The organism is Streptomyces sp. NPDC031365 (genome assembly GCF_055569765.1).
The window spans coordinates 1-111,433 of sequence record NZ_JBVIIM010000001.1 but is presented as its reverse complement, the minus strand read 5'-3'; the positions used below and the strand labels follow the sequence as shown (position 1 = coordinate 111,433).

At 69.9% G+C, this 111,433-nt stretch carries 113 protein-coding genes and 3 pseudogenes (1 of these 116 cut by a window edge); 58 read left to right on the top strand and 58 right to left on the bottom strand.

Annotated features, from left to right (window positions below):
• Positions 1–1,246 carry the 5' portion of an FG-GAP-like repeat-containing protein gene (locus ACZ5C2_RS00580; protein WP_468785008.1) on the bottom strand. It extends 98 nt beyond the left edge of the window, so 1,246 of the gene's 1,344 nt are visible here — the first part of the coding sequence; it begins with the start codon at positions 1,244–1,246; its stop codon lies beyond the left edge, outside the window.
• A gap of 92 nt (positions 1,247–1,338) precedes the next feature.
• On the bottom strand, positions 1,339–2,790 hold the full coding sequence (locus ACZ5C2_RS00575) for an FG-GAP-like repeat-containing protein (RefSeq protein ID WP_468785006.1): 1,452 nt from the start codon (positions 2,788–2,790) through the stop codon (positions 1,339–1,341).
• 306 nt (positions 2,791–3,096) lie between these two features.
• Here ACZ5C2_RS00575 and ACZ5C2_RS00570 point away from each other — a divergent pair, with 306 nt between their 5' ends.
• The 3 genes from ACZ5C2_RS00570 (at position 3,097) to ACZ5C2_RS00560 (ending at position 5,370) form a co-directional block, all read left to right on the top strand.
• Positions 3,097–3,825: a methyltransferase domain-containing protein gene (locus tag ACZ5C2_RS00570; protein WP_468785004.1), complete on the top strand. Its 729-nt coding sequence runs from the start codon at positions 3,097–3,099 to the stop codon at positions 3,823–3,825.
• A 170-nt stretch (positions 3,826–3,995) separates the two neighbouring features.
• Complete coding sequence (locus ACZ5C2_RS00565) at positions 3,996–4,892, top strand: phosphorothioated DNA-binding restriction endonuclease (RefSeq protein ID WP_468785002.1); 897 nt, start codon at positions 3,996–3,998, stop codon at positions 4,890–4,892.
• A 13-nt stretch (positions 4,893–4,905) separates the two neighbouring features.
• Complete coding sequence (locus ACZ5C2_RS00560; RefSeq protein ID WP_468785000.1) at positions 4,906–5,370, top strand: hypothetical protein; 465 nt, start codon at positions 4,906–4,908, stop codon at positions 5,368–5,370.
• A gap of 30 nt (positions 5,371–5,400) precedes the next feature.
• On the opposite strand, the gene ACZ5C2_RS00555 is transcribed toward ACZ5C2_RS00560, so the two are convergent.
• Positions 5,401–5,823: a DUF2000 family protein gene (locus ACZ5C2_RS00555; RefSeq protein WP_468784998.1), complete on the bottom strand. Its 423-nt coding sequence runs from the start codon at positions 5,821–5,823 to the stop codon at positions 5,401–5,403.
• A gap of 49 nt (positions 5,824–5,872) precedes the next feature.
• Here ACZ5C2_RS00555 and ACZ5C2_RS00550 point away from each other — a divergent pair, with 49 nt between their 5' ends.
• Positions 5,873–6,730, top strand: a complete 858-nt coding sequence (locus ACZ5C2_RS00550) for an AraC family transcriptional regulator (protein ID WP_468784996.1) — start codon at positions 5,873–5,875, stop codon at positions 6,728–6,730.
• Here ACZ5C2_RS00550 and ACZ5C2_RS00545 read toward each other — a convergent pair.
• On the bottom strand, positions 6,684–7,220 hold the full coding sequence (locus tag ACZ5C2_RS00545; RefSeq protein ID WP_468784994.1) for a type III secretion system chaperone family protein: 537 nt from the start codon (positions 7,218–7,220) through the stop codon (positions 6,684–6,686). The two genes, ACZ5C2_RS00550 and ACZ5C2_RS00545, sit on opposite strands and share 47 nt — an antisense overlap.
• Positions 7,213–8,550, bottom strand: a complete 1,338-nt coding sequence (gene mshA, locus ACZ5C2_RS00540; RefSeq protein ID WP_468784992.1) for a D-inositol-3-phosphate glycosyltransferase — start codon at positions 8,548–8,550, stop codon at positions 7,213–7,215. Before mshA ends, ACZ5C2_RS00545 begins: the two co-directional genes overlap by 8 nt.
• 245 nt (positions 8,551–8,795) lie before the next feature.
• Between mshA and ACZ5C2_RS00535 the strand changes: the two genes are divergently transcribed.
• The 3 genes from ACZ5C2_RS00535 (at position 8,796) to ACZ5C2_RS00525 (ending at position 12,861) form a co-directional block, all read left to right on the top strand.
• Complete coding sequence (locus ACZ5C2_RS00535; protein WP_468784990.1) at positions 8,796–9,614, top strand: class I SAM-dependent methyltransferase; 819 nt, start codon at positions 8,796–8,798, stop codon at positions 9,612–9,614.
• Positions 9,615–10,068: 454 nt separating this feature from the next.
• Positions 10,069–11,157: a C40 family peptidase gene (locus ACZ5C2_RS00530; protein WP_468784988.1), complete on the top strand. Its 1,089-nt coding sequence runs from the start codon at positions 10,069–10,071 to the stop codon at positions 11,155–11,157.
• Between the two features lie 336 nt (positions 11,158–11,493).
• On the top strand, positions 11,494–12,861 hold the full coding sequence (locus ACZ5C2_RS00525; protein ID WP_468784986.1) for a PP2C family protein-serine/threonine phosphatase: 1,368 nt from the start codon (positions 11,494–11,496) through the stop codon (positions 12,859–12,861).
• Between the two features lie 200 nt (positions 12,862–13,061).
• On the opposite strand, the gene ACZ5C2_RS00520 is transcribed toward ACZ5C2_RS00525, so the two are convergent.
• From ACZ5C2_RS00520 to ACZ5C2_RS00505, 4 genes are all read right to left on the bottom strand, one after another.
• On the bottom strand, positions 13,062–13,397 hold the full coding sequence (locus ACZ5C2_RS00520) for a DUF2516 family protein (RefSeq protein ID WP_468785742.1): 336 nt from the start codon (positions 13,395–13,397) through the stop codon (positions 13,062–13,064).
• A gap of 134 nt (positions 13,398–13,531) precedes the next feature.
• Entirely contained in the window at positions 13,532–14,119 is a 588-nt protein-coding gene (locus tag ACZ5C2_RS00515; RefSeq protein WP_468784984.1) for a hypothetical protein, read from the bottom strand.
• A gap of 80 nt (positions 14,120–14,199) precedes the next feature.
• Positions 14,200–14,763: a helix-turn-helix domain-containing protein gene (locus ACZ5C2_RS00510; RefSeq protein WP_468784982.1), complete on the bottom strand. Its 564-nt coding sequence runs from the start codon at positions 14,761–14,763 to the stop codon at positions 14,200–14,202.
• Positions 14,764–15,168: 405 nt separating this feature from the next.
• Positions 15,169–17,427 (bottom strand): FAD/NAD(P)-binding protein, encoded by a 2,259-nt coding sequence (locus tag ACZ5C2_RS00505; RefSeq protein WP_468785740.1) that lies wholly within the window; start codon positions 17,425–17,427, stop codon positions 15,169–15,171.
• 316 nt (positions 17,428–17,743) lie between these two features.
• On the opposite strand from ACZ5C2_RS00505, the gene ACZ5C2_RS00500 reads away from it, so the two are divergent.
• The 12 genes from ACZ5C2_RS00500 to ACZ5C2_RS00445 all read left to right on the top strand — a co-directional run bounded on the left by ACZ5C2_RS00500 (position 17,744) and on the right by ACZ5C2_RS00445 (position 28,718).
• Positions 17,744–17,872, top strand: a complete 129-nt coding sequence (locus ACZ5C2_RS00500; protein WP_468784980.1) for a hypothetical protein — start codon at positions 17,744–17,746, stop codon at positions 17,870–17,872.
• Positions 17,873–17,928: 56 nt separating this feature from the next.
• A complete protein-coding gene (locus ACZ5C2_RS00495; protein WP_468784978.1) occupies positions 17,929–19,056 on the top strand; it encodes a SagB family peptide dehydrogenase in 1,128 nt (375 codons plus the stop codon).
• Between the two features lie 56 nt (positions 19,057–19,112).
• Complete coding sequence (locus ACZ5C2_RS00490) at positions 19,113–20,135, top strand: SagB/ThcOx family dehydrogenase (protein ID WP_468784976.1); 1,023 nt, start codon at positions 19,113–19,115, stop codon at positions 20,133–20,135.
• A gap of 10 nt (positions 20,136–20,145) precedes the next feature.
• Complete coding sequence (locus tag ACZ5C2_RS00485; RefSeq protein ID WP_468784974.1) at positions 20,146–20,883, top strand: SagB/ThcOx family dehydrogenase; 738 nt, start codon at positions 20,146–20,148, stop codon at positions 20,881–20,883.
• The gene (locus ACZ5C2_RS00480; protein WP_468784972.1) at positions 20,880–22,142 is read left to right on the top strand and encodes a YcaO-like family protein; all 1,263 of its coding nucleotides are present in this window, start codon (positions 20,880–20,882) and stop codon (positions 22,140–22,142) included. The genes ACZ5C2_RS00485 and ACZ5C2_RS00480 overlap by 4 nt, the downstream gene beginning before the upstream one ends.
• A 4-nt stretch (positions 22,143–22,146) precedes the next feature.
• Positions 22,147–23,142, top strand: a complete 996-nt coding sequence (locus tag ACZ5C2_RS00475; RefSeq protein WP_468784970.1) for a nitroreductase family protein — start codon at positions 22,147–22,149, stop codon at positions 23,140–23,142.
• A 110-nt stretch (positions 23,143–23,252) separates the two neighbouring features.
• Positions 23,253–24,128, top strand: a complete 876-nt coding sequence (locus ACZ5C2_RS00470; RefSeq protein WP_468784968.1) for a hypothetical protein — start codon at positions 23,253–23,255, stop codon at positions 24,126–24,128.
• A gap of 63 nt (positions 24,129–24,191) precedes the next feature.
• Positions 24,192–25,196 carry an ABC transporter ATP-binding protein gene (locus ACZ5C2_RS00465; protein WP_468784966.1) on the top strand — a complete coding sequence of 335 codons (1,005 nt, stop codon included), beginning with the start codon at positions 24,192–24,194 and terminating at the stop codon, positions 25,194–25,196.
• On the top strand, positions 25,193–25,981 hold the full coding sequence (locus ACZ5C2_RS00460) for an ABC transporter permease (RefSeq protein ID WP_468784964.1): 789 nt from the start codon (positions 25,193–25,195) through the stop codon (positions 25,979–25,981). Before ACZ5C2_RS00465 ends, ACZ5C2_RS00460 begins: the two co-directional genes overlap by 4 nt.
• The gene (locus ACZ5C2_RS00455; protein WP_468784962.1) at positions 25,975–26,781 is read left to right on the top strand and encodes an ABC transporter permease; all 807 of its coding nucleotides are present in this window, start codon (positions 25,975–25,977) and stop codon (positions 26,779–26,781) included. The genes ACZ5C2_RS00460 and ACZ5C2_RS00455 overlap by 7 nt, the downstream gene beginning before the upstream one ends.
• Positions 26,744–28,117: a hypothetical protein gene (locus ACZ5C2_RS00450; RefSeq protein ID WP_468784960.1), complete on the top strand. Its 1,374-nt coding sequence runs from the start codon at positions 26,744–26,746 to the stop codon at positions 28,115–28,117. Before ACZ5C2_RS00455 ends, ACZ5C2_RS00450 begins: the two co-directional genes overlap by 38 nt.
• A 67-nt stretch (positions 28,118–28,184) precedes the next feature.
• Entirely contained in the window at positions 28,185–28,718 is a 534-nt protein-coding gene (locus tag ACZ5C2_RS00445; RefSeq protein WP_468784958.1) for a GNAT family N-acetyltransferase, read from the top strand.
• A 2-nt stretch (positions 28,719–28,720) separates the two neighbouring features.
• Here ACZ5C2_RS00445 and ACZ5C2_RS00440 read toward each other — a convergent pair whose 3' ends face one another.
• The 11 genes and pseudogenes from ACZ5C2_RS00440 to ACZ5C2_RS00390 form a co-directional block, all read right to left on the bottom strand.
• Positions 28,721–29,923, bottom strand: coding sequence for a TniQ family protein (locus ACZ5C2_RS00440; RefSeq protein ID WP_468784956.1), 1,203 nt, complete (start codon positions 29,921–29,923; stop codon positions 28,721–28,723).
• Between the two features lie 2 nt (positions 29,924–29,925).
• Positions 29,926–30,462, bottom strand: a complete 537-nt coding sequence (locus ACZ5C2_RS00435) for a hypothetical protein (RefSeq protein WP_468785794.1) — start codon at positions 30,460–30,462, stop codon at positions 29,926–29,928.
• Between the two features lie 264 nt (positions 30,463–30,726).
• A pseudogene (locus ACZ5C2_RS00430) lies at positions 30,727–31,149 on the bottom strand (TniQ family protein); the annotation flags it as partial.
• Positions 31,146–32,447 carry a TniB family NTP-binding protein gene (locus tag ACZ5C2_RS00425; RefSeq protein ID WP_468784954.1) on the bottom strand — a complete coding sequence of 434 codons (1,302 nt, stop codon included), beginning with the start codon at positions 32,445–32,447 and terminating at the stop codon, positions 31,146–31,148. The pseudogene ACZ5C2_RS00430 and the gene ACZ5C2_RS00425, both read right to left, overlap by 4 nt.
• A 1-nt stretch (position 32,448) precedes the next feature.
• Complete coding sequence (locus ACZ5C2_RS00420) at positions 32,449–34,749, bottom strand: transposase (protein ID WP_468784952.1); 2,301 nt, start codon at positions 34,747–34,749, stop codon at positions 32,449–32,451.
• A complete protein-coding gene (locus ACZ5C2_RS00415; protein WP_468784950.1) occupies positions 34,746–35,510 on the bottom strand; it encodes a TnsA-like heteromeric transposase endonuclease subunit in 765 nt (254 codons plus the stop codon). Before ACZ5C2_RS00415 ends, ACZ5C2_RS00420 begins: the two co-directional genes overlap by 4 nt.
• A 282-nt stretch (positions 35,511–35,792) precedes the next feature.
• The gene (locus tag ACZ5C2_RS00410) at positions 35,793–35,951 is read right to left on the bottom strand and encodes a hypothetical protein (RefSeq protein ID WP_468784948.1); all 159 of its coding nucleotides are present in this window, start codon (positions 35,949–35,951) and stop codon (positions 35,793–35,795) included.
• Positions 35,952–36,345: 394 nt separating this feature from the next.
• Positions 36,346–36,690 carry a hypothetical protein gene (locus tag ACZ5C2_RS00405; protein ID WP_468784946.1) on the bottom strand — a complete coding sequence of 115 codons (345 nt, stop codon included), beginning with the start codon at positions 36,688–36,690 and terminating at the stop codon, positions 36,346–36,348.
• A 34-nt stretch (positions 36,691–36,724) separates the two neighbouring features.
• Positions 36,725–37,318, bottom strand: a complete 594-nt coding sequence (locus ACZ5C2_RS00400; RefSeq protein WP_468784944.1) for a hypothetical protein — start codon at positions 37,316–37,318, stop codon at positions 36,725–36,727.
• On the bottom strand, positions 37,315–37,650 hold the full coding sequence (locus ACZ5C2_RS00395) for a hypothetical protein (protein WP_468785738.1): 336 nt from the start codon (positions 37,648–37,650) through the stop codon (positions 37,315–37,317). The genes ACZ5C2_RS00400 and ACZ5C2_RS00395 overlap by 4 nt, the downstream gene beginning before the upstream one ends.
• Positions 37,651–37,888: 238 nt before the next feature.
• A complete protein-coding gene (locus ACZ5C2_RS00390; RefSeq protein ID WP_468784942.1) occupies positions 37,889–38,338 on the bottom strand; it encodes a DUF4240 domain-containing protein in 450 nt (149 codons plus the stop codon).
• A 57-nt stretch (positions 38,339–38,395) separates the two neighbouring features.
• Here ACZ5C2_RS00390 and ACZ5C2_RS00385 point away from each other — a divergent pair, with 57 nt between their 5' ends.
• Together ACZ5C2_RS00385 and ACZ5C2_RS00380 are read left to right on the top strand one after the other, a co-directional pair.
• The gene (locus ACZ5C2_RS00385) at positions 38,396–38,665 is read left to right on the top strand and encodes a hypothetical protein (RefSeq protein WP_468784940.1); all 270 of its coding nucleotides are present in this window, start codon (positions 38,396–38,398) and stop codon (positions 38,663–38,665) included.
• The gene (locus tag ACZ5C2_RS00380) at positions 38,662–39,030 is read left to right on the top strand and encodes a hypothetical protein (protein ID WP_468784938.1); all 369 of its coding nucleotides are present in this window, start codon (positions 38,662–38,664) and stop codon (positions 39,028–39,030) included. The genes ACZ5C2_RS00385 and ACZ5C2_RS00380 overlap by 4 nt, the downstream gene beginning before the upstream one ends.
• Before the next feature lie 446 nt (positions 39,031–39,476).
• Here ACZ5C2_RS00380 and ACZ5C2_RS00375 read toward each other — a convergent pair whose 3' ends face one another.
• Complete coding sequence (locus ACZ5C2_RS00375; RefSeq protein WP_468784936.1) at positions 39,477–40,100, bottom strand: TetR/AcrR family transcriptional regulator; 624 nt, start codon at positions 40,098–40,100, stop codon at positions 39,477–39,479.
• A 69-nt stretch (positions 40,101–40,169) separates the two neighbouring features.
• Between ACZ5C2_RS00375 and ACZ5C2_RS00370 the strand changes: the two genes are divergently transcribed.
• The 4 genes from ACZ5C2_RS00370 (at position 40,170) to ACZ5C2_RS00355 (ending at position 43,012) form a co-directional block, all read left to right on the top strand.
• Positions 40,170–40,592, top strand: coding sequence for a hypothetical protein (locus tag ACZ5C2_RS00370; RefSeq protein ID WP_468784934.1), 423 nt, complete (start codon positions 40,170–40,172; stop codon positions 40,590–40,592).
• 694 nt (positions 40,593–41,286) lie between these two features.
• Entirely contained in the window at positions 41,287–41,808 is a 522-nt protein-coding gene (locus ACZ5C2_RS00365; protein ID WP_468784932.1) for an AAA family ATPase, read from the top strand.
• A 122-nt stretch (positions 41,809–41,930) separates the two neighbouring features.
• Positions 41,931–42,407, top strand: a complete 477-nt coding sequence (locus ACZ5C2_RS00360; RefSeq protein WP_468784930.1) for a pyridoxamine 5'-phosphate oxidase family protein — start codon at positions 41,931–41,933, stop codon at positions 42,405–42,407.
• Between the two features lie 5 nt (positions 42,408–42,412).
• Positions 42,413–43,012 (top strand): DinB family protein, encoded by a 600-nt coding sequence (locus ACZ5C2_RS00355; RefSeq protein ID WP_468784928.1) that lies wholly within the window; start codon positions 42,413–42,415, stop codon positions 43,010–43,012.
• A gap of 82 nt (positions 43,013–43,094) precedes the next feature.
• On the opposite strand, the gene ACZ5C2_RS00350 is transcribed toward ACZ5C2_RS00355, so the two are convergent.
• From ACZ5C2_RS00350 to ACZ5C2_RS00335, 4 genes are all read right to left on the bottom strand, one after another.
• Complete coding sequence (locus ACZ5C2_RS00350; protein ID WP_468784926.1) at positions 43,095–43,931, bottom strand: carbohydrate ABC transporter permease; 837 nt, start codon at positions 43,929–43,931, stop codon at positions 43,095–43,097.
• Positions 43,928–44,956, bottom strand: coding sequence for a carbohydrate ABC transporter permease (locus tag ACZ5C2_RS00345; RefSeq protein WP_468784924.1), 1,029 nt, complete (start codon positions 44,954–44,956; stop codon positions 43,928–43,930). The genes ACZ5C2_RS00350 and ACZ5C2_RS00345 overlap by 4 nt, the downstream gene beginning before the upstream one ends.
• Before the next feature lie 2 nt (positions 44,957–44,958).
• The gene (locus ACZ5C2_RS00340; protein WP_468784922.1) at positions 44,959–46,254 is read right to left on the bottom strand and encodes an ABC transporter substrate-binding protein; all 1,296 of its coding nucleotides are present in this window, start codon (positions 46,252–46,254) and stop codon (positions 44,959–44,961) included.
• A 70-nt stretch (positions 46,255–46,324) separates the two neighbouring features.
• The gene (locus ACZ5C2_RS00335) at positions 46,325–47,569 is read right to left on the bottom strand and encodes an aminotransferase class V-fold PLP-dependent enzyme (protein WP_468784919.1); all 1,245 of its coding nucleotides are present in this window, start codon (positions 47,567–47,569) and stop codon (positions 46,325–46,327) included.
• A 213-nt stretch (positions 47,570–47,782) separates the two neighbouring features.
• Here ACZ5C2_RS00335 and ACZ5C2_RS00330 point away from each other — a divergent pair, with 213 nt between their 5' ends.
• Positions 47,783–48,493: a FadR/GntR family transcriptional regulator gene (locus ACZ5C2_RS00330; RefSeq protein WP_468784917.1), complete on the top strand. Its 711-nt coding sequence runs from the start codon at positions 47,783–47,785 to the stop codon at positions 48,491–48,493.
• A 160-nt stretch (positions 48,494–48,653) separates the two neighbouring features.
• On the opposite strand, the gene ACZ5C2_RS00325 is transcribed toward ACZ5C2_RS00330, so the two are convergent.
• The 4 genes from ACZ5C2_RS00325 to ACZ5C2_RS00310 form a co-directional block, all read right to left on the bottom strand.
• Positions 48,654–49,541 carry a hypothetical protein gene (locus ACZ5C2_RS00325; RefSeq protein WP_468784915.1) on the bottom strand — a complete coding sequence of 296 codons (888 nt, stop codon included), beginning with the start codon at positions 49,539–49,541 and terminating at the stop codon, positions 48,654–48,656.
• Between the two features lie 82 nt (positions 49,542–49,623).
• Positions 49,624–51,762: an aminoglycoside phosphotransferase family protein gene (locus ACZ5C2_RS00320; RefSeq protein WP_468785736.1), complete on the bottom strand. Its 2,139-nt coding sequence runs from the start codon at positions 51,760–51,762 to the stop codon at positions 49,624–49,626.
• Between the two features lie 392 nt (positions 51,763–52,154).
• A complete protein-coding gene (locus tag ACZ5C2_RS00315) occupies positions 52,155–52,916 on the bottom strand; it encodes an HAD family hydrolase (RefSeq protein WP_468784913.1) in 762 nt (253 codons plus the stop codon).
• Positions 52,916–53,803, bottom strand: a complete 888-nt coding sequence (locus ACZ5C2_RS00310) for a GntR family transcriptional regulator (protein WP_468784911.1) — start codon at positions 53,801–53,803, stop codon at positions 52,916–52,918. Before ACZ5C2_RS00310 ends, ACZ5C2_RS00315 begins: the two co-directional genes overlap by 1 nt.
• Positions 53,804–53,935: 132 nt before the next feature.
• Between ACZ5C2_RS00310 and ACZ5C2_RS00305 the strand changes: the two genes are divergently transcribed.
• A complete protein-coding gene (locus ACZ5C2_RS00305) occupies positions 53,936–54,124 on the top strand; it encodes a hypothetical protein (RefSeq protein WP_468784909.1) in 189 nt (62 codons plus the stop codon).
• A 34-nt stretch (positions 54,125–54,158) separates the two neighbouring features.
• On the opposite strand, the gene ACZ5C2_RS00300 is transcribed toward ACZ5C2_RS00305, so the two are convergent.
• Complete coding sequence (locus ACZ5C2_RS00300; protein ID WP_468784907.1) at positions 54,159–55,067, bottom strand: winged helix-turn-helix domain-containing protein; 909 nt, start codon at positions 55,065–55,067, stop codon at positions 54,159–54,161.
• A gap of 178 nt (positions 55,068–55,245) precedes the next feature.
• On the opposite strand from ACZ5C2_RS00300, the gene ACZ5C2_RS00295 reads away from it, so the two are divergent.
• Entirely contained in the window at positions 55,246–55,431 is a 186-nt protein-coding gene (locus ACZ5C2_RS00295; protein ID WP_125505585.1) for a hypothetical protein, read from the top strand.
• Positions 55,432–55,595: 164 nt separating this feature from the next.
• Here the strand turns inward: ACZ5C2_RS00295 and ACZ5C2_RS00290 are convergent, their stop codons facing one another.
• Complete coding sequence (locus tag ACZ5C2_RS00290) at positions 55,596–56,852, bottom strand: GNAT family N-acetyltransferase (protein ID WP_468784904.1); 1,257 nt, start codon at positions 56,850–56,852, stop codon at positions 55,596–55,598.
• 67 nt (positions 56,853–56,919) lie between these two features.
• Positions 56,920–57,552, bottom strand: a complete 633-nt coding sequence (locus ACZ5C2_RS00285) for an RsiG family protein (protein WP_468784902.1) — start codon at positions 57,550–57,552, stop codon at positions 56,920–56,922.
• Between the two features lie 177 nt (positions 57,553–57,729).
• Between ACZ5C2_RS00285 and dtd the strand changes: the two genes are divergently transcribed.
• Positions 57,730–58,155, top strand: coding sequence for a D-aminoacyl-tRNA deacylase (gene dtd, locus ACZ5C2_RS00280; protein ID WP_468784900.1), 426 nt, complete (start codon positions 57,730–57,732; stop codon positions 58,153–58,155).
• 46 nt (positions 58,156–58,201) lie between these two features.
• On the opposite strand, the gene ygfZ is transcribed toward dtd, so the two are convergent.
• The 3 genes from ygfZ to ACZ5C2_RS00265 are packed head-to-tail and all read right to left on the bottom strand — an operon-like array spanning position 58,202 to position 60,242.
• On the bottom strand, positions 58,202–59,167 hold the full coding sequence (gene ygfZ, locus ACZ5C2_RS00275) for a CAF17-like 4Fe-4S cluster assembly/insertion protein YgfZ (RefSeq protein ID WP_468784898.1): 966 nt from the start codon (positions 59,165–59,167) through the stop codon (positions 58,202–58,204).
• Positions 59,168–59,176: 9 nt separating this feature from the next.
• Positions 59,177–59,614 (bottom strand): Fur family transcriptional regulator, encoded by a 438-nt coding sequence (locus ACZ5C2_RS00270; protein ID WP_468784896.1) that lies wholly within the window; start codon positions 59,612–59,614, stop codon positions 59,177–59,179.
• Between the two features lie 52 nt (positions 59,615–59,666).
• Entirely contained in the window at positions 59,667–60,242 is a 576-nt protein-coding gene (locus ACZ5C2_RS00265; protein ID WP_468784894.1) for a heme-binding beta-barrel domain-containing protein, read from the bottom strand.
• Between the two features lie 629 nt (positions 60,243–60,871).
• Between ACZ5C2_RS00265 and ACZ5C2_RS00260 the strand changes: the two genes are divergently transcribed.
• Positions 60,872–61,234 (top strand): DsrE family protein, encoded by a 363-nt coding sequence (locus ACZ5C2_RS00260; RefSeq protein WP_468784892.1) that lies wholly within the window; start codon positions 60,872–60,874, stop codon positions 61,232–61,234.
• Between the two features lie 75 nt (positions 61,235–61,309).
• On the opposite strand, the gene ACZ5C2_RS00255 is transcribed toward ACZ5C2_RS00260, so the two are convergent.
• From ACZ5C2_RS00255 to ACZ5C2_RS00220, 8 genes are all read right to left on the bottom strand, one after another.
• Entirely contained in the window at positions 61,310–61,570 is a 261-nt protein-coding gene (locus ACZ5C2_RS00255) for a DUF3099 domain-containing protein (protein ID WP_468784890.1), read from the bottom strand.
• An 87-nt stretch (positions 61,571–61,657) separates the two neighbouring features.
• The gene (locus ACZ5C2_RS00250) at positions 61,658–61,945 is read right to left on the bottom strand and encodes a DUF1416 domain-containing protein (protein WP_006348354.1); all 288 of its coding nucleotides are present in this window, start codon (positions 61,943–61,945) and stop codon (positions 61,658–61,660) included.
• A 41-nt stretch (positions 61,946–61,986) separates the two neighbouring features.
• The gene (locus ACZ5C2_RS00245) at positions 61,987–62,832 is read right to left on the bottom strand and encodes a sulfurtransferase (RefSeq protein ID WP_468784888.1); all 846 of its coding nucleotides are present in this window, start codon (positions 62,830–62,832) and stop codon (positions 61,987–61,989) included.
• A 123-nt stretch (positions 62,833–62,955) separates the two neighbouring features.
• Complete coding sequence (locus tag ACZ5C2_RS00240) at positions 62,956–63,063, bottom strand: putative leader peptide (RefSeq protein WP_468784886.1); 108 nt, start codon at positions 63,061–63,063, stop codon at positions 62,956–62,958.
• 195 nt (positions 63,064–63,258) lie between these two features.
• The gene (locus ACZ5C2_RS00235; RefSeq protein ID WP_468784884.1) at positions 63,259–63,999 is read right to left on the bottom strand and encodes an LmeA family phospholipid-binding protein; all 741 of its coding nucleotides are present in this window, start codon (positions 63,997–63,999) and stop codon (positions 63,259–63,261) included.
• A 518-nt stretch (positions 64,000–64,517) separates the two neighbouring features.
• The gene (locus ACZ5C2_RS00230; protein ID WP_468784882.1) at positions 64,518–65,573 is read right to left on the bottom strand and encodes a hypothetical protein; all 1,056 of its coding nucleotides are present in this window, start codon (positions 65,571–65,573) and stop codon (positions 64,518–64,520) included.
• Entirely contained in the window at positions 65,570–65,830 is a 261-nt protein-coding gene (locus ACZ5C2_RS00225) for a MoaD/ThiS family protein (protein WP_468784880.1), read from the bottom strand. Before ACZ5C2_RS00225 ends, ACZ5C2_RS00230 begins: the two co-directional genes overlap by 4 nt.
• A 48-nt stretch (positions 65,831–65,878) precedes the next feature.
• Complete coding sequence (locus tag ACZ5C2_RS00220; protein WP_468784878.1) at positions 65,879–66,784, bottom strand: alpha/beta hydrolase; 906 nt, start codon at positions 66,782–66,784, stop codon at positions 65,879–65,881.
• Positions 66,785–67,107: 323 nt separating this feature from the next.
• On the opposite strand from ACZ5C2_RS00220, the gene ACZ5C2_RS00215 reads away from it, so the two are divergent.
• From ACZ5C2_RS00215 to ACZ5C2_RS00190, 6 genes are all read left to right on the top strand, one after another.
• The gene (locus ACZ5C2_RS00215) at positions 67,108–67,887 is read left to right on the top strand and encodes a response regulator transcription factor (protein WP_468784876.1); all 780 of its coding nucleotides are present in this window, start codon (positions 67,108–67,110) and stop codon (positions 67,885–67,887) included.
• Positions 67,888–67,994: 107 nt separating this feature from the next.
• Positions 67,995–69,017: a LacI family DNA-binding transcriptional regulator gene (locus tag ACZ5C2_RS00210; protein ID WP_468784874.1), complete on the top strand. Its 1,023-nt coding sequence runs from the start codon at positions 67,995–67,997 to the stop codon at positions 69,015–69,017.
• 129 nt (positions 69,018–69,146) lie between these two features.
• Positions 69,147–70,157: a S1C family serine protease gene (locus tag ACZ5C2_RS00205; protein ID WP_468784872.1), complete on the top strand. Its 1,011-nt coding sequence runs from the start codon at positions 69,147–69,149 to the stop codon at positions 70,155–70,157.
• A 110-nt stretch (positions 70,158–70,267) separates the two neighbouring features.
• Positions 70,268–71,008 carry a response regulator transcription factor gene (locus tag ACZ5C2_RS00200; protein ID WP_468784870.1) on the top strand — a complete coding sequence of 247 codons (741 nt, stop codon included), beginning with the start codon at positions 70,268–70,270 and terminating at the stop codon, positions 71,006–71,008.
• Complete coding sequence (locus ACZ5C2_RS00195) at positions 71,005–72,462, top strand: sensor histidine kinase (RefSeq protein ID WP_468784868.1); 1,458 nt, start codon at positions 71,005–71,007, stop codon at positions 72,460–72,462. The genes ACZ5C2_RS00200 and ACZ5C2_RS00195 overlap by 4 nt, the downstream gene beginning before the upstream one ends.
• 75 nt (positions 72,463–72,537) lie before the next feature.
• Positions 72,538–72,717: a DUF1737 domain-containing protein gene (locus ACZ5C2_RS00190; protein WP_468784866.1), complete on the top strand. Its 180-nt coding sequence runs from the start codon at positions 72,538–72,540 to the stop codon at positions 72,715–72,717.
• 69 nt (positions 72,718–72,786) lie between these two features.
• Here the strand turns inward: ACZ5C2_RS00190 and ACZ5C2_RS00185 are convergent, their stop codons facing one another.
• The gene (locus tag ACZ5C2_RS00185; RefSeq protein WP_468784864.1) at positions 72,787–74,613 is read right to left on the bottom strand and encodes a bifunctional metallophosphatase/5'-nucleotidase; all 1,827 of its coding nucleotides are present in this window, start codon (positions 74,611–74,613) and stop codon (positions 72,787–72,789) included.
• A gap of 158 nt (positions 74,614–74,771) precedes the next feature.
• Between ACZ5C2_RS00185 and mshD the strand changes: the two genes are divergently transcribed.
• On the top strand, positions 74,772–75,794 hold the full coding sequence (mshD, locus tag ACZ5C2_RS00180; RefSeq protein WP_468784862.1) for a mycothiol synthase: 1,023 nt from the start codon (positions 74,772–74,774) through the stop codon (positions 75,792–75,794).
• Here mshD and ACZ5C2_RS00175 read toward each other — a convergent pair.
• The 5 genes from ACZ5C2_RS00175 to ACZ5C2_RS00155 form a co-directional block, all read right to left on the bottom strand.
• Entirely contained in the window at positions 75,754–76,497 is a 744-nt protein-coding gene (locus tag ACZ5C2_RS00175; RefSeq protein ID WP_468784860.1) for an ABC transporter, read from the bottom strand. The two genes, mshD and ACZ5C2_RS00175, sit on opposite strands and share 41 nt — an antisense overlap.
• The gene (locus ACZ5C2_RS00170; protein WP_468784858.1) at positions 76,494–78,011 is read right to left on the bottom strand and encodes an ABC transporter permease; all 1,518 of its coding nucleotides are present in this window, start codon (positions 78,009–78,011) and stop codon (positions 76,494–76,496) included. Before ACZ5C2_RS00170 ends, ACZ5C2_RS00175 begins: the two co-directional genes overlap by 4 nt.
• Entirely contained in the window at positions 78,008–78,868 is an 861-nt protein-coding gene (locus ACZ5C2_RS00165) for an ABC transporter ATP-binding protein (RefSeq protein ID WP_468784856.1), read from the bottom strand. Before ACZ5C2_RS00165 ends, ACZ5C2_RS00170 begins: the two co-directional genes overlap by 4 nt.
• A 469-nt stretch (positions 78,869–79,337) precedes the next feature.
• Positions 79,338–80,189, bottom strand: a complete 852-nt coding sequence (locus tag ACZ5C2_RS00160; protein ID WP_468784854.1) for a zf-HC2 domain-containing protein — start codon at positions 80,187–80,189, stop codon at positions 79,338–79,340.
• A complete protein-coding gene (locus tag ACZ5C2_RS00155; protein ID WP_468784852.1) occupies positions 80,186–80,746 on the bottom strand; it encodes an RNA polymerase sigma factor in 561 nt (186 codons plus the stop codon). Before ACZ5C2_RS00155 ends, ACZ5C2_RS00160 begins: the two co-directional genes overlap by 4 nt.
• Before the next feature lie 110 nt (positions 80,747–80,856).
• On the opposite strand from ACZ5C2_RS00155, the gene ACZ5C2_RS00150 reads away from it, so the two are divergent.
• The 11 genes and pseudogenes from ACZ5C2_RS00150 (at position 80,857) to pstB (ending at position 93,099) form a co-directional block, all read left to right on the top strand.
• Positions 80,857–81,300: a GntR family transcriptional regulator gene (locus tag ACZ5C2_RS00150; protein WP_399975824.1), complete on the top strand. Its 444-nt coding sequence runs from the start codon at positions 80,857–80,859 to the stop codon at positions 81,298–81,300.
• A complete protein-coding gene (locus tag ACZ5C2_RS00145) occupies positions 81,297–82,187 on the top strand; it encodes an ABC transporter ATP-binding protein (protein WP_468784851.1) in 891 nt (296 codons plus the stop codon). The genes ACZ5C2_RS00150 and ACZ5C2_RS00145 overlap by 4 nt, the downstream gene beginning before the upstream one ends.
• On the top strand, positions 82,184–83,203 hold the full coding sequence (locus ACZ5C2_RS00140) for an ABC transporter permease (protein ID WP_468784849.1): 1,020 nt from the start codon (positions 82,184–82,186) through the stop codon (positions 83,201–83,203). The genes ACZ5C2_RS00145 and ACZ5C2_RS00140 overlap by 4 nt, the downstream gene beginning before the upstream one ends.
• A 796-nt stretch (positions 83,204–83,999) precedes the next feature.
• Entirely contained in the window at positions 84,000–86,366 is a 2,367-nt protein-coding gene (locus tag ACZ5C2_RS00135) for an RNA degradosome polyphosphate kinase (RefSeq protein ID WP_468784848.1), read from the top strand.
• Positions 86,347–86,877, top strand: a pseudogene (locus ACZ5C2_RS00130) (CHAD domain-containing protein); the annotation flags it as partial. The gene ACZ5C2_RS00135 and the pseudogene ACZ5C2_RS00130, both read left to right, overlap by 20 nt.
• 75 nt (positions 86,878–86,952) lie before the next feature.
• Positions 86,953–88,110, top strand: coding sequence for a CHAD domain-containing protein (locus ACZ5C2_RS00125; RefSeq protein ID WP_468785734.1), 1,158 nt, complete (start codon positions 86,953–86,955; stop codon positions 88,108–88,110).
• A gap of 114 nt (positions 88,111–88,224) precedes the next feature.
• Positions 88,225–88,686: an NUDIX hydrolase gene (locus ACZ5C2_RS00120; RefSeq protein ID WP_468784846.1), complete on the top strand. Its 462-nt coding sequence runs from the start codon at positions 88,225–88,227 to the stop codon at positions 88,684–88,686.
• Positions 88,687–88,950: 264 nt separating this feature from the next.
• On the top strand, positions 88,951–90,078 hold the full coding sequence (pstS, locus tag ACZ5C2_RS00115) for a phosphate ABC transporter substrate-binding protein PstS (protein WP_468784845.1): 1,128 nt from the start codon (positions 88,951–88,953) through the stop codon (positions 90,076–90,078).
• 133 nt (positions 90,079–90,211) lie between these two features.
• Positions 90,212–91,216, top strand: coding sequence for a phosphate ABC transporter permease subunit PstC (pstC, locus tag ACZ5C2_RS00110; RefSeq protein ID WP_468784844.1), 1,005 nt, complete (start codon positions 90,212–90,214; stop codon positions 91,214–91,216).
• Positions 91,213–92,274 (top strand): phosphate ABC transporter permease PstA, encoded by a 1,062-nt coding sequence (gene pstA, locus ACZ5C2_RS00105; RefSeq protein WP_468784842.1) that lies wholly within the window; start codon positions 91,213–91,215, stop codon positions 92,272–92,274. The genes pstC and pstA overlap by 4 nt, the downstream gene beginning before the upstream one ends.
• A gap of 48 nt (positions 92,275–92,322) precedes the next feature.
• On the top strand, positions 92,323–93,099 hold the full coding sequence (gene pstB / locus ACZ5C2_RS00100; RefSeq protein WP_468784840.1) for a phosphate ABC transporter ATP-binding protein PstB: 777 nt from the start codon (positions 92,323–92,325) through the stop codon (positions 93,097–93,099).
• A gap of 145 nt (positions 93,100–93,244) precedes the next feature.
• On the opposite strand, the gene ACZ5C2_RS00095 is transcribed toward pstB, so the two are convergent.
• A complete protein-coding gene (locus tag ACZ5C2_RS00095) occupies positions 93,245–94,243 on the bottom strand; it encodes an inorganic phosphate transporter (RefSeq protein WP_468784838.1) in 999 nt (332 codons plus the stop codon).
• A 7-nt stretch (positions 94,244–94,250) separates the two neighbouring features.
• Complete coding sequence (locus ACZ5C2_RS00090; RefSeq protein ID WP_468784836.1) at positions 94,251–94,871, bottom strand: DUF47 domain-containing protein; 621 nt, start codon at positions 94,869–94,871, stop codon at positions 94,251–94,253.
• A gap of 239 nt (positions 94,872–95,110) precedes the next feature.
• Here ACZ5C2_RS00090 and ACZ5C2_RS00085 point away from each other — a divergent pair, with 239 nt between their 5' ends.
• A complete protein-coding gene (locus ACZ5C2_RS00085) occupies positions 95,111–95,524 on the top strand; it encodes a metal-sensitive transcriptional regulator (RefSeq protein WP_468784835.1) in 414 nt (137 codons plus the stop codon).
• A 14-nt stretch (positions 95,525–95,538) separates the two neighbouring features.
• Here ACZ5C2_RS00085 and ACZ5C2_RS00080 read toward each other — a convergent pair whose 3' ends face one another.
• The 6 genes from ACZ5C2_RS00080 to ACZ5C2_RS00055 all read right to left on the bottom strand — a co-directional run bounded on the left by ACZ5C2_RS00080 (position 95,539) and on the right by ACZ5C2_RS00055 (position 101,468).
• Positions 95,539–95,718, bottom strand: coding sequence for a hypothetical protein (locus ACZ5C2_RS00080; protein WP_468784833.1), 180 nt, complete (start codon positions 95,716–95,718; stop codon positions 95,539–95,541).
• A 96-nt stretch (positions 95,719–95,814) separates the two neighbouring features.
• Positions 95,815–96,657 (bottom strand): SCO4651 family lipoprotein, encoded by an 843-nt coding sequence (locus tag ACZ5C2_RS00075; protein WP_468784832.1) that lies wholly within the window; start codon positions 96,655–96,657, stop codon positions 95,815–95,817.
• Between the two features lie 581 nt (positions 96,658–97,238).
• Positions 97,239–97,952, bottom strand: coding sequence for a phosphatase PAP2 family protein (locus ACZ5C2_RS00070; RefSeq protein WP_468784830.1), 714 nt, complete (start codon positions 97,950–97,952; stop codon positions 97,239–97,241).
• A gap of 212 nt (positions 97,953–98,164) precedes the next feature.
• A complete protein-coding gene (locus tag ACZ5C2_RS00065; RefSeq protein ID WP_468784828.1) occupies positions 98,165–99,166 on the bottom strand; it encodes a C40 family peptidase in 1,002 nt (333 codons plus the stop codon).
• Between the two features lie 68 nt (positions 99,167–99,234).
• A complete protein-coding gene (locus tag ACZ5C2_RS00060) occupies positions 99,235–100,980 on the bottom strand; it encodes a serine/threonine-protein kinase (RefSeq protein ID WP_468784826.1) in 1,746 nt (581 codons plus the stop codon).
• A 47-nt stretch (positions 100,981–101,027) separates the two neighbouring features.
• Entirely contained in the window at positions 101,028–101,468 is a 441-nt protein-coding gene (locus ACZ5C2_RS00055; RefSeq protein ID WP_468784824.1) for an ATP-binding protein, read from the bottom strand.
• A 181-nt stretch (positions 101,469–101,649) separates the two neighbouring features.
• Here ACZ5C2_RS00055 and ACZ5C2_RS00050 point away from each other — a divergent pair, with 181 nt between their 5' ends.
• From ACZ5C2_RS00050 to ACZ5C2_RS00015, 8 genes are all read left to right on the top strand, one after another.
• A complete protein-coding gene (locus tag ACZ5C2_RS00050) occupies positions 101,650–102,522 on the top strand; it encodes a helix-turn-helix domain-containing protein (protein ID WP_468784822.1) in 873 nt (290 codons plus the stop codon).
• Positions 102,523–102,533: 11 nt separating this feature from the next.
• Positions 102,534–102,878: a DUF397 domain-containing protein gene (locus ACZ5C2_RS00045; RefSeq protein WP_468784820.1), complete on the top strand. Its 345-nt coding sequence runs from the start codon at positions 102,534–102,536 to the stop codon at positions 102,876–102,878.
• 283 nt (positions 102,879–103,161) lie between these two features.
• On the top strand, positions 103,162–103,470 hold the full coding sequence (locus tag ACZ5C2_RS00040; RefSeq protein WP_004929725.1) for a hypothetical protein: 309 nt from the start codon (positions 103,162–103,164) through the stop codon (positions 103,468–103,470).
• Between the two features lie 199 nt (positions 103,471–103,669).
• Complete coding sequence (locus tag ACZ5C2_RS00035; protein ID WP_468784818.1) at positions 103,670–104,476, top strand: DUF8175 domain-containg protein; 807 nt, start codon at positions 103,670–103,672, stop codon at positions 104,474–104,476.
• On the top strand, positions 104,466–105,785 hold the full coding sequence (locus tag ACZ5C2_RS00030) for a hypothetical protein (RefSeq protein ID WP_468784816.1): 1,320 nt from the start codon (positions 104,466–104,468) through the stop codon (positions 105,783–105,785). The genes ACZ5C2_RS00035 and ACZ5C2_RS00030 overlap by 11 nt, the downstream gene beginning before the upstream one ends.
• Positions 105,782–107,341 (top strand): SCO6880 family protein, encoded by a 1,560-nt coding sequence (locus ACZ5C2_RS00025; protein WP_468784814.1) that lies wholly within the window; start codon positions 105,782–105,784, stop codon positions 107,339–107,341. The genes ACZ5C2_RS00030 and ACZ5C2_RS00025 overlap by 4 nt, the downstream gene beginning before the upstream one ends.
• A 13-nt stretch (positions 107,342–107,354) precedes the next feature.
• The gene (locus tag ACZ5C2_RS00020; protein ID WP_468784812.1) at positions 107,355–108,764 is read left to right on the top strand and encodes an ATP-binding protein; all 1,410 of its coding nucleotides are present in this window, start codon (positions 107,355–107,357) and stop codon (positions 108,762–108,764) included.
• An 11-nt stretch (positions 108,765–108,775) separates the two neighbouring features.
• On the top strand, positions 108,776–110,341 hold the full coding sequence (locus tag ACZ5C2_RS00015) for a TraM recognition domain-containing protein (RefSeq protein ID WP_468784810.1): 1,566 nt from the start codon (positions 108,776–108,778) through the stop codon (positions 110,339–110,341).
• Here ACZ5C2_RS00015 and ACZ5C2_RS00010 read toward each other — a convergent pair.
• A complete protein-coding gene (locus ACZ5C2_RS00010) occupies positions 110,330–110,911 on the bottom strand; it encodes a GNAT family N-acetyltransferase (protein WP_468784808.1) in 582 nt (193 codons plus the stop codon). The genes ACZ5C2_RS00015 and ACZ5C2_RS00010 overlap by 12 nt on opposite strands.
• Before the next feature lie 93 nt (positions 110,912–111,004).
• Here ACZ5C2_RS00010 and ACZ5C2_RS00005 point away from each other — a divergent pair.
• Positions 111,005–111,268 (top strand): annotated as a pseudogene (locus ACZ5C2_RS00005) (ATP-binding cassette domain-containing protein); the annotation flags it as partial.
• Positions 111,269–111,433: the final 165 nt, after the last annotated feature.

Genomic DNA, 111,433 nt, shown 5'->3' with positions numbered 1-111,433 from the left:
CGTGACCGTCGTGGTTCGAGTCGCGCAGCCGGAGACGGTCGCCGAAGGTCGCGCCCGCCTCCAGACCACCCGGCACACCCTTGCTGGTGCGGTCGAAGAACTGCGACGTGGATCCCGTGAGCCCGGAGGCGCTGCCGCGCAGGATGTGGACGGCGCCCGCGTCGGCGTATCCGCCGAGGTCCTCTCCGGGGGCGGCGACGGCGAGGTCCGGGTAGCCGTCGCGGTTGACGTCGCCCACGGAGATCCGGGCACCGAAGCGGTCGCCGACCTCCATGCCGCCGGCGACGCCCGGGGTGTTCTGGTTGATGCGGGTGACGCTGCCGGGACCGCTGGAACCGCCGCGCCAGACGAGGACGCCGCCCTTGCCGTTGGCGTTGGGGTGTCCGAGCGCGATGTCCCCGTAGCCGTCCTTGTTGAAGTCGGCGATCCGGGCGTCGACCTCCCAGCTGGTGTCCTCACCGGTGCCCAGCCTGTACGTCGTCCCCCGCGCGAGGGTGCTTCCGCCCCGGATGAACCAGGCGCCGCTGACGGTGTGCTCGCTTCCGTCCACGGCGCCGATGACCACGAGGTCCGAGGCCGCGTCCTTGGTGACCTTCCCGGCGGCCAGGTGCTCGGCGAACATCCCGTCGTTGGTGAGCTTGGTGACCTTGCCGCTGAAGCCGGACTTGGTGAACGAGCCGACGTAGACGTGCGCGGTGTGGCCGTTGATCGTGGCCAGGTCGGGCCTGCCGTCACCGTTGAAGTCCCCGACGGCGAGGTCGAGACCCATCTGGCCGTACCTCTGAGGTGCCTTGTTCGGGACGGAGGTGGCTCCGGAGAGACCTGACGCCGACCCCCAGACGATCATGACGGCACCCTGCTCCTTGCCGGTGCCGACGTCCTCGCCGTAGACGCCGACGGCCAGGTCGGCGTATCCGTCACGGTTGAAGTCGGCACCCGCCATCACGTTGCCGAAGCCGTCGTCCCACTCGTTGACGCCGGGGATGCCCGCGCTGTTCTGCGTGATGTTCTGCCTGCGCCCGTCCGGCCCGGTGGCGGTGCCGTAGATGACGCCGACCGTTCCGGAGCCGTCGCTGCCCGCGTCGGTGACGCTCCCGCCGTACGCGTAGTCGCGGTAGCCGTCACCGTTGAAGTCGTCCGCGTACTTGGCGGGGGCGGCGACGGCCGGGGCGGCGACGGTGACGGGCACGAGGCCGCAGCCGAGGACGGCCGCGGCGAGAGTGAACGTCGTGGTTCTGCTGCGCAAGGTGTGTCCTCAGTCCAGGGCGGGAGTTCAACGCGGGCGTTCAACGCGGGCGTTCGGTGCGGGAGTTCGGTGCGGGAATTCAGTGCGGGAATTCAGTGCGGGAAGGGGCCGAACAGCGTCTTGTACGACAGCTTGAGGGTGTTCACCGTGAAGGTCTTCGAGCCCGTGCCGGTGGTGCCCGTGTTCGACCCCTTCAGCAGGTGGATCATGCCGTGACGGCTGTTGTCCAGCCAGTCGTTGGTGTCCACGAGCAGGTCGGCGCGGCCGTCCCGGGTGTAGTCGGTGAGCTTGACGCTCCAGCCGAAGTAGTCGTCGTTCTCGATGCCGCCCGCGACACCGGAGGTGTTCTGGTCGTACGCCTTGGCCCCGGTGCCGGACAGGCCCCCCGCCCGCCCCAGCAGCACGGTGACCATGCCCGCGTCGCGCTTGCCCGCCAGGTCCTCGCCGGGGGCTCCGATGGCGAGGTCGGCATAGCCGTCGCCGTTGACGTCGCCCGCCGAGACGGAGGCGCCGAAGTGGTCCCCGTCCTCCGAGCCTCCGGGCACGCCCGCCGTGTTCTGCGTGAACTTCACGGTCGCGCGCGCCGTGTTCGGGCCGGAGGGACCGCCGTAGTGGACCGTGACGTAACCCCGCTCCTCGTCCGGCTGCTCGTAGCCGCGGCCGATGGCCAGGTCGCCGTAGCCGTCCTTGTCGAAGTCGCCGACGGTGGTGATCGAACCGCCGCCGATCTGGTGGCCGAGGTCGTCGGGTACCCGTATCTGGCCCGCGGAGCGGGCGAAGCCGCCGCCTCCGCGGTGGAAGAAGGCACCCATGTCCCCGTCCCCGACGCCGAGGTCCGAGCCGAGGATGTACAGGTCCGTGGCAGCGTCCGCGGTGACACGGCCCGTGGTGAGCTGGGAGGCGCTCAGGTAGCCGTAGTCCTCGCCGAGGCGCTGCCAGCCGGCCTTTCCGCCGCTGCGGGTGAAGGGGCCCTCGAACAGGATCGCGCCGGCCCGGCTGTGGCTGATCGCCGTGAGGTCCTGGTCGCCGTCGCCGTCGAAGTCACCGGCCACGACGTCCTCACCGAACGAGTCGCCCGAGCCCGCGTACTCCGGTGCGATGGGCGAGTGGAAGACGGTGCCCGAGCCGAGCCCCTTGGACCCGCCCCAGACGACCGTGAGTCCCCCGCGCATCTGGACATCGCCCACGGCCTCGCCGGGCGACGCCACGACGAGGTCGGCGTAACCGTCACGGTCGAGGTCGGCGCTGGTCGCGGCGAAGCCCCACTGGTCGCCCTCCTCCACCGCGCCCGGTATGCCGGCCGAGTCCTGGTGGATGGTCTGGACGCGCGTGCCGGGGCCGGTCGACGTGCCGTAGACGACGGTCACCCGGCCGTCCTTGCCGTGCGTCCCGCCCAGCATGACCAGGTCGCGGTAGCCGTCACCGTTGAAGTCGTCGGCGAGCCTGGCGGGTGCGGCGGACGCCGTGGGGGCGACGAGGAGTGGCGAGCAGAGGGCCGCCGCGAGGGCCGCCGCGGCGGCGGCGACAGTGCGAGAGGAGGGCATGGTTCTCCGTTGTCCGAGAAGCGTCCTGTGGACGGACGCTTGAACTGCGATCTTGGACACCTACGAACCCTCAATGGTTGTACACCGACAACCAGATCCTTACGGCACCACGACCTGCCTGGAGGGGACCCGGAACGCCGCCGCGTCCGCTGCCCTCGGGCCTGTCCGGGTGAGCGGCTGGTTGCGTGCGTCGGTTGCCCCGGAAGGCTGTGCGCTCGTCACGGTTGCCGTCGCGTGAAGCAGGGTGGTTGACTCGCGCGCGTGCCTTCGACTCTTGGTGTGCCGCGCCCCGATCAGGCTGCCTACATGCTGCGAGCCGCTGCCGGCGACGCCGGCCGCGCGTACAAGCAGCAGCTTCTTGAGTTGCTGGACGTGCGGGCGGGGGACACCGTTCTGGATGCCGGGTGCGGACCCGGTACCGATCTGCCCGCGCTGGCGGAACGCGTCGGTGATACCGGCACTGTGATCGGCGTGGACCGGGACCAGGCGATGCTGGAGCAGGCACGGGCACGCACGGCGGACCTGCGGCGGGTGGAGCTCCGCCAAGGGGACGTTCACGCGCTTCCCGTCGAGTCGGGGACGGTGGACCGCGCCAAGATCGACCGCGTGCTGATGCATGTCGCCGAACCCTCGGACGTTCTCGCGGAACTGCATCGCGCCACCCGGCCCGGCGCACGCGTCGGGCTTGCCGAGCCCGACTGGGACACCCTGATCGTGGACTCCGAGGATCTCGACACCAGCCGGGCCTTCACCCGCTACACCACTGCTGAAGTGGTCCGGCATGCGACCATCGGCCGCGGACTCGCCCGGCTCTCCGAGCGGGCCGGCTTCCGTGCCGAGGCAGTACTCGCCACGACACCCGTCTTCCGGGACTTCGACGAGGCGGACCACACCCTCGGGCTGGGCCGCAATCTGCGGAAGGCCATCGACGAGGGCCACATCGACCGGGTCCGCGGCCGTGACTGGTTCGCCGGGCTCTCCGAGGGACTCTTCTACGCGTCGTTCACGCTGATCAGTGTGGTCTGCACGCGCTGAGTCCGCCGACCGTGACGACGTCGCGTCCTGTGGTTGGCGGACGGTTCACCCCCGCCGGGCAGGCGCGGAGGCGGACGTACAGACGTGCGTCGCGGGCCGGTTGTCACGGGGGATGTCATGAAGGGACCGCGAAGGGTCGCACTCGCCGCGTCGGCCTACGATCGTCGGTCATGGACTGGGTCGAGCGCACAGCCGAGTTGCGGCAGTGGAGCCGAGGCGGTGTGCGGGCTCCGCACAAGCCGCTGTTGCTGCTCTACGCGCTCGGGCGGTTCCAGGGGGACGGCGACGGGGAGTTGCGCTACAGCACCGTGGAGGGGGATCTGCGGCGATTGCTGGCCGAGTACGGGCCGGGGAACCGGACGTCGCCCGCCTACCCGTTCCATCACCTGGTCAGTGACGGGGTGTGGGAGGTGCGCACCGACCGCGGGTCCGGCAGCCCGGGCACCGGTGTGCGGGAACTTCGAGCGAGCAACGCCGCCGGGCGGCTCACACCGGAGTTGCGGGCCGCGTTGCGGCGGGAGCCGTCGCTGCTCGGGCGTATGGTCCAGGCCCTGCTCGACGCGAACTTCCCGCCCTCGCTGCACGGCGAACTGTGCGAGGCCGTCGGCCTGGAACCGGAGTCCGTGGAGGTCACCCGCCGCACGGCCGCACGGCGGCGACGGGACGGCCGGATGCGGGAACGGGTCCTGACGGCGTACGAGTACCGATGCGCCTTCTGCGGCTACGACGGCCGGATCGACCACGTGACCGTCGGTCTGGAGGCGGCACATGTGCGCTGGTGGGCCTTCGACGGACCGGACGACGTCGACAACGGGCTGTGCCTGTGCTCCCTGCACCACAAGCTCTTCGACAAGGGCGTCCTCGGGGTCGGCGACGGCCACCGCATCCTGGTCTCGCAGAGCTTCGCAGGACACAGCCCGACGGCCCGCGCCCAGGTCACCGACCTCTCGGGCCGCCCGCTCATCGGCCCGCAACCGGGCACCGCCCCCATAGCGGCCGCCCACCGCACCTGGCACACCGCCCAGGTCTTCCGCGGTGAACCCCGGCCCGCCCACCCCGCCGTGTGATCAACTGGGCCGGGTGGAGAGCATCATCGCCAGTGCTATAGCCGTCCTGGGCACGCTTCTCGGTTCCGGGCTCACCCTGGCGTTCCAGCAGCGGACCACGGACCGGAGCCACCGGTTCACCCGGAGCGAGAAGCTCCGGCAGGAGCGGCTCGACGCCTGGTCCGCCTATGCCGGGACGCTGATCAACCTCCGCCGCTTCCTGGTACACCTCTGGTTCTGCGAGAACGAACAGCCACCGCCCGAGGATCCGGGCGAGGTGCGGATCCGGGCCTACGAGCAGCGCTCCCAGGCTCAGGAGGCCCTGTTCCGCGTGCAGATGCTGACCGACGACGCGGACCTGAGCCGGGCAGCGGAGGAACTGCTCACCGACATCGCCGGGTTGGCCCAGGCGGAGGACAGGGCCACCCTCGACGAGGGCAGGGTGCGCACCCGTGAAGGCATCAACCGGCTGGTCTCGGGTGCCAAGCGGCACTTGTGAGGGGTCGGAGGGGCGGACACGGGCGACGCCTCACGGATGCATGCGCGCCCCTTTCAGGGTCTTGTCGACCGCGTTCCGCGGGCCGTGCACGGCCAGGCCGACCAGGTCCAGGTCCGTCGTACCGACGGCTCGTACCGCCGCGCGGTTGGCCTCGTCGTGGCCGGTCGAGAAGAGGTCGGAGGTGAACACCGCGCGGGGCAGGGCCCGGGTCAGGGCGCGGGCGTGCGCCGTCTTCAGGAGTTCCTTCGTGCCCTGGAAGACCAGGACGGGCTGGCGGAACATCGGCAGGTACGGCACGGCGTCCGCATCCTCGTACGGGTCCCCGATCACCTCGGGGACCCGGGTACCCAGGCCGCTGACCAGGAACGCGGTGACGTTGAGGCGCTGCCAGGGCTCCAGGTCCTCGCGCAGCAGGATGGCGATCTTCGTGTCGAAGCGGGTGCTGGTGGTCATGGGGTGAGACTGCCGGTCCGGCCGCGTCGGCGTCTTGTACGTTGTTTGCATGCCCTCCCAGGCAACCTCCCAGGCAACCTCCCGGGCAGCGTCCCGGGCAGCGTCCCGGGCGACGGTTTCCGCCTGGCGGCCCCGCGTTCCGGGCGTCGTCGAGGTGTTCCACGCCCGCTTCACCGAGTACGCCTACCCGATGCACGTCCACGACGCCTGGACGCTGCTCATCGTCGACGACGGCGCCGTACGGTACGACCTCGACCGGCATGAGCACGGCACCCCGCACGACACGGTGTCCCTGCTGCCGCCGCACGTTCCCCACAACGGTGCCCCCGCCACCGCCGACGGGTTCCGCAAGCGGGTGCTGTACCTGGACACCAGCCGCCTCGGGGACGAGCTCATCGGGGCCGCCGTCGACCGGCCCGATCTGCGGGACCCCCTGCTACGGCGGCGTGTCGGGCAGGTGCACGCCGCGCTCGTACGGCCGGGGGACGAGTTGGAGGCCGAGAGCAGGCTGACGCTCGTCGGGGACCGGTTGCGGGAGCATCTGCGGTCGCGGGAGGTCCTCGGTCCGCCCCGGCGGGATCCCGTGCTCGCGCGGCGGCTGCGGGAGTTGCTCGACGAGCGGGTGGTCGACGGGCTCACCCTGGAGGATGCGGGCACGGCGCTGTCCGCCCATCCCGCCCACCTCGTACGGGCGTTCAGCGGGGCCTACGGCATCGCGCCGCACCAGTATCTGATGTCCCGGCGGGTGGGGCGGGCCCGGCGACTGCTGCTGGAAGGGGGGTCACCGAGCGGCGTGGCGGTCGCCACCGGGTTCTACGACCAGGCGCATCTCACCCGGCACTTCCGGAAGCTGGTGGGGGTCACTCCGGGGCGTTACCGGGCGACGGGCGTTGCAGCAGGTGCGTGAACGCGTCCAGATTGCGGGTGGATTCGCCGCGCGACACCCGCCAGTCGTACTCCTTGCGGATCGCGGAGGCGAAACCGAGTTCCAGGAGGGTGTTGAAGCTGCCGTCGGCGGCCTGAAGGACCTGGCCGAGGAGCCGGTCGATCTCCTCCTCGGTGACGGCGGAGAGGGGCAGACGGCCGGTGACGTAGATGTCACCGAGCGGATCGACGGCGTAACTCACGCCGAAGAGCTTGAGGTTGCGTTCCAGGAGCCAGCGGTGGACTCCGCCCTCGTTCTCGTCGGGATGGCGGATGACGAAGGCGTTGAGGGAGAGCGTGTGCCGGCCGGCGATCAATGAGACCGTCGTGGAGAGCTTGCGGGTGCCGGGGAGTTTCACCACGTAACTGCCGGGGGCGGGGTTCTCCCACTCCAACTCGGCGTCCTTCAGCACGCCCTCGATGACCCCCGCCGCCCGCTGCTGCCCTGCTTCCGCTGCCCTGTCATCAGCCATGGTGCGAGCGTACGTGACGGCGGTGGGCCTGGGTCGCGGCCGTGTAGACGTCGGCCGTGGCGGCGGCCGAGGTGTCCCAGCCGAAGGACTGGGCGTGCCGGGCGGCGGCCTCGCCCATACGGTCGGCGAGGTGCGGGTGGTCGGCGAAATCACGCAGCACGCGTGCGTAGGCGCCGGGATCGTGGCCCTGGACGAGGAAGCCGGTGTGCCCGTCCCGTACGGCGACCGGGAGGCCGCCGACCGCGGCGGCGAGCACCGGAGTGCCGGCGGCCTGCGCCTCTATGGCGACCAGGCCGAAGGACTCGCTGTAGGAGGGCATGACGAGCACGGACGCCGCGCGGAACCAGTCCGCGAGCTGTTCCTGCTCCACGGGCGGGTGGAAGCGGACCACGTCGGCGATACCGAGCCGCGCGGCGAGCTTCTGCAGGCCCTCCGGCTTGGCGAGACCGCTGCCGCTGGGACCGCCGACGACGGGGACGCAGAGACGGGTGCGCAACTCCGGGCGTTCGTCGAGCAGGGCGGCCACCGCGCGGAGGAGGACATCGGGGGCCTTGAGGGGCTGGATGCGGCCGGCGAAGAGCGGGATGAGGGCGTCCGCCGGCAGGCCGAGGCGGGCCCGCGCGGCGGCGCGGCCGTCGGCGGGGCGGAAACGGCCCAGGTTCACGCCGGGGTGGACGACGGCGACCTTGCCGGCGTCGGCGTGGTAGTGCCGCAGAAGTTCGTCGGCCTCTTCGGCGGTGTTGGCGATCAGCCGGTCCGCTGCGGCGACGATCTGGGTCTCGCCGATGACGCGGGCGGCGGGCTCGGGGGTGTCGCCGTCGGCCAGGTTGGCGTTCTTGACCTTGGCCATGGTGTGCATGGCGTGCACCAGGGGGACGCCCCAGCGCTGGGCGGCGAGCCAGCCGACGTGGCCGGAGAGCCAGTAGTGGGAGTGGACGAGGTCGTAGTGGCCGGGGCGGTGGCCGGCCCATGCCTGCATCACACCATGGGTGAAGGCGCACAGCTGGGCGGGCAGGTCCTCCTTGGCCAGACCCTCGTAAGGGCCCGCGTCGACGTGCCGGACCAGGACGCCCGGGGCCAGCTCGACGCTGGGCGGAAGGGCGGCGGTGGTCGCACGGGTGAAGATCTCGACCTCGATGTTGATCGCGGCGAGGCGCTGCGCGAGCTCCACGATGTAGACGTTCATACCGCCCGCGTCGCCGGTGCCCGGCTGGTGGAGCGGGGAGGTGTGCACGGACAGCATCGCCACGCGACGTGGCCTGCGGTGCAGGCGCAGCCGCGACGGTGCGGCGGGGGAGCGCCGCCCGAGCCTCGCGACGTACTGGCTCACGTGGCGTTCCTCCTCGCTGCGGGCATGGGACCCGGCACGGGTCTCGGGCACGAATCTCGGAGGGTCGTGCGGGCCCTCGGCGTCCACAACGCCGATTGGTTCCGTTCCCATTTCCGGTCGGCGTCCGGCGGTCCCGTTCTTTGCCGAATCATTACCAGCTGTCGCTCAACCGTTCGAGCTGTGGAGTGCGTGGCGCCCGTGCACCCGCATCGGGCCCCGCGTGGGTACGCCCTTACCCTCGGCGTATGACACTCCGCGCCGCTTCCCGCCCGGTGGGATCAGTGACGCGCGGGACCACCCAACCCAACCGGCTGCGCCGCATGGACCGCTGGATCGCGGCCACGCACGCCACGGAACTGCGCCGCGCCGAGGACCCCGTCGCCGTCGACCTGGGCTACGGCGCCGCGCCCTGGACCGCGGTCGAGCTGCTGCACCGGCTGCGCACCGTGGCGCCACGCGCGCGCGTGGTCGGCGTCGAGATCGAACCGGCCCGGGTCGCGGCGGCACGGCCGCACGAACGCGAGGGGCTGGTCTTCCTCCGCGGCGGCTTCGAGATCCCGGTGCCGGGTCGGCCGGTGCTGGTCCGCGCGGCGAACGTGCTGCGCCAGTACGACGAGGCCGAGGTCGCCGCCGCGTGGCGCCGGCTGTGCGCGCGGCTCGCGCCGGCGGACCCGGCGACCGGCTCACGCGGCGGGCTGCTGGTCGAGGGCACCTGTGACGAGATCGGACGCCGGCACGTGTGGGTCGCGCTCGGGCCGGAGGGACCGCGCACCGTGACGTTCGCGACCCGGCTGGGCTCGCTGGAACGCCCCTCGGACCTGGCGGAACGACTCCCGAAGGCGCTCATCCACCGCAATGTCCCCGGCGAGCCGGTGCACGCCTTCCTGCGCGACTTCGACCGCGCCTGGGCGGCCGCCGCACCCTACGCCTCGTACGGCGCCCGGCAGCGCTGGATCCGCGCCGTACGCGACCTCACGTCCGACTGGCCGGTAACCGACCGCCCGGCGCGGTGGAGGCAGGGCGAAGTGACGGTGCGGTGGGAGGCGTTGGCGCCGCGGGGGTGAGGAAGTACGGACCGCGGATCGGGGGCCGCGGACCGCGGATCGGGGACCGGGGATCGGAGCTCCGGACTCAATGCCCGTGGTCCCAGGCCGGGAACCCGACACTCGGGACCCGGCGCTCGAAGCCCTCAGCCCGGAGCCAGGAACCCGGAGCTCAGAACCCGGAGTTTGGAACCCGCAGCCTGGAACCCCCAGCACCTGGGCCCGGCGTTCGGCGTTCGGCGTTCGGCGTTCGGCGTTCGGCGTTCGGCGTTCGGCGTTCGGCGTTCGGCGTTCGGCGTTCGGGCGGGAACGATCTCCGTGAGTCGTTCGTCACATGGGCGGGGCGTTCGTCATGCCAGGGAATGACGGGTGGAGGGAGGCGGGAAGTACTCCCTCTGTTGTTTCGCACGCCGGCATGACAGCATCCCCCCGGCGACCAAGTGTTACTGACGGTTAATCAGGTGGGGGTGGCGTCATGGGGACAGGCAAGCGCGGGTTGCTCACGGCAGCCGTGACCGTGGTCTGCGCGGTCACCGTGCTGGCGGCACCGGGCACGGCGTTCGCGGCGCCCACTCCCCCGCCGTCCCCGGACACGGCCGCGAGCGTGACCGTGGTGGCCGACAGAGACCTCGAAGCCGTACGCAAGAAGCTCGAGAAGCTCTACCGCGCGGCGGCCGTGGCCACCGAGGAGTACAACGCCGCCGAGGAGAAGGCACGGAAGCAGAACGCCGAGATCGTCCGCCTGGCGAAGAAGATCGTCGATGGCCGGGAGAAGCTCGACGACCTGAAGGACCGCGCGGGCGCCGCGGCCGCCGCCCAGTACCGCGGTGGCGGGCTGACGCCCGAGGCCCGTCTCCTGCTGAGCGACGATCCGCAGGACTTCCTCGACGGCGCCGGCCGGGTGCGGCAGGGCGAGCACGCGACCAAGGGGTTGCTCGGGGAAATGACACGCACCCAGCAGGACTTGGAGCAGTACGCGCAGGACGCCGACGAGCAGTGGAAGAAGCTGGAGGCGGGCCGCAAGACCAAGGCCAAGGCGCAGAAGAAGATCGAGAAGCAGATCGAGGCGGCCGAGAAGCTCGAGTCCGAGCTGGAGCAGGAGGAGAAGGAGCGCCTGGCCCGGCTGGAGCAACAGGCCGCCGACCAGGCGCAGGCGAGCTGGCTGAGCTCCGGCATCCTCGACGAGATCGACGGGAAGGCGACGAAGCAGGGCAAGCAGGCCGTCGCGTACGCCACCGCCCAGATCGGAAAGCCGTACCAGTGGGGCGCCGAGGGGCCGAACACGTACGACTGCTCCGGACTGACCTCGGAGGCCTGGATCTCGGCCGGACTGGGCATGCCGCGCACCTCACAGGCGCAGTGGAAGCAGCTGAAGCGCGTCGGCGTCGAGGAGATGCGGCCCGGTGACCTCATCATCTACTTCGACGACGCCAGCCATGTCGGGATGTACGTCGGCGACGGCGTCATGGTGCACGCCCCGCGCCCCGGCCGGTCGGTGACGCTCGCGGGAGCCGGATCGATGCCGATCCTCGGGGTCGTGCGGCCGGACGCGGTCGCGAGCTGACCGGCGGATTTCACCGCCTCGATCCACTCAACGGCTCGACAGCACGGGCAAAGTGACCCAAAGCACATCAATCTCGCGACCAAACGCTCCACGCACGTGACGTTCGTCATTCGCTCAGCGTCTCCGGCCTGTCCAACTGCGGTAGCAAACGCGGCATATGACAGTGGCCGATGGCCGAGCGGCGTGGTTCACACCATTCCGCTGCGGCGCCGTCAACCGCTATGGTCCCCGTTCGAAGGGGCATCCCCTGCTCACACGCAGAGCTGAGAGCCGGGGACAGGGCCGAGATCCGTCGCCCCCGCCATGCCCTCGGGGGGAGGGAAGGAACCCGGAACAATGCCCGCACCCGTACCGCGGCAGAGAGCGACCCCGGCCGCGGAAGGTGGTCAGGCGCCGGCCGCCGCACAGAGCACAGGCTCCGCCCAGGACTCCTCGGAGGCCAGGACGGCGGTCCCGCACACGGCCACCCCGTCCCCGAACAGCACCGCGGACCGGGCCGGCACCGCGCCGGACAGGACCGAGACGGCCGCCCACACCAACCTCACGCTGCTGTTGATCGAGGACGACCCCGGCGGTTCGCCGATCGTGCCGGATCTGCTCGACCAGTCCGGCAAACCGATTCGCATCCGCACCGCCCGCAATCTCACCGAGGCCGAGCGACTGCTGACCGACGACGTCCACTGCATCCTGCTGGACCTCGCGCTGCCCGCACCGGGCCGCGCCGGCGACGGCGACGAGCTCGCCGTGCTCAAACACGTACTGCAGATCGCGCCCCGGCACGCCGTCCTCGCCCTGACCGGCGCCGACGACACCGAGCGCGGCGCGGAGGCGGTGCGGGTGGGCGCCCAGGACTATCTGGTCCGCGACGAGCTGGACGGCCGGCTGCTGAGCCGGGCGATCCGCTACGCGGTGGAGCGCAAGCGGTCCGACTCCGCCGAGCGGCGGCTCGCCGAGGGCCGTGTGCGCGCCCAGGAGAACCGCCGGCTGGAGCGCGGCCTGCTGCCCACACCGCTGCTGGACGGTTCCTCGCTGCGCTTCGCCGCCCGCTACCGCCCCGGCCGCTCGCGCGCCCTGCTCGGCGGCGACTTCTACGACGTCGTCCGCACCCCCGACGGCACCGTGCACGCCATGATCGGCGACGTCTGCGGACACGGCCCGGACGAGGCCGCCCTCGGGGTGGAGCTGCGCATCGCCTGGCGCGCGCTGACCCTGGCGGGACTGTGCGGGGACCAGCTGCTGGGCACCCTGCAGCAGGTGCTGGAGCACGAACGCTCGGACGACGAGATCTTCGCGACCCTGTGCACGGTGGACATCGCCCCGGACGGCCGCCGGGCCGGTCTCTGCCTGGCCGGTCACCCCTCCCCCCTGCTCGCCCGGCCGGGCATGCCCGCGCGCCTGCTGCCGTACGACAACAACGGCCCGGCGCTCGGCCTGCTGCCCGGCGCCCGCTGGCCGCGGATGCAGGTGGAGCTGGGTGCCGAGTGGAGCCTGATGCTCTACACCGACGGCCTGATCGAGGGCCGGGTCGGCGACACCGGCGAGCGGCTCGGCCAGGAGGGCATGGTGGAGATGATCCGCCGGCAGCTCTCCGAGGGACTGGGCGGGGAGGAACTCCTGCGGACCGCCGTGAACGAGGTCCGGGACCTCAACGGGGGCGAGCTGACGGACGACGTGGCGGTACTGCTCCTGGACCGGGGGGCGTGAAGCAGGCCACGATCGCGGAGCCGCCCCGAACCCGGGATGCAAGCCCGCCAGGATCGCGGTACGAGCCATCCGGACCACAGGGGGAGTCATCCCTGGCCGCAGGTGCTGGACCGCCCCGGACCCGGGGTGCGAAACCGGCCCTGTCCGGGGTGCGAACCGGACCAGCACTCCTTCCGGCGCGGGACCGGCGCGGCAGTGCCTCAGCGGCCGCCGTTGTACGGGCCGTAGGGACCGTCGCTGCTGGAGCCACCCTTTCGGGCGCGTCCGCCGCCGGGCAGGCCGCGGAGGGCGGGGCGGACGTCGACCATGTACACGATGGTCGCGATCAGCCCGATGATCGGCAGGAACGACAGGATGTTGAAAATCAGGTTCACCACGAAGGCGAGGGCGAGGATGATCAGCCAGAACGGCTTGGTCTTCTTGTCCGCCGCGCGGTAGGCGTCCTCACGGCGCGTCGCCGCGTCGATCAGCGCGAAGCCGCTGAAAACGATCAGGGCCACGCTCAACAGCCACATGAACCCCGCGAAGCCCTGCATCAGCACAACGTCCACCACCCGATTCGCTCGTCGTCCACGCCGTCACCGTACCCGCATCCCCCGGCCGCCTACCCCGAAGAACGGGCCGGGCACCACGAGAGTGCCCGGCCCGTCACACCACCGTGCGCCCACTCCTACTTCGCGGGCGGGGTCGTCTTCTTCGCGCTGGTCTTGCGCGCCGGGGCCTTCTTGGCGACGGCGGGCTTGTCGTTCTTGACCTGGACGGGCTCGGGCCGGGGCGCGGGCTTCGGCTCGACGGCGGGTTCGGCGGCCGGCTCGACGGCCACGGCGATGTCCTCGATGCCCTCGGCAGCCTCGCCGCGCCAGGTCCGCACGCTCTGCTCGCCGCGCTCCGCGACCTTCTCGTACGTCTCCCGGGCCTTGACCGCGTACTCGGCGGCGATGCCGACGCCGCGCAGGGCGAGGTCCTGGGCGTTCTCGCCGAACTTCTTCAGGTCGGTGTCGAGGGAGCCGATGAGCTCGCCGACCTTGACCTGGAGGTTCTCCTGGGTCTCCCGGACCCGGACGGTCGCCCGCTCCTGGACGGCCTTGGGGTCGGTGGTGCGCACGGCCTCGATGCGGGCCGGGGCCTCGGCGCGCAGCTGCTCCACCAGTGCCGGTACCTTCTTGACCTGCTGCAGCGCGAGGTCGGCGGTGCCGGCGGCGAAGTAGAGCGGGGTCGGGTCGCTGAGGGTCTTGCGCAGGTCGTCGGTGATGGCCATGGTGATGGTCCTCCCGGATATCGTTTCGGCTGAGGGTTTTTTGTGTGATCCGTGGCGGGCGGCCGGTGCCCTGGTCCGGCTCAGCCGGCCGTCTGCCGCGGATCGCTGTCGTTGCCGCCGGCCGCGCGGGGCCGACTCTTGTCTGAAGTACCGCTGCGGGCCGTACGGCTCCGGCGTATCACGGCACCGCCCTCCGCAGCGTCCACCGCGCGGTCGCTCGCGTCGACGGCCTCGGGCACCCCGGCCGTCTCTGCCGCTTCGGGGTCCTCCGTCACCTCACCGTCCTCGAAGCCGCCAAACCCGTTCTCCTTGCGGAAGGACTCGTAGATCTGGAGCAGCACCTGCTTCTGCCGCTCGGTCAGCGTGGGGTCGGCGAGGAGCGCGGCACGGGTCTCCACCTCGTCCCGGCCCCGTTCCGCGTCGAGGATGCCGGCCCGGACGTACAGCGTCTCGGCGGAGATCCGCAGCGCCTTGGCGACCTGCTGCAGCACCTCCGCGCTGGGTTTGCGCAGCCCGCGCTCGATCTGGCTGAGATACGGATTGGACACCCCGGCGGCGTCGGCGAGCTGCCGCAGCGACAGCTGCGCACTGCGCCGCTGCTCGCGCAGATACTCACCGAGATTGCCGACGTTGAGCGATGCCATGCCTCCACCGTGCCCCATCCCGCTAACTATTGCAAGCACCTGCTTGCAATAGTGCGCCACAGCTCGTTACGGAACCAGTGAGGCTGAGCACGATAGGTGTCGTATTTGCAGAGCATCTGTCGTAAGCCGTGCTGAGCTCCTGCAACAGGAGCACCCTCACGCATCTCCTCCACGAGTCGCTGGAGGAGGAGTGTCGGTGGGCTCTGCCAGTGTCTGCGTCATGGCTGAACTGGTGGAGCGTGTCGACGATCAAGATCGTGTGCTGGGGCTGGTCAGCCGTCAGCAGGCCGTCCGGGAGGTTGGCTGTATGGGGTCGCCTCAACGGGAGGCCGACACCTCATGCACGGAGCAGGCAGACGCCCCCGGGGAAGTTGATCCCTGTCGTGCTGCACGTAGCGTGAACCGCTAATTGGCCGTCGTGGCGACACCGTCTGTGTCGGCCAGCGCGGTCTGCGGCAATCCATGAGGGGCAATGCGCCGACGGATGTGCTCCCACAGCTCGTTGTTCCATGCCGCGAGACTGCGCATGGCAGGGTAATTGCTGTGAGGCTTGACGAGCCCGCCATGGAAGAATCTGGTCGCCTCGGCCATGGGGCCGATCAGAGTGATCCTGGGATCAGCGGCCCCATCGGCTCCTCTCGGGTGGAAGGCCTCGTCCAGGTCGAGACCACCAGGCGCGAAGTGGTCGTCAGCGCCCTCCTCCGGGTTGCACCACAGGCGGAACTTCCCGCGCCGCAGCAGGTTGGGGTACAGCGGAGCGCTCTCCACAGTGGGGGCGAACCCTGGCATGCGGGCATCGACCACCACGTCCACCCGCCGACGGGCCCCCGTTCGGGTTCCGTGCACCACGAAGTGGTCATCGTCCCTGTCGATCTTGCTGTCAGGACCGGTTCCGGCATCGAGGAGGCCGCAGCGGGCCAGCGCCAGCAGCTTCTCCATGACGTCCGGCACGGGCCCGTACGAGAGCCGGTTGTGGTGACGCAGCCAGCTCTGCAGGAAGGTCTGGTGCGAGACGGGGGTCAGTCCGCCGTTGTTCACCGCGTACACGATCACCGTGCGCAGACCGCGCCACACCACGTCGGCAGCAGTTTTGGCGGGATTGACGAAGACGCCTTGCCTGGCCCAGGCGATGTCTCGCGTCATGAAGTCGACGAGTGCGACGCGGTACTCGTCGGGGGTGTTGGTGGCGCGGGCGGGGATCGGACGCACTGTGCGTTCCCACGAGAACCGGTTGTCCCGCAGCAGCCGCTCGTGCCGCCACAGGGGCTTCAGGTCGGCGACGGCGACGGCGGTCTTCTCCGGACACTCCACAACCGCAGACAGCCTCTGCGCCGCGCTGGCCCCGAAGACGACGGCGACATAGCGTGCGAGCGCGGCGTCGAACTGCCATCGGCGGTCCTCGCCGATGAGTCGGCGGTAGGTCGTCAGTCCGTCCAGAAGCGCGTCGATCGCGGCTTCGACCTCATCGACCAGGGCCTCCACCGGGGCAAGCAGTCGGGTCAGCGGGTCTGCGGCGTCGGCCGAGGCCGCGCCTCCTCCCTCGAGGAAGGTCTCATAGGCGGGCATGACCTCTTGGACAAGTGCCGCCGCGAACTCCCTTCCCAGCAGCATGGCGTAGTGCCAGTAGGCCATCTCCAGAATGATCAGAGGGAGAACGTGGTGTTCGTACGCCAACTGCATCCGTTCCTCGCCACCCACGTGGCGTGCCACCCCGTAGGAGTCGCGGAGCCGGTCGATCGCCTCGTAGGTCAGGAAGACCCCGCGAGGCGTGACGCTCGGGGTGCCCTTGACTCTCATGGGCCGGGCGAAGGCGAAGAGCCCCGACTCGCTGGAGGCCACGATCGCCCGTGGCTCGCGGCCCGACGGAACGTAGGCCAGCGTGTCGTCGGCCTGCCGGACGAAACGTCCACCGCGGCCTTCAGTGAGGTGGAGGATGACGTCGACCGCCGTCAGCATCGTGCCCGAGCAGCCGACCACCTGCCCGGAAGGCACCGCTTTTTCTGACAACCGCTCCTCGAGCGGATAAGCGCAGGGTATGAAACGCGCTGTGGCGGGCCGGACGCCGACCAATTGTCGTTGCCGGCCGGGCGAGGGGCTTGTGTCCGGCAGGGTGTGTCCGGTGACCGTCAGCACGTGGTGGGCAGCGATCTGGTGGTCACCGTCCGCTGTGACGATCCGCAAGGTCTCTGCGCCGTCCTCCACCAGATCGGTGACCTCGGTTCGGTGGAGATGGACCGACACACCAGGATGGCTCTTGAGGATCTCCACGTACCGGGAGAAGAACTCCTTCAGCGCCAGGCCATGGACACGCCGTTGCGGCAGGCTGCCGGGGGCGATGTCGAAGCGGGAGTCGCCGCTTTCCCGAAAGCGCCGGACGCACCATTCGTACAGGGAGAGACGTAGCTGGGGCGGGAGAAGGGCATGGGCTCCGGCCACGCTCTCATCGGCGCCGAAGCAGATGTCGGTGGCCGCCCGGTTGAGGAGGCTGGTCCGCGGCTGGCCTGGATGGTGAATTCCCCCCGCACCAAAGTGTCCGGTTTTATCGAAGACGTGCACTTCGAGATGGAAAGGGAAAAGAATGGTAGGAACCGTTGCCGCGAGGCGTTCCATGGCATACGTGCAGTAGGGCCCGCCGCCAATGATGGCGAGGCGCGTTGGTTCCACATCCACCCCCGTGGCGGTTCATAGCTGCCTGGTTGCAGGCTACACCCGGCAGATCTGTGCTGGTCAGGCACACGAGAAACGTGCCTATCACGCGGGCTTGCCGTAGACAACAATGCTTCGAAACACGCGCCCTAACCGCATTCCGGCAAAGTTGGCCGATATTGAGCGGTAGGCAAGTAAGAGCGCCACGGGCGGGCGGCAATCAACTATCACGGCGGCGCGCTCATGACAAGAGTTGACATGAACCTCAGGCGAAGGCGATTCTTCCGGCGGGAAGATCCCTTCCCTGTCCAGGGAATCACCGAAAGGATTTCTGATGCAGACCGAGAACGTGGTTGTCGAAGAGCAGCAGGTGTCCGAGGTCGCCGAGACCGAGGCGCCCGTCTTCGAGCTCGACCTGACCGAAATCCAGCCCACCGCTGGCCTCAAGCAGGGCTGTATGTGATTTTCCTCCCTGGGGCCCGGCGTAATCTCTGTCGGGCCCCAGGGGCATTTCTCGATGTGATCGATGGCGGCGCGTTTCTCGAAGGGGAAGGCATGAAGGTCCGAAGCGCCCTGGATCTGCAGGTTCAGGTAACAGATGGTCACCTCTGCTTGCACAGCCCCCGAGAGGGTTCCACCTACCACGCAGGGGTGATCGCTCGCGGACCTCTGTCCACACTGCTGATGGCACTCGGGGAATGGCTGCCCTTCGACGCTGCTGCTCGAAAAACAGCCGAGGTGGCAAAGGTCTCCCTACCTGCCGCCCAAGCGGAGGTACGACGTCTGCTCGCGGCCGGCATTCTCGTGAGCGATGAGGATGGGAGTCAGCAGGACCTCATCGACGGGGCCGCCCACTGGGCAGGTTTCGGCTGGCGTGAAGCGTTCTCGTATCACGCACTGTCCGACGCAATCCAACGGGTCGATTACCGCGACCAGGACGGGCAGCGTCACGACGTCGCCCTGATGAAGCAGTATGCAGCGGAACGGCTGGCGCCTCCGGTTCATATGCCTGACGTTTCCACCACCCGCCACCCGCTGCCGCCGCCGGAGAAAATACTCGGCGCGGGCGTCGGCGATGTCATCGGGTACAGGGAGACGCACACCGGGACGGGGCTCCCGCTCACCGCACAGCAACTGTCGACCCTTCTGTGGTTTGGGTTCGGACAGATCGGCTCCAAAAAACTTCCGGTGACCGGAGAGCACGTCCTGAAAACGAGTCCCTCCGGGGGGAGTCGCCACCCCACAGAAGCCTATGTCCTGCTGCTCGAGTCAGACGACTACCCGCTTGGCGTCTATCACTACGCGGTGCGCGACCACAGCCTAGACTTCATCACCGACGAGATGAGCCGAGACTGGGTCGACAGATACGTCACCGGAAAACCTGAATGGCTTGACTTCGCGCCGTCAGCGGTTCTCGTTCTTACGAGCCGCGTTGAGCTCAGCATGCACCGGTACCGGGAAAATTATTCCTACCGGCCCGTCCATCACGACGTCGGACACCTTATAGAGACCACGGGGATAGTGGCAGAGGCAATGGGCTGCGAGACCTTCCGCGGCTATTCCATGGATGACGACGAAGTGAGTAGGAAAATCGGCAACGAGAGGCTGATGAATCCGACGCTCGCCTTCATGCTTCTCTCTCGATAGGACTTTTCATGCGATTCAGGCTCAACGAGTTCATGAGGGTTCGGATTGAGGACCCCTTGATCTGCGATCTCCTGCTGGAGCGCAGGTCGTACCGCCTGCCGCACCCTTCCTGTCTGCCGGTCCTGGCCTCGATCGACGGCCCGCTTGAAAGGAACCAGATCGTCAGTCGGTTCCTCGACGCCCTGGTCGTGGAGGACGACCGGGCAGCGGAATTCGTCGACAAGCTCATCGAGGCGCACGTGTTCTGGCCGGAGGGGTACGCCCATCCGCTGATGCCCCAGGTGCGCACCTGGCGGGAATACGGCTGGACCGACGCGCTGATCTTCCACTGCCTCACGGAAGGGCAGTCGTACACCGACGTTCTGCACGCCGAGACGCCCGAGACCCCGGCCGAGGCGCTCACCCGCCGTCTCCGCGACGGACAGCTGCCCCCGTTCTGGAAGGAACTTCCCGGCAGGTACGAGAAGTTGCCCGAGCCGGAGAGCTACCCCTCGCGAGACCTCGCCGACGTTTTGCTGTCACGGCGCACCCACGTCCCCTGGTCCGGCCAGAAACTGACCGCCGAGCAAGTCAGCAGGGTGCTGCACGATGCGAACATCCCCCTGGTGAGGCGGCGCTGTGCGGCCGAAGAGGGGTACCGTAACGACCCCTCCGCCCTGATGCGGAACATCTACGGCGATCTCGAGTCCTACCTCATCGCCTACGACGTGGCCGGGGTGGAACCGGGCATCTATCACTACCACCCCCGGGATCACGCTCTCGGCCTGATCGCCGCAGGTGACTTCCGCGAACGTGTGCGGGATGCCTTCGTGGGCCAGGAACGGGCCGGCTCGGGATCCTGCTCGGTGCTCATATCCGCCGTGTGGGAGCGGCACATGTTCCGGTACGCCGGCAATCCCCGCGGCTACCGCACGATGATGATGCTCATCGGCCAGTTGGCCCAGCGCTATCTCGTGTCCTGGACCGCCCTCGGCTACACGACATTCCCCACCCCGGCGCACTACGCCGAACTCACGGACGCCCTCATCGGCAGCCAGCGGTACGAAGAGTCGGGCATCTACCTGATCACAGCAGGCTGACGGAACCACGATGAGTACAAGGACCACGAGCGGCGACCACGAGGCAGCTACGCCCGACTCCTACTACGTCCAGGGCGCTCTGGAGTTCCACAGCCTGTCCAGTTACGGTGAGTTTCCCGAGCCGTACCGGCCGGTCCCCGAGTCCTCGCCCGACCTTGAGGAGGAGCGGCCCTCTGCCGGACCGGGGCCCGGCCTCGCCGCTGTGGCGGACATGCTCAAAGCGCGCCGGTCCGTGCGCCACCGACGCTCCCGCCTCGACCTTCCGACCGCGGAGCGAGTGCTGCGGACCGCCCTGGCCCCCGACGACGCCACCGGGCACTGGCCCTACCCCAGCGCGGGCGACCTGCGGGCCGTGACCGTCTACTGTGCCGCATTCGACGTGGTAGGCGCCGAGCAGCGCATCAGCCAGTTCGACCCCCGAACGAGCCGCCTCCGTCCGCCCGCTGTAGCCGCACACGCACTGCGTGGCGAGGCGCTGTTGCGGACAAGCACCGTCGACCCTGCCACGGTCCAAGCGGTATTCCTGTTCGTCGGGCACCTCGGCCGTGCGGGTGGCCGCTACGGCGAGCGTGCTTATCGGTACCTGTTGCTGGAGGCTGGCCACATGGCCCAGAACCTTTCGCTGGTTCTCGCCGCACAGAACCTGGCCGGATGCCCGATCGGCGGTATCCACGACGACGAGGCCCGGAGAGTACTGGGCCTGACGGATCCCACCGCGGTCTGTCTGTACGGACTGGCGATACCGTGAACCGGCTCGGCGACATACGCGCGGCCTTCACTGACTGCGGGGGCTGCGACACGCTCTGGGAGAGTGAACGTCACGCGGCCGACTGGGCGCCGCAGCCGCGCCCCGCCGTGTCGTTGCTGCACCCGCTGTGCCCGAAAGACCACTGGGACCTCAGCGCAGATCCCGAGCCCGCGCTCCACTCCCTGACGCCGGGGCTGGGCCCCCTACTCGCCACGGACTTGACTCATGACGAGGGACTGGGGCTGTGGATGTCCGACGTGGCCGTCACCCTGCCTGTGGGCGCCGCCCTTCAGCAGCGTGCGATCGTAGCCGGCGCGGTCGCTGACGAGCCACAGCGCGCGCTTCTCCTGGGATGGACCGAGGCACTGGAGCGTCGCTGTACCCTGGCCCGGCCGCGGGGCCACGTCCGCCTCGCGTCGTACCCGCGGGCCGGGACTGACCGCGCCGCTGCCGCCGATGAGCCCCAGTGGTCGCTCGAAGGACGCCGGTTCGCGTCGGCGGAACCTGTGTGGCTGCCCTACGAGCGGGGTGTTCACCACAGCCTGCTGCGGGGGCAGGGCAGGCGGACAGGGACGGATTCGACCGGGGTCGCCGCCTACCCGGAGCCGGGTGGGGCCCGGATGCGCGCCCTACGCGAGTGCGTCGAGCGGGCCGGTCTCGCGCGGTGGTGGAGCACGGTCGGCAGCGAGCGGTGCGCACGGCACACACAGACGGTGAACGCCAGGCTCAGGCGCTCAGCCCTGGCTCCGCGCGCCGCCACGGCCGATGTCTGGCACACCCATCACGCAGGACACCATGTCGCGGGCTGCCTGATCACCACGGCCACCAACCTCGGGCCGCACGCCGTCTTCGGTTCCGCCGCGCACCGGTCTGTCGACGCCGCGGTCGAATCGGCCTTCCGTGAAGCACTGCAACTGCACCTGACCCGTGTGCTCGTGGTGAGCGACGACCGTCGACCGGAATTCGGCCGCAGGTATATCGGCAAGGCCGTCCGAGAGACCTTCCCGGCCGCCTTCCGGGAAACCTTCCCGCTTCAGGACCGGTGCGTCCGTACGGACGGCGGCCACCAGGAGACACCAGAGGATCCGGCCAGGGCACAGGAGGACATCACGCAGGAGGCTGTCGAGGTGGACTGCGGGGACGCGCTGACCGACCGGCTCGGGCTCAGCGTGCTCCGTGTGATCCTTCCCTCCACCGTGCGCTTCTCGGCACAGACCACGGCGTCAGGTGGTCTGAATCCGGACTTCATGGGGGTGTGACGACATGAGCCCGGACGCAGCCTGGAAGCTGTCCCCGACCCTGTCCCTGATAACGGTCCAGGGACAGTGGATCATCGAGGATCCCCGCCGCGGCAGCCATCGCCTCCTGAACACCCTCCCGTCGTGGCTCCTGTCGCTGCTCGCCGCGCTTGCCCAGCGGGGCGATGCCTCGTGGTCGGAGCTGACCGCCTCAGCCGTCGGCCAGGGAGTGCCCCACGACCGTGCTGACGCCTGCATCCGTTCACTGGCGAAGGCCCGCCTCATCGTGCCGGCCGACTCGCACGCGCCCAGCCGGGACGCGTCGGCTCTGCGCGATCACCAGTGGGCCCTGGCCTCCGAGCGGATGGACTACACCGACGAGAGCGCCATCGCCGATGACATCGCGCTGATGTACCGCTACGCGGAAAGCTCTCCGCCTCCGGCGCCCTGCTGGGAGCCGGAGGTCGGCAGTGGCGGCATCACGCTCCCGCACCCCATGCTCGACCACGGCGACCGCCCACTGGCAGACCTCGGCCGCTTGTTGTTCTTCACCAACGCGATCCTGAACGACACCAGTATCGGCCCCCTGCCTCGCTCGCGCCGCGTGCCCCCTTCGCACGGCGCCTCGCACCCGTTCGACCTGACGCTCCTTACAGCCCGGCCATCCGCAGACGGGACGACCGCCCACTACGGCTACGACGCGGCAGCTCACGCCCTCGTCCGTCTGAAAGCCGAGACGGCGGCGCCCACGCCTGTGGCGCCGCGAACCGATGTCCTGTCCGTGCACGCGGCGCTCGAACGCGTGCAGTGGCGCTATCGGACGAGCACCGCCTACCCCACCCTCTTCCTCGACCTCGGCCACCTCGTCGAGACGCTGTTCCAGGTCGCCGAAACGCTGAAGTTGGATGTGCTGGAGATACCCCACGACGACGAACCGGTACTCGACTCGCGGCTACCCGGGCTGGGCCCCCTGTTCGCGCGCTTCGCGCTTTACCCGTGCGCCGAGGGAGGGAACCAGTGAACCTGGACGTCCAAGCAAAGCGAGAACTTCGGTCCGCCTGCCGTTCGTTGGACGAAGAGCTGAGCAGCGGCGGCCCCTGCCGCCGGGCAGCGCTGGACACTGTGGCGAGAATGGCCGGCCCTTGGATGGGCGACTGCACTCTGCGCACGGCGCGGCACGGCATCGCGACGGGCGACTGGCTGCCGTGTGCCGACGACGCATGGCGCACCCTGCGCAGCGCATCCGGCCCATGGATCGTGATCCTCCCTCTCCCCGGCCCCGTCGATCACCTGCCGCACGTGCTGTGGACCTCCCCCTGGCACACGGGCGAGCAGGCGCTGCACGACGCGCGCCAACGGCGCACCGCCATGACGTGGTCGCTGTTCGGTTACCGAACCCCCGCCGCTCCGCCGCTGATGAGGGCCCGCACCGTGCACCACGGCCCCGGCGTCCTCGCCGCGGCCGACGGCCTGGGCCGACTGCCGGTGTGCTCTCCCACGTTGGCGCTCACCCGGCCCACCTGGGCGCTGCTCAACTCGGCGGAAGGCCACGTCCTGCCCGACCCTCTGTCGGACGTAGCAGGTCACCAACTGCTCGAGTGGGCGGCAGCCGCGTCCGTCCTCGCGATGGAAGGGCCCCTGCACGCCAGGCGGCTCCCCGTTCGCCAAGCGCCGCCCGGTGCGCGGGTACGCGCCGCTGCCCTGATCGGCCTGTGCGGCGGCTGGCTGTTCCTGCACCGGAGCGATCCCTCCTTCAGGATCGGTCCCCACGAACTGCCCGAACCACCGTTGCCGAAAGGCGAGCCGGACAGCCACCGACGCGCGGTGCAGGACGTGCTCCGCCTATGGCGGCGGGCCGACTCGGCGCGGACCACCGCGACCGCCGTCGACACCGTTCTGGGGCTCCTAGGCGGCGCACTGCCCCTGCTCATGTCCTCCAGCCCCGCCGGGTTCCACGCATTCGACCACTGGTTCCAGGATCGCCTCTCCGTCGCCCCTGCGCCTTAGCACCGGCAACACCACACCGCCCTCCCACCGGACCCGCCCGTCGAACAGAGAACAGGAAACACCGTGCCAGCCGTCGTCGCTAACAACCTCTCCCGCATATACCGAAGTTCAAGCGGCGGATTCTTCCGCAAGAAGATCAAGGAATTCGAGGCACTGCGCGGTATCGACCTGGAGATCCCACAGGGCAGCCTCTTCGGGCTGCTGGGCCCCAACGGGGCCGGCAAGACCACCACGGTCCGGATCCTGACCACCCTCCTGGTTCCCACCGGCGGATCGGTCACCATTCAGGGAATCGACGCCGTTGCCGAACCGCACCGTGTCAGGGAGAGGATCGGCTACGCCCTCGGCGGCGACAAGGGCTTCTACGAACGGCTGAGCGCACGGGACAATCTGCGTTTCTTCGCCGACCTCTACCGGGTCGCCGCACGTGACCAGCACAAGCGCGTCGATCAGGTACTGGAACTGGTGGATCTCGGCGACCGCCAGGACGACCGCGTCGAAGGTTATTCGCGGGGCATGAAGCAGCGGCTCCACATTGCGCGGAGCCTGTTGAACGACCCGGACATCATCTTCCTCGACGAACCCACCAACGGCCTTGACCCGCTGGCGGCACGCGACATCCGCCAGGCTGTCAAGCAATTGCGCACCGCTGGCAAGACCATTCTACTGACCACGCACTACATGTTCGAGGCCGAGGAACTCTGCGACCGGCTCGCCGTCATCAACCACGGCAAGATCATCATCGAGGGCACCTCACGCGACCTGGCCGATGCGACGCAGACGGGTCTTGTCGCACGAGCCGAGTGCCGTGGCGCCACCGAGGCGGTGTGCGAGCACCTGCAGTCCACCGCAGGGGTGATCAGCGCTTCCCTGGAGAGTCTGGACGACCGTGAGCTTGTCACCGTACGTCTGTCGGTGAGCTCGACGGCAAAGGCAGAACAGCTCGTCAAGCAGGCACTGGACGAGATCACGGATGTGCGGGTGCTCCACCTGTCGCTGCGGGAGCCGACGCTGGAGGACAGCTACATCGCCCTGGTTAGCCGGGGAGACGGTGGAGGACGTTCATGACCGGGCCGCTCGCTTCAGACGCTCTGCGCGCTTACGGGTTCGCCACGTTGTTCCATCTCAAAGATCTGACCAGGGAACGCGCGGAACTCGTCCTTAACATCGCCACTCCACTGTTCTACGCAAGCATCGCCTACTTCATCTTCGTTGCCGGGGGGCGCAAGGAGAATGCGGCGAACCTGATGCTCGGGGCAGGGCTGATGGGGATGTGGAGCGTGATTCTCTTCGGCGCCGGCACCGCGATCAAGAACCAGCGGATGCTGGGCACTCTGGAAGTGCTGCTCGGTGCCCCCAAGCGGTTCTCCTCGGCCATCGCCCCGCTCACCACTGCGGTTTCGTGCTTCGGAGCCTCCGCCATCGTGTGCACCTGCGCCTGGGGGGTGCTCGTCTTCGACGTCCCGCTCGCCGCGCACACCATCCCGGACCTTCTGCTGGGCGCAGCCGTGGTCGCCGTGTCCATGGGAGCGTTCGGTCTCGTCGTGGCGGCGCTCTTCGTCCACGTGCGGCGCGCGGAGAGCCTCGCGTCGCCCCTGCTCGCACCCCTGTGGATGATCTCCGGCGTACTGGTTCCGGTAACCGCGCTCCCTCACGTCCTGGAGCCTGTGGCCTACCTGCTGCCCATCGCCTGGGGAGCCGACGCGCTGCGCGCCGCCGCGGCCGGGGACCCCTACCTCACCTCGCTTCTCGGATGCCTGGCGACAGGCATTGGGTACGCACTTCTCGGCACATGGACAGTGAACCGTGTCGCACGGTCCTCGCGAGTCAAGGGAGAGGCGAACCTGTGGTGACTGCATCCATCGACCGGACGCCGCTAGTGGGACCGTTCACCACCTGCCGCCGCACGGCAGTGCTGTCCTTCCGGGCCCTGTTCAACTGGCTCCAGCCCAGCCAATTCCTTCTTGCCATGGTGGCCACACCGATCATGGAGTTGGTCTTCTACACCTACCTCGGTGACCATCTGGGCATCGAGGACAGCAAGTTCTTCGTTCTCGGGGGCTCCATGCTCGCGGCGTGCCTGCCCTCCATCGCCGGCGGCGTCATGGCGCTGACCAGTGAACGCTACTTCGGCACTCTCGATCACCTACTGATGAGCCGCCGATCCCGCGCCTACCTCCTACTCGCACGCGCGCTCCCCTACAGCCTCGCCGGACTCACGGCCGCCCTACTCACCCTGTTCGCCGGCATGTGCCTGCTGTGGACGTGGCTGCCGCCCCGCCAGATCGGCGTCTTCCTCGTGGTCATGGCATGCGGATGCCTCTCGGCCGCCTTCTTCGGGATGGCACTCGGCGTTCTGGGACTGGTCATCCGGAACGTCTTCATGCTGCTGAACATGGCCATCATGGGGCTGTCGCTGGGAGCCGGACTGCTGGTGCCCACCGCGGTGCTGCCCGGCTGGCTGAACGCGGTGTTCACCGTCCTGCCGGTGCACCACGCGTCTGCGGCCGTTCGCGGCTACTCCGACCACGGCGACCACAAGGCGATCTGGACGGCTGCCGGCTGCGAGCTTCTGGTGGCCCTGGGATGGGCCCTGGTCGTCCTCGTGGCGTTCCATGCTCTCGAAAGGCGGATGCGGCGTGGCAATTCATGACCCGGACTCCCCGCACGAGGGGACACCGCCGGGCGCGGTACTCCTGGTCTCGCCCGAGGCGGGCAACGACCTGATCGCGGGTGCCTCGGGCGCCCCAACGCTGCTGCCGGTGCACCTGCCCGCACAATGGCGCGAGGCACCGACGGTCATCCGAGCCCTCGAGGAACAACTGGGCTGCCCCGTCTTCCTGCGCAGGGAACTGCCCCCCAGGACCGGCCGGGCCGGCCGGATATTCGTTGCCGAGGTGGCCGACCGTCGCACACCGGGGCTCAGCCACCTCACCTGGTTCCCCGCACACGACCGGCTAGAGGAGCTCGCCGAACTCTTCGCCCCACCGGCCGGCACCACGGCACCGCCCGATGCGGGCACCTTGCTGGCCGACGACACCTTCTGGACCCCCTACGCTCCATGGACGTCAACCGGCTGGTTCGACCGGCTGCATCGCGAAGTGACCGCGTACTTCGGCGAGCACGTGGAAATCCGCCCGCTCAAACTGCGCTATGACCGCTACCTCCTGCGCGTCGCGTGCAGGGACGAGTTCTACGAGATCCACGCCCGGCCCAGGACCGAACAGCCCGTGTGGCGCTGCCCGTCGCTCGCCGAACTGGACGACGTCCCCCTGCTCAACGCGCACATCCCCGAGGTGCTCGCCCACTGGCCGCACCTCGGCGCGAAACTTGGACGCGCTCCCCTGGGACAGCGGCTGGCGGACGACGGAAGCCTGACGGCATGGGACGCGACGGTGCGGGACTGGGCTACGAGCCAGATGGCGTGTGCCGACCGGTTCGGTCCCGATCAGCACATGAAGGACCTTCTCGACCGGCTGCATGAGGAGTTCCGCCTGACCCTCCGGGAATGGCGGGCCGTACAGGAATACATTCCGGGGTTCGGGGACCGGGCCTTCGACTGGATGACCCAGAGCGTCAATACCGCCTTTGACGCACTCGGCCGCAGTCGGCTTCCCGTCAGCATCATCAATGGCTCATTGAATTGCCACACAGCATACCTCGGCAAAGACGGGATGCAGATATCCGAATGGGAACCCCGATACCTGGGGCACCCGTTCATGAACCTTGCCACGCTGCTGCACGTACGCGGTGGGTCGTTCACATCGTTCTCACAGTCCCGCCTGGCACAGCCCTACCTGTCGGCCTGGTTGAAGAACTTCCCCATGGCCGAGCCCGGCGGAGAGGTACGCGGGGCGATCACCGCCGGATGCGCGGTGCAGGCGATGACCACATGGCGAAGCACCATCAATTCACCCGAGATCCGTGCCCTTTCCCTGGGGGCAGACCTCGCCTCCTGGTGGGAAATCATCATCCGCAGCTCGCTGTGAACACACCGGACGCCCAGGAAAGGGAAAGGCTAATGGCGCATCTTTCATGCCCGGGTACACTCGGCGCATGATATGGGTACGCCCTATGCAGGAAGAAGACATCTGCGACGTTTCGACGGTGCGGGTGAAAGGCTGGCAGGCCGCCTACCCGGGCATGGTGCCGCAGGACTACCTCGACGCACTCACGGTCGCCGAGGACGCCCGCATGCGACGTGACATGTTCGCGCGCAGCACGGGCAGTGTCCTGAACCTCGTCGCTGAGGAAGACGGCGCCACGGTCGGCTGGGCGGCACTCGGCCCCTCCAAGGAAGAGGACCGGAGACCCCAGGACGGTGAACTGCTCGCCCTCTACGCGGCCCCTGACCGCCTCGGCACCGGCGTCGGGAAAGCGCTGATGCAGCAGACTCTGGTCGCTGCCCGGGAACGCTCGTTCCACAGGCTCGTGCTGTGGGTGATCGCCGCCAACACAAGGGCGCGCCGCTTCTACGAGCGGGGCGGCTTCGTACTGGACGGCCATTCGGCGGACTGGTCGGTCAACGGCACCGCGGTACCCGAAGTCCGCTACTGCAAGGATCTCGCACCGCCGAACCTACGTGGGTGAACTCAGCAGGGCTTCGCTTCAGCTCTTCTGCCCGCCGGAAGATCCATGACCGCTTGCCTGAGCGGGACCGAGATCCAAGACGGGCGGCGAAGCCAGGTGCTCAGTGCGCGATCAGCTTCTCTCAGCCGTTGCACGAGAGGGGCCAACCGGCGCCGAGCATCTTCCGGATCATGTGTGTCGAGCAAGTTCGCCGCGATGTCGAGTACAGCGCCGACGGCAAGGGGCTCTGCGGGCGGCGCGGTGTAGGGCTTGGAGGTCTTCTTCTTGCCAGCGGTGTTGAGCATGGGCTGGGCCTGCGCGGCGCGGGAGGCGTGCTCCGCGTCGAGCGCGGCGGCCAGAACGGGCGTGCGGGCGTACGGGCGGGCCTCTGGCCAGGTCCGGAAGACCATGGCAACCACGGCTCGTAGGTCGGCGAAGTAATGAGCTACGGCGACCGGCGCCCCCGCGCTCGTTGTGGTCTCCGGACCGCCTGTGTCGAGTAAGTCCGCAAGGTGCCTCTGGACTTGGAAGAGCACGTTCATGGTGACGGGATCAGGCTCCTCGGGCAGGGAGTCCTGCCGGGTCAGGTCGGCTCCGCAGGCATCTGTGGGCTGCTCGTTCGGTGCCAAACGCGCCTCCGTGAAACGGCATTGCCACGGGTTCAGCGTGTCGTCGGACAGGCGCGCGATGGCGCTTGCTGTACGGGCGGACTGCGCGGGCGTTCCGCAGTCGGGACATCGGTGGGAGAGAAGGCGTCGGTGCCGGACGCAAAGGAAGATCACGGGGAGGCGCCAGAGCCGTTGCCAGGGGCCACCGTGGCGGTTCTGGATGGCGGCGCCGTTCCCGGCTAGGCAGAGCGGGCAGTAGCGCGTGGAGCGGGTCAGGACCCACGGGTTGTCGTAGATCATCCGGACCGGGGTGTTGCGTGGGGTGAAGGTGGGGTTCAGCGGCCCGTACCGCTGTCCGATCGGGGCTAGGAGCATGTCGGTGACCTCGGCGGGCGTCAGGTGGGCGGCGTTGGCGAAGTCCGTGAGGTGTGCGTCGTCCAGGTGGTGCTGGAAGCTCAGGGGCAGGCGGGTGGGCAGGCCGGGGCGGTCGCCAGGTGCCAGGCCTGTGCGGAGAGCGATGTCTGCGGGTGTCGTGCCCAGCCGATGGGCCAGACGCAGTACGAATCCGGTGAGGGTCTCGTCGGACAGCGGGTCGAGGCTGCGGGGCAGGGGGCGCATTGTCAGCCGTTTCGTGGGCCGCGGAGGTAGATCTCGGGGCTCGAACTGTCCGCCGCCTCCTTCACGACTCCGAGCACCCACTGCAGCGCAAGGGACGTACCAGGAAGGCGTGCGAGGTCTCGGAAGGTGTCCCGGTGCAGCACGAGGGCGGCGTCGTAGAGCGGACCCAGCACCCTCTTGGTCCAGTGCTTGTCGCGGGCTTCGAGTACGCATTCGGCGATGCCCAGTACCGCGCCCATGGTCAAGGGGGACTCCATAGGCGCGAGCAGCGAGTTGATCCCGTATGGCCTCTTTGATCCGCCCGGCGTGCGGCGTCGGCTGTCGCGCAGTCGCTGCTCGGCCTCTCGCTCGATCGTCTGTGCCAGGGCAGGTGTCGCGGCGAATGGGCCCGCCTCCGGCCAGGAAGCAAGGATCAAGGTGGCCACAACTCTCAGGTCGATGAAGTACTGGGCGACCGGTACGAATTGGCCGCAACTCATGACTCTCTGCGGCCCGTCGGTCGACAGCAGCGCGTCGAGGCGTTCTTGGAGCGTCAGCAACGCCTTGAGCGAGTCAGCGTCGTCCGGAGCACGAGCGGGTCGGATGCGGGAGAGGTCGGCCCCACAGGCCGACCGACCCCCACCCGAGCGGGGAGCGGATGACGATCGGCACTGGGCCGGATGCAGATCTTCCATTCCCGGGCGAGCGATCAGGCCTGCGCGAGCAAACTGACCGGGGGTGCGACACGTGGGGCAGACCCGGTGGAGGAGCTGCTCGTGCCGGACGCAGGCGAAGACCACCGGCAGCCGCCACGTCCGTTTCCAGGCACCCCCGTTCAGGGTTTCCTGCGGGCTTCCATCGCCCGCGAGGCAGGACGGGCAGTACTGGGATGTCCGTACGAAGATCCAGCGGTTGGGACGGTCCAACTGCCGTGGACTCGTCCACGGCCGGTATCGCCTGCTCACAAGACCGTAGCGATGTCCCATGGGGGCGAGCAGCAGTTTGTCGGCCTCCGCCACGGTCAGATGTGCCGCGCGTGCCGCCCGGGCAAGGCGTGGCTTGTCCATGTCCGCCAGCAGCCAGGGCGAGACGACGCCGGGGGTCTCACCCGGTCCGTCCATCAACCCCAAACGGGCGGCGACTTGCGCCGGGCTCGTGGCGTTGTGACGGGCGAGGCGGAGAATGAAGCCGACGAGGGTTTCGTCTTCGAGTGGGTCGAGGCTGCGAGGCAGGGGACGCAGGGTCATGCCTCGGCCGCCGGAGGTGTGCCGCGGTCGTCGAGAACCGTGTTGCGACCCTTCCGAGCCTTCGGGGTCTTCCGGGTTGGTTTCGCCTTCGGCTGCGGGGCAGTGTCCACGTCGGGGATCTCACCCGCTTCGGCGTCCCGTGCGCCGTCCTTGCCCGGGACGTTGCCCAGGTTGATGGTGATCTCGTCGAGGAGGTCGATGGTCAGGTCCTCCAGACCGCTCTCCATGGCCGTGGTCAGCCCGTCCTCGACGAGGCGCCGCAGGAGACCGACGATGCCGTGGGTCCGGCGGTAGAGGTACTCGGGCATCAGCCCCTGGGACAGCGTGCCGGGGCCGGCGTTGAAGAGCCGGATCTGGTTCTCGACGCCGACGAGGTGGTCGATGAAAGCCGCGATACCCGCGTCGCTGCTGTAGTCGAAGGGGTCGAGTGTGACCAGGTCGAAGCGGCGCTCGGTCTGGGTGGAGGCGTCGGGGTTGTAGCTCTTGCCCTTCTTCCGTGGTGCGTAGACCCACTGGTTGGTGCGGGGGTCGTGCCAGCCCTCCCTGAGCAGGCCGGAGCGGGGAATGTTCACGCCGATGAGGACGAGCGTGACGTCCAAGTCCATCAGGCCGCGGATCAGGTCGAGGGTGTCCTGGTCGTCCTCCCGGTGCATCTTCAGGCGGGTGATGTCGTCGATGATCAGGACGGTGGTGGCGTGCGCCTTGATCGATTCGCGGGCGTTGCGGATCATGCCGCGCAGGTTCTTGCCGTAGGGGGCGCCGTAGTAGTCAAGAATTGCCTCGCACAGGCCGATCGGGGTGGCCTTCACCGGGGTCTGGCAGTAGGCGACCGGCGCGATCAGGTCCCGGGTGCCGGGCATTGGATCGAAGTAGCACTCGGGGTACTGCTCGAACAGGTCACGCCAGGTGTCCTCGAACTCGGCGGCGGTCCGGCAGGCGGTCTCCGTCTTGCCCTGGTACCCACCGCCGTTGATCATCAGCCCGTCCAGGGTGCTCGGGCCGATACGCATCGCGTTGTTCTGGATCCGCGAACGCATCAGCGTGGTGACCATCTCGCTCATCGGGGTGTCCAGCATCTGCATGTTGACGTGCGTGGCCGCGCGGTGCAGGTCATACAAGGACTTCTTGCGCGGGCTCATCAGCCCGTACTCGGCCAAGGAGATCTTCCTCACCGGCACAAACAGATCCCGTGTCCGGCGGAACTCCTGCCAACCCTCATGCCGGGTCCGGTCCGGCCTCGGGCCGAAGCGCAGGAACGGCACGGGAGCGTTCGGCGGCTCCGGTGGCAGGTTGCTCATCTCACGTCTCCTCCCTCGGCTGCGGGTCCGGTTCGTCGGATCCGTCATCGTCGTCGGCGATGACGAAGAGGTTGCGGCCGCGGCGGCTCGATCCCAGCGGGGCGGGTGCCGACGGCTGCTGCGCTGGCTTGGCCGTCTCACGCCGTCGGCGCCGGTGCGCGTCCAGGCTCTCGGTGGCCTCCCGAGCCCGTTCCCGCCACGGCGGCTCCGCATCCGGTGCGCCGACGGCAGCCAGGCGCGGTGGCTTGTTCGGCTTCGGCGGCTGTTGCGGTCGGTCCGCGGCTGCCGCCTGGGCCTGGGTGATCTCCCGCGCGTGCTGCGTCCGCTGGGATTTGGTCAGCTGGGACGGCCACTTCGCGACCGGATCGACGGCCCCCAGCATCTCCAGGAGTTTGGGGACGAGCTCGCTGTCAGAGCGCGGCTTGAGGCCTGCTTCCCGTATGCGGGTGAGGAGTTCCTCGACCCGGGCGTCACCGAAGGCCGGCATCTCGCCCTCCGGCGGCAGGCCCGTCCAGCGCAGTTCGTGCCATTCATGGGTGTCGGGATCCTGGAAATACACCACCCGCCGATCGCGGGGTTCGCGATGGATGACCCAGTGCTGCTTGTAGCGGCCCCCGCGCGCGGAGTTCATGTCGGGCTGGTGCAGTAACGCGGCGTCGTACCAGAGCCCCTTGACCTTCACGCCCCGCCGGTGGATCAGCTTCACGTGGTGCTCGGGCAGGAAGCGGTAGTACGTCTCCGGGGAGGGAATGTCCAGGTCGAAGCCCTCCTGGGCGAAGGAGGCGGCGAACAGGGTGTTGGGGCTGTGGTCACCGCCGGGATCCCAGCTGGGCGCGAACTCGCCGAGCCTGCGGTTCTGCCAGACCTTCACGACCCAGGTCGCGATGAAGTGTTCCATCTCGGCCAGGGTCAGCACCGCGTCGCCCTCCGGGTCCGCGCCGCGATCGGAGACGTCAACCCCCGTGTAACCGGCCAGCTTCTCGAACACCAGCGAGCGGATACTGCCGAAGACGCGCTCCACCGCGCTCTTGTCCTGCGGGCGCAGCACGCGCGCCGGAAGAATCCGGCAGCCCATCGCCTCTTGGACATCCACCAGATGGTGATTGCGGTAGACGGAACCGTGGTCGGAGGTGACGGTCTCGGGGGTGAAGAACGGCAGCCCGGCCACCTCGTACCCGGCGAACTCGGAGACCATGGCGGCTGGCAGCCCCGGATAGGGCCACTCCATGTCCTCGCCCCACTCCTCCCGCATGGGCAGCGGCAGCATGACGTCGCGCAGCACCATCGCGACGTCCACCGAGGAGTCCGACACCAGCGTGAGCCGGAACGCGCAGATGGAGTGGGTGTAGACGTCCAGCGCCAAAGTGAGGTGGACGGTGACCGGGTCACCGAAAACGTTCTCGCGGACCATCACCGGCAGGATCGTCGTGTCCAGCGCGACGACCTGGCCGGGGCGGGTCACGAGCACATGCCCGTTCTTGGTGGGCAGTTCGGCCGAGCGCTCGTACTTCTGTCGGGCGCCGCCCGGCCCGAACCACTCCTTCCACACCCGCAGCAGCGTGTGGTAGCTGGGGACCTCGATCTTCTGGCTCTCGTCCCCGTCCTCGTCTTCGTTCTCGAAGGTCTCCCGCACATAGCGACGGATCATGATCTCGCGGGTGCGTGCGCTCACCCGGGACCGGTAGTGCTGCGTCTCCGCCCTGACCGCGAAGATCGCCTCGCGAACCTCCTCGCTGACGCTCGGGTGTCCCCCGCTCGCCCGCAGCCACCGGTGATCGGCGCAGCCCACGATCCCGTACTTCCTGCGCCTGCGCTCCCAGCGCTCCAGCGTGCGTACCCCGACGTGCGCGACGCCCAGAAGCAGCTTGGCCTCTTCGGGCCTCAGCGCCGACAACTCAGCGGCCTTCGCCGCCCGCCGCTCAGTCAGCGTCGTACGGTCCGGGTCGTACTCAGGATGCGGCTCCCCCGGCTCGGGACGGAACGGATCACCACTGCGGAAACCGCAGTTGACCTCCATCAGATGCGCGAAGCGCTGTTCCATCAAGGGCCGCTTCTCCGGCTTCACATCACTCCACGAAGCCGGCTGCCGCCCACGGTTGGCGCCCTCCGCCGCTGTACGCGACGACGGCCGACAACGCGGGTGGTTGACCAGGAAGCGGAAGCTCGCCCGCTGGCGCTCGCCATCCGCACGCACCAGGTGGACCCGCCCCAGATGCGGCTCCTGCCGTTCGACCAGCCACTCCACCTCGTCGAGCACCACGCCCGCGCCGGGCGACAGATCTAGTGCCGCCGCCCCCATCATGAGACACCTCCCGCCAGCACCACCCGCGAACTGTCCGTCAACGGCTGAGCAAGGTCGATCCCGAGCCTGCGATGCCACAACAGGTGCAGCAACTGGGCCCGTGCCACCGGCCAGTACGTCTGCGCGGCCGCCAACTCTCCGAATGTGACGCCCTCTTCGGCATGAGCAAGCAGATCCGCCTGAATGCCGAGCACGTCGTGTGTCGGACGGCGCTTCCCGTACAACGCGCCGAGCGTGGACCGCACATGCGGACGCCACTCGGCCGCGACCACGTAGTGCCACCCGCAGACCAACGCCACTTCCTCTGCGGCCGCGAACGACTCCAGGTCCTCGGGCTCGATCAGGTCTCGGGGCCGTACGTCGATCAGCCAGGTCCCCACCCGCGTGACTGCGAAGAAGTCTGGGGTGTGGTTACGCCACTTCTCCACCGCACGGAACCGGATACGCAACGGCTGCGACAGCACTTCCACCAGATCGCCGGCAAAGTCCAGAGCTACCAGCAGTTGATCCTCTTCGAGGCTCTCGAACCCATGCAGGCGCCCCGTCGACACCAGCGACTCCAGACCGGGTCTGTGCCGCTGCTCCCGCCGCCAGGTGAACCCCCGCATCGGCCCACGGCCCGCCACCGGCACCTGCCCCAGGTGCCGGACCGGCCCCGCAATCTCGTCCCCGGCGTACTTCCACGTTGCCGTCCACCGGTCCGGCCAGCCATCGGACAGGTCCAGGTCGCCCCGCCCCGCGTCCAGCGAGACAGGGACCAACAGATCCGTCCACGTACAGCTGTGGGACCACAAGGAGCCCCGGGTATCGCTCATAGTCCCAGGTAAGCCGCACGCATCCCGTCGGAGGAGCGATCTTCGAAGTTGGCGACAACTTGCCTGCAAAAAGCACGGAACACGTCAACAACGATGCGAATTCGGCGACAGATATCGTGCTCAGTGCTTCAAGAAAGGCCAGGTCGGGGTGGGAGGTTTACGACAACTATCGTGCTCGGGCTCACGGTTGTGCCTGAGCACGATGGTTGTCACTGAGCAGGACAACTGTCACCGCTCGGCCTGGCGGACTCCCGTGCAGGCGAGGACTGCGCTGGCGTCGTCGGCGAGGAAGAGCATGAAGGCCCACGTCCGGTCCGGTGAGAAGATGCAGCCGATCCTGACCTGAGCGGCTTCGAGCCGGGTGAGGATGTCGACGGTGGACGGCAAGGCGAGAGTCTCGGTACCTCGCTTCCTCGCCCGTCGGAGACGAGCCGCGTAGATGCTGGCAAGCTACTGGCTGGGAACGCTGCCGTCCCACACAACGAAGTCGCCTCCGCCGAGAAGCGCCGCTCTGGCGGGTTCGCAGGCCGCAGTCTGGTCGCCCAGCATCCCGGCAAGTTCCGCCCGGTCCATCTGGCTTCACCTCTCGCGGTGCCCCGCTGTCCGCTCAGTCGTCAAAGTGGAGTTCAGGCCGGGTCCAGAGCGTGAGGTCGCTGCTGGTGGCGACAGCGAGGGCCAGGCCGGGGCGAGAGAACCAACTGCGCGGAGTTCCGAGTTACTCGGAGTGAAAGATGCGCCCCCGCCCCTCCCACCGGTCCTTTATAGGTCAGCAGGTCAACTGTCACCGTTCAGCTCGGCGGACTCCCGTGCGGGCGAGGACTGCGTCGGCGTCGCCGGCGAGGAAGAGCATGAAGGCCCACGTCCGGTCCGGTGAGAAGATGCAGCCGATCCTGACCTGAGCGGCTTCGAGCCGGGTGAGGATGTCGACGGTGGACGGCAAGGCGAGAGCCTCAGCACCTCGCTTCCTCGCCCGTCGGAGACGAGCCGCGTAGATGCTGGCAAGCTGCTGACTGGGAACGCGGCCGTCCCATACGACAAAGTCGCCTCCAGCAAGAAGCGCCTCCCTGGCAGCTTCGCAGGCCGTGGTCTGGTCGCCCAGCATCCCGGCGAGTTCCGCCCGGTCCATCTGTCCTCCTCCCGCCTGCTGTCCCGCTGTCCGCTCAGTCGTCGAAGCGGAGGCCGGGCCGGGTCCAGAGTGCGAGGTCACTGCTGGTGGCGACCGCCAGCGTCTGGCCGGAGGGAGAGAACCCGGCTGCGCGAAGTTCTGAGTACTCGGAGTGGAAGACGTGCCACCACGTCCCTCCCGCCGGGCCTTTGTGGGACCCGCCGTCGGCGGAGAGGACGACGCGGTCGTGGGGCCACTCGGGACTTACGACGTCCAGGGTCCAGCCGTCCGGCGTGGTGCTGTGCAGGCCCCCGCCGAAGAGCCCGGCAATGCGCACCAGGACGCCCGCCATCGGGCCGAGCCCAGGGCAGGTGAGGTCCGGGTGGGCGCCGGGGGTACTCGTTTCCGGGTCAGGGTCCCGGTCGCAAGCGATCTTCTCGCCGGTGACCCCGTCGAAGAGTCCATGGCCGTCGCTGGACACGACCATGACGAGATCGTGGCCGCTGTCGAGATGAACGGCGAATCCAACACCGAGAAGGCCCCCGATGGGAGTCCTGCGGTCCATCACCGGCTGCCACGGCTCGGGAGCCGGCATGACGGTGGCGGCGAGATAGCGCTCGCGCAACTTCTGCTGGTACTCCGTGATCAACTCGTCTCCTCGATGCGATCCGCGTCGAGGGTCTCTCGCGCAGCGGCCCACGTCGACTCGAATTCCTGGCGTGTCATCTCGGCAGCGCCGTCCGATTCTTGCCACCCTCGCAGGGCACCTTCCGCGAGGACGCCGTACTGCCGCTCGTAGGAGGCCATGACCGCGAGGTCGCCACAGTCACGGATCTCGATGACCTCCGCCAGCGAAGCTGCGGTCACGGGCTGGCGCTGAGGTCCTTGCAGGTCGACCTGGCGCATGGCCCCTTCCTCGCCGTCGAGCTCGAAGTACGACCAGACATCGCTCTCGCCGTCGTAAGCGCGGATCCACAGCATCACGCTCACATGATCTCTCGGTGAGGAGAAGGCGCGTTCGGCGACGCCCACGGGCCGACCGCTTCCCGTTGATGCACCTGCCACGCCGTCCGGCTCGTTAAGCGAACGATCACAGAGGAAACATCACGCTCAGTCTCGGCAGCTTGCGTGCTGCCTCGTCCTCGCGTCGCACGTCCCACCGCTGACCGAGCGGCCCCGAGCTGCTCTCTCCATCGCCTTGTTCGGCCTCGACATCCTCTTAAAACGCCTCGCTGCAGTCGTCATCGACACCGGTCAGGCTCCCGTACGCCTCCATCGCGACATAGTCGAGAGACTCCCACTCGGGCCAGTCGTCGTTCCACATCTCCCGCGGGCGTCCCACCATGCGCTGGACCTCCGGAACGTCGGCCAGAGAGTCCGGATCAGCCAATGCCCTGGAGAAGGCATCACGACCGAGCCCCACCATCCACAGGCCGAAGTAGCAGAATCCGTCATCCGAACACCAGCCACCGAAGATCCGGTCTGCTGCCGCCCACAGATCCCACGTGAACGCCTCGTGCGTCACCTCGTCCAAACGCACCTGGAACTGCACGACCTCAACCAGCGACCTTCGCGACAATCCGCCACGCAGCCACGCGAGCCGCTCGTCCGGGCCCGGCGCCTGACGCCGGCACTCCTCGATGAGCTCCCAGAAGGAGTCAATGTCCACAGTGGCACTGTGCCAGGCACCTCTGACAGCGCAGGGTCGACGAACTATGTTCGAGGGGTGGAGAATCCGGAGATCATCATCAAGCTCACCTCGGATGAGGCGCTGGTCCTGTCGGACTGGCTGGAGCAGGTGCAGATGACGGACCTCAGTCGTCTCGTCGGCGATGCGGCGGTCTGGGCACCCCTTCACCGCATCGCCGGAACGCTCGACAAGTCGCTGCCGGGGATCTTTGCGGCGGACTACGCCGAGCGTCTAGAGGCGGCCCGCAGCAGGCTTCGTCCAGCCCTGGACGATAGCGCCAGCGACGAGGAGGGTGCGGACGCATGAAGCCCCTCTCGGAGATGACTGAACGCGAGTACTTCGCCAGCGTCGGCCAACGTCCCGGCATGTTCGTCGGCAAGACCTCCTTCCACATGCTGACCGCGTTCCTGACCGGTTATGACCAGCATGCTCTCCGGCACGGTGGGCCTGGGCTCACCGGCTGGCACGACTGGCTCATCGTCCGTCGCGGACGCGACTGCAACCACGCATGGCCCGGCCAGGTCCTCCACATCGCCCTCCCGAACGGCTGGGACGACACCTGGAACCTTCCGCCTGAGAACGAACAGCACGCGATCAAGGTCCTGTTCGAGCTCCTCGACGAGTTCGCTGCCGAGTGCGAAGTAGCGCAGGGCACCCGATTCTCAGATTGAGTGAGACGCCGGGCCACAACGCGTCTCACTCAAAATGAGCCATCGCTGGTCACGGCCTCGACATGGCTCACCTTCACTGAGACGGGACACGATAGATGTCGCTTTTGCACGACAACTGTTGCCACCCGAGTCCAGTCGGACATTGCCGGGCGGTTTCGGGTTGCGGCGCCGTAGATTGGCGCTGTGCCCGATTTTGCGCATGACGAGGCCATGGCCCGGCAAGCTCTCGACGTCATCGACCAGTTGCTGGCCGCCCGCGACAGGGTCGCCTCCGGAGTGGGCGGCATCGGCTTCCTCCGCGAACACGAGGCAGTGGCACCAGTTGGACCACCGCCCCCGAGGCATCACGCTTCCGTCGCTCCGCAACGGACTTGTCGACTTGGTGGAAGTCGTCGCAGACCTGACTCACGAGAGTAAGCGCGATGACGCCTCATCCTGACCGGCCATCACCAAGCGCCCGCATCGTGATCGATGAGGGACATCCCGGATGCCAGTGCCCGGGCAGTGTCGGCGAAGTACTGCTCGTCGGCGCCAGGGGCAAGACCGAGAGGGACACCCTGGCTGAGGCCAACGAACAGCGCCCTGAGCGCGGTGGTCAGGCGTTGCGCCTGTTGCGACGTCACGACGCCCCCTTCGTGCGACCTTCCGGTGAACAGCGCAACCAGATGCTTCTCCTGCGACCGGATGGACGCGGCGAGCTGGGCCCCCAGCTCTGGGTCATGCAGGGCCATGTCCAGCAAGGTGATCTGAAGCGACAGGCCAGACAGCGCGTCCGGGGCGTCACAACTGCGCCGGTAGTACCGGGCGAAGGCGTCGACCGCTTCCAGCAGATCAAGTCCAGCAGGAACCGCCTGCTCGATCTCCTCGTAGTACGGCCGCAGATAGTCGGCGACCAGGGCGACCACCAGGCCGTTCTTGCTTCCGAACAGGGAGTAGATGGCGCCGGTGGTCAGGTCGGCGCGTTCGGCGATCTCATCAAGCCTGGCCCTGTATCCGTCCCGGGACACGACCTGGAATGCAGCGTCCAGCAAGGCGCGGCGGTTGCGTTCCTTGGCCTCCGCTCTCGTCATTCTCATCATTTGATTATTGCCGTAATCTCGTTACGGAGCCAGTCTGGATGAACTTTGAGGAGGACGCTCATGGCCCAGGCCGTGGCACCCCGGGTGACCCGCCAGACGGTGGGCGCCATCGCCGACGGCGCCTTCAAGGTGTTGCTCGCCGCTGTCTACATCGCCGGTGCTGCCCCACTCGGCCGGTTATTCGGCACGTCGGCCTGGCTGATGGTCGTCTCAGGCGTGGCCCTGCTGATCGGCGGCGGCATCGAAATCAGATACACGCGCAGCCGGTCGATGCGCACCTACACGCAGTTCATGATTGCCTACGACAGCGGCTGGGTGCTGACGGCCCTGACTGGCTTCCTGATGGCGCGGCAGGGCAGCGGTGCCGGGGGCGAAGTCTGGATGGGGTACCAGACGGCCGCTCCCCTCGTGTTCGCCGCGCTGCTGGTCGCCGCTGCCCCTACACAGATGACCTCGGACTCTCAGCGCGATACCTCGGGTTGAGCGAGACCGGACACGGTCACACCGAGTAGCTGCCCCTTCCCCAGCCGATGGGGCGAGTCCCGCCACCCCGTCGGCCATGTCGCGGGTGTCCTCGGGGCTCAACGACAGCACGTCGGACCGGCCCGCCAGTTCCTCGACACCATCGGCACGGCCACCAAGGATGTCGGCGCCCAACCGAAGGTGCCCAGGCACCTACGTCTCCACGTGACCAGTGCTCCCAGCGCGGGCCTCGGCGTGGACCTGCTCCCATTCTGGCCCGATCACGTCGGGGCCGGACGGGACGCGGTGTGCGGTGTCCGGTGACACCACCGGAGCCGCCTCCAGGGGCCGACCGCCGGGTGACGCTCGGGCCGCTGCCTGTGCGGCGGGCGCTCTACCGGCGGATCAAGGTGGTGGAACGCCTGGACCACGCGGACCCTGCGTATCTGGATCACGCGGACCCTGCGTATGTGGGGGCCGAAGGGCCGTCGTCCAGGTCGCCGAGTCCTGCGCGGTGACGACACGGCACCGCCACTCGTGGAGGACACGTTCGCGGCGTAACCGGCCGGGCGGAGGCGGCGGACCTCATCCGCTCCTGGCTGGTGGCGGGATACCAGCCAGGGCTCGGGCGTCGCTGGCACAGACGACCGGTAGCGCTGATCAGGGCTACCGGTCTGTGCCGGATCCACCGCGACCGGACAGTAGCGTGGAGCCCATGATCGTATGGATCAACGGCACCCACGGCGCCGGCAAGACGACGACCGCACCCCTCGTACAGCGGCTGCTCCCGGATTCACGGGTGTTCGACGCCGAAAAGGTCGGTGAGACGCTCATGGACATCACACCGGGGCTGCCCGGCACGGACAACTTCCAGCACTGGCCGCCGTGGCGGCAGCTCGTGGTCGAGACCGCCCGCCGTGTCCTCGAGTACACCGGAGGCACTCTGGTGGTGCCGATGACCGTCCTGGTCGAGGAGTACTGGCGCGAGATCAGCACCGGTCTCGCGCACCACGCCGTCCCCGTAAGGCACTTCGTTCTCCACGCCGACCAGGAAACCCTCCGCGGGCGCATCGAGGGGGACGCTCTCCTCGGCCCCTCCGCCTTCCGTCTCGGACACCTGGAGCCCTATGCCGAGGCGGCCCGCACGTGGCTGCACGCCGAGGCCGAGGTCGTCGACACGACACGTCTCACACCGGCGCGGGCCGCCCAGTCGATCGCGGAGGCCGTGAGGAGGTGAGGTCCGTGGGCGGTGACCGGGCAGGATCCGAGAAGCGGCGGTGGCCGGGCAGTGATTAACGTGGCGGCAGAAGGCAGTTGGCCGAAGCGACGTGCCTGCCACCGAGTCACCGGAGGACACCCATGACCGATGCTGCGCCGCCACGCGGATTCGAGGAGAGGCTGCGGGACACGCGGGCGAGGCTGGAGAACGACGTCGACCTCTGGGTCGCGACGTCGGGCACCCCGGGCGGCGTCCACCTCGTCCCGCTGTCGTTCCTCTGGGACGGGACCGCGTTCCTCGTCTCGACGGCGCGCGCCTCCGTCACCAGCCGCAATCTGCTGGCGGACCCCCGGGTGCGGCTCAGTTTCGGGCCGACCCGTGACGTCGTGCTCGTCGACGGCACCGCCGATCCGGTGGACATCGCCGAACTGGACGCCGGGACCGGAGACGCCTTCGCGGAGAAGACGGGCTTCGACCCGCGCGAGATCGACGAGCCCTACCAGTACTTCCGCATCCGGCCGCGGCGCGTCCAGGCGTGGCGCGAGGTGAACGAGATGTCCGGGCGCACCCTCATGCGGGAAGGCCGCTGGCTCGACGGAGCGCAGGCGGCAGACTGACGCTCATGACCGCCGCAGCCGCAACCGCCACGTCCGACCTTCACCGCTACCTGCAGCAAGCGCGTGAGGCCCTGCTGTGGAAACTCGAGGGCCTCCCCGAGTACGACATCCGCCGTCCGATGACGCCGACCGGCACCAACCTCCTGGGCCTGGTGAAACACGCGGCCGGTGTGGAACTGGGCTACCTCGGCGACACCTTCGGACGCCCGTCCGGCGAGCCGCTGCCCTGGCTCGCGGAGGCGGCGGAGACCAACGCGGACATGTGGGCCACCGCCGAGGAGTCGCGCGCGTTCGTCGTGACGCTGTACCGCAGGGCGTGGGCGCACTCGGACGCCACGATCGCCGCCCTGCCGCTGGACACGACCGGCAGGGTGCCGTGGTGGCCGGACGGCAAGGACGAGCTGACGCTGCACCACGCCGTGGTCCGCGTGATCGCCGACACCCAGCGTCACGCCGGGCACGCCGACATCCTCCGCGAACTCATGGACGGTACCGCGGGACTGATCGCGGCCCACAGCAGCCTGCCCTCGACCGACCCTGCCTGGTGGGAGTCCTACCGGAACCGGCTGGAGCGCGCGGCCCGGGAGGCCGGGGGCACACCGTGACCACCCCGCCCGTGCCCCCACACCCGTGACCACCCCGCCCGTGACCACCCCGCCGGGACGCCACGCGCCCCGGCGCCCCTGATCACCCCTTCACCGCCCCCGAGGTGAGCCCCTGGACGATGTGCCGGCTGGCGAAGGCGAAGAGGACCATGGTGGGGAGGATGGTGAGCACGGCCGCCGCGGACATCGATCCCCAGTCGATGTTGAAGCTGGAGATGAAGCCGTTCAGGGCCGTCGGCACCGTCTTGTTGCTGTCGCTGTTCATCAGCGTCACCGACAGGAACAGCTCGTTCCAGCAGTTGACGAAGTTGAAGATGAACGCGGCCACGATCCCGGGCCGCATCACCGGCAGCAGGACCCGTACCAGCGCCCCGAACCGGGACAGGCCGTCGATCATCGCGGCCTCCTCCAGCGCGTCCGGGATGTTCGCGAAGAAGCCGCGCAGCATCACCGTGCAGAAGGGGACGCACACGGCGATGTAGACGAGGATCAGCCCGAACCGGTTGTCGACCAGCCGGAGGTCGGTCATCAGCAGGTACAGCGGGCCCAGCGCGATGAACGACGGGATCATCTGCGTGACCAGCGCCGCCATCAGCAGTGCGGACTTCGTACGGAACTCGAACCGCGCCAGTACGTACGCCGACAGCGTCGAGATCGCCGTGGCGACCACGCCCGCGACGGTCGCCACCACCACACTGTTGACCAGGTACGTCCCGAAGTCGGCCGTGCCGAACAGCCCTCGGTAGTTGTCCAGCGAGAACCGCTCGGGCCAGTAGGCGAGGGGGAAGGTGAAGATGTCGCCGGGTGCCTTGAGCGAGGTGACGGTGATCCAGTAGAGGGGGAAGAGGGAGAAGACCAGCCACAGGCCCAGGAACGTGAACTTGGTTGCCCGGCCGGCCGTGGTTTCCTTGCCGATCACGCCCGTACACCTCGCTTTCCGGAGCCCCGCGTCGTGACTGTCCGCTCCCGCGTCGCCAGCAGGAAGAACACCGCGAAGACCAGCAGGATGGCGACGACCAGGAGGCCGAGGGCGGAGGCCTTGCCGTAGTCGCCCTGCTGCGTGATCTTGATCATCCAGGTGGTCACGATGTGGGTCTCGTTGTTCGGCCCGCCCCCGGTCATGCCGAAGATCAGGTCCGGGAAGTTGAAGATCCAGATGACACGCAGCAGCACCGTGAGGGCGAGCGTCGTACGGATGTAGGGGATGGTGATCTGGAAGAGGGTCCGCGACCTGCTCGCGCCGTCCAGCGCCGCCGCCTCGTACAGCTCGTCGGGGATCGACTGGAGCGCGGCCAGGATCATGATCGCGAAGAAGGTGACGCCGTACCAGACGTTGGCGATCAGCACGGCGATCATCGCCGTGTCGGGGTCGGCCAGCCAGGCGATCGGCTCGTCGGTGATCCCCGCCTTCTGCAGCAGGTCGTTGACGACGCCGAACTCGCTGTTGAACAGCCAGCGGAACAGGATGCCGATGAGGAACCCGGAGATCGCCCACGGGAAGAAGATCAGCGCCTGGTAGAGCCCGCGGAAGCGGAACCGCCGCCGCAGCCACAGCGCGATCGCGAACCCGATCACCAGCTGGGGCACGATGGAACCGACCACCCACAGCAGGGTGTTGTCCAGCACCGTGCTCCACGCGGGGTCGGTGAAGACCTCACGGAAGTTCTTCCAGCCCACCCACGAGGTGTCGGTGAGGTCGGTCAGGTTCCAGTTCCGGAACGCCATCTGGCTGCCGGCGATCATCGGGTAGTACGTGAAGACCGCCACGAAGACCGCCGCCGGGGCCATGAAGGCGGCGATGACCAGACCGCGCCGCGCGGTGAACTCCCGCCGTCGCCCGGCCGTTCCGGGCGGGGCGCCCCCCTTCCGCACGGAGGGCGCCTTGCGCGCGTCGGACGTGGACGTGGACGTGGACGTGGAGCCGGACGTCGACGTGGGGGGCATCGCTACTTCTTCCACTTCTCGGTCCAGTACGCGTCCCAGCCCGCCAGCAGTTCCTTCGGCGACAGCTTGCCGAGGATCATCTTCTGCACGTCGGTGTCGGCCCGCTGCTGCCACTCCGCCCACCAGGCGACACCGCGCGGCTGCGTCACGACGAGGTACTTGTCCGGGTTCTCCGTCATGGTGACGTAACTGGCCCACGGGCCGGTCCGGTAGAACGCGTCCTCGGCCGCCGACTTCAGGATCGGCACCAGGCTGTTCTTCTTGGTGAACGCCGTCGACGCCTCCCCCTCGGAGAGGAACTCGACCAGCTTCACCGCCGCCGCCTTGTTCTTGCTGCCGTCCGCCACGCCCCACCCGGCGGTGGCCAGCGGCTGCACGGTCTTGCCGCTGGGTCCGGCCACCAGCGGCGCGGTGCTCCACTGGCTCTGCTCGATCGACTTGGACTCCGAGACGGTGGCGATGACCTCGGGGTCCTGGAGCAGGAACGCGGTGGAGCCGTTGGAGAAGCCCTCGACCATCTCCGGATAGCCCCAGGCCACCGACGACTTCGGCGAGGCCTCCTTGAACAGTTTCAGGTACGTCTCCATCGCGTCGAGCGCGCCGGGCGCGGAGAAGATCGTGCTGCCGTCCTTGAGCCGGTAGCCGTTGGCCGGGTCGATGTCGTCGGCGACGTAGGCCTCGATCGCGGCGGTGGCGTTGCTGTGCGCGTTGGCGCCGCCCCGGAAGGCGTAGCCGTACCGGCGCTCGGACGGATCGTGGATCCTCGTGGCCTGCTCCAGCAGTTCCTCCCAGGTGGCCGGCGGCTTGTCGAAGCCGGCCTCCTCGATCAGGTCGGTGCGGTGGAAGAGACTCAGCCCGTAGAAGCCGTAGGGGACGAAGTACGTCCTGCCCTCGCCGTCCTCGGATGCCTCGACGGCGTTGTCGGTCAGGGCCTCCCAGCCCTTCCAGTCGGCGAGGTCCTTCTTCATGTCGTACAGCCAGCCGTTGTTCGACCACGGCCCCACGGTGATGTCCCGCACCTCCAGGACGTCCACGCCGCTGCCGGACTGGAGCATCTGCTGGATCTTCTGGTCGGCCTGCTCGGTGGGCGGTGAGACCAGGTTGACCTCGGTCTTCGGGTTCCGCTTCTCGAAGTCGGCTATCAGCTCCTTCAGCAGATCGGAGCGGGCGGGGTTGGTCAGGCTCTCGACCATGTTGAGGGTGACTGTTCCGCTCTCACCGGGGCTCATGGTGGAACAGCCGGTCAGGACCATCGCGGCGGCGGTGCCGAGCGCGAGAGCTGCCGTCCTTCTTCTCATCGTCTGACCTCTTCCTTGGGTGTACGGGGATACGGCGGTGGGGCACGGGGATACGGCGGTGGGCACGGGGCTAGGCGGTGCCGTACCGCTGTGCGCGCGCAGCGCGGGCCCACTCGCCGAGCACGGGAACGCATCGCTCGGCGAAGTACTCGTAGTCCTCGGCGGTGTTGTAGACATGCGCGGACAGCCGCACATAGCCGACGCCGTCGAAACTGGTGAACGCTGCCTCGACGCCCAGTTCGGCGGCGGCCCGGTCGCGCAGGGCGTCCGCGGCGACGCGGCTGTCGGCGAGACCGTCGGGCAGCCGCACCAGCCGCATGCCGGGTACGGGCATGCCGACGTCGACCAAGGCGTCCGCGCCGGTCAGTGCGGTGAACGCGGCGCCCACGACGTGCTCGGCGTAGCCGGCCAGATCGTCCATGTACCGGCGGGCGGCGGGCCAGCCCCAGGTGGTGCCGACGAAGTCGAGCGCCGTGGCCGCGGCCAGGTAGTGGGTGGCGTCCACCGTGCCCTGCTGGTCGAAGCGGTCGGGGTAGGGGTCGTGGGCGCCCCAGGAGTCGATCAGCGGGTACAGCCCGTCCCGCAGCGGCCCGCGCGCCACCAGGGCCGCCGTACCGCGCGGCGCGCAGCCCCACTTGTGCAGGTTGCCCGCCCAGAAGTCGCAGGTGAGACCATCGAGCGGGGTGGCGACCAGCCCGGGCGCGTGCGCGCCGTCCACGAGCAGCGGGACACCGCGCCGCCGCAGCTCCGCCCCGATCCGCCCCACCGGCAGCCGGCGGGCGGTCGCCGAGGTGATCTGGTCGGCCACGACGAGCGCGGTGCCCTCCCCCACCTCGGCCATCACGGCCTCGTACGCCTGCTCCTCGTCCGCGTCCAGCGGCACCCCGGCGGTACGCACGCGGCCGCCCCAGCGGCGGGCCAGCCGCTCGGCCCCCATGGTCACGGCGCCGTAGCCGTGGTCGGTGACCACGATCTCCCCGCCGCCCCGCCGCTCCAGCCCCGCGTACACGACACTCACTCCGGCGCTCGCGTTCGGCACCAGCGCCAGGTCGCCGGGGTCCGCGCCGAGGAAGGACGCGAGACCGACCCGGGCCGCCGCGAGCCGCCCCGGCAGCTCGGGGAACCACACCACCGGCGCGCGCTCCATCTCCGTACGCAGCTCGTTCTGCCGCTCCTGGGCGGCCAGCGGTACGGCGCCGAACGAGCCGTGGTTGAGATGGCGCAGGGCGGGGTCCAGCGACCACGCCCGCGCCGCCGGACGGCCGTCGGCCAGCAGCAGGGGACGTGGTGCGGTGGTGACCTCGGTCTCGCTCACATGACTCCCATCCGCGAGGGACACATCAGACCCTCAGGCCGAGACGTATGATGACTCGGGATGGTGGCATGCGTTTTTCGGCCATGACAAGCCCCTTGCAGCAAGAGAAGTCAGATGACTTACGGCTGACACATCCAAGACATTTGATGACCTGGCTCGCTACAGTGCACCGAGGGCCGACGGCGCCGCCGGTCCGCCAGGGGAGGGAAACGGATGTCCGCAGTCGACAAGGCGTTCCACGGCCTACGGCACATGATCGCGACGGGGCGGCTCGGCGCCGGGGAGCGCATTCCCCCCGAGGCGGATCTCTGCGAGGAACTGGGCGTCTCCCGCGGTTCGCTCCGCGAGGCGGTCCGCATGCTCGCCGCCCTGGGAGTGATCGAGCCGCGCCACGGCTCCGGCACCTACGTCTCCCAGCTCAGGCCCGAGGACCTCATCGGGAGCCTCTCCCTGACCCTGCAGCTCCTGCCGCTGCCCGGCCTGCTGGAGGTCTACGAGATCCGGCGCGTCCTGGAGGCCCACGTCGCGGCAAAAGCCGCCGCACGTGCCACCCCCGGCACGATCGAGACCCTCTTCTCCCTCATCGAGGCCATGGAGGCCACCGAGGACCCCACCGAGGCGTCGGAACTCGACCACCGCTTCCACGCCGAGATCGCCCGCGCGGGCGGCAACCCCACCCTCGCCTCCCTGCTCGCGGTCTTCCGGTCCCGCTCCCGCAAGTACCAGGTCTTCACCCTCCCCGAGGGCCCCGACCTGCGCCGCAAGAGCGACACGGACCACCGGATCCTGGCCACCGCGATCGCCGACCGCGACCCGGGCACGGCAGCGGGCGCGGCCGAGGCCCACGTCACCCAGACGGAACGCTGGCTGCGCGCGCTGATGCCGCCGGTGGAGGAGGACGGAACCGTCGCGGCAGCGCCCTAGAAGAACACCGCCCGCGCCCGCACCACGTGCAGCCGGCGCGGACCGCGTTCCTCCGCCTCCGCGATCGCCGCCGGTTCGACGGCGGCCACGTGGTCGTACTCCAGCCCCTTGACGCCACTCGCCGGCAGCCGCGGTCGGAGACGAGTGCCCGCACAGGGGCCTACGGGGCCGCGCTCCGCCGCCACCGGGGCACCGACGCGAGGGTCCACAAGTCGTCGAAGTGCTTGACCCACGTGGAAACGGCCGCCTCGGCTGCCGCTGTCCCCCCGCGCGACCAGACGTTCAAGTCGGTCTTGTAACCCTTGGGGTCGTAGTACTCGGGCCCTGTGTGCTGCAGGCGCATCCGGGCGGAGACGTCGTAGAGGCCGTGCAGGACGTGGGCCCGGTTGAAAATGCAGATCTTGTCGCGAGGGATGCCGGGGTAGAAGCGGTACTCGCACCGGACGACAAGACGACCCGTACCGGTGAGACGGTCCGCGATGTCCGACAGGATTCCGTCGTACTCCTCGCAGCGCCTCAGCATCCGGTCACGGAACGCCGGATCGTCCACGGGACGGCCACCCGGACCCACTTCGGCCGGTACCGTCATGGGCTGCTCGAAGTCCGGTACGAGCATCCGTACGGACACTTTCCTCGTCGGCCCCGGATTGTCGAACAGGTCCTCCAGACGGTGATAAAGCTCGTTGTGGAGGGTCTCCCCCGTGTAGCCGAGAAAACTGATCTCCACCTTGCGCGCCTGAAAGGCCTCGCCGACAAAGCCGCCCAGCTCACTGGAGTTCACCAGGGTCTGCGTCGGCAGGCGAAGCGACGAGGACAGCTCGTTCACGGCGTCGTACAGCACGTACCCGACCAGACTGAGCAGGGCCCCGCCCAGGAATGCCTTCCCCTCCAGGGCGTCCCCCACCGGCTGGACGAACTGGGCGACCAGTCCGGTGACGAAGACGGCCCCCAGTACGAGACGGGTCGCGAAGGGCTCGAAGCGTTCCTGATAGCGACGTAATCGCCGGGCCACACCGCCGTCGGACGACCCGTTCACGCGCCCCGGCATGCCGAACCCCCTCCGCGTGCCGCCCCCGACGAGCCGTCACACCCGCACGGCTGTCCTGGGCTTCGGTGTAGACATGTTCCACCTACACCAGTGCCCGGGCAAGATACGGGTTCGCCGTGGAGCGGAGCGGCAGGCCGAGCGAGCCGCTGGCGACAGCCAGCGTCACCGCATAGGACTCCACCGCCCGACGGACATTGGGCGCGTCCAGACTGGCGCCGGTCACCAGCCGGTCGAGGTCGATGTAGGCGGACCGGACCGCCTCCAGTCTCGAGTACACCTGCCAGTCCTGGCGCCAGTCGCGGGTGTACTCGGGTGGCAGCCGACGCTCCCAGCGGCTGAACATCCGTTCACGGACCTCCCGCCGGGTCGGGGTCAGGTGCATGTGCCGGACCAGGTCGTAGAGGGGATCGCCGATCAGGGCCATCTCCCAGTCGATGATGGTCAGCGCGTACGCGTCGTCACGGCGCACCAGGTTCCACGGGTTCAGGTCGCCGTGCAGCAGTGACGGCTCGCGGTGGCTCACCTGGTGCCGGGACAGGATTTGGTGCAACCGCTCGGCATGCGGCAGCCCCAGGTGCCGGGCGAGTTGCTGCGACCTCTTCGGAAGCTCCGCGACGAGCAGGACGAGCTGGTCCGTCAGCCAACGGTAGAAGCCTCGTTCACCGGCCAGTGGGTCGAGTTCCTTGTAGTCCACCTGGGCCAGGCCGCAGAGCTGGTCCACCAGGCCGTCCGCCTCGTGCGGCAGCAGACCGTTGACCGGATGGTTCGGAGGACGGTCGATGTCACGTGGCCCCACGTACGTGTGGATGGCGAAACGGTCCTTGCCGTGGTTCGCGCCCAACGCCAGCACCCTGGGTGCCGCGACGGCCACGGAGGTCTGCTCGATGGAGCGCAGCACGGCATGCTCGCTCAGGAAACTGCGTTCCCGCCGGCAGGCTTCGAGCAGTCTTCGCCTCACGACCACGGGGTACTCGGCGCTCGGCACCCTGACCACGGTGTTGAGGTGAGCGGTGCCTTTGAACACCCGCCCTGCGGGCGCCGCCCCTTCCAGAACGAGGGCCTCGCGCACCGCGAGTTCGGGGAAGTCCGGCGACAGGGGCAGTCGGCGGTCCGCTTCCCAGTCGAGCACCTGAGCGACCGGGCCGCGGCTCGCGCCGTCGGGGTCACCGTGGGAAGCCACCCAGCGCCACAGTGCCCGCTCGATCTCCTGCGCTTCGGGCACGTTCCTCAGCCGCAACGGTTCTGCGGCTGCCTTCAGCGCCCTGCTCACCTCCGCCGTCGCCTCGTCCAGCTTCTTCTGGGAGAACGAGTCCCTCAGAGAGTGCGCCGCCCGCATCACGTCCGGATAGACCGACTGCGCCCGCTCGAAGGCCAGGTAGTGCGGCAGATCCTTGACCAGTCCGTTCACGGCGGCCGGGCGGATCCTCCGCATGGCCTCCGCCCACGCGTCGATCACCTCACGCCACTGGCGGGCCGGATACCGCATCCGCACCAGATGAGTGGAGAGGTCGTGGAGCGGGTCACCGTACGTAGCCAGCTCCCAGTCGACGCAGATCAGCGGGGGAGCCCCGCCGTAGGAGACGATCAGGTTGTCGCGGTGCAGGTCCGCATGGAGCAGGCTATACGGCCGTCGCGCCATGGCGGGGACCCGCTCGGCCAGACGGGTCAAGGCGTCCTCCGGAACGCCCAGCGCCACGAACAGACCACCGAATATTCTCCAGTTGGGTTGCCGGATCTGCTGGTCGGCCAAGAGCGCCAGAGTGCGCAGGAATCCCTGGCTGTCCGTTTCGTTGCGGGGCCAGGCAGCCGGCAGGGGCGGAAGCGCGCCGCGCCGCACCCGCGTCATCTGGGCGAGCAGCCCGGCCAGCGCCCTGACCAGCAGTGTGTCCACGGGCTTGCCGTTGCCGCAGACGCTGGACAGCGGGACACCTTCCACATAGCTGTGGATGGCGAAGCCGGCCCCCTTGGCCAGGCACTGAGGCACATGCGGCAGGACACCCTTGACCGCGCCCAGGATTTCGTCCTCGTTGTCCCAGGTCCTGATCACGACCGGCAGTACTCCGGTCCGGCGGACCCTCACCTTGACGGAGGTCCCCGTCTCACGTCCCAGCAGCCGTGCTTCCGGCCCGGTCAGTGGCACCACGTAGTTCCGATTGTGGTGACCACTGCTGGCCGTTCCCGACCGGGTGGCGAGTGTCGCGAAGTCCCGCAGCCGGGACACCCGGTGCGCCGTGCCGGGCGCGTGGAGTCCTCCGAGGGCGGGTCGGGGGATAGGTGGTGCGCCCACTGGCCGCTCCGGGAGGTACGAGGGAGTCACAACTGAAGTTAGACACGCGGCCTGCTGTCCCGCATGCGAAGCCCCCGCAGGCCGGGACGCGTCGGGGAGGGTGTCACCCATCCGCCTGAGGCGGCGGTAGCCCGTTCGCGTCGACGGATGTGCCCCTTGGTACGAACGGAGCAGAGCGGTCGCTCAATCGGTGCGCGAAGGCTACAGCATGCCGGTCTCTGGGAAGGCGGGGGTTCGATCGAGCCGAACCACTCGCTCATGCGTCCACGAAGAAGCGGCCGCTCAATGACCTCGTGTCCGGGCCGAGAGCGACCGGCCCTGTCGGCTCATGCCTGGTGCCGCTCGCGGACCAGGCGGAGTACGGGCTCCAGAGAGTCCACGATAGTGGTGGCGCCCTCGTCGCTCAGAAGCTTGTGCTTGCGATCGTTGCGGGCGTAGCCGAGGAACCGTATGCCGGCTGCCTGCGCGGCGCGGAAGTCCTGCGGGCTGTCACCGATCATCAGCGCGGTCGCCGGGGCGGCGCCCATCGCGTTGAGGGCGTGGTGGATGCAGTGGGGGTGGGGTTTGAGGTACTTCAGTTCCTGGGTGCGGCCGTAGATGTGGTGGGCGAAGCAGGAGACGAGGTCCCGTGAGGCGAGGTATTCGCGCGCTGCGCGCGGAGAGTTGTTGGTGGTGATGGCCAAGCCGGCACCCACCGCGGTCCAGGTGCGGATCAGCGGGTCGGCGTACGGCGTGGGCCGCGCCGAGGCGGCAGCCCGCAGTTCCTCCCGGGTGAGGCGCTCCTCCAGCTCCGCGACCAGATCGCTGCCGGGATGGCGGCGATCGACCGCACGCAGGAGGATCTGCGGATCGAGGGACTCGCGTTCCTCGGGCTCGAGCAGGCCGTGCAGGCCGCGGCCCTCGAGCCAGGCCGCCAGGTCGGTCGCCACCCGTTCCGCCGAGTGGCCCGCGAAGAGACGGCAGATGGGGCCGTCGAAATCCCACAGCACGACACGGGCGCCCCTGATCAGTTCCCGCAGGGCGCCCCGTTCAGTCTCGGTCTCGGTCTCGGCTGTCACCGCATCTGTCTGTGTCGTCTCAGAAGTCACTAGGAGAGTGTCAGGTCCGTCGTGATGGTTTCCCAGAGGGCGTCGAACCACTTCTGGGATTCCTCCACGAACGCCTGGTCCCGCTGCCCGGCCTGCCCGAGGAAGGAGAAGAGGAGGGACGCCGAGCCCAGGACGTCGTACATCTGCAGGTTCCGGCTCTCCCACTCCTCCTCGCGCAGGGTGAGCATGTAGTAGCCGAGCAGCGCCTCCTTTTCGTTGAGCAGGTAGAGCTTCACCGGCGGGGTGAAGGGCAGCGCGCGGAAGGAGACGCGTACGTCGATGCCGTGGGTGGCGCGCAGGGCGAGGAGGTTGTGCTGGAGGACACGGGCCTGGGCGTTGCGCATCGCCAGCCAGCGCTCGTGCACCGGGTTGTCGTCGCCGCCCTCCTCGACGGGGACCGGGAAGGCCAGGTTGATGGTGCGGGAGGGCAGCAGGATGCGTACGTCGACCGACTCGGGGCGGATACGGCCCTCGTGAACGTGCCGGACCGGTTCGCTGAGCGCCAGCATGAGGCTTTCGGAGGTCAGGCACACCGCGTCGATCCGCACCCGGTTCGTTTCGAAGGCTTCCGCCAGGCGCGGTGCCAGCGCCACCATCGTCGGCTGGGGTTCCTCGCGGGCGGTCCGGGCGGGGGCCGGGTCGGCGATCCTCGGCGGGCTGCCCTTACTGACGTTGCTGAGCAGGCCGTCGTCCTGGAGCGCGCGCAGCGCCTGGCGGACGGTGCCGCGCTCCACACCGAACTCCTCGGCCAGTTCCGCCTGGGTGGGCAGCCGGTCGCCCGCCTTGAGCTCGCCCGCCCGGATGCGTTCCCTCAGGATGTCGGCGATCTCCTGAGGCGTGAGCCTGCCGCTGCCGTTCACTGCCACGTTCTCCTGGGTCACGACCAAACGCTACAACTTTGATCCATCTAAGGGGAGTTGTTTGGAAGTTGTTTATAAGTAGCGACCAAGTGGGGACAACTCTTCCAGAGTTGGTAGCCAACTTCACCAAGTTGGCCTCACCGCTGAGGGGGAAACACCATGCACGTCATCGCTCTGGTCTCCGCCGTTCTCGTCGTCACCGTCCAGCAGCTCGTCGAGTGGACATTCGGCGTGGCCGGCCTCGTCGGCCTGTTGCTCCTCACCCTAGGCATCAGGGCCGACAGGCCGGGCATCAGCTCCGCCGGGGCGGTGCTGCTCGCGCTGCTTGTGGCGCGGCCCGCCCTGTGAGGAACCACCCCGTCACCGTGACCCGTGGGAGACGTCAGCTCGTGAGCACCAGCTCCGAACTGATGGTCTCCCACAGCGCGTTGAACCACAGGTGCGACTGCTCCACGAACGTGGTGTCCCGCAGGCCGGACCCCTGTTCGAAGGCGAAGAGCATGGACCGAATGCCCTGGGCGTCGTACATCTCCAGACTCTCGTGGTCGATCTCCGCCTCGCTGCGGGCCACCGTGTAGTAGGCGAACAACGCCTCCACGTTGTTCAGCAGATACAGCTTCACCGGCGGGGTGAAGGGCAGCGCGCGGAACCGCACCCGCACATCGATGCCGTGCGTCGCGCGCAGGGCGTGCAGATTGTGACGGAGCACCTGGCCCTGGGCGTTGCGCATCGACAACCAGCGCTCGTGGACCGGTCCTTCGGCACCGTCGTGCCCCTCGACCGGCACCGGGAAGGCGAGGTCGATGTCCCGGCTCGGCAGCAGTACCCGGACGTCGACCCTGGCCGGTTTCAGTCGCCCCGCATGGATCTGGCGCAACGGCTCCCCCATCGCGAGGGTGAGGGAGATGGAGGTCAGGCAGACGGCGTCGATCTCGACGTGCTCGGCCTCGAAGGCCGCGGCGATCCTGGGCGCGAGGGCCACCGTGGTGGGCAGCGGCGGTGCCGCGGGGCCGGCCGGGGCCTCGGGGGGCCGGCCGGCGACGGTCGCCGGGGCACCCTTGGAGACGTTGGTGAGCAGCTGCTCGGACTGCAGAATGCGCAGCGCCCGGCGTATCGCGGGGCGCTCCACGCCGAACTCGGCGGCGAGCCGGGCCTGGGTGGGCATGCGCTCGCCCGGCCGCAGCGCACCGGTCCGGATCCGTGCGCGCAGCTCGTCGGCCACCTCACGATGGGTTCTCTGTGGCCGCTGTGGCTTCTTCCGCCCATTGACGGGGGCATGTTCCGGGTCCACAGCCGAACACTACAACTTCTCGCCATCTTCGGGCAGTTCGGCGAAGGGTGGTTATAAGCCTCTTCCAAGCGGAGATAACTAAGGAGAAGTTGGTCACCAACTCGTGCAACCTGGTCGACTCACAGAGGGGTTGGCCACCAGGGTGACGGTTGAGGGCCACGGACCAAGGGGGACCGCCATGCCGCTCATCGCCATCGTCCTCGCCGCCCTGGCCATCGGATTCGAACAGCTCATCCAATGGAAATACGGGCCGATGGGAATCATCGCCTTCGTCGCCCTCACCGTGGGCATCAAGGCACGGAACACCATGATCAGCGGCATCGGCGCGGTCATCCTCGTGATGCTGCTCGCCCAGTCCGGCTGACAGTACCGCACAGACCTCTGACCGGGCTCCCTTCCGGAGGGGAGCCGGGAGCCCGTCAGTAGGCACCACCGCACAACAACCACAACTGAACAGCTCGCTACGGATGAGTGCTCACCGTCGTCGGTGGAAGGAGGCAGCAGCAGGAGCGCGTACAGGGACAGCGCTCAGAAGATGTCCGGGCACCACGGTCGCCTGGACGTACGCAGCAGGGCGTCGGCCTGACGGGCGGCGCCCGCTCGTTCTTCCCGCACCCGGCCCAGTGCCGCCAGCCGAACCGCCGACTCGTCCCCCAGCCACAGCACCGCCAACTCGGCGACGTCCAGCGTCAGATCGGCGGCCTCGGTGGTCGGGACGCAGGACCCGGCTCCGTCCGCCGAAGCCTGAAGCCGGTACCGCCCGCCGGTCAGCCCGCCGCCGTCGGCCACCTCCAGCACCAGCGACCCCGCCGCCTGGTACGTCCGCGCCTCCAGCGCCCGTACGACGTCCAGGATCCGCACCCACAGCCAGTCCGCCTGTGTGGTCACGGCCGCGGCGCGCGGGTCCGGCAGGAAGTGCGGGAGCAGATCGTCGGGGGCCCGCCAGCCGCTCTTCACCTTCACCACCCAGTCCACCGAACACAGGTAGCGCCACAGCGCACGCTCGGCGGCCGGAGTCACCCCGATCAGCCACTTCACCTGCGCCGTGTTCAACGGCTGCTTGGCATCGCCCCAGTTGTCGTCCGCCGTGTAGGCGACCATGCCCTCGACCTCGCCGCCGGCCGAGCGGTACACCGCGTAGAACGGCTCGTGGAACGTCGGGTGGAAGCGCACGGCCCCGGTGGTGATCTTCCACCACAGCTCGTCCCGGCTCACCGCACCCGGCTGCTGCCGGCGCAGCCGCTCGTGCAGCCCGGGCCCCAGCTCGCGGACGTCCTCCGCGTCCACGAGATCGATCCGCCCGCCGTCCTCCGGTCCGGCCCACCGCGGGTCGAGACCGGCCCGCGGCACGTCGATCGTCCACTCGGTCGCCGAGGTGGCCGGGCCGAAGCCGTACCGTCCGTAGATCGGGTACTCGGCGGCGATCAGCGTCGCGACGGCGTCCCCGCGCTCCTTCGCGGCAGCCAGATCCCGGGCCATCATGCGGGTCAGCAGTCCGCGACGGCGATGCGTGGGGGCGACGGTGACGTTGGTGACCGCGTTGGACGGCACGGTCGCCCCGCCCGCCACCGTGAGCTCCTGCGCGAAGGAACGGAACGTGGCGACGCAGCGACCGCCGTCGAAGGCTCCCGCCGACCGGCCGGACGTGAACTGCACCCGGCGCGCCTCGATGATGTCCCCGGCGGAGGTGGGCTCCCGCAGGAAGCCGATGTTCAGGGCCCGGTTCCAGTCGGCGAACTCGGACTCGGTGACGGTGCGGACATCGATGTCGGTGCGGGAGGCCATGGGCTCACGGTAGGTCGGCCGCGCGGCGGGTGTCGACGAGGTTTTCCCCGGCCCCGGATGGCCCGGCTCAGGCGAGCAGGTCGTCGACCTGGGCCTCCCCCTCCCGGTACCGGCGCGCGATCTCCGCACTGCACTCGTCGGCCGTACGCTGCAGGCGATGCCGCCGCCGGGACACCTGCTGCTCGTAGCGCACGAGCCGCCCCATCGCGGTGTTCAGCTCCCCGTCCGTACGTGCCACCAGGTCGGACAACTCCACCTCCGCGAGCATCTCGGCCGCCAGTCGCCGGTACTCCTCACTCCGCGGCGTCCCCAGCGTCACATGGCGGGCGGAGGAACGGTGCCGGGCCGGACCGTCCCGCAGGATCTCCGACAGCCGCTCCACCACGGACGCGTCCCGCGCCGTGACGACGGAGGGAACACCCTTCGGTACGCGCCGGGCCAGCTCCGCCCGCAGGATGTCGATCCGCCCCTGGAGCAGCCGCCGCACATAACTGAGGTCGGCCTCGTCCCGCTGTGCGTCACGGCGCACCGCGCGCAGCTCCGGCAGACCGATCGCGGTCACGTCGGCTGCTCGCCCCTCCTCGGGCAGCACCGGACTGTCGGTGCGCTGTGTGGGCGGTCGGCAGAACTCCCGTTCCGCGGTTCCCGCTTGGGTCAACGGAACAGCCGCGGGCGGCTGTCCGACTCCCGGTGTGCTCATGTGCCTCAACCGTCCCCTCGACCGGCATGTGCCAGCATCGTGCCACCCCAAGCGGCCGCTATGTGAGCGAGTGTCCCCGATCCGCCCCAGATGGGCGCTAAGGAGTAAAAATAGCCCGACCGGGGGCAGGCGCGGGCCGCCGTCGTCCGGCTGTTCGCCGACCGGCATCATGGTCGTATGCGTGCAGTGGTGCAGAGGGTCGACGACGCGAGCGTCGTGGTGGACGGCGAGACGGTGGGCGCGATCGAGGGCGAGGGACTGTGCGTCCTCGTCGGCGTCACCCATGAGGACACCAAGGAGAAGGCGGCACAGCTCGCCCGCAAGCTCTGGTCGATCCGGATGCTCCAGGACGAGAAGTCGTGCAGCGACACCGGCGCCCCGCTCCTGGTGATCAGCCAGTTCACCCTTTACGGCGACGCCCGCAAGGGCCGCCGCCCCACCTGGAACGCCGCCGCCCCCGGCGACCTCGCCGAACCACTGGTCGACGAGGTGGTCGCGCGGCTGCGCGCCCTGGGCGCCACGGTGGCGACGGGCCGCTTCGGCGCACGGATGAGGGTGTCGCTGACCAACGACGGCCCGTTCACGGTCCTGCTGGAGATCTGAACCCGCGCCGCAGCACGTCCCCGCGCACCCGCACGGGTCGTACGGCTCAGGGCTCGACCACGGTCTCCTGGGCGGCGGCCGTGTCCCCCGCGATCAGCCGCGCGTCCACCGGCACGTTCCGCTTCACCAGCGCCAGCGCCACCGGCCCCAGCTCGTGATGCCGTGCGGACGTCGTGACGAACCCGATCTTCCGCCCGTCCGGACCGTCGTCCGCCAGCCGGATCCCGGTCCCCGGCGCGGGCAGATGCACCTCACTGCCGTCCAGGTGCAGGAACACCAGCCGCCGCGGCGGCTTGCCCAGGTTCTGCACCCGCGCGACCGTCTCCTGACCCCGGTAGCAGCCCTTCTGCAGATGCACGGCGCCACCGATCCAGCCCAGCTCGTGCGGGATGGTGCGGTGATCGGTCTCGAACCCGAGCCGCGGCCGCTGCTGCTCGACCCGCAGCGCCTCGTGCGCGAGCAGCCCGGCCGGCGGTCCCGCCTTCTGCGCGTACGACTCCAGCTCGCCCCGGGGCAGGAACACCTCCCGTCCGTACGGCGTCTCGCGGACGACGACGCCTTCCGGCACCTCCGTGATGGACCCGGCCGGCAGGTGCACCACCGCGATGTCGGCGGTGCGGTCGGTGACCTCGACCCGGTAGAAGAACTTCATCGACTCCAGATACGCGATCAGCGCTTCCTGGGTGCCGGGTTCGACGTGCGCCCAGACCGTCTCACCGTCGTCGACCAGGTAGAGCGCGTGCTCGATGTGGCCGTGGGCGGAGAGGATCAGGGCCTCGGTGGCCTGGTGCGGCGGCAGCTCGCTGACGTGCTGGGTGAGCAGCAGATGCAGCCAGCCGAGCCGCTCGGGCCCGGTGACGGTGACGACCCCGCGGTGGGACAGGTCGACGAAACCGGTGCCGTCGGCGAGGGCGCGCTGCTCGCGGAACAGGTCGCCGTAGTGGGCGGCCACGCCTTCGTCCACGCCCTCGGCGGGGACGGCGCCGGGCAGGGTCAGCAGGGGGCTCTTCATATGCCAAGCCTACGACTCTGCGGATGATGCCTTCCCGGCGCAGTCCGCACACCGGCCGAAGATCGCGAAGTGCTTCATGTCGGTGTCGAAACCGAACTGCTCACGCAGCTTGGCGGTGAAGTCGGCAGCGACTTCCACGTCCGCCTCGATGACGTCGGTGCAGTCGCGGCAGACCAGGTGCAGATGGTGGTGCCGGTCCGCGAGGTGGTAGGTCGGGGCGCCGTGACCGAGGTGGGCGTGGCTGACCAGGCCCAGTTCCTCCAGCAGCTCCAGCGTGCGGTAGACGGTGGAAATATTGACCCCCGACGCCGTCTTCCTCACTTCCACGAGGATGTCGTCGGGGGTCGCGTGCTCCAGGGTGTCCACGGCTTCGAGCACGAGTTGGCGCTGCGGCGTCAGCCGGTAGCCGCGCTGCCTGAGGTCGCTCTTCCAGTCGGTGCTCACCACACCACGAGTCTAGGCCGTGCGCGTGCGGGACCCCGAACGTCCGGGCGCGGGACTACTTGAAGAAGGCGATCCCGTCGTCCGGCATGTCGTCGGGCAGGGCCTTGGCCCAGCGCTCGACCTCCTCCGGGGTGACGACCTTCTTCAGGTGCGCCGACATGTAGGGCCGCAGCTCGACCTCGGGGGTCTGCTTCTCGCCGACCCACATCAGGTCGCTCTTGACGTAGCCGTACAGCCGCTTGCCGCCGCTGTAGGGGCCCGAGGCGGCGGTGCGGGCGACCGCGTCCGTGACCAGGTCGATCTGCGGCTTCTGGGCGGCCATCTCGCCGTACCAGATCTCGATGACGCCGTCGTCGCGGGTCATCGTCACCTCGACCTTGCGGTCGGCGTCGATCCGCCAGAAACCGTGCTCGGACTCCAGCGCCCTGACCTTGTTGCCGTCGCCGTCCAGCACCCACGTGTGGGAGCTGTACTCCAGGAAGTCCCGGCCGTCGTGGGTGAAGGTGACCTCCTGGCCGAAGTTGCACTTCTCGGCGCCGGGGAAGTCGTGCACGCCCACGCCCGCCCAGTCGCCGAGCAGGAAGGCGAGCGGGACGAGGTCCTTGTGCAGGTCGGACGGGATCTCGATCATGAGCGGAACTTCCTGGCGTCGGTGATCAGCGCTGGCCCTGGTACAGCTTCTTCACGGTCAGCCCGGCGAAGGCGAGAACGCCGACGGCGACCAGGACCAGCAGGGCTTCGAAGAAGATAACCACGGGGTGCTCCTTGAGCGGGGGTGCGGTGCATGTGCACGGGGCCGGCCCCCAGCTTACGCGGCCGGGGCCCGGCCCTCGGGGTGAGGTGGGTCCTCACCGCCGGTCAGCTCAGCGGCTGGCTCTGCAACGCCACCGTCTGCTGGAAGGGGACCGCCGCCGTGGTGCCCTTGCGGGACTGGACGATCAGGGCGACGACGTCACCGGTCGTCCTCGCGACTGGCCCAGTGGAAGCCGTTCTCGGCGCATGTGGACGCGCCCATGCTGCTCACCTGGCGGAACTGCGTCAGACAGACGGTAAACGCTGCCCGTCACGCCGGACCGCCAGGACACCTCCGCCGGGGCGCCTGCACGGCGGACTCGGTGTCCCCGGCCCCGACGGTTTCCGCGGGTCTGTCGGGATCTTCCACACCGTCCCCTCAGAAGTGAGGACGCGAACCGTTTCGCGTCTCACTGGAGACCCATATGTCACACCCGCAGTTGTGGGCGAGGTGATTACGATCCAGGCATGGCCAAGAAGCTTGTAATCAAGGTGACCGCCGGAACCGACGCCCCCGAACGCTGCTCCCAGGCGTTCACGGTGGCGGCGGTGGCCGCGGCCAGCGGTGTCGAGGTCTCCCTGTGGCTCACCGGGGAGTCCGCGTGGTTCGCCCTGCCGGACCGTGCCGCCGAGTTCGAACTGCCGCACGCCGCCCCGCTGCCCGACCTGCTGGACTCGATCCTGGCGGGCGGCCGGGTCACCCTGTGCACCCAGTGCGCGGCCCGGCGCGACATCACGGAGAAGGACGTCATCGAGGGCGTCCGCATCGCCGGCGCGCAGGTCTTCGTACAGGAGGCGATGACGGACGGCACCCAGGCGCTCGTCTACTGAGCGGCCGGCACCCGCAGACGGAACGGATGCCCGTCCCGCGTCTGACGGCCTGCGAGCGTCACGCGCGCCCCGTTCCTACCGGGGGCGCTTCCTGCCGTCCAGTTCGTCCCACCACTCGTCGGACTTCGGGTCACCGGAGGGGTCGTCCCACCAGCGGTCCTCGGGGCCGCGCCGGTTGGCGACCATCGCGGCGAGCGGCGGGATGACCATGGCGACCAGGCACATCGCCACGGCGGCGGACACCGACCAGAGCCGCACCACACCCCACGCCAGGACGAACAGCCCGATACAGGTTCCCATCATGACGAAATAGACATGCCGCCTGCGCGCGTACATACCTCCAGCCTAGGTCCGGACACACCGAAGGGCCGCCTCCCGGGCGTCCAACCCGTGGGATGCGGCCCTTCAGCCGTTCTCGTGTCCTCAGACCGCGATCGCGACCTCGGCCAGACCACCCTGCTGGGCGACGACCGTGCGGTCGGCGGTACCGCCGGGCACCAGGGCGCGCAGGGTCCAGGTGCCCTCCGCCGCGTAGAAGCGGAACTGTCCGGTGGCGGAGGTGGGGACCTCCGCGGTGAACTCACCGGTCGAGTCCAGCAGGCGGACGTAGCCCGTCACCGGCTCGCCGTCGCGGGTCACCTGCCCCTGGATGGTGGTCTCACCGGGCTTGATCGTCGAGGCGTCCGGGCCGCCGGCCTTCGCACCGCACATGTCTTACTCCTGAGGGGGTTCTGGAAAGGTCGGTGGGAGGACTACTTGCCGGCGCCGAGCTCGATCGGCACGCCGACGAGGGAGCCGTACTCGGTCCAGGAGCCGTCGTAGTTCTTGACGTTCTCCACACCGAGCAGCTCGTGCAGCACGAACCAGGTCAGCGCGGAGCGCTCGCCGATGCGGCACAGGGCGATGGTGTCCTTGGCCAGGTCGACCTGCTCGTCCTCGTAGAGCGCCTTGAGCTCGTCGTCGGACTTGAAGGTGCCGTCGTCGTTGGCGTTCTTGGACCACGGGATGTTGCGGGAGCTCGGCACGTGGCCGGGACGCTGCGACTGCTCCTGCGGCAGGTGGGCCGGAGCCAGCAGCTTGCCGGAGAACTCGTCGGGGGAACGCACGTCGACGATGTTCTGCGAACCGATCGCGGCGACCACGTCGTCGCGGAAGGCGCGGATGGACGCGTCCTGCGGCTTGGCCCGGTAGTCGGTCTTCGGGCGCTCCGGCACCTCGTCCCCGGGGACCAGCTCGCGGGCGTCCAGCTCCCACTTCTTGCGGCCGCCGTCGAGGAGCTTGACGGCCTCGTGGCCGTACAGCTTGAAGTACCAGTAGGCGTACGACGCGAACCAGTTGTTGTTGCCGCCGTAGAGAACGACCGTGTGGTCGTTGCCGATGCCCTTGTCCGACAGGAGCTTCTCGAAGCCCGCCTGGTCGACGAAGTCACGGCGGACCGGGTCCTGGAGGTCCTTCGTCCAGTCGATCCGGATGGCGTTCTTGATGTGGTTCTTCTCGTAGGCGGACGTGTCCTCGTCCACCTCGACGATGGCGATGGTCGGGTCGTCCAGGTGCTCCTGGAGCCAATCGGCGTCGACCAGGACGTCGCTGCGGCTCATGCTTTTCTCCTCCGGGGCAGTTGCGGCGGGGCGTGCGAATGAGAGGGGTGCGCACCCGGGGCGGGCCGGCGCACGGGCGCCCTCAGCAGGGCGGGGCGAGAGTGCGGACGTCGACGCGTCCGCTCAGAAAGTGCGACAGAGCATGGCGGCGACACGGCACAGGTCCACTGCCCGCCGCTTCGTGAGATCCGCCTGTCCCCGCGACTGGAGGACGCTTGTCTGACACCGCATGGGGTCGATCGTAAGGACGACAGGGCAGGCCTGTCACCGGCGTGTCGCATGGTGAGACGAGATCGTCCGTCATCCGGGATGACGTATCCCTGAGCGCCACACCCGACCGCTCCGGACCCCGGCCGCCCGCCACCCCATCTGCACTACGGACGCCTCCGTCTCGCCTGACGGACACGACCTCCGGCAAACCGCCCCTTACCCGACCAGACGGACGTCGGAGCCCTTCACCACGATGTCCACGCCGCTCTCGGCCGCCTCGACCCTGTCGAGCCTGATGCCGCCGGGCAGTCCGGAGATCTTCTGCTCGAAGTCGGTGATCCGCCGCACCCGCGACTCGGCGAGCGCGACCCCTCCGAACTCGGGCAGCGCGTCGGCCTTCACCCGCACCGTGTCCCCGTCCACGACCGTCACGGAGCTGAGCACCGCGACCGGCTCGGGCAGCTTGTTGCCGAGCACGGTGGCCTCCACCGCCACCTTGATCTTCCCGTTGCCGCCGTCGGAGAGGCCGATGACCTTGGCCGTGACACCGGGAGCCACCTGCGTGGGCTCGGACGCGGCCTTCTTCAGCAGTTCGCCGTAGGCGACGGTCGCCGTGCCGGTGGCGCTGTCGGCGACGGCGGAGCCGAAGTCGCTGGAGAACTCGACGCCCCTCATGTCGGCGCGCAGATCGCCGATACGGATCTTCTCGGCGCCGTCACCGGTGCCGGCCTCGTAGCCCTCGATGCCGACCTGCACCTCGTCGAGGGTGCCGCCGATCGCCTGCGTGAGGAAGGGGAAGCCCTTGATGGACACGTCGGGGGTGGTCGCGAGGTTCTCGTTCGCCTTCAGACGGTCCGCCGCCTCGCCCTCGGCGAGGTTGACCGCGACACGGTCCACGATCACGAAGATTCCGCCCAGTATCACAAGGACGATGAGCAGTATTCGCAGTGCGCGCATGCGGTGTTTCCCCCACCTGGGCTGTTGACGACGGCGTTCCCCGACGACCGGGTGGCCGTCCTGCGCGAGGGTAACTCGCGGGTATGTGTGGTCCGGAAGATTGTCGATCAGCTGTGACAGGGCACCGCACGGACGGGGCGGCGGGCGGCGCCCTCGGCGGCAGCGCCGCCGCACCCGCGCACGGGCGCTCCCACCGGCCGGCGAGAGAAGCAGAACCCGCTGCACACAACCTGGCAGCGGCAGCCCTCGAGGGACAGGGTGGGGCAACCGCGGCACGACGGCAGCCGCGTACGGCGTTCCGGTGTGGACGACGGTGGGCGCGGTGGCCCTCCGCGGCGGGAAGGGGACGGGGCGGGGTGGCCGCCCGCAGCGACTGACGCGTCCGCGTTTTCAGTCCCACCAGCCGGCCTGTTCCCGCGCCGGTCCGAGGAGGGCCCCGGCCCGGCCGCGCCCACCGCAGGCATGCACCCGCCCCCACCCGAGAGACGGGCGCGCCGCGGGCACACGGCCGGCGGCCGTCAGGCGACGACGCGGCCCAGCACGTACACCGCGGGCCCCGCCGCCGCCAGCGGCAGCGCGACACCCGCCGTGAAGTGCACGAACCGCGACGGATAGTCGTAGCTCGCGACCCGGTGACCGATCAGCGCGCAGACAGCCGCACCCGCACCGAGCACCGCACCCGGGACATCCGTCCCCGCGACCCCGAACCCCGCCCCGGCCGCCACCAGCAGCGCGACCGCCACGGACGCCGCGGTCGGCAGCGGCAGTGCCCGCGCCACCACGGCCGCCGCCACGGCAACCGCGCCCACGGTCACCGCATCCGCGTCCGCCGCCAGGTACCCGCCCGCCGCGATCGCCAGCGCCGCCGCGGCGACCGTCGCCATCAGTCCGTACATCCGCTCATCGGGATCCGCGTGCGACCGCAGCTGCAACACCAGCGACAGCAGCACCCACACCCCCAGCGTCCCCAGAATCGCCGCGGGCGACCGGTCCGACACCAGCAGCGCCGCATCCGCGACCAGCGCGCCCAGGAATCCCAGTGCGATCCCCTGCCGGGCCGGCCACATCCCGTTCAGCCGGAACCAGCCCGCCGCCGTGACCCCCTGCAGCACCACCAGCGGCACGAGCAGCGCGTAGGTACCCAGCGCCGCCCCACCCGCCAGCAGCAGCCCCAGCACCGCCGTGAGCAGCGCCGGCTGCATCCCGGGCTCGATGACCGGCGAGCGCCCTTCCGCCCGCGCCCGCTGGGCGTCGGTGACACGCGAGTTCCCGCCCAAGGTGGCCGGCCCGTAATCCTGCTCAGGCAGCGACGGTGTCTCCCCGGCAACGGGCACGGCCTCAGGCACGACCGCGGCCACCGGCGGCTGCACCCGCGTCTCCCACGTCTGCCCCTGCCACTGCTGGGTGTGCATGTGCTGCTGATCGGCGTACGGATCGTCGTACGCCTGCTGCTGTCCGGGCCAGACCTGCTGCTGCTGGTACGGCTCGTACGACTGAGAGGGCTCGTACGACTGATGCGGCTGCGGCTCATAGGACTGGTGCGGCTCATGAGACCCGTACGGCTGGTTCGTCATCGACACCCTCCTGCGAACGGCGGAAGCACCTCGACCGTGCCGCCGTCGGCCAGCCGTACCGCGTCGTGCGCGCGCTTGCCCACGGGATCACCGTCGACAAGGAACGAGCACCGCAGCAGGACGCGCGTCAGTTCGCCGGAGTGCCGTGCGCGCGCGGCGTCGAGCGCGTCGGCGAGCGTGTCCGCCTCGTACGCCTCCTCGGCCACCCCGGCCGCGGCCTTGGCGGCGGCCCAGTACCGCACCGTGACCTTTGCCATCTGCTGGTTCCTCAATCGGAAAATCGGTTGACGGTGAACACCGTCAGGCTAGCCCGCCCGGGCGACCACCCAGTCCCCGATCCGCCCCAGCAGCGGCTCCGGCGCCGCGTTCTCCGCGTGCCCCATGCCGGCCTCGACCCACAGCTCCCCGTGCTCCCCGGCGGCAGCCGCCAGCATCCGGGGGTGGTCGAGCGGAAAGTACCCGTCCTGGTCCCCGTGCACGATCAGCAGCGGGGTCGGCGCGATCCACGGTACGGCCTCGACCGGCGACAGCGGCACGGGATCCCACTGCCGGTGATGGATCCGCGTACGCAGTCCGTACCGCCCCACCAGTCGCCCGGAGGGCCGGGTCACGAGCCAGTGCAGCCGCCGCATGGGGGCGGTGCCCCGGTAGAACCACCGCGCGGGCGCACTCACGGACACCACGGCATCGGGCACGACGGCATCGGGCAGCACGGCATCGGACACCACGGCATCGGACACCACGGCATCGCCCCCCGCCTCACGGCTGATCGCGGCATGCCGCAGCACCACGGAGCCCCCCATGGAGAACCCGACGGTGGCCACCCGGGCATGTCCCAGCTCACGCGCCCACCCCACCGCCGCGGCGAGGTCGAGCACCTCCCGGTCCCCCACGGTCGACCGCCCGCCCGACGTCCCGTGCCCCCGGAAGGAGAACGTCACGACGCCGCCGTACCGCGAGAAGGCCCGCGCCACCCGCCGCACATGCGGACGGTCCGCGTCCCCGGTGAACCCGTGCGCGACCACGAACACGAGATCGCAGGAAGAACCGGTTCCCGGTTCGTATACGGAATCGATGGCCACACCGTCCGCGGTGCGCAAGAACGTCCGCAAAGGCCGATCACCGCGCGTTACCCCACGCGTCTCGGAATATGGACGAATGGCGGAACGATCGGTGGATCGCGCCACATGACCTGCCGGGCCGGTGCTCATGTCGGCTATTCTGCTGCGAAGAGGACTCGGGCAGTGAAGCCCCCGGGTCCTTTTGTGCTTTCGGAAGCGTTGTATACGAACGCGGGAAACCGCCGGTGTACGGGCCGTCGAACGCACGCAGCAAGCCGTAAACTCCCCCACCGCCTGAACGGCGTGGGAGGTGCCCCCATCGCAGGGACCGAGGAGGAACCAGACGTTATGGGCGAGCGAACCGTGCACGACCGCAGGACGGCCCCGAGCCAGGCAGCCGGGACCGGACGACCGGCCCGCATCCGAGCGGCCAGGATCCGAGTGACGCACATCCTGGCAGGTGAGGAGACACGATGAGTTCGCTGCTGCTCCTGACCAACGCGCTCCAGCCGTCGACGGAGGTGCTCCCCGCCCTCGGCCTGCTCCTGCACAACGTGCGGGTGGCCCCCGCGGAGGGCCCGGCCCTGGTCGACACCCCCGGCGCGGACGTCATCCTCGTCGACGGCCGCCGTGACCTCCCTCAGGTCCGCAGCCTGTGCCAGCTGCTGCGCTCCACCGGACCGGGCTGTCCGCTCGTCCTGGTGGTGACGGAGGGCGGCCTCGCCGCGGTGACCGCGGACTGGGGCATCGACGATGTGCTGCTGGACACCGCGGGCCCGGCCGAGGTCGAGGCACGCCTGCGCCTGGCCATGGGCCGCCAGCAGATCGTCAACGACGACTCCCCGATGGAGATCCGCAACGGCGACCTGTCCGTCGACGAGGCGACGTACGCCGCGAAGCTCAAGGGCCGGGTCCTCGACCTGACCTTCAAGGAGTTCGAACTCCTCAAATACCTCGCGCAGCACCCCGGCCGGGTCTTCACCCGCGCACAGCTGCTCCAGGAGGTGTGGGGCTACGACTACTTCGGCGGCACCCGCACGGTCGACGTGCACGTACGACGCCTGCGCGCCAAGCTCGGCCCCGAGCACGAGTCGCTGATCGGCACCGTCCGGAACGTCGGTTATCGATTCGTTACGCCCGAAAAGGTGGAGCGCGCCGCCGACGAGGCGAAGGCCAGGAGCGACCGGCAAAAGCCCTCGGATACGGACGAGACGACCGCGGGGAAGTCCGCCGGAGCGTCCTCGCGGGCGTGACGGGCGCACGCATGAGCGTTGCGTTCGCGCATACGAGCCGTTTCCGTGCTGTTCGGAACCCCGTTCACGCCCTGCCCGGACCGGATATATCCGCGTAGACTCCGCGCGTGGCCAAGGTAACCAGGGATGATGTGGCACGGCTGGCGGGTACGTCCACCGCCGTCGTCAGCTATGTCATCAACAACGGACCCCGGCCGGTCGCCCCGGCCACGCGCGAGCGCGTCCTCGCCGCGATCAAGGAGCTGGGGTACCGGCCCGACCGAGTCGCCCAGGCGATGGCGTCACGGCGTACGGACCTCATAGGTCTGATCGTGCCGGACGCGCGCCAGCCCTTCTTCGGGGAGATGGCGCACGCGGTCGAACAGGCCGCGTCCGAGCGCGGAAAAATGGTGCTCGTCGGGAACTCCGACTACATCGGGGAGCGCGAGGTCCACTATCTACGCGCCTTCCTCGGCATGCGCGTCTCCGGGCTGATCCTGGTCAGCCACGCGCTGAACGACCTGGCCGCCGCAGAGATCGAGGCGTGGGACGCCCGGGTCGTCCTGCTGCACGAGCGGCCGGAGGCGATCGACGACGTCGCGGTCGTCACGGACGACCTCGGCGGAGCCCGGCTCGCCGTGCGCCACCTGCTGGAGCACGGGAACGCGTACGTCGCCTGTGTCGGCGGCACGGCGGACACCCCGGCCGTCGGCGACCCGGTCTCGGACCACGTCGAGGGCTGGCGGCGCGCGATGGAGGAGGCCGGCATACCGACGGAGGGCCGCCTCTTCGAGGCCCCGTACAACCGCTACGACGCCTACCGCATCGGCCTGGACATCCTCTCCGGCCCCGACCGCCCGCCGGCGGTCTTCTGCTCCACCGACGACCAGGCGATCGGCATCCTGCGCGCCGCGCGTGAGCTGCGCATCGACGTGCCGGGTGAGCTGGCGGTCGCCGGGTTCGACAACATCAAGGAGGCGGCCCTCGCCGACCCGCCCCTGACCACCGTGGCCTCCGACCGTCCGGCGATGGCCCGCTCGGCGGTCGACCTGGTCCTCGACGACGGCCTGCGGGTGGCGGGCTCACGCCGCGAACGCCTGAAGGTGTTCCCCTCGCGTCTGGTGACACGTCAGTCCTGCGGCTGCGCGTAGCCGGACCACCCGTGACCCGCCGCCCCTGAACGCCCCCGCGGCGGTCTTTATATCGGGCATACGCGGTTCTGTCGGACTTCTCAGCAAGCACTCAGGATGCTCTCATCGTCGGGCGCGAGGCTCAGGAGCATGACCGAGAGCCCCCGCCCGAGCGGCGCGTACGAGAGCAGCCCGCACCAGGTGAACCCCGAGTGGCCGCCCCCGCCGGCGTACACGCCGACGCCCGCGCACCCCTCGGCCGCGACGCCGGCCCCGACGCCGGGGCGGAAGCGCACCCGCGGCCCCGCCACCCTGCTCGCCGCCGTAGCGATCGTCGCTGCGGCCGTCGGCGGCGGCACCGCCTACGGCGTACAGGAGCTCACCGGCAGCGACACGGTCGCCTCCTCCGGCTCCACCAGCACCAACGTCGTCCCGTCGAGCCAGAAGGGCACGGTGTCCGGCGTCGCCGCGGCGGTCCGCCCGAGCATCGTCGAGATCAAGGCCGCCACCGACGCCGGCTCGTCGACCGGCTCGGGCGTGATCATCTCCGGCGACGGTGAGATCATCACCAACAGCCACGTCGTCGCCGGGGCATCCTCGATCAAGGTGCGCACCGACGACGGCACGGCGTACACCGCGAAGCTCGTCGGCACCGACAGCAAGAAGGACCTGGCGCTGATCAAGCTCGAGAACGCCTCGGGCCTGAAGGCGGCGACCCTCGGCGACTCCGACGGCGTGCGGGTCGGCGACCAGGTCGTGGCGATCGGCTCCCCCGAGGGCCTGACCGGCACGGTGACCAGCGGCATCGTCTCCGCCCTCGACCGGGACGTGACCGTCTCGACGGACGAGAGCCAGGGGCAGCAGCGGGGGCGGCAGGGCGGCGGCTGGCCGTTCGAGTACGGCGGCCGGCAGTTCAACGGCGACACGGGCGGCTCGACCACCACCTACAAGGCGATCCAGACCGACGCCTCCCTGAACCCCGGCAACTCCGGCGGCGCGCTGATCGGCATGAACGGCACCATCATCGGCATCAACTCCGCGATGTACGCGCCGAGCGGCGCGGGCTCCTCCGCCGCGGGCAGTGTGGGCCTGGGCTTCGCCATCCCGGTCGACACGGTCAAGGCGGACCTGCCGGACCTGCGGTCCGGCGCGACGAACTGACGCGCCACCCGGGAAACGTGGGACGCTGAAAGCCCGAAACGACACCTGAGGCCCCGCAGCGGCGCCCACCCGGCCGCGCTCCCGTCGCAGACAGAGGAACCCGACACCCGATGAGCCCCGCCCCCGCAGAAGGCGACCGTGCCCCCCAGCGCATCCTGATCGTCGACGACGAGCCGGCGGTACGCGAAGCGCTCCAGCGCAGCCTGGCCTTCGAGGGGTACGCCACCGAGGTCGCCGTCGACGGCGTGGACGCCCTGGAGAAGACGGCGGCGTACCGGCCGGACCTGCTGGTCCTCGACATCCAGATGCCGCGCATGGACGGCCTCACCGCCGCCCGCCGCATCCGCGCCACCGGCGACACCACGCCCATCCTGATGCTGACGGCCCGCGACACCGTCGGCGACCGGGTGACGGGGCTGGACGCGGGGGCCGACGACTACCTGGTCAAACCGTTCGAGCTGGACGAGCTGTTCGCCCGTATCCGCGCGCTGCTGCGCCGCATCTCGTACGCGGCGGCGGTGGCCGCCTCGGCCGAGTCGGACGACGTGCTCACCTTCGCCGACCTGCGCATGAACCTGGCCACGCGGGAGGTCGCACGCGGCGGACGCCCGGTGGAGCTGACCCGCACGGAGTTCACCCTGCTGGAGATGTTCATGGCCCACCCGCGCCAGGTGCTCACGCGTGAGCAGATCCTGAAGGCGGTCTGGGGCTTCGACTTCGAGCCGTCGTCCAACTCGCTCGACGTGTACGTCATGTACCTGCGCCGCAAGACCGAGGCGGGCGGCGAACCGCGTCTGGTGCACACGGTGCGAGGGGTGGGGTACGTGCTGCGGCAGGGGGGCGCGGAGTGACAGGTCTGGTCCGCCGTTTCCGCTCGCTCCCCATCCGGGCGCGTTTGTCCCTGCTGGTGGCGGCGGCGGTGGCGTTCGCCGTGGCGGCGGTCTCCGTGACCTGCTGGTTCATCGTGCAGGGCAAACTGTACGACGAGATCGACGACGATCTGGAGGCGTCGGTACTCACCCTCCAGCGGGAGGAGTTCGAGCAGCTCACCGACACCTGTGTCCGGGAACCGTCCGACACGGGCACCATCACCCCGCGCAGCAAGCAGTACGCCCAGTTGGTCCGCGCGGACGGCCGGGTGTGCGTCCTGCCCTATTCGGAGGCCGCGATCGATGTCACCGGCGGTGACAGGGAGGTGGCCGCGCGACCGGACCCCGAGAAGGGTGTCTTCCGCGACGGCACCGACAGCAACGGCGAGCGGGTACGGGTGCTGACGACGGCCGTCGTCGTCAAGACCGGTCCACTGAGCCGGGCCGTGGTCCAGGACCACGCCTTCGTCGCCGCCGTGCCGCTCAGCAACACCCGGTCCACGCTCAACGAACTGGCCCTGCTCCTGCTCCTCGTCTCCGGTGTCGGTGTGCTCGGCTCGGCCGCCGCCGGTCTCGCCGTCGCCCGCGCGGGACTGCGCCCCGTCGACAAACTCACCGAGGCCGTCGAACACGTGGCCCGCACCGAGGACCTGGGCATCCGCATCCCCGTGGAGGACGACTCCGAGGACGAGATCGCCCGCCTCTCCCGTTCCTTCAACTCCATGACGTCCGCCCTCGCCAGCTCCCGCGACCTGCAGCAGCAGCTCATCGCGGACGCCGGTCACGAGCTGCGCACCCCGCTCACCTCCCTGCGTACCAACATCGAACTCCTCACCCGCAGCGAGGAGACGGGACGCCCGCTGCCCGCCGAGGACCGCAAGGCCCTGCTCGCCTCGGTCAAGGCACAGATGACGGAACTGGCCGCCCTCATCGGCGACCTGCAGGAACTGTCCCGTCCGGACACCGGCCCGCACGCGGACCGCACCCGGATCGTCGCGTGGCAGGACGCCGTCGACTCGGCCCTGCGCCGCGTCCGTCTGCGCGGCCCGGAACTGACGATCACGGCGGACGTGCACCCCTGGTACGTACGGGCGGAACCCGCGGCCCTGGAACGGGCGGTGGTCAACGTCCTCGACAACGCGGTGAAGTTCAGCCCGTCCGGCGGCATGGTCGAGGTCCGCCTCACCGACGGTGTCCTCACCGTCCGCGACCACGGCCCCGGCATCCCCGCCGACGAACTCCCCCACGTCTTCGACCGCTTCTGGCGCTCACCCGGCGCCCGAGCCCTGCCCGGCTCCGGCCTCGGCCTGTCCATCGTGGCCCGCACGGTCCAGCAGGCGGGCGGTGAAGTGACCCTGACCCCGGCCGACGGCACCGGCACCACGGCCACCATTCGCCTCCCGGGCGCCCCGACCCCACCACCCGACGTGCCGTAGCCAGGCGTCCGCCCGTTCCCGGAGCGGCCGACGGTTCGGGCCCCGCCCGTGTGAGGTGTGTGGCACCGTGGGGGCATGTCGACACCACCGGACGGGTTGCCCGAGTACCGCGTACTGACCGGACCCGACGACGCCGCGTTCTGCCGGCGGGTCAGCGAGGCCCTGGAGATGGGGTACAGGCTGCACGAAGGGCCCGCCGTCACCTTTGACGGGGAGCGGGTGATCGTCGCACAGGCGGTCGTGTGGATGGGATAGGGGACCGAGCGTGCGCGAGGGGCCGGTACGGGACGGCGAAGCGTCCCGTACCGGCCCCTCGGTGGCGCGTTACTGCACGATCGTGATGCGGTCCGCCGCCGGCGGGGCGAGCGGGGTGGTGGCCGAGGAGTTGGCTGTCAGGTACTGCTCCAGGGCCGTCAGGTCGTCCTCGCCGACCAGGTCGTCGGTGCCCTGACCGAGGGTCGGGAAGCCGTCGCCGCCGCCCGCGAGGAAGCTGTTCGTCGCGACGCGGTAGGTGGCGGTCGGGTCGATCGCGGAACCGTTGAGCTCGATGGAGTCCGTGACGACGCGGTCCGCACCCGACATGGTCAGGTCCAGGGTGTAGGTCAGGCCCGAGGAGATCTGGAGGATCTTAGGAGCCGCCTCGTTCGGGCCGCTGACCTGCTCCTTCAGCGCCTGGATCAGCTGGGCGCCGGTGAAGTCCTGAAGGTTGACCGTGTTGGCGAACGGTTGGACCGTGAAGCCCTCCGCGAAGGTGACCACGCCGTCGCCCTCGCTCCCACTGGCCGCGTGGGTGAGGGAGGCGCGGATCCCGCCCGGGTTCATCAGGGCCAGGTCGGTCTCCGGGTCCAGCGTCTTGCCGTACGCCAGTTGCGCGTCGGCGATCAGGTCACCGAGCGGGGACTCCGTGCCGTCGCGCACGATGTCGCCGGAGATGTAGCCGATCGGGCGGTTGCCGATGGGGGCGGCGAGGGTGTTCCACCGGTCGATCAGGCGCGTCATGTCGGGCGCCTTGGGGACGTCCCGGGTGACGACGTGGTTCGCCGACTTCACGGCCGTACGGGCGATGTCACCCGTCCAGCGGTCGTACGTCAGCGTGGTGTCCGTGTACAGGCGGCCGAAGGACGCGGCCGAGGTGACCGTACGCGGCTTGCCCGACGGATCCGGGATGGTGCAGGCGTACGCCGCGTGGGTGTGGCCGGTGACCAGCGCGTCCACGTCCGGCGTGACGTTCTTGGCGATGTCCGCGATCGGGCCCGAGATGCCGTCGCCGGCGCCCGGGGAGTCGCAGTCGTAGTTGTAGGCGGACGAGGCCGGGAAGCCGCCCTCGTGGATGAGGGCCACGATGGACTTCACGCCCTTGCGGCGCAGCTCCTTGGCGTACGTGTTGATCGTCTCGACCTCGTCCTCGAAGGACAGGCCCTTCACGCCCTCCGCCGAGACGATGTCCGGGGTGCCCTCGAGGGTCACGCCGATGAAGCCGACCTTGACGCCCTTCTGCTTCCACACCCAGTACGGCTTGAGAACGGGCTTCTCGGTCTTCTCGTTCAGGACGTTCGCCGCCAGGTACGGGAAGTCGGCGCCCTTGAACTCCTTGTCCGTGTAGCAGCCGTCGACCGGGTGGCAGCCGCCGTTCTGGAGGCGGCCCAGCTCGACGGCGCCCTCGTCGAACTCGTGGTTGCCGACCGACGTGACGTCCAGGTCGAGCCTGTTCAGCGCCTCGATGGTGGGCTCGTCGTGGAAGAGGCCCGAGATCAGGGGGGACGCGCCGACCATGTCGCCGCCGGCGGCGGTGATGGAGTAGCGGTTGCCCTTGCGGGCCTCACGCAGGTGCGTGGCGAGGTACTCCACACCGCCCGCGTCGATCGTCTTCGTCGTGCCGTCCGGCTGGAGTTCGGTGACCCGGCCGGAAGAGCCCGCCGGGGGCTCCAGGTTGCCGTGCAGGTCGTTGAAGGACAGCAGCTGGACGTCCTGGTAGCGGCCGTGGTGGCCGTGCCGCTGGTTCTCGCTTCCGCGGTTCTCGTCCGCGCTCGCCGACCCGGGCAGGGCCGCGGCGGCCAGCGCACCGGCGGTGAGCACACCGGCGGCGGTCGCGAGAAGTCGGTTCGTACGGCGTCTGCGGCGCTGGTGGTGCGCCGGGGATGTGGCTGGCATGCGCCCCCCTGAGGGTACGAGTGGGTACCGGCGCAGCCTAGAGTCAACGCGCGTAGCGCGACAGGCCATTCAGGGTTACATCCTGGTGTAACTTCGATCGACACCGTTGTCGTCCGTTTTGCGCCACCCTTCCGCGCGGTCCCTTTACTCTCGTACGCATGACCAGCGACGACTTCGCACGGCCCGGCCGCCCCCGTTCCCTCCAGACCCACGCCGCGCTCTCCCCCGAGCTGACCGAGGCGGTGCTCGCCCTGCTCGCGGAGGCCGCCCGGACCGACGGCCAGCAGGCGGTGTCAGAACAGGGGCGGCTGCAACTGCGCGGCGGGGAGCGGGAGGGCGTCTCGCACCTGCTCCTGTTCGTCGACGACGTGCTCGTCGGATACGCCCAGTTGGAGGACACCGATCCGGTGGAGCCGCCGGCCGCCGAACTGGTCGTGCACCCCTCCCACCGGGGCCACGGGCACGGGCGGGCCCTCGGGAACGCGCTGCTCGCCGCCTCCGGGAAGCGGCTGCGGGTGTGGGCGCACGGCGGTCACTCCGCCGCCCGCCATCTGGCGCAGGTGCTCGGGCTGACGCTGTTCCGGGAACTGCGCCAGATGCGGCGGCCGTTGGCCGGGCTCGGCACGCTCGAACCGGTGCTGCCGGAGGGCGTGCGCGTCCGTACGTTCGTGCCCGGTCAGGACGACGCGGCCTGGCTCGCGGTGAACGCCGCCGCCTTCGCCCACCACCCCGAGCAGGGCTCACTCACCCAGCGCGACCTCGACGACCGCAAGGCCGAGCCGTGGTTCGACCCCGAGGGCTTCTTCCTCGCCGAGGCCGAGGCCGAGAACGGGGACGGGGACGGGGCCGAGAACGGGGACGGGGACGGGGCCGAGAACGGGGACGGGGACGGGGCCGAGAACGGGGACGGGGACGGTGGCCGGCTCGTCGGCTTCCACTGGACCAAGGTGCACGAGGCGGAAGGGCTCGGCGAGGTGTACGTCCTCGGCGTGAGCCCCGATGCCCAGGGCGGCGGCCTCGGCAAGTCCCTCACCACGATCGGCCTGCGGTATCTGGCGGACAGGGGACTGCCGACGGCCATGCTCTACGTCGACGCCGACAACAAGGCCGCGGTGTCCGTCTACGAGCGGCTGGGCTTCGTCACGCACGAGACGGATCTGATGTACCGGACGGAGACGTAGGCCTGCGAAGCGTGTAGCGCCGTACCGGCTCCGCGGCGCACACCGCGCCCGCCAGCAGCACGGCGCACAGCAGCACCGCCCAGCGGTCGTGGGCGGCCGCCCACCGCCCGTCGTCCGGGGTCGTGAACATGGCCCAGTGCGGGGGGCACAGCAGCGGCGCCAGGATCGCCGAGGCGAGCACGAACCCGGCGACGGCCTGCCCCGGCCGGGTGCTGCCCCCGCGGCGGACCGCCAGCGCCGACCCGGTCAGGGCGAGCGCCAGGACCGTCGCCGCCTCGACCGTGATGCCGGCGACGGGAGGACGTACCGGCTCCGGAACCAGGAGCAGGGCCGCCGTCCACCACAGGGTGGCGACCGGGGTCATCAGGGCGAGGCGCAGGCCGTGGCGGAGGGCGCGCCGGGCGGGGACGGCGGCCGTGGTGTGCCGGGCCGGGTCGTCCAGCAGGAAGGCCGCCCCCAGCGCGAAGGCCACGGCGGACGCCCGCAGCGCGGTCAGGGCCGACCAGCCGGTCGACTCGTCGCCCGTCAGCCTCGGGATCGCGGCGAGCAGCAGGCCCAGACCGGCGGCCGCCGCGATCATCCGCCAGGGCATGGTCCGCGCGACCGGCCGGAGCAGAACCGCTCCCACCGACCGTCCGGCCACGGGCCGTCCGGCTACCGGCCCTTTGGCCGCGGGCCCTCCGGTCACGGATCCGCCGCTCACAGACACGTGTCCTCCCCCTTCGGCGTCTCCAGGCCCAGTACCTGCGCCACCCGGGCCGTCGTCACCTTCGGGGCCGTCAGCTCGGCCCAGTGGTCCTTCACCCTGGCGGCGGCCTCGTCCCGGGGCAGTTTCAGCAGTTCGCGCACCACTTCCGTGTGCGCGGTGGTCATCTCCAGCGGCTCCGTCTGCGAGATGACGATCGCCCCACCCGTGTCACTGTCGTCCAGACGCACCCGCCGCAGGTCCGCCACCGGGTCGGGGCGGTCGGCGAGCGCCAGCCACATCACGGTGACGATCCGCCCGTCACACGTCCCGGCCAGCGCCTCCTCCTTCCCCGTGACCAGGACACCGGCGACGGCGACGGCGAACTCGGGGACCCGGTTGCCGCCCCAGGCCGTGCCGACGGTCACCTCGCCCGGACGGGCGGACGGGGCGAGCGCCGCGTCACCGTCCAGTCCGTACCGCGCGTCGATCCGCTGCCGTACGGCGAGCGGCCGGTCCTCGGCACCGCCTCCCGCGTGGGAGCGCACGTCCTCCACGATCTCCGCCCAGTCGCCGGTGCGCGGGCCCCACTCGGGGAAGGCGCAGTACGTCGTGGCGTCCCGTTCGACACACGTGTACGTCTTCTCGGGGGCGACCGTGGCCCGCGTGCGCGCCTCGGCCGTCTCCTCCGGCAGGTCCCGGGACTGCCCCACCGCACCGACCAGGGTCAGTGCCACCGCTCCGGCGACGCCCGCCTGTACGGTCCGCAGCCGGGCGCCCCCGGAGATCAGGACCGCCAGCAGTGCCACGGTCAGGGCGGCGCCGGCGAGGTAGAGGGCGTGCCAGGCGGCGGGGCGGCCGAGCAGGTCGGAGGGGAGGGTGGCGAGGCTGTTCTCGCCGACCACCGGTACCAGCCACCGCGTCCAGCCCTCGTTGTCGGGCCCCGTCGTGAGCGAGAAGAAGAGGAGGAAGAAGACGATCAGCAGCGGGGCGGCGAGGGGCGCGGCCAGCAGCCGGGCCAGCAGCACGCCGAACCCGCCGAGCAGCAGCACGGACAGCGGTCCGACGAGGAGTTCGGCCGGTGAGCCGTGCCCGACGGCGCCCGGCTTGAGCGCCTCCCAGGTGAACTGGCCGGCCACGCACAGCGCGACGAGCAGCGCCACCGGCACGACGGACAGCAGATGCGCGACCGTGCGGCGCCACGGCTGGACCACCAGCACGGCGAAGTGCCGGTCGGTGTGGTACCGGCGGGAGCGCAGCACGGTGTGGTGGACGCTCAGCAGCACCGCGAGGCCGACGAGCACGGGCCCGCCCTGGGTGGCCCGGTCGACGTCCTGCAGCGCGGGGTAGCCGTCGTACGAGTCGTGGGTGCGCCAGGCGGTCCAGGCGAGGTAGACCGCGAAGGCGGCGAGGACCGGCACCCGCAGCAGGAGTCTGCGGGTCTCGAAGCCGGCCAGGGTGAACACGGCGGCCCAGGAGGCACGGCGTTCGACCGTCACCGCGGCCGGGGACGTCTCGGTCAGCGTGGTCATGCCGTCACCTCCGTGCCCGCGCCGTCGAGGGTGAGCAGGTAGCCGTCCTCCAGGGTGGGTTCGAGCAGGTCGGCGCCGGTGGGCGGGTCGCCCACGTTGCGGAAGGCGCCCAGTCCGGTGCGCCATCCGGCCTTGGCGCCCGGGTCGCGCTCGGCGCTGCTCCACACCCGGCCCGCGGCCCGGGCGGTCAGCTCGGCGGGGGTGCCGTCGAAGCGGACAGCGCCCTCGGTCAGCACCACCACCCGGTGGCAGAGCATCGCCACGTCCTCGGTCTGGTGCGTGGACAGCAGCACCGTACGGCCCTCTCCGGCGCGTGCGATCAGCTCCCGGAAGCGCATGCGCTGTTCGGGGTCCAGTCCGACGGTGGGCTCGTCGAGGACGACGAACTCGGGGTCGCCGACGAGCGCGGCCGCCAGCGCCACCCGCTGCCGCATCCCGCCGGAGAGCTTCTTGATGCGTTTGCCGCGCACGTCACCGAGGCCGACCTCGTCGAGCACCCGCCGCACCTCACGGTGCCGGGCGGTGCGGTCGGTGAGCTCCTTGAGGATCGCCACGTAGTCGACGAACTCGAAGGAGGTGAAGTCGGGGTGGAAGCCGGGGGTCTGCGGCAGATAGCCGAGGTGGCGCCGGACCTCCTGTCGGCCGCGCGAGGTGCCGGGGTCATGGCCGAGCACGGTGAAGGCACCGCGGTCGGCGGGTACGGCGGTGGCGAGGACCCGCAGCAGCGTGGTCTTGCCCGCGCCGTTGGGCCCGAGCAGCCCAGTGACGCCGGCCGACAACCGCAGGGACACGTCGTCGAGGGCGCGGGTGCGGCCGTAGTGGAGGCTCAGCCCGGAGGCGGAGACGGTGGCGGTCATACGGAACTCCGTACAGGTAGGGGAGGGCGGGGCGGCCGGGCACCGGGCGCGGTTCCCCGGCGGGAACGAGTCGGGTTGGCCGGACCGCGTTGTCCTGGCTGGCAGCAGATGCGGGTGGCCGGGACGCGTTGTCCTGGCCGGACAGAAGTCGTGGGCGGACGCGACGCATCACCCCGGCCGGGCAGGAGCCGGGCGGTCAGGACGCGTTGTCCTGGCCGGACAGAAGTCGTGGGCGGACGCGACGCATCACCCCGGCCGGACAGAAGTCGGGCGGTCAGGACGCGTTGTCCTGGCCGGGCGGAAGTCGTGGGCGGACGGGACGCATCACCCCGGCCGGACAGAAGTCGTGGGCGGACGGGACGCATCACCCCGGCCGGGCAGAAGTCGTGGGCGGGCGGATGGCGTTGATCCGGTGGGCAGGGGCCGGGCGCCGGCCACCGTGTCCCGGCCGGGTAGGCATCAGGGGTGTTCAGGCCGCGTTCCCCCGGCTGAGGTCGAAGCGGTCGCGGAGCAGGACGAGCAGCCCGGCGGCGAGTACGGCGACCACCGCCGACACACCCTGACCGGCCGCGGTGAACGGGGCGAGCGGGCCGTCCTCGCCGGCCCGGGCCACGTCCGCCATGAGCAGCAGCGCGACCCAGCCGCCACCTACGAGGGACGGCGCGAGCACCGGGCCCAGCCGGGCCGTGAGCGCGAGGGCGGTCGCGGTGAGGGCGAGGGCGGGCAGCAGCCAGGCCAGGGCGCGCAGTCCGTACCCGGGCAGGGCGAGGGTGGCCAGCCCGTTGAGGCCGAGACCGGCACCGAGTACCGCCACCGTGCGGACCATCAGCAACCGGAAGCCGTGCATCGGGGCGACGACCGCCATCTCGTACGTCGGGTCCAGCCGGGGCCCGTACGACAGCGCGACCCCGGCGAGGGGCAGCAGCGGTGCGAGGGCGAGGAAGAGGGTGGGGTTACCGGTGGCGTCCTGGCCGGCGGCGACCGTCACGGTGAGCAGGAGGACGGCGATCAGCGCGCCGAGCCAGGAGCGGCGCAGTGCCGGGGTGGCCGCGAGCAGCCGTGCGGTGTGGTCGGCGACGCCGAGCCGCAGGAGCAGGGACTCCAGCAACCCGGGCCGGGGCGCGTCGAGTTCGGCGTCCAGGCGTGCCCAGCCGGCGTCGAGGGCGGCGGGGTCGCAGGCGTCGGCGAGGACGGCCCGGCAGTGGTCGCATGCGGTGAGGTGGGTGTCGGCGGACCAGAGCATGGGTGCTTCCAAGTCGCCCCGGGCATAGGCCCGCAAGTCTTCCGCCGGTACGTGCCAGCCCGTTGTCGCGTCCGTCATGCCAGCGCCTCCCGGAGTTGCCTGCGGGCCCGCATCGCCCGTGTCTTGACCGTGCCCGGCGGAATGCCGAGCAGGACGGCGGCCTCACGGGTGGTCAGCCCGTCGACGACCGTGGCCTGGAGCACCGCGCGCAGCTCCGGCGACAGCCGGACCAGGGCACCGGCGAGGTCCCCGTGCTCCACCCCCGCGAGCACGCGTTCCTCCGCCGACGCCTCGTCACGGTGCCGCAGCCGGGCGAGGGTCCCCCGCAGCCGGCCGCGCGCGCCGGCACCGCGCAGGGCGTCGACCAGCCGGCGCGAGGCGATCCGCCACAGCCACCCGGCGGCGTCCGCGCCCGCCGCGCCCTCGGTGTGCTCCCGGTATCGGGCCGTGCCGCGCCACACCGCGAGGAACGTCTCCTGGACGACGTCGTCGACGATGCCCGCGTCGGCGCACCGGCCGCGCATCCGGGCGGTCAGCCACGGCGCGTACCGCCGGTACAGCTCCTCGAAGGCGCGGCGGTCACCGTCCGCCGCGACGGCGCGCAGCAGTTCCCCGTCGCTTCTCGTTTCGCTCACGTCTCCTCATCGGCCGAGCCCCGCCGATCGGTTCACGGGACCGCGGTTTGACTTTTGCACCTCACCGCATCACTCTTTCACTACTTAACTAGTGGAAGGGTGTTTGCCGAGTGGTCGAATACCACATCAACCGGCACAGCGGCGTGGCCACCTACGTCCAGATCGTCCAGCAGACCAAACAGGCGCTGCGTCTGGGCCTGCTCGCACCCGGTGACAAACTGCCCACGGCCCGCGAGGTCGTCGAAGCGACCGCCGTCAACCCCAACACCGTGCTGAAGGCCTACCGCGAGCTGGAGCGTGAGGGCCTGGTCGACGCCCGGCGCGGCCTCGGCACCTTCGTACGGCGCTCCCTGGGTACCGCCCCCACCGACTCCCCGCTGCGCGCGGAGCTGGAGGACTGGGCGTCCCGGGCCCGCGAGGCCGGGCTTGAGCGGGAGGACGTCGCCGCATTCTTCACCGCCGTACTCGAGACCCACTACCCGGCCCGACCGCCGGACTCCGCACGAACACTGGACCCCGCACATCCGAATACCTCTCAGGGAGACCCGTCATGACCGTCCCTGCCATCGAGGCGGACGCGCTCGGCAAGCGCTTCGGCCGACGCGCCGGCTGGGCGCTGCGCGACTGTTCCTTCCGGCTGCCCGCCGGCCGCGTCTGCGCCGTCGTCGGCCCCAACGGCGCGGGCAAGTCCACGCTGCTCGCCATCACCGCCGGACTGCTGGCCCCCACTGAGGGCACGGCCACCGTCCTCGGCACGAACCCGGCGACGGCCCGCGCCCGGGTCGGCTTTGTCAACCAGGACAAGCCGCTGTACCCGCAGCTCAGCATCGCCGAGACGCTGCGCATGGGCGCCGATCTGAACCCGGGCCGCTGGGACGCCGCCACCGCCGGGCAGATCGTGGCCGGCGGCGACCTGGACCCACAACAGCGGATCCGCGCGCTCTCCGGCGGCCAGCGCACCCGCGTGGCCCTCGCCCTCGCCCTGGGCAAGCGGCCCGAGCTGCTGCTCATGGACGAGCCGATGGCCGATCTCGACCCGCTGGCCCGGCACGAGCTGATGGGCGTACTGATGGGGCAGGCCGCCCTACACGGCACGACGATCGTGATGTCCTCGCACGTCGTCGCCGAGCTGGAGGACTCCTGCGACCATCTGCTGCTGATCGGCGCCAGCCAGGTCCGTCTCGCCGGCGAGATCGACGACCTGCTGGCCGCCCACACCCGCGTCTCCGCCCCGGCGAAGACCGAGCTAACCCCGCACGAGGTCGTCGAGTCCCGCACCACCGGCCGCCAGCTCAGCGCGCTGCTCCGCCCGGCCGGACCGCTGCCCGGCGACTGGCGCACCGCCGCGCCGTCCCTGGAGGAGCTCGTCCTGTCCTACCTGCGCAACCCGGGCGCCCCCGCCCTGGCCTCGGCGCCCGACACCACGGAGGCCGCCGCGTGAGCACCACCCCGACCACCACCCCGACCGTGCCCACCGCCGCCGGCCCGGCCCACGCCCCCCGCCAGCTGCGCTGGCTGATACGGCTGCACCGTCCGGCCCTCCTCGCCGGTGCGGCGCTCGTCCTGCTGACCGGCGCGGCGCTGCTGTGGCTCGGCGGCCCGCTGACCGACGCCTCGGGGGCGGCCTGGAAGCAGTACAACGCCTGCGCCGGCAACTCTCTCTGCGCCTACGACCAGGACGCGGTCGTCCGCTACGACGACGTGTACAACTACACGACCGTCGCCGTGCTCGCCGTGCCGTTCCTGATCGCCGCCTGGGCAGGCGGCGCACTGACCGGCCGTGAGACGGAGTCCGGCACGGCCCACTTCGCCTGGACCCAGGGCGTCTCGCCGACCCGCTGGCTGGCCTCCCGGCTGGCCTTCCCTGCCGCACTGGCCGTCGCCGCGACGGGCCTGCTGGTCTGGCTGCACCGTCTGGCCTGGAAGGAGGCTCACGGCCGCGTCGACAGCGTCCCGTCGTGGTCCGAGACCGCCACCTTCTACGCCAACGGCATCGTCCCGGTGGCCTTCGCCTTGGCCGGACTGGCCGCGGGCGCCCTCGCGGGGCTGCTGCTGCGCCGCGCCCTGACCGCACTCGCCACGGCCGCCGTAGCGCTCGGAGCGCTCTGGGTGGCCGTCGACGCCGCCATGCCGCATCTGTGGCCCGCGGTCACCAAGGTCAGCGGCCTGCGGGACGGCCCGGACGGGACGGGCCTCTGGATCGGCGAAGGCATCCTGACCGCCGACGGCGACCGGCTGGCCGTTCCCTGCTACAACGGCATAGTGCCCGAGTGCGAGGCGGCACTGGCGGACGTCGACGCCGTCAGCTTCTACCGCGAGTTCCACCCCGCCACCCACTACTGGCCGCTCCAGCTGGTCACCTCCGGCATCCTGCTGGCCGTCGCCGCGCTGCTGGCCTACGCGGCCTTCCGCCTGCTGCGCCACCGCACCGGCACGGCGCGGCGGAACGCCGGATAGGCGGTACGGGGACGAGTACGGCGGCACGGGCGCGACTGTCCCGCACCGTGCTGCGGTGCGGCGCACCGCCGTGCCGGTCCGGGGTGGGTCGGTCGCGGGCCGCACCGGCCGGCCGGTGCGGCTGAACGAGATCACCGTGGACGCGGTGCGCGCGGCGGAGCTCGATCGCCGGCGTTCCGTGGACCTGTGTGGACGTCGTCGAGGCCCTCCGCCACAGCGAGCCGACCGGACACGTCGGCCGCCTCGCGGTCACCGCGTTCACCGGAGGCCGGACCGGCCGCGCACCGGAGCCCCGCACGCCCCCGCCGACGCGAGGCGGGCTCATGAGGGGTATGACCTGCTGGGGCGGCAGACCGGGCGACCGTGGGATTGCAGGCACGTGGGGGTGTGCGGGGGTGTGCGGGGAGCGGTGAAAGCCCCCCAGCCCCCGCACACCCCCACCGGCCGCTCACATGCCACCCCGCAGACCCGCCCCCTCGTGAGCCACGCCCGCACGCCACCCCCGCGCACCCGCCCGCACGGGCCACTCCGCGCCACCCGCGAGCCACGCCACAGCCCGCCCCTCGTGAGCCGCCCGCACAGTCCGCCCCCACGCCACCCCACGGCACGCTCACATGCCACCCCGCAGGCCCGCCCCCTCATGAGCCGCCCGCACGGGCCATCCCGCGCCCATCTCCGAGCCCCACCCCGCGAGCCGCCCGCACGGGCCCCGCGCCACCCCGCGAGCCGCTCCCCGCTATCCCGCACGTCATGTCTCCGTAACCGTTGATTCAGACAGGCTTGCGACGCTCGGCCCATGCATCCCGCCGTGCCAGAGCCTGCACCGCCCCGACGGGTGAACGGGGGGAACGGGGACGCCTCAGGGCCACCACCGCTCCCACCCGCGCTCTCCGACGCGCCCGTGACGCCTCCGGCGCGGAAGAATGGGGTCATGAGCCAGCCCAACGCCCAGGCACAGGTACAGCACCCGCAGCCCTCCGTGGGCTCCATCGCCGCCCACCGCCCGCACACCGTGGCCGGAGTGGTCTCCGACCTGGAACCCGACATCGACGCGGACCTCGACGGGTACGAGGAGACGCCGAACGACGGCGCCCCGCTGCCGCAGGGCCGCTTCCTCGACCGGGAACGCAGCTGGCTCGCCTTCAACGAACGCGTGCTGGAACTGGCCGAGGATCCCGACACCCCGCTGCTGGAGCGGGCGAACTTCCTCGCGATCTTCGCCAGCAACCTGGACGAGTTCTTCATGGTCCGCGTGGCCGGCCTGAAGCGCCGTATCGCCACCGGAGTCGCCACCCGCTCCGCCTCCGGTCTCCAGCCGCGCGAGGTGCTGGAGATGATCTGGGCCCGCTCCCGCGAGCTGATGGCCCGGCACGCCGCCTGCTACCACGAGGACGTCGCCCCCGCCCTCGCGGAGGAGGGCATCCACCTGGTCCGCTGGAACGAGCTGGCGGAGAAGGAGCAGGCCCGGCTCTTCACCCTCTTCCGGCACCAGATCTTCCCGGTCCTCACCCCCCTCGCGGTCGACCCGGCGCACCCCTTCCCGTACATCTCCGGCCTGTCGCTGAACCTGGCCGTCGTCGTACGCAACCCGGTCACCGGCCACAAGCACTTCGCCCGCGTGAAGGTGCCGCCGCTGCTGTCCCGCTTCCTGGAGAGCTCACCCGGCCGCTACGTCCCCCTCGAGGACGTGATCGCCGCCCACCTGGAGGAGCTGTTCCCGGGCATGGAGGTGCTCCAGCACCACGCGTTCCGGCTCACCCGCAACGAGGACCTCGAGGTCGAGGAGGACGACGCGGAGAACCTGCTCCAGGCCCTGGAGAAGGAGCTCATGCGGCGCCGCTTCGGGCCGCCGGTGCGCCTGGAGGTCGAGGAGTCCATCGACCGTGAGGTGCTCGACCTGCTGGTGCGCGAGCTGAAGGTGGGCGAGGCCGAGGTGTACCCGCTGCCGGGTCCGCTCGACCTCACCGGTCTCTTCCGCGTCCACAGCCTGGACCGGCCGGAGCTGAAGTACCCGAAGTTCATCGCGGGCACGCACCGCGACCTGGCGGAGGTGGAGTCGGCGTCCCCGCCCGACATCTTCGCCGCACTGCGCAGCCGGGACGTGCTGCTGCACCACCCCTACGACTCGTTCTCCACCTCCGTGCAGGCGTTCCTGGAGCAGGCGGCGGCCGACCCGGACGTCCTCGCCATCAAGCAGACCCTGTACCGGACGTCCGGCGACTCCCCCATAGTCGACGCGCTCATCGACGCCGCCGAGTCCGGTAAGCAGGTCCTCGTCCTGGTCGAGATCAAGGCCCGCTTCGACGAGCACGCCAACATCAAGTGGGCGCGCAAGCTGGAGGAGTCGGGCTGCCACGTCGTCTACGGCCTGGTCGGTCTGAAGACCCACTGCAAGTTGTCCCTGGTGGTCCGTCAGGAGGGCGAGACGCTACGGCGTTACAGCCACGTCGGCACCGGCAACTACCACCCGAAGACGGCCCGTCTCTACGAGGACCTCGGCGTGCTCACCGCCGACCCGCAGGTCGGCGCGGACCTCTCCGACCTGTTCAACCGCCTCTCCGGCTATTCCCGCCGCGAGACCTACCGGCGCCTCCTGGTCGCCCCCAAGTCCCTGCGGGACGGCCTGGTCTCGCGGATCGACAAGGAGGCCCAGCACCATCGTGCCGGGCGGCCCGCGTACGTACGCATCAAGGTCAACTCGATGGTCGACGAGGCCGTCATCGACGCCTGCTACCGGGCGTCGCAGGCGGGCGTGCCGGTGGACATCTGGGTGCGCGGTATCTGCGCGATCCGGCCCGGCGTCGAAGGGCTGTCGGAGAACGTCCGGGTACGGTCCGTCCTCGGCCGCTTCCTCGAGCACTCCCGTGTCTTCTCCTTCGGCAACGGCGGTGAGCCCGAGGTGTGGTTCGGCAGCGCGGACATGATGCACCGCAACCTCGACCGCCGTATCGAGGCGCTGGTGCGTATCACCGATCCGGCCCACCGCGCCGCGCTCAACCGGCTGCTGGAGACCGGCATGTCCGACACCACGGCGTCCTGGCACCTCGGCCCGGACGGCGAGTGGACCCGGCACTCGACGGACGCGGAGGGCCAGCCCCTGCGCAACGTCCAGGAGATGCTCATAGACGCCCGGAGGCGCCGGCGTGGCCCAGCAGCACCTTGAACCGACGGACCCCGTGACCGGTCCCGTACCGGCGGACGCCCTGGCCGGCTATCTGCGGGCCCAGGCGACCGAGTTCCTCCGCGCGCTGCGCCTCCACCGGGAGACCGGTGCGGGTGCGGCGGCGTCGGAGGACTCCGCCGAGGCGGCCCGCGCGCTACGCCGCGCGGCCCGCCGCATCAGCGCCAGCCTCCACACCTTCCAGCCGGTCCTCGACCCCGGCTGGTCGGAGGCGCTGCGGCCCGAACTGGCCTGGGTGTCCGGCATCCTGGCCCAGGAACACGCCTACGCCGCCCGCCTGGACCAGCTCCTCCTGGCCCTGCACCGCCTGTCGGGTGCGGCACCGTTGCCGTCCCAGAGCACGAAGGCACCGGACCCGGCGCCCACCCGGGGCACGGCCGCCCGCACCACGACCGCGCCGCGCAGGCCTGCCGACGGCCACCCGGGCGCCCGGCCCTCCGACCCGACGACTCCGGCCCGCCCGGACGCCGCCACGGCCACGACCCACGCGGCACTCCACCCAGCCGACGACCCGGCCACCGCCCCCCACGCCACCACCGCGGCCCCCGACACCGCAGACACGGCCCCCATCCACCCCGACGGCGCCGCGACCCGTGCGACGCGGGCGCCTTCGGGCGCGAGCCGCACCGACGCCTCGGCCGCCGCGCCCCCCGGTGCGAGGGTCCCGGCCCCGGGCGCCTCGGCACCCTCCACAACCGACGGCACCCCGGGCCGCACCGCGACCGCACCCGGCCGCGACCCCGGCGCGGCCGCCACCGACACGGCCCGGCGCACCGCGACCGGCACCGGCACCGGCACCGGCAGTGAGGCGGCCCCGGGTGCCCGACGCCCCGTGGCCACCCGTACGTCGGTCGCGGCCCGGCACTCCACGCCCGGAACGACCGGTACCGTCCCGCGTGCCCCCGGCGGCACAGCCGGCGGCGGGGCGGACCCTGCTCCCGGCCCTTCCCGGGCCGTCCCCGCGACCGACGGAGTCACCGGCGCGACCCGGCGCACCACGACCGCCACCGCGACCGCCACCGCGACGGCCACCGCCGCCGATGGGCCCCGCACCGGAGTGGCCGCCCCCGCGGGCGACCGTGCCGTGAGGCCCGTGCCCGCGCCGGACCGGGGGAATCTCACCGTCGGTGCGGCCAAGGCCGGTGCCCTGCTGGACCGGCAGCTGACGCTGGCCCGGACCCGGGCGCACTCCACCGCGCTGCAGGCGCTCGGCTCCTCCCGGTTCCACGGAATCGCCGACAAGGTCGCCTTACTCGCCAGCGAGGTGCCGCTGTCCCCGGCGGCCGACGGCACCGACCTGCGTCTGCCGGCCGACGCCGCGCGCGAGCGGCTCGCCGACGCGGTCGCCGCGCTGCCGCTGCTCACGGCGGGCAGCCCGTACAACGCGGAGGCACTGATCCACGGGCTCTCCCCGGATCCCTCCCCGCACCCCCAGGACGCCCCCTGGCACCAGGTCCGGCTCCTGCTGCGACTGCACCGCTACGCCCGCGAGGTCCTCGCCACCGGCCCCGGCCTCCGTCTTCTCGCCGCCGGCGAGGCGCTCGACCGGCACCGCGACGCCTCCGAGGCGGCCACCGCCGCGGCGCATGCGGCCCGCACCCCACGGATCGCCCCCGCCACGGCGTACGCGCTGGGCGTGCTGCACGCCGATCAGCGGCACGAGGTGGAGGCGGCGCGGTACGCGTTCCAGCGCGCCTGGCAGAAGGAAGCCCTCGGTACCCCGTAGGGAGGACGCCGGCAGCCACAGGGAAGGCACGGGCAGACACAGGGCGGGACCGGCAGACACAGGGCGGGACCGGCAGACACGGACAGGCAATGGACAGGCACAGGGAGGCACACGGTGAGCACCCTCGGCTCCACCCCCGGCTCCACCCCCGGCGGAACGAACCGCACCCTCACCGTCCAGGCCGCGGGCTGCGTCCTGTGGCGCCGCTCCCCCGTGACCGGCACGCTCGAACTGTGCCTCGTCCACCGGCCCAAGTACGACGACTGGTCCTGGCCCAAGGGCAAGCTCAAGCGGGGCGAGGACCCGCTGGCCTGCGCCCTGCGCGAGGTCGCCGAGGAGACGGGCCACACCGCCGTACCGGCCGCCGTGCTCCCCACCGCCCGCTATCTGGCGAACGGCCGGCCCAAGCGGGTCCGCTACTGGGCCGCCGAAGCCGTCGCCGGCACCTTCACCCCCAACGACGAGGTGGACCGCGTCCTCTGGCTCCCCCCAGACGCCGCCCGCGCCCGCCTCACCCGCCCCGGCGACGCCGACCTCGTGGACGCCTTCCTCGCCACCCTCCGCCCGGCGCGGTGACCGCCCGGGCACACGGGTCTTCCCGACGGCCGACGACCTGCTGACGCCGGTATCACCCCGTGTCCTCGACGTGAGCGTTCCGTGACCTCACCGCACCGTCCTCAGGGGTTCACCCCTCGTTCATGTACGCCCATCGGACGCTTCACCTGTTCTGCCTAATTTCGGCCTTACGCGATGCGGATCGCCCCGTAGAAGAAGAGGCGACCCCATCACCCACTTCGCACGCCGCCGAATTCAGGACGGCGGCCACTGGAAGGAACTCAAGTGAAGCTTCAGCGCAAGAACCGGCGGGCCCTCGCTCTCGGTGCTCTCGCCGTCTCCGGCGCCCTGGCCCTCACGGCGTGCGGCTCCGACGACACCGGTGGCAACACCGGCGGTGACGCCTCCGCCACCGCGCAGGCCGGCAACATCGACTGCGGTGACGCCAAGGGCCAGCTCCAGGCCTCCGGCTCCTCCGCGCAGAAGAACGCCATCGACGCCTGGGTGAAGCAGTACACCGCGGCCTGCAAGGGCGTGCAGGTCAACTACAACCCGACCGGTTCGGGCGCGGGCATCACCGCCTTCACGCAGGGCCAGACCGCGTTCGCCGGTTCGGACTCCGCGCTGAAGCCCGAGGAGATCGAGGCCTCGAAGAAGATCTGCTCCGGCGGCCAGGGCATCGACCTGCCGATGGTCGGCGGCCCGATCGCGGTCGGCTTCAACGTCCCCGGCGTCGACACCCTCGCCCTGGACGCGGCGACCCTCGCGCAGATCTTCGACAGCAAGATCACCAACTGGAACGACGAGGCCATCAAGAAGCTCAACCCCGAGGCGAAGCTTCCCGACCTCAAGATCCAGGCCTTCCACCGCTCCGACGAGTCCGGCACCACGGACAACTTCACCAAGTACCTGAAGGCCGCCGCGCCCAAGGACTGGAAGTACGAGCCGGGCAAGTCCTGGGAGGCCGAGGGCGGCCAGTCCGCGCAGGGTTCCTCCGGCGTGGCCCAGCAGGTGAAGCAGACCTCGGGTGCCATCTCGTACTTCGAGCTCTCCTACGCCTCGGACGGCCTCAAGACCGTCGACATCAAGACCGAGGCCGCCGAGCCGGTCGAGGCCACCATCGAGAACGCCACCGCGGCGATCGGCGCCGCCAAGGTCGTCGGCACCGGCAAGGACCTGGCCCTGGAGCTGGACTACACCCCGTCCACCGACGGCGCCTACCCGATCGTCCTGGTGACGTACGAGATCGTCTGCGACAAGGGCAACAAGTCGGAGACCCTGCCCGCCACCAAGTCCTTCCTGAACTACATGGCCTCCGAGGAGGGCCAGGGTGTGCTCGCCGACGCCGGCTACGCGCCCATGCCCGAGGAGATCATCACCAAGGTCCGCGAGACCATCTCGGGCCTCGCCTGACCCAAGAGTGCGGACCGGCCCCGACCACGGAGCCGGTCCGCACCGTCCGGTGCACCGCCATCAGGAGCCCCCGGCCCCCGGACGGCTCCGACCGAGCCGCCCGCCCCGGTGGCTCCGCAGACCGGAGAACCCGATGGACATCACCACACAGAAACCCACCGCTCCCCCCGCACCCACACCGGCGGCGCCCGAGGACAAGCGCGCCGCCCGGGGTGCCACCCGCCCCGGTGACCGGATCTTCCTCGGGCTCTCCCGCGGATCCGGCATCTTCGTCCTGGTCCTCATGGCCGCGATCGCGGCCTTCCTGACCTACCGCGCCTCCATAGCCATCGGCAAGAACGAGGCGAACTTCTTCACGTCCTTCGAGTGGAACCCCGCCGGCATCCCGCCGGAGTTCGGCATCGCGGTCCTCGTCTTCGGTACCGTCGTGTCGTCGGTGATCGCGATGGTGATCGCGGTCCCGATCTCGGTCGGCATCGCCCTGTTCATCACGCACTACGCCCCCCGCCGCCTCGGCGGTCCGATCGGCTACGTGGTCGACCTGCTCGCCGCCGTCCCGTCCATCGTCTACGGCCTGTGGGGCGTCCTCGTCCTGGTGCCGCACATGAGCGGCCTCTACAGCTGGCTCGACGAGTACCTCGGCTGGACCGGCGTCTTCGCCTGGGAGGGCGGCCCCGCCCGCTCGCTGCTCACCGTGGGCATCCTGCTCGCGCTGATGATCCTGCCGATCATCACCAACGTCAGCCGCGAGGTCTTCCGGCAGGTCCCGCGGATGCACGAGGAGGCGGCCCTGGCCCTCGGCGCCACCCGCTGGGAGGTCATCCGCATGTCGGTCCTCCCCTTCGGCCGCTCCGGTGTCATCTCCGCCTCGATGCTGGGCCTCGGCCGCGCGCTCGGCGAGACGATGGCCGTGGCCATGGTGCTCTCGCCGAGCTTCGACATCGACGCCAGCCTGCTCGACCCGGGCGGCGGCACCTTCGCCCAGAACATCGCCAGCAAGTTCAACGAGGCCACCGTGATGGGCCAGGACGCGCTGATCGCCTCCGGCATGGTCCTCTTCGTCATCACCCTGCTGGTCAACGGCGCGGCCCGGCTGATCATCGCCCGCCGCAAGGAGTACTCGGGGGCCAACGCATGAGCCACGCAACCCTCTCCCCCAAGCAGAGCTCCCTGCGCGGTGCGACCCTGCCCAAGTGGTTCTCCTGGGCGGTCGCCGCCGGCTCGGTCGCCCTCGGGCTCGGCATCAGTTCCGCGGCCGGCCTGCACAGCGACATCCAGTGGGGCCTGATCGCCGCGCTCCTGTTCGTCGTCCTGTCCTACGGCATCTCCGCGAAGGTGGAGGGCAGCCGCCAGGCCAAGGACCGCACCGCGACCAGCCTGGTGTGGGTGGCCTTCCTGCTGGCCGTCATCCCGCTGGCCTCCCTCATCTGGGAGACGGTCGAGCGTGGCGTGAAGGTCCTCGATGTCTACTTCCTCACCCACTCCATGGGCGTGGTCGCCGACACCGAGCCCGGTGGCGGCATCTACCACGCCATCCTCGGCACCCTGGAGCAGGTCGGCCTCGCCGCCCTGATCTCCGTGCCGGTCGGTGTGCTCACCGGGATCTACCTGGTCGAGTACGGCCGCGGCAGGCTCGCCAAGGCCGTCACCTTCTTCGTCGACGTCATGACGGGCATCCCGTCGATCGTCGCGGGTCTGTTCATCCTCAGCCTCTGGGTGCTGATCCTGCAGATGGGCCCCTCAGGCTTCGCCGGATCCATGGCCCTGTCGATCCTGATGATCCCGATCGTCGTGCGCTCCACCGAGGAGATGCTCAAGCTCGTCCCGAACGAGCTGCGCGAGGCGTCGCTGGCGCTGGGTGTGCCGAAGTGGCGCACCATCCTGAAGGTGGTCCTGCCGACGTCGATCGGCGGCATCACCACCGGCGTGATGCTCGCCGTCGCCCGCATCACCGGTGAGACCGCCCCCGTGCTGCTGCTGGTCTGGGTCACGAACTACATCAACACCAACCCGTTCAAGGACCCCCAGGCGTCGCTGCCGATGTACATCTACCTGCAGTACATGAACAGCGCGGGCTCCGGCGCGGCCTACGACCGTGCCTGGGCGGCGGCCCTGACGCTCATCGCGTTCATCATGATCCTCAACCTCGTGGCCCAGGGCATCGCCCGCTGGAAGGCCCCGAAGACCGGTCGCTGACGCGGCCAAGGCGAAACAGTCAGCGACCCGAAAGAAGCAGTGATTCACATGGCCAAGCGCATCGATGTCAGCGGCCTCAACGCCTACTACAGCTCCTTCCTGGCCATCGAGGACATCTCGATGACCGTGGAGCCCCGTTCCGTGACGGCCTTCATCGGCCCGTCCGGCTGCGGCAAGTCCACCTTCCTGCGCACGCTCAACCGCATGCACGAGGTGACGCCGGGCGGCCGGGTCGAGGGCAAGGTCATGCTCGACGACGAGAACCTGTACGGCGCCGGCATCGACCCGGTGGCGGTGCGGCGTGAGGTCGGCATGGTCTTCCAGCGACCGAACCCGTTCCCCACCATGTCGGTGTACGACAACGTGGCGGCGGGCCTGCGCCTGAACGGCAAGTACAAGAAGTCCGCGCTGGACGACGTCGTCGAGAAGTCCCTCCGGGGCGCGAACCTCTGGAACGAGGTCAAGGACCGCCTGAACAAGCCCGGCTCGGGCCTCTCGGGCGGTCAGCAGCAGCGCCTCTGCATCGCCCGCGCCATCGCGGTCGAGCCGAACGTCCTGCTGATGGACGAGCCGTGCTCCGCCCTGGACCCGATCTCCACCCTCGCGATCGAGGACCTGATCGGTGAGCTGAAGGAGCAGTTCACGATCGTCATCGTGACGCACAACATGCAGCAGGCGGCCCGCGTCTCCGACCGCACCGCGTTCTTCAACCTGGCGGCCGTCGGCCAGCCGGGCAAGCTGATCGAGATCGACGACACGGAGCGCATCTTCTCCAACCCGTCCGTCCAGGCCACCGAGGACTACATCTCCGGCCGCTTCGGCTGACCGAACCCCTCGCGGTGCTGCATGGCGGTGCCACCGCGAGGCCAGAGGGCCCGCCCCCGAAACCGGGGGCGGGCCCTTCCACGTAACACCGGGTCGCGCGACCGGGCCCGGCTCAGCCCGACCCAGCCAGGCGCGGCCACCCCACCTACAAAAGCGCCAACTGCACAACCCCGTACGACAACGCGGCAACCGCCCCCGCCGCCGGCATGGTGATGAACCACCCGAGAACGATGTTCTTGGCGACCCCCCACCGCACGGCGTTGACCCGCTTCGTCGCCCCCACACCCATGATCGCCGACGTGATCACATGCGTGGTGGAGATCGGCGCGTGAAACAGGAACGCCGACCCGAACATGATCGAGGCCCCAGTGGTCTCCGCGGCGAACCCCTGCGGCGGATCCAGCTCGATGATCTTCCGCCCCAGCGTCCGCATGATGCGCCAGCCGCCCGCGTACGTCCCCGCGGACAGCATCAGCGCACAAGCGATCTTCACCCACACCGGAATCGGATCGCCGTACTCCTCGACATCGGCGATGACCAGCGCCATCACCACGATGCCCATCGTCTTCTGCGCGTCCTGCAGACCGTGCCCGAGCGCCATACCCGCCGCGGACACCGTCTGCGCGATACGGAAGCCCCGCTTGGCCTTGTGCGGATTGGCCCGCCGGAAGATCCACATGATCGCGGTCATCACCAGGTACCCGGCGAGCAGACCGACCACCGGCGAAACGAACATCGGAATGACGATCTTGTCGAGCACCCCGTTCCAGTAGACCGTCGTCCCACCGGCCAGCGCGGCCCCGACCATGCCCCCGAACAACGCGTGTGACGACGACGACGGCAGCCCGAAGTACCAGGTGATCAGGTTCCAGACGATCGCTCCCACCAGCGCGGCGAAGAGGATCCCCATCCCTTTCGACCCCTCGGGTGTCTGGATCACACCCTCACTGACGGTCTTGGCGACCCCGGAGCCCATGAACGCGCCGGCGAGGTTCATCACGGCCGCCATCGCGAGCGCCACCCGGGGCGTGAGCGCCCGCGTCGACACGGACGTGGCGATCGCGTTCGCCGAATCGTGGAAACCGTTGGTGTACGTGAAGAAGAGCGCGACCCCGATGGTCACGACCAGTGCAAAGGTGTCCATGAAAGGTTCAGGACTCCTTGACCGCGATGGTCTCCACCGTGTTCGCCACGTGCTCGAAAGCGTCGGCCGCCTCTTCCAGTACGTCCACGATCTGCTTGAGCTTCAGCACCTCGATGGCGTCGTACGTGCCGTTGAAGAGGTGGGCCAGCAGTTTGCGGTGGATCTGGTCGGCCTGGTTCTCCAGACGGTTGACCTCGATCCAGTACTCGGTGAGGTTCTCCATGGTGCGCAGATGCGGCATGGCCTCCGCGGTGAGCTCCGCGGCCCGTGCCAGCACCTCGATCTGCTGCTCGACGCCTTTGGGCAGTTCCTCGACGTTGTAGAGGACGACCAGGTCGACGGCCTCCTCCATGAAGTCCATGATGTCGTCGAGGGAGGACGCGAGGTTGTAGATGTCCTCGCGGTCGAAGGGCGTGATGAACGAGGAGTTCAGCTGGTGGAAGATCGCATGTGTGGCATCGTCACCGGCGTGTTCCGCGGCCCGCATACGCTCTGCGATCTCGGCCCGGGCGGAGGTGTCCGCCCCGAGCAGTTCCATCAGGAGCTTGGAGCCCGTGACGATGTTGTCCGCGGACGCGGCGAACATATCGTAGAAGCTCGTCTCCCTGGGGGTCAGACGAAAGCGCACGTGGGGTCCTCGGTCTGCATCGGTGTCGGTCAGGCTGATGCTAGGCGCACCATCCGGCCACGCGTATCGGGCCGCTCCCCAGTGTCGCCCATCAGGCAGAGTGATGAACACGGGGGCGGTCCGAGGTCCGTTTCCGGCCGTGGAGCAGGTCATTGGCCATCAGGCCTATACCCAGCAAAGTTCGGTACCATATACCCGCCAGGGGTATATATCAGCCACCATCACCGCAGGAGGACGCGATGACGACCACCGAAACCGGCGCGAACGCACCCTCCTCCCCGGATGCGATGGATGCGACGGACGTCGCGAACGTCACGGAATCGACGGACACCGGGGACATCGGAGAGGTCGTGACCGATCACGACCGCGGCGTCCACGGCTACCACAAGCAGAAGCAGGAACACCTCAAACGCCTGCGCCGCATCGAGGGCCAGATCCGTGGACTGCAGCGGATGGTCGACGAGGACGTCTACTGCATCGACATACTCACCCAGGTGTCCGCCTCCACCAAGGCCCTGCAGTCGTTCGCGCTGCAACTGCTGGAGGAGCACCTGCGCCACTGCGTCGCCGACGCCGCCGTGAAGGGCGGCGACGAGATCGACGCGAAGGTCAAGGAGGCGACCCAGGCCATCGCCCGCATGCTGCGCACCTGAGCCGACCGGCTGTCTCAGTCCTCCGCGGACTCCGTCCTGGCCTCGGCCACCCGCAGCACCTCGTCGATGCTCTCCAGGCTGAGCCGGTCCTCGGCGGCGGATGCGGCGATGATCAGGTCCCCGCACAGCTCGATCTCGGCGAGTGCCACGCGGTCCTGAACCGTCCCGCTCCCGAGCGGAGCCACGCGCCTCACCTCATCTCCGTCGTCACCGACTTCCTAGAGTAGGGAGCGTCGTACGCACCGCGCATGGCACGGAAGGGCTAGTTCGCGCCGGTCACTCCGGGCTGCTCACTCCTCGGCGATGCGGCCGGCGTAGATGTCCTCGGCCTCGGGCAGCCGTACGTCGGCCGGGAACCCGAACTCGTACAGCAGTGTCGTCGAGGCGACCGCGACGGGCTCGTCCTGCCCGCCGTTGACGAAACTGAACCGGTGCCGGACCTTGCGGATCCGCCCCTGGTCGTCGAGGTAGGCGTCGAACGGCACCCGGGCGGTGGCGAACCCTTTCGCCGCCGCGTCCAGCGGTCCCCGGTTCGCGTCCGAGGCCGCCCGCGCGGCCTCCTTCAGGTCGGCGGTTCCCCGGTAGTGGCGCACCTTCGTCCCCGCGACCTCGGTCCGCCCGACGAACGTCGCCGACCGCGTCCCGCGCAGCACCTCGGCGGCGGCGAACGGATCGGTGGCCCCACCGGTGACGAGGTTCCCGTCGGACAGCGTCCCGGTGTCCACCCGCACCCACTTGTCGGCGGGCACCCCGGCACCCCTGTTCTTCATGAACAGAGCTCCGGGAGCGAGCAGTTCGGTGATGGGTCGCCGTACGGTGCCCCCCGCGGGATCCTGCGGCAGCAGCACCTTCAGCCGCCCGAGCCGCCTGCGGTAGTCGTAGACCCCCTCGCCCCGGATGGTGACCCGGGTCCCGCCGGTGGCCATCTCCAGGGACGTACGCGCCTTGGAACTCCCGGCGTCCACGAGCACCCCGGCGGCCTCCCGCAACGCCTGCACCGGATCCCCGGCGGGCGCCCCCTGGGCCAGGGCATCACCGCGCGCGCAGCCCACACCCCCGAACCCCAGACAGCACACGACCCCGACCACAGCCACCCCACCACGCATCCGCCTGTGCCGCCGTCGTCGAGTCATGCCTGCCTACCCCCGCTCCGTCCCACACGGGCCGCTCCGTCGACGGGGTCAACGACCGGTAAGGAGCCCCGTCACGCCGGCACTCCGGGCGCTACCGTGGTCGGGTGCCTGACGAGGACGACGAGCCGGCCCCCGGCCGACACACCACGACCACCACCGAACAGGGCCGCTTCTGCACGGCCCGCTGCACCTGTGGCTGGAAGGGCCCCGCCAGAAGGGCCAGAAGCCAGGCAAGAAAAGACGCTCAACTCCACACCCCCGGGTGACACACCGCACCCCGCCCACCTCGGGCAGTCGTGCCTCCCCCAGTGCCTCGAGCGCCTGGGAGGTACCCCCAGGGCGGCACGGGCGGGCACGGGAGGGCACGGGGAGTCTCCCCCGATCGAGCGAGGCCGAGCGGGGGCAGGCACCGCGCTGTCGCCGGGGCGGGCGACACCTCCCGCCCGGCCCCGGCACACCGAAAAGGACTTCCCGGGAACCCGAACGGCCCGCCCGGACACCCGAACGGCCCGCCCGGACACCCGAACGGCCCGCCCGGACACCCGGACGGGCCGTCAGACACTTCTGCGAGAACGACGAGATCACGCCGCCAGATCCCGCTCGTCCGGATCGGCCCCACTGCCCGCCGACCCGTTCCGCGCTCCGTACCCCGTCCGCCCCCGTTCGTGCCGCCTCTGAGCGGCAATCAGCCACCCGCCCCGCGGCGACCGCTCGATCGCCCGCATCAGCGGGGTCAGCAGAGCCATGGCGAGCGGCGACAGCAGCAGGGCGACGGCCGTACCGAGGGCGAGACCGCCCACGACGTCCGTCGGATAGTGCACGCCCATGTAGACCCGGATGAACCCGCCCAGCAGCCCGAACACCAGGCCGATGATCCCGAGCCGCCGGTTGGCCAGGAACAGCCCCACCGCCAGCGCCATGCAGAGCGTCGCGTGGTCGCTGACGAACGAGTAGTCGGTCTTGCCGTCGACCAGGACCTCGAGCCCCTCGTGGTCGTTGAAGGGCCGGGGCCGCTCCACGAAGCCTCGTATCGGCACGTTCACCAGCACCGCGACGCCCGCCGCCAGCGGGGCCCACACGAGGGCCGCCACGGTCGGGGCCGCGTCCTCGCCGCCCCGCTGCCTGACGCCCCACCAGCACCACACCAGCATCCCCAACAGGGCGAACAGGATGCCGAACTCACCCACGAACTCCATGGTGTGGTCGAACCACGGCGGCGCGTCCTTGGCGAGGCCGTTGATGTCATAGAGCAGGTCGACGTCGGGGTTCGACCCGGAATCGGCGAGTCCAGCCATGGTGCTGCGGCCCCTTCGTCATATCTCCCGGCGCGCAGTGCGCACGCCGCCTTCAACCACCCCCGTGGTCCGTAGATCCGCTCATCGGCTCGGCTACGACAACAGGAACGCACGGTCCCCGTTGATACGTTCCACGCTCCACCGAATGATCACGCAGACGTTATCGAAGAGAGATGCATCTCCGCAGCTCAGGGGGAGGGTTAACGCTCCGCTCACACCGTCGTGGGGAGTGCTTTCGCGCCATCTTCGGTGACACGGGTGGCACCAAAGTAATCAGGAGTGTCGATCGGGTCGAATCGGATCACGGCACCCGTGCGGGGCGCGTCGATCATGTACCCGCCGCCGACATAGATGCCCACATGCCGGATGGCCCGTGAATTGGTGAGGTCGTCCGAGAAGAACACCAGATCACCGGGGAGCAGCTCCTCCCGCTTCGGATGCGGCCCCGCGTTGTACTGGTCGTTCGCCACGCGCGGCAGCGTGATCCCCACACTCTCGTACGCCGCCTTGGTCAGCCCCGAGCAGTCGAAGCGTCCGCCCTGCTCAGGGGTGCCGTTGCCGCCCCAGAGATACAGGGTCCCGAGCTTCTTCTGCGCGTACGCGATGGCTCCCGCCGCCTGCTTCGACGGGTCGACCCGACCGACCGGCGCGGCGAAACTCTTCTCCAGAGCCCGGATGCGCTTGACGTAGTTCTGCGTCTCGCTGATCGCGGGAACCCCGCCCGACCTGATGACCCGGTATGCCCCCGCGTTGTAGGCGGCGAGCATGTTGTTCGTCACGTCCCCGGGGACGCCCTTCACGTACTTCGCGAGTTCGCAGTCGTACGACGCCGCCGACGGAATCGCGTCATTCGGGTCCCAGATGTCACGGTCGCCGTCGCCGTCCCCGTCGATGCCATGGGCGGCCCAGGTGCCGGGAATGAACTGGGCGATACCGCGCGCGTCCGCGTGGCTGACGACGTCCGGATCCCACCCGCTCTCCTGGTAGAGCTGCGCGGCGAGCAACGCCGGGTTGATGGCCGGGCAGAGGTTGCCCCACTTCTGAACGAGCGTCTGGTACGCGGCGGGAACCGACCCCTTGGCGAGTGCCTTGCCCGCACCGCCCACACCGTTGACGAGGTTGCCGGCGACGACGTAGACGCCGACGACGAGCAGCATGACGAAGCTCAGCCCCAGCCCGATGGCGGCGCCACCGGCCACCCATACCTTTCGCACGCTCCAACTCTCCCCTACCGCGCACCGGTTTATGGGTCATTTACCAGCCTGAAGGGCGTCCGTGTGAGCTACTTCGCGACAAACCCGCGGCAATCGACACTGGCGTACTGCTTCGGGCCCTGGACATGAAGGAAGAGCACGGTCCAGTTGCCGGGGTCGTTCTCGACCGGGATGGCGTCCGCGTACCTCTTGCCATCCTTGACCTCCTGGAAGTCGTCCGGGTACGTCAACCACACCCACGGAGCGGATGCCTCGTCGCGGAGGCCCTCGTACAGGTCGACCGGCTTGCTGGTGTAGCCGAGACTCAGGTTCTCGAACCGTGCGCCCTCGATCGGGCGGCCCGTGTCCGCGTCGATCGCGTGCGGCGGCTTGACGGCGACCGACACGTAGTACGACTCCCCGTCCTTGGGGACGACGTTCCCCAGACGGATTCCGATGCGCCCCTTGCCGGAGGTGTACGGCGCGTCGGAATCCGCATCGGCGACGGAGGCCTGGAAGTACTGGTTGCGCTCTTCGGCAGGCAGCTGACACGCCCCCTGACCGTCCGTCACATCGGCGTCCGGCGTCCAGTAGTCGCGGTTCGGATTCGTCGCCTCCACATAGGCGGGTGGCTGGACCTTCCGCTGCTCGCTGCCCTGCGGGGTGGGGGCCTTCGACGTGGCACCGGGCCGCGCGGCCCCGGTCGTCTCCTTGCCGTCCGCGCCCGCATCACCCTCGCCCCGGTCCGGCAGCAGGACGGCCGCCACCGTCACCGCTCCGACCGCGAGCCCCGCCGTCACCGCAATGAGCCAGGGCGCGGGACGGCGCCGCTTCGGCGGAGCCGGGGGACCCACCTGCGTGGGTGTGTACCCCGGCGTGCGCCCGGGCGCGTGTGTGGAGGCGGATGTCGGCAGGTCGTGCAGCCCCATGACCGGCGGGTGTACCGGCGGTGGTGAGACGGCCGCGGCCGCCGCCACCGGCAGCACCTCGGCCAAGCCGGCGAGTCCCGCGTAAAAGGGGTCCTCGACGAGAGCAGCCAGCACGCGGCACCGTGCGATGACCTCGGCGAGCTGCGGGCGCGCCGCCGGGTCCTTGGCCACACAGTGCTGGATCAGGCCGGCCAGTTCGGGCTCCACACCGGCGAGCTCGATCGGTTCGTGCACCGCGCGGTAGCTGACCGTGGCCGGTTCACCGAACCCGAACGGGGGCCTGCCCGTCGCCGCGTACGCGATCGTCGCCCCGAGCGCGAACACGTCGGCGGCGGCACCGACCTCATTGCGCATCAGCACCTCGGGCGCGGTGAAGCCGGGCGTGCCCGGAGCCGACCCCGCCTCGGTGAGTGCCGTCTGCCCGACTCCGCGGGCAATGCCGAAGTCGATGAGCTGCGGCCCCTGCGCGGCCAGGAGCACGTTCTGCGGCTTGAGGTCCCGGTGCGTGACCCCCTGCTCGTGCACGGCCGCGAGCCCTTCCGCCAGCGCCGCGAACAGGCGCCGGCAGGTTTCGGGCGGCATCGGCCCCCTCACCCCCACCGCCTTGCTCAGCGTCGGACCCGACACGTATTCGGTCGCCAGCCAGTAAGGGGCCGAGTCCAACGAGGCGTCGATCAGGTTCGCGGTGTACGCGCTGCGGACCAGACGCACGGTCTCCACCTCACGCCTGAACCGGGAGAGCGCCTCGGGGTGATCCGTGATCTCGTCACGGATCACCTTGATCGCCACCAGCCGGCCACCGGGCGACCGCCCGAGGTAGACCTGCCCCATCCCACCCGCGCCGAGGCGGGCCAACAGCATGTACGCGCCTATCTGCGCGGGATCCTGAGCCTTCAGTGCGTCCACGGAACGACCTTGCCACATAGCGCGGTTGACGTGGGACGGCCCGGTGATCACGGACCGGCCCAGCCGCACTCCGCCCACAGCACCTTCCCGCCCGACGCCCCCTCCGGTGCCCCCAGCAGCGACGCGCCCCAGGAGTCGGCGTACGCCCGTACGAGTGCCAGACCCCGTCCGCCCTCCGAGGCCCCGTGCGGCATCACACCGTGGACGAAGCCGGCACCCAGTCCCGAGGGGACGGTCGGATCCTTGTCCCACACGCCCACCCGGAGCTGCCCGGACACCGTCGGCCGGATGTGCAGCGCGTACGGGCCCCGGGTGTGCAGATGGGCGTTGGTCAGCAGTTCCGAGGCGAGCAGCTCGGCGGTGGGCGCGAGTTCACCGAGCTCGTACGCGGCCAGGACGGACCTCAGGGTGGAGCGGGCGATGCCCGGTGAGCGTGGATCACGCGAGAGGTGGAGGGTGTAGGACCAGGGCGGGGATACGGTGGACATGGAAGTCTCCGGTCAGTCGGGTCAGTTGGGGTATGGGCGTGCGAACAGAGACCCAGTGGCAGTGCCGAGCCGTCGATCGGTGCGCTTCTGGGTAGGGCGCCTGCAACCAAGCTAGCGGCAGTTCATGTAACCCTTTACATGAACTGCGTTGAAGCCCACACACTGCACCCGTACGAGTGACATGTACGACAAGGAGGCTGACCAGCCCGTGAGAAGCAATCCGACGGGTCGCCAGCTCCGCTTGGGCAGCGAACTGCGCAAACTCCGCGAGCGTGCAGGCCTGACAGCCGTCGAGGCAGGTCAACTCCTCGGCATCAAGCCGAACCAGATCAGCAACATGGAAGCGGGCCGAGCGGGCGTGAGCTCCGAACGCGTCCGCGCCATGGCCTGCCACTACGAATGCGCCGACAAGACCCTCGTTGAATCCCTCACCGGGATGACGGGCGAGCGCAGACGCGGCTGGTGGGAGGAGTACCGCGACCTCCTGCCACCCTCGCTACTGGATCTGGCCGAACTCGAACACCACGCCACCCACCTGCGCAGCGCCGTGACCGTCCACATCCCCGGGCTTCTCCAGACCATCGATCACGCCCGCTCGCTGTTCCACGAAGTCGTACCCGAACTCGCACCGCCCGACATCGAGCACCGCGCTTCGTTCCGCATCAAGCGTCAGACGGTGGTCTACCGCGACAACCCGACGCCATACCTGGCGCTCATTCACGAAGCGGCGCTCCGTATGCAGTTCGGTGGCCGGGCCATCGCCGGGGCGCAGCTGCGACACCTGCTCGACACCAGTGAGCGAGAGCACATCACCATCAAGGTGATTCCGTTCGCGTCCGGAGGCTTCCCGGGATCGGGGCAGTCGATCTTCTATTCACGTGGGCCGGTCCCCCAACTCGACACGGTTCACCTCGACCAGTCGCACGGCCCCGTCTTCCTCGATGCCGAGGCCCAGCTCAGCAAGTACCGCGCCGTCCTGGACCGGGTGGAATCCCGAGCCCTGGCACCCGAGAAATCGCGGGACCTCATCCACTCCATCGCCCAAGACCTCTGAAGGGACCCTGAATGCCCCAGCGCATCTGGCAGAAGTCGTCATACTGCGGCGAGGGCGACTCCTGCGTGCACGTAGCCGCGACCCCCCAGGCGATCCACATAACGGAGTCCGCCGACCCCAGCGGATCCATACTCACCACCGACCGTGCGGCCTTCCACAGCCTCCTCCTCGCCCTCAAGGAGCAGCCCCACCAGGCCGCCCACCGCCTGCCCCACATCCGCGTCACCGTCGGTGACGACGCAACCGTCCGACTCCAGGCTCCCGACGGCACCGCCACGGTCACCACCGACCACCCCCGCTGGTACGCCTTCGTACAAGGTGTCCGCGCCGGCGAGTTCGACCACTTCGTGGCGTAGAACCGCACGCCGAGTCACTCGAACGCCAGTCAGGAACCGTGCCGGGCGACCTCGTTGCCCGGCGTGACAGGTCGTGGTACACAGAGTGACGATACGACTCTTCACCCATCGGAGCGCGCCCCTGCCGGGGTCCGGCGCGCGCCGGTGGCAAGCTATTCCTACGAAACCCGCCAACGGATGACGCCAAGTCGACATACGACAGCGTCATTGTCGGCGACAATAGGACCTGACCTCTGCACCCCGCAGGGGAAGCGGAACTACCCATACAGGGGCGGTGACTTACGTGTTCTTCGCGGCCGACGAGGGAGACATCAACACCATTATCGGCGGGATCGCCCCGGACTGGGGCCCCTTCGGCAGCCTGGGCAACGAGGCCAAGATCATGATCGAGGTGGTCATGGCGGTCGCCATCCTGCTCTGCCTGGGCATCGCCATCTGGGGGGCGGCCAAACAGCGCATCGGCGCCACGGCGTTGAGGGACACGTTCAGTGCCGAACAGGGCAAGGGCCTCATCATCGCGGGGCTCACGGGCGTCTTCATCATCGGCTCGCTCGGCACGCTCTTCACCATCGTGTACGGCATGGCCGTCTAGGTTCCGCTCCATCTGTCCGACCGGGCACGCCCGGATCCCCTCCATCCCACCCGCCCGTCGTGCCCACCGGCTGAGGTTGCGTTTCCCTGATGTCCAGTCACCACACCGCGCGCGAACCGGAGCCCGCACGGCTACCGTCGTACGTGGAGTACCCGGAGTACGAGGTGTTTCCGCACGACGCTGAGGGGGCGTACGCGGCATGAGTCTCGGAGACGACACCGGTCAGACCCGCACCCGGCTGCCGGAAGGGGGCGGTGACCCGTACGGCGGCGGGCGCAGAGGCGCTCGTTCGTCGTCGCGCAGCCTTGTCACGGTGGTCGGCGTGGTGGTGCTCCTGATCGCCGCGATCGCCTTCGCGAACCGTGGAGGAGACGATTCCGCAGCGGACGAGGGCGGCTCCGGCGACTCCCCCAAGTCGGCGGCGACGGCCCCTTCGGGGGAGAAGCCGGTGGACGCGAAGGCAGCGGGCATCCCCTCGGGCTTCGCCCACGACCGCCAGGGGGCGGAGAGCGCGGCGGCGAACTACGCGGTGGTCCTCGTATCAGCCGACATCCTCAAACCCGCGCGGCGGACGGAGATCGTCCGGCAGGTCTTCATCGCGGACAAGCAGGCTGCCCTCGAGGACCGGTTCGACAAGGCGTACACCAAGGAGTTCTTGGACAACATCGGCCTCGACGAGAACGGCAATGCCGCAGCGGACAACACCTACGTCTCCCGCACCATGCCGATCGGCACCAAGGCCACAAGCTACTCGGACTCCGCCGCCACCGTCGAAGTCTGGTGCTCAGGGGTGTTCGGCACCGCCGGCGAGAACACAACCAATCCAGTCAGCAGCGACTGGTTCACGATGACCCTTCAACTGCGCTGGGCAGACGACGACTGGAAGATCGACAGCTTCTCGCAGAAGGACGGCCCCGCGCCCGTCCCCGGAGATGACAAGGCATCCACCGCTGAGGAAATGGCCAAGGCCGTCAAGGAGTACGGAGGCTTCACGTATGCCCGGTAGCCCGCGTCGCGTACTCAAGATCGCCACCGCTCTGACAGTCCTGCAAACCACGACACTGCTGCTGGCAACCAGTGCCACTGCGGCGCCCACGCCGACACCCACTCCGTCGGACGACAACTGCGACCTCATCGTCGGCCCCGCCAAGGACTACTGCGAAAAGGGCGAAGCCGGCTCCGGAGGCGCCACCACCCTCGACGACCCCTCCGCCACCCTCGACCCCCTCGCCTCCCTCGCCCAGGGCTGCGCCGACGCCGCCTCCTGGACGGTCAAGCAGCTCAGCGGAGCCGTCGAAAGCACCGCGAACGTCGACTTCACCAACGACACGTTCCTCCAGCAGTACGCCGTGGTCTTCGCCGCGTCGACGATCCTCACCCTCCTCCTCTGGCTGCTCGCGGTAGCCAAGCGCGCGGTGCGAGGCGTCCCCCTCGCGACCGCGCTCTCCGAGGCGATCGGCTTCCTCTGGCTGACGGTCCTCGCCTCCGCCTTCACCCCGCTGATCCTGTACACCATCGTCTCCGCCACCGACAGCATCACCGACGTGCTGGCGAAGGCGACCGGCGACCAGACGGACACGTTCTTCGGCACGTTCGCCGGCGCGCTCGAGAAGGGCGACGACATCGGCGGCGGCCCGATCATGCTGATCGTCGTCTCGCTCGTCTCCATCCTCGCCGCCGGCATCCTCTGGCTGGAGCTCGTCATCCGCGCCGCCCTGCTCTACGTCGGTGCCCTCCTCGGCACCGTCGTCTACGCGGGCCTGGTCGACAAGAACCTGTGGGGCCATGTCCGCCGCTGGGCAGGCATCATGATCGCGGTGATCCTCGTGAAACCCGTCATCGTGATCGTGCTCGGCCTCGCCGGCGCGCTCTCCGCCGACGACGGCCCCGACGCCTTCTCCGCCGTGGTCTCCGGACTGGCGATCATCCTGCTCGCCATCTTCGCCTCCGCGATGATCTACCGCTTCGTCCCCGGCTTCGGCGACGAGATCGCCGGCTCCCGCAACAACCGCATGATGCAGGGGGCCGAGAGCAAGGCCGCCGCCGTCATCAGCTCCCCGGCGACCCTGGTCGCCCAGGGCATCAAGACCCACAGCACCCGCGCCGACAACAACGGCGGCGGCCAGTCCTCCGGTGCCCGCCCCTCCAACCCCGCCTCCGGCGGAGTCGCCGCGCACAGCTCACGCACGTCGAACGGCGGCGGAAGCGTCCCCTCCGCCGCCCCCGCACCCCGCTCGGGCAACCCGGTGAACACCCCTCACGCCAGCAGCACCCGCAACAGCAGTACCAACAGCACGGGAGGTGAAGGGCGTTGACGACCGAGTCCCACCTGTCCCATCCGGTCACGCCCCGCCGTACGTATCTGATCGGCCGCGCCCGGCCGAACGCGATCGTCGGCCGTAATCGCGAGACCGGTGAGATCGCGCTGATCGTCGTGGGCGCGTTCCTCGGCATGATGTGCGGGCTCCTCGTCCCCGTCCTGTCCGTGCGGATCGTGCTGCTCGCGGGCCTGCCGATGCTGGCGCTGGCCGCGGTCTACGTGCCCTACAGGGGCCGCACCTTCTACAAGTGGTTCGAGATCAACCGCAGCTACAAGCGCAGCGTGCGCCGAGGCACCACCTACCGCTCCGGCGTCGTCGAGGCGGGCACCCGACTGGACGGGCGCGAGGTGGAGGTCGGGCCGCCGCCCGGGATCGGTCGGATCACCTGGCTCGCCGCGCCCTTCGGCCCGGACGAGATCGCCGTACTCCTGCACGCCGACCGCAAGACCGTCACCGCCGCGATCGAGATCGAGGGCCCGGGCGTCGGCCTGCGCGACTCCGAGGACCAGGAAGCCCTCGTCGACCGCTTCGGCACCCTGCTGAAGCACGTCGCCAACGGTGACGGCTTCGTGACCCGCATTCAAATGCTGGCCCGCACCCTGCCCGCCGACCCCGACGCGCACGCCAAGGACGTCTCCGTCCGCGGCAACGAGAAGTCACCGCCGTGGCTCCAGCAGTCGTACGAGCAGCTGCAGTCGATGGTGTCGACCAGCAGCGAGCAGCACCGCGCGTATCTCGTCGCCTGCATGCACTACAACCGCGAACTGGCAGCCGAGGCGAGCACCATGGCCCGTGCGATGCGCAGCCAGGGCGGCGGCAAGGTGGACCGGGACGCGGGACTCGCCGTCGTCATGGCCCGTGAGCTGACCGACATCTGCTCCCGGCTCCAGGAGGCCGACATCCGCGTACGGCAGCCGCTCGGCCAGAGCAGACTGTCCTCGCTGATCCACTCCATGTACGACCCGGACCACGCGATCGACCACATCCAGGCGATGACGCAGCGCAACGCCTGGCCGGCCGAGCTGGACGCCATGGAGCCCACCTACCTCCAGGCCAAGACCCGCGAGTCCACCACCCGCGCCCCCTGGTGCCACGCCACGGCCTGGGTGAAGGAGTGGCCGATGACCCCGGTGGGCGTCAACTTCCTCGCGCCGCTGCTCGTCCACACCCCGGACGTGATCCGCACGGTCGCCGTCACGATGGACCTCGAACCCACCGAGGTCGCCATCGAGCGGATGCTGACCGAGAAGACCAACGACGTGGCGGAGGCGTCCCGCGCCGCCAAGATGAACCGCACGGTCGACCCGCGTGACATGGCCGCCCACAGCCGCCTGGACCAGCGCGGCGAGGACCTCGCCAGCGGCGCCGCGGGCGTCAACCTCGTCGGCTACATCACCGTCTCCTCCCGCACACCCGAGGCCCTGGCCCGCGACAAGCGGACCATACGGGCGTCGGCCGGAAAGTCGTACCTGAAGCTGGAGTGGTGCGACCGCGAGCACCACCGCGCGTTCGTGAACACACTCCCGTTCGCCACCGGCATTCGAAGGTAGGGGCTGAGCCGATATGCGGGATCCGCTGTCCGTCGTCACCGACGCCTTCACGTCCTTCCTGTTCGGGAAGGTCGAGACCACGCGGCTGCCGGTGCGCACGTCCACGGGCCAGGCGCAGGCGGTCTATCTGCCGACCGCCGCGCCCGGCCTCGGCGACTCCGGCGTCATCATCGGCCGCGAGGTCTACTCCGGCAAGGGCTACATCTACGACCCCTTCCAGCTCTACGGGCAGCAGCTCCCCGCCCCGCACTGGCTGGTCCTCGGCGAGTCCGGCAACGGCAAGTCGGCGCTCGAGAAGACGTACGTCCTGCGGCAGCTGCGCTTCCGCGACCGCCAGGTCGTCGTCCTGGACGCGCAGGGCGAGGACGGCGTCGGCGAATGGAACCTCGTCGCGCAGGAACTGGGGATCACCCCCATCCGGCTCGACCCGATGGCCGCCCTGGACCACGGCATCCGGCTCAACCCCCTCGACCCGTCGATCACCACGACCGGTCAGCTCGCGCTGCTGCGGACCATCATCGAGGTGGCGATGGGCCACGGCCTGGACGAACGCTCCGGCTTCGCCCTCAAGGTCGCGCACGCCTACGTCAACGAGACGATCGTCGAACGCCAGCCTGTCCTCTCCGACATCGTCGAGTGCCTGCGCCACCCCGAACCGGAGTCGGCGGAGGCGATGAACGTCGCCATAGACGACGTGAGGGCGTGGGGCCTGGACGTCGCCCTGGTCCTGGACCGCCTGGTCGACGGTGACCTGCGGGGCATGTTCGACGGCCCGACGACCGTCGGCATCGACCTCGACGCGCCGCTCATCGTCTTCGACCTGTCCCACATCGACCGCAACTCCATCGCCATGCCGATCCTCATGGCGATCGTCGGCGTGTGGCTGGAGCACACCTGGATCCGCCCCGACCGGAAGAAGCGCATCTTCCTGGTCGAGGAGGCCTGGCACATCATCAACAGCCCGTTCGTCGCGCAGCTGTTCCAGCGGCTGCTGAAGTTCGGGCGGCGGCTCGGCCTGTCGTTCGTCGCGGTCGTCCACCATCTGTCCGACGTGGTGGACGGGGCGGCGGCGAAGGAGGCGTCGGCCATCCTGAAGATGGCGTCCACCCGGACAATCTACGCCCAGAAGGCCGACGAGGCGAGGGCGACCGGCCGCGTCCTCGGCCTGCCCAGATGGGCGGTGGAGATCATCCCGACGCTCACCCCGGGCATCGCGGTATGGGACGTCAACGGCAACGTCCAGGTGGTCAAACACCTGATCACGGAGACCGAACGCCCCCTGGTCTTCACCGACCGCGCGATGACCCAGTCCTCCGCCGACCTGAACGACGACGCCCTCCACGCCGCCGAACTGGAGGCGGAGGAGCGAGCGGCCGCCTTCATGGAACAGCACGTCGGCGACTCCGAGTCGACGGTGGCGTAGGGGGACGGCGCGTGAGACCGCACGATCACCGTGAGCACGGCCGGGCGGGCGGCGGCCAGGGCGGTATCCCCGACGGGCTGCTGATCGGCGTACTCGCCTTCCTCCTCGGCCTGACCACGATGGTGTGGACGGCCACCGGCCTCGCGGGCCTCTTCGCCCACGGCCGGTGGCCCGCCGACGTCACCTTCACCCGCACCCCGGTGGCCGTGCGCCACCTCGTCGTCGAGCCGCGGAACCTCCCCGGCGCCTGGCCGGACACCCCGGAGGCCGCCCTCTCGGGCTACGGCCTCTTCTGGGGCCTGTTCATCGGCCAGGTGATGATCCTGATCGTCCTGGCCGTGTTCGTCCTGGGCACGGTGGCCCGCTGGAGAGCCGTGCGGGCCCGGCGGAGGGCGGAGCGGGCGGCGGGGGTACGAAAGCGGCAGCCGGAACCAGAACCGCGGGTCGCGGAAGAGCCGGAACCGGCGGCGCAAGCCGCACGAGCGCCGGATCCGGAACCGCACCCCGCACGAGCGCCGGAACCCGCGGCGAAGCAACCGCACGAGGTCCCGACCCCGAGAGTGCCCGAGCAGGCGGCGCCGGCGCCCGAAGAGCCCATGGCTGCCCTCGTATCCCACGGTGAACAGGCAGTCGGGTGGAGAACACACCGCGCCGGAGGCGTGGTGCACTACGGCCCCCCGGCCACCCGCCACACCGCGGCCACCCAAGCCGTACGCGACGCGGAGGGCCCCGTCCTCGTCCTCACGTCCCACCCCACCCTCTGGCACGACACCAAGGACGCCCGCGCGAAACTGGGCCCCGCCCACCTCTACGACCCCACCCACCTCTGCGACACCCCGGCCCGTCTCCACTGGTCCCCGACAGCCGGCTGCGAGGACAGACAGACAGCCACCGCCCGCGCGGCAGCACTCCTCACACCCGTCCGCCCCACCTCCCGCCTCGACCAGGCGGTCAGCGACACCGCCGAGACCCTGCTCCGCAGCTACGTACACGCCGCCGCCATCGACGGCCGTACCGTCCGTCACGTCCACCGCTGGTCCCAGGGCATCCAGGTGCACGACGCCGTACGCATCCTCCGCACCCACCCCAAGGCCGCGCCCGGCTCCGCCGGCGAACTCGAAGCAGCCCTCACCGCGCATCCGGACCGCCGGGACATGGCCCAGCAGTTGACCACCCGCGCCCTGTCCGCCCTCTCCACGCTCCATGTCCGCGAGGCCTGCACTCCCCACCGAAATGATGCCCTCGCCTTGGATTCCTTCATTGATGAAGGGGGCACGCTTTATGTTGTGGGCGAATCCATCGAGGATCCCCGCACCAGTCCGGGCGCGATGCCCCTGCTGACGGCGCTCGCCTCGCACGTGGTCGAGCACGGCCGGCGCATGGCCGAACGGTCATCCTCCGGTCGGCTCGACCCACCACTCACCCTCGTCCTGGACGATGTGGCGGCCGTGGCCCCGCTCCCCCAGCTTCCGGAACTCCTCAGCACCGGCACGGACCGGGGCATGCCCACCCTGGCCCTGCTCCGCTCCCGCGAACAGGCCCGCTCCCGCTGGCCCCACGCCGAACTACCGGCCTGACCCGGGCCGTTCGACGACCATCTCCCACTCCCGCTCATCCGGCTTGCCCGCCAACGGCACGGTCACCCCGCTCTCCACGAACCCCGTCCTGCGGTAGAAGCCCAGCGCCCGCGCGTTCTCCGGGTGCACGATGAGCCGCACGCGCTCCGCCCCACGCCCCCACGCCCACTCGAGCCCGGTGTCGAACAGCGCCTTGGTCAGCCCGCTCCCTCGATACCCGGGCGCCACATACACGCCCACCAGGTGCCCCTGCCGCCGCTCGACGGGAAACCCGGCCCAGTCCGTCGACCCGGCCTCCTCGATCAGCACGGCAACCGTGCCCACCCAGCTTCCGTCCCCCGCCTCGGCGACGAACTGCCGTGCTCCGCTGCCGCCCTCCGCACTCCTCGCCGTGCGTTCCCGCCAGAACGAGTCCGGCCGGGCCGCGGCCTCCTCGTAGGTCTCCAGGTAGGCGAGATGCGCGACCGGGTCCCGCAGCGCGGTGAGCCGCAACTCCTTCACCGCACTCCACTCCCCCGCCCGTACGGGCCGGATCACACAGTCTTCGAAGGGCACCGCACCGGCAGTCATGGCCGCCACCGTAGTACCGCGTTACCACCGCCTCATCCGGATTACGGACCCCGGTCCGACGTCCGCCGCCCCCGCACGGACGAGCATCGAAGCATGATCACGGCTCAGGAACTCACCAAACGCTACGGCGACCGGACCGTCGTCACCGACCTGTCCTTCACCGTCCGCCCCGGCACCGTCACCGGCTTCCCCGGCCCGAACGGCGCGGGCAAGTCCACCACCCTGCGAATGATCCTCGGCCTGGACGCCCCCACCCGCGGCCACGCCACCGTCGGTGGCCGCCCCTATGCCGCACACTCCGCGCCCCTCACCGAGGTCCCCGGCCAGCACGCCTCGTACACGGTTCATGTTCCTCGGTACCCAGGTCTCGCCTCGGGCTTCCTCCAGACCCCATCTCACGATGACGCCCTTGCCTCCGGCTCGGGGTTACTGACCTTCAAAGCGTGGTGTCGTAGGGCTGACGCCTCATGATCCCTGCGGTATGCCGACCACATGAGGTATGCGCAAGGGGGCGGACTGACC

Coding starts and splice junctions, on each gene's coding strand:
- ACZ5C2_RS00575 (WP_468785006.1), bottom strand. CDS start 2,790: ATGCCCTCCTCTCGCACTGTCGCCGCCGCCGCGGCGGCCCTCGCGGCG.
- ACZ5C2_RS00570 (WP_468785004.1), top strand. CDS start 3,097: ATGCTGCGAGCCGCTGCCGGCGACGCCGGCCGCGCGTACAAGCAGCAG.
- ACZ5C2_RS00565 (WP_468785002.1), top strand. CDS start 3,996: ATGGACTGGGTCGAGCGCACAGCCGAGTTGCGGCAGTGGAGCCGAGGC.
- ACZ5C2_RS00555 (WP_468784998.1), bottom strand. CDS start 5,823: ATGACCACCAGCACCCGCTTCGACACGAAGATCGCCATCCTGCTGCGC.
- ACZ5C2_RS00550 (WP_468784996.1), top strand. CDS start 5,873: ATGCCCTCCCAGGCAACCTCCCAGGCAACCTCCCGGGCAGCGTCCCGG.
- ACZ5C2_RS00545 (WP_468784994.1), bottom strand. CDS start 7,220: ATGGCTGATGACAGGGCAGCGGAAGCAGGGCAGCAGCGGGCGGCGGGG.
- ACZ5C2_RS00535 (WP_468784990.1), top strand. CDS start 8,796: ATGACACTCCGCGCCGCTTCCCGCCCGGTGGGATCAGTGACGCGCGGG.
- ACZ5C2_RS00530 (WP_468784988.1), top strand. CDS start 10,069: ATGGGGACAGGCAAGCGCGGGTTGCTCACGGCAGCCGTGACCGTGGTC.
- ACZ5C2_RS00525 (WP_468784986.1), top strand. CDS start 11,494: ATGCCCGCACCCGTACCGCGGCAGAGAGCGACCCCGGCCGCGGAAGGT.
- ACZ5C2_RS00520 (WP_468785742.1), bottom strand. CDS start 13,397: ATGCAGGGCTTCGCGGGGTTCATGTGGCTGTTGAGCGTGGCCCTGATC.
- ACZ5C2_RS00515 (WP_468784984.1), bottom strand. CDS start 14,119: ATGGCCATCACCGACGACCTGCGCAAGACCCTCAGCGACCCGACCCCG.
- ACZ5C2_RS00510 (WP_468784982.1), bottom strand. CDS start 14,763: ATGGCATCGCTCAACGTCGGCAATCTCGGTGAGTATCTGCGCGAGCAG.
- ACZ5C2_RS00500 (WP_468784980.1), top strand. CDS start 17,744: ATGCAGACCGAGAACGTGGTTGTCGAAGAGCAGCAGGTGTCCGAGGTC.
- ACZ5C2_RS00485 (WP_468784974.1), top strand. CDS start 20,146: ATGAGTACAAGGACCACGAGCGGCGACCACGAGGCAGCTACGCCCGAC.
- ACZ5C2_RS00475 (WP_468784970.1), top strand. CDS start 22,147: ATGAGCCCGGACGCAGCCTGGAAGCTGTCCCCGACCCTGTCCCTGATA.
- ACZ5C2_RS00470 (WP_468784968.1), top strand. CDS start 23,253: ATGGCCGGCCCTTGGATGGGCGACTGCACTCTGCGCACGGCGCGGCAC.
- ACZ5C2_RS00460 (WP_468784964.1), top strand. CDS start 25,193: ATGACCGGGCCGCTCGCTTCAGACGCTCTGCGCGCTTACGGGTTCGCC.
- ACZ5C2_RS00450 (WP_468784960.1), top strand. CDS start 26,744: ATGCTCTCGAAAGGCGGATGCGGCGTGGCAATTCATGACCCGGACTCC.
- ACZ5C2_RS00445 (WP_468784958.1), top strand. CDS start 28,185: ATGATATGGGTACGCCCTATGCAGGAAGAAGACATCTGCGACGTTTCG.
- ACZ5C2_RS00440 (WP_468784956.1), bottom strand. CDS start 29,923: ATGCGCCCCCTGCCCCGCAGCCTCGACCCGCTGTCCGACGAGACCCTC.
- ACZ5C2_RS00425 (WP_468784954.1), bottom strand. CDS start 32,447: ATGAGCAACCTGCCACCGGAGCCGCCGAACGCTCCCGTGCCGTTCCTG.
- ACZ5C2_RS00420 (WP_468784952.1), bottom strand. CDS start 34,749: ATGATGGGGGCGGCGGCACTAGATCTGTCGCCCGGCGCGGGCGTGGTG.
- ACZ5C2_RS00405 (WP_468784946.1), bottom strand. CDS start 36,690: ATGGACCGGGCGGAACTCGCCGGGATGCTGGGCGACCAGACCACGGCC.
- ACZ5C2_RS00395 (WP_468785738.1), bottom strand. CDS start 37,650: ATGCTGTGGATCCGCGCTTACGACGGCGAGAGCGATGTCTGGTCGTAC.
- ACZ5C2_RS00380 (WP_468784938.1), top strand. CDS start 38,662: ATGAAGCCCCTCTCGGAGATGACTGAACGCGAGTACTTCGCCAGCGTC.
- ACZ5C2_RS00375 (WP_468784936.1), bottom strand. CDS start 40,100: ATGACGAGAGCGGAGGCCAAGGAACGCAACCGCCGCGCCTTGCTGGAC.
- ACZ5C2_RS00370 (WP_468784934.1), top strand. CDS start 40,170: ATGGCCCAGGCCGTGGCACCCCGGGTGACCCGCCAGACGGTGGGCGCC.
- ACZ5C2_RS00365 (WP_468784932.1), top strand. CDS start 41,287: ATGATCGTATGGATCAACGGCACCCACGGCGCCGGCAAGACGACGACC.
- ACZ5C2_RS00360 (WP_468784930.1), top strand. CDS start 41,931: ATGACCGATGCTGCGCCGCCACGCGGATTCGAGGAGAGGCTGCGGGAC.
- ACZ5C2_RS00355 (WP_468784928.1), top strand. CDS start 42,413: ATGACCGCCGCAGCCGCAACCGCCACGTCCGACCTTCACCGCTACCTG.
- ACZ5C2_RS00345 (WP_468784924.1), bottom strand. CDS start 44,956: ATGCCCCCCACGTCGACGTCCGGCTCCACGTCCACGTCCACGTCCACG.
- ACZ5C2_RS00340 (WP_468784922.1), bottom strand. CDS start 46,254: ATGAGAAGAAGGACGGCAGCTCTCGCGCTCGGCACCGCCGCCGCGATG.
- ACZ5C2_RS00330 (WP_468784917.1), top strand. CDS start 47,783: ATGTCCGCAGTCGACAAGGCGTTCCACGGCCTACGGCACATGATCGCG.
- ACZ5C2_RS00325 (WP_468784915.1), bottom strand. CDS start 49,541: ATGCCGGGGCGCGTGAACGGGTCGTCCGACGGCGGTGTGGCCCGGCGA.
- ACZ5C2_RS00305 (WP_468784909.1), top strand. CDS start 53,936: ATGCACGTCATCGCTCTGGTCTCCGCCGTTCTCGTCGTCACCGTCCAG.
- ACZ5C2_RS00295 (WP_125505585.1), top strand. CDS start 55,246: ATGCCGCTCATCGCCATCGTCCTCGCCGCCCTGGCCATCGGATTCGAA.
- ACZ5C2_RS00290 (WP_468784904.1), bottom strand. CDS start 56,852: ATGGCCTCCCGCACCGACATCGATGTCCGCACCGTCACCGAGTCCGAG.
- ACZ5C2_RS00285 (WP_468784902.1), bottom strand. CDS start 57,552: ATGAGCACACCGGGAGTCGGACAGCCGCCCGCGGCTGTTCCGTTGACC.
- dtd (WP_468784900.1), top strand. CDS start 57,730: ATGCGTGCAGTGGTGCAGAGGGTCGACGACGCGAGCGTCGTGGTGGAC.
- ygfZ (WP_468784898.1), bottom strand. CDS start 59,167: ATGAAGAGCCCCCTGCTGACCCTGCCCGGCGCCGTCCCCGCCGAGGGC.
- ACZ5C2_RS00265 (WP_468784894.1), bottom strand. CDS start 60,242: ATGATCGAGATCCCGTCCGACCTGCACAAGGACCTCGTCCCGCTCGCC.
- ACZ5C2_RS00260 (WP_468784892.1), top strand. CDS start 60,872: ATGGCCAAGAAGCTTGTAATCAAGGTGACCGCCGGAACCGACGCCCCC.
- ACZ5C2_RS00255 (WP_468784890.1), bottom strand. CDS start 61,570: ATGTACGCGCGCAGGCGGCATGTCTATTTCGTCATGATGGGAACCTGT.
- ACZ5C2_RS00250 (WP_006348354.1), bottom strand. CDS start 61,945: ATGTGCGGTGCGAAGGCCGGCGGCCCGGACGCCTCGACGATCAAGCCC.
- ACZ5C2_RS00245 (WP_468784888.1), bottom strand. CDS start 62,832: ATGAGCCGCAGCGACGTCCTGGTCGACGCCGATTGGCTCCAGGAGCAC.
- ACZ5C2_RS00240 (WP_468784886.1), bottom strand. CDS start 63,063: ATGCGGTGTCAGACAAGCGTCCTCCAGTCGCGGGGACAGGCGGATCTC.
- ACZ5C2_RS00235 (WP_468784884.1), bottom strand. CDS start 63,999: ATGCGCGCACTGCGAATACTGCTCATCGTCCTTGTGATACTGGGCGGA.
- ACZ5C2_RS00230 (WP_468784882.1), bottom strand. CDS start 65,573: ATGACGAACCAGCCGTACGGGTCTCATGAGCCGCACCAGTCCTATGAG.
- ACZ5C2_RS00225 (WP_468784880.1), bottom strand. CDS start 65,830: ATGGCAAAGGTCACGGTGCGGTACTGGGCCGCCGCCAAGGCCGCGGCC.
- ACZ5C2_RS00220 (WP_468784878.1), bottom strand. CDS start 66,784: ATGAGCACCGGCCCGGCAGGTCATGTGGCGCGATCCACCGATCGTTCC.
- ACZ5C2_RS00215 (WP_468784876.1), top strand. CDS start 67,108: ATGAGTTCGCTGCTGCTCCTGACCAACGCGCTCCAGCCGTCGACGGAG.
- ACZ5C2_RS00205 (WP_468784872.1), top strand. CDS start 69,147: ATGACCGAGAGCCCCCGCCCGAGCGGCGCGTACGAGAGCAGCCCGCAC.
- ACZ5C2_RS00200 (WP_468784870.1), top strand. CDS start 70,268: ATGAGCCCCGCCCCCGCAGAAGGCGACCGTGCCCCCCAGCGCATCCTG.
- ACZ5C2_RS00190 (WP_468784866.1), top strand. CDS start 72,538: ATGTCGACACCACCGGACGGGTTGCCCGAGTACCGCGTACTGACCGGA.
- ACZ5C2_RS00185 (WP_468784864.1), bottom strand. CDS start 74,613: ATGCCAGCCACATCCCCGGCGCACCACCAGCGCCGCAGACGCCGTACG.
- mshD (WP_468784862.1), top strand. CDS start 74,772: ATGACCAGCGACGACTTCGCACGGCCCGGCCGCCCCCGTTCCCTCCAG.
- ACZ5C2_RS00170 (WP_468784858.1), bottom strand. CDS start 78,011: ATGACCACGCTGACCGAGACGTCCCCGGCCGCGGTGACGGTCGAACGC.
- ACZ5C2_RS00165 (WP_468784856.1), bottom strand. CDS start 78,868: ATGACCGCCACCGTCTCCGCCTCCGGGCTGAGCCTCCACTACGGCCGC.
- ACZ5C2_RS00160 (WP_468784854.1), bottom strand. CDS start 80,189: ATGACGGACGCGACAACGGGCTGGCACGTACCGGCGGAAGACTTGCGG.
- ACZ5C2_RS00145 (WP_468784851.1), top strand. CDS start 81,297: ATGACCGTCCCTGCCATCGAGGCGGACGCGCTCGGCAAGCGCTTCGGC.
- ACZ5C2_RS00135 (WP_468784848.1), top strand. CDS start 84,000: ATGCATCCCGCCGTGCCAGAGCCTGCACCGCCCCGACGGGTGAACGGG.
- pstC (WP_468784844.1), top strand. CDS start 90,212: ATGGACATCACCACACAGAAACCCACCGCTCCCCCCGCACCCACACCG.
- pstA (WP_468784842.1), top strand. CDS start 91,213: ATGAGCCACGCAACCCTCTCCCCCAAGCAGAGCTCCCTGCGCGGTGCG.
- pstB (WP_468784840.1), top strand. CDS start 92,323: ATGGCCAAGCGCATCGATGTCAGCGGCCTCAACGCCTACTACAGCTCC.
- ACZ5C2_RS00095 (WP_468784838.1), bottom strand. CDS start 94,243: ATGGACACCTTTGCACTGGTCGTGACCATCGGGGTCGCGCTCTTCTTC.
- ACZ5C2_RS00085 (WP_468784835.1), top strand. CDS start 95,111: ATGACGACCACCGAAACCGGCGCGAACGCACCCTCCTCCCCGGATGCG.
- ACZ5C2_RS00075 (WP_468784832.1), bottom strand. CDS start 96,657: ATGACTCGACGACGGCGGCACAGGCGGATGCGTGGTGGGGTGGCTGTG.
- ACZ5C2_RS00070 (WP_468784830.1), bottom strand. CDS start 97,952: ATGGCTGGACTCGCCGATTCCGGGTCGAACCCCGACGTCGACCTGCTC.
- ACZ5C2_RS00055 (WP_468784824.1), bottom strand. CDS start 101,468: ATGTCCACCGTATCCCCGCCCTGGTCCTACACCCTCCACCTCTCGCGT.
- ACZ5C2_RS00050 (WP_468784822.1), top strand. CDS start 101,650: ATGTACGACAAGGAGGCTGACCAGCCCGTGAGAAGCAATCCGACGGGT.
- ACZ5C2_RS00045 (WP_468784820.1), top strand. CDS start 102,534: ATGCCCCAGCGCATCTGGCAGAAGTCGTCATACTGCGGCGAGGGCGAC.
- ACZ5C2_RS00035 (WP_468784818.1), top strand. CDS start 103,670: ATGAGTCTCGGAGACGACACCGGTCAGACCCGCACCCGGCTGCCGGAA.
- ACZ5C2_RS00030 (WP_468784816.1), top strand. CDS start 104,466: ATGCCCGGTAGCCCGCGTCGCGTACTCAAGATCGCCACCGCTCTGACA.
- ACZ5C2_RS00020 (WP_468784812.1), top strand. CDS start 107,355: ATGCGGGATCCGCTGTCCGTCGTCACCGACGCCTTCACGTCCTTCCTG.
- ACZ5C2_RS00010 (WP_468784808.1), bottom strand. CDS start 110,911: ATGACTGCCGGTGCGGTGCCCTTCGAAGACTGTGTGATCCGGCCCGTA.